Annotated in this window: 104 protein-coding genes, 3 tRNA genes and 1 pseudogene (1 of these 108 running past the window's edge); 68 read left to right on the top strand and 40 right to left on the bottom strand. The window is 71.4% G+C overall.

What is annotated here, in order from left to right; all coding sequences use genetic code 11:
* The 4 genes from M8C17_RS22920 to M8C17_RS22905 all read left to right on the top strand — a co-directional run.
* On the top strand, positions 1–716 hold the 3' portion of the coding sequence (locus M8C17_RS22920; protein WP_252418590.1) for a sensor histidine kinase. 538 nt of this gene lie to the left of the window's left edge; 716 of the gene's 1254 nt are visible here — the last part of the coding sequence; its start codon lies beyond the left edge, outside the window; its stop codon occupies positions 714–716.
* On the top strand, positions 695–1417 hold the full coding sequence (locus M8C17_RS22915; RefSeq protein ID WP_252418660.1) for a response regulator transcription factor: 723 nt from the start codon (positions 695–697) through the stop codon (positions 1415–1417). The genes M8C17_RS22920 and M8C17_RS22915 overlap by 22 nt, the downstream gene beginning before the upstream one ends.
* Before the next feature lie 204 nt (positions 1418–1621).
* Entirely contained in the window at positions 1622–2941 is a 1320-nt protein-coding gene (locus tag M8C17_RS32210; protein WP_374558902.1) for an ATP-binding protein, read from the top strand.
* 88 nt (positions 2942–3029) lie between these two features.
* The gene (locus tag M8C17_RS22905) at positions 3030–3524 is read left to right on the top strand and encodes a hypothetical protein (RefSeq protein WP_252418589.1); all 495 of its coding nucleotides are present in this window, start codon (positions 3030–3032) and stop codon (positions 3522–3524) included.
* Between the two features lie 104 nt (positions 3525–3628).
* Here M8C17_RS22905 and M8C17_RS22900 read toward each other — a convergent pair whose 3' ends face one another.
* The gene (locus M8C17_RS22900; RefSeq protein ID WP_252418588.1) at positions 3629–4417 is read right to left on the bottom strand and encodes a D-Ala-D-Ala carboxypeptidase family metallohydrolase; all 789 of its coding nucleotides are present in this window, start codon (positions 4415–4417) and stop codon (positions 3629–3631) included.
* A gap of 304 nt (positions 4418–4721) precedes the next feature.
* Between M8C17_RS22900 and M8C17_RS22895 the strand changes: the two genes are divergently transcribed.
* Positions 4722–5360 (top strand): DUF6642 family protein, encoded by a 639-nt coding sequence (locus tag M8C17_RS22895; protein WP_252418587.1) that lies wholly within the window; start codon positions 4722–4724, stop codon positions 5358–5360.
* 28 nt (positions 5361–5388) lie between these two features.
* Complete coding sequence (locus tag M8C17_RS22890; protein ID WP_252418586.1) at positions 5389–5853, top strand: PPOX class F420-dependent oxidoreductase; 465 nt, start codon at positions 5389–5391, stop codon at positions 5851–5853.
* Positions 5854–5875: 22 nt separating this feature from the next.
* Here the strand turns inward: M8C17_RS22890 and M8C17_RS22885 are convergent, their stop codons facing one another.
* Both M8C17_RS22885 and M8C17_RS22880 read right to left on the bottom strand, forming a co-directional pair.
* Positions 5876–6517 (bottom strand): NAD(P)-dependent oxidoreductase, encoded by a 642-nt coding sequence (locus M8C17_RS22885; protein WP_252418585.1) that lies wholly within the window; start codon positions 6515–6517, stop codon positions 5876–5878.
* A gap of 53 nt (positions 6518–6570) precedes the next feature.
* Positions 6571–7803 (bottom strand): serine hydrolase, encoded by a 1233-nt coding sequence (locus M8C17_RS22880; protein ID WP_252418584.1) that lies wholly within the window; start codon positions 7801–7803, stop codon positions 6571–6573.
* A gap of 92 nt (positions 7804–7895) precedes the next feature.
* Here M8C17_RS22880 and M8C17_RS22875 point away from each other — a divergent pair, with 92 nt between their 5' ends.
* From M8C17_RS22875 to M8C17_RS22860, 4 genes are all read left to right on the top strand, one after another.
* Positions 7896–8489, top strand: coding sequence for a pentapeptide repeat-containing protein (locus M8C17_RS22875; RefSeq protein WP_252418583.1), 594 nt, complete (start codon positions 7896–7898; stop codon positions 8487–8489).
* A 198-nt stretch (positions 8490–8687) separates the two neighbouring features.
* Positions 8688–9644, top strand: coding sequence for a hypothetical protein (locus M8C17_RS22870; RefSeq protein ID WP_252418582.1), 957 nt, complete (start codon positions 8688–8690; stop codon positions 9642–9644).
* Positions 9645–9734: 90 nt separating this feature from the next.
* Positions 9735–10172 (top strand): nitroreductase family deazaflavin-dependent oxidoreductase, encoded by a 438-nt coding sequence (locus tag M8C17_RS22865; RefSeq protein WP_252418581.1) that lies wholly within the window; start codon positions 9735–9737, stop codon positions 10170–10172.
* Between the two features lie 116 nt (positions 10173–10288).
* Complete coding sequence (locus tag M8C17_RS22860) at positions 10289–10618, top strand: hypothetical protein (protein WP_252418580.1); 330 nt, start codon at positions 10289–10291, stop codon at positions 10616–10618.
* Positions 10619–10655: 37 nt separating this feature from the next.
* On the opposite strand, the gene dacB is transcribed toward M8C17_RS22860, so the two are convergent.
* On the bottom strand, positions 10656–12236 hold the full coding sequence (gene dacB, locus M8C17_RS22855) for a D-alanyl-D-alanine carboxypeptidase/D-alanyl-D-alanine-endopeptidase (RefSeq protein ID WP_252418579.1): 1581 nt from the start codon (positions 12234–12236) through the stop codon (positions 10656–10658).
* A 129-nt stretch (positions 12237–12365) separates the two neighbouring features.
* Between dacB and M8C17_RS22850 the strand changes: the two genes are divergently transcribed.
* Complete coding sequence (locus tag M8C17_RS22850; RefSeq protein WP_252418578.1) at positions 12366–13505, top strand: NAD(P)-binding domain-containing protein; 1140 nt, start codon at positions 12366–12368, stop codon at positions 13503–13505.
* Between the two features lie 193 nt (positions 13506–13698).
* A complete protein-coding gene (locus M8C17_RS22845; protein ID WP_252418577.1) occupies positions 13699–13980 on the top strand; it encodes an adhesin in 282 nt (93 codons plus the stop codon).
* Positions 13981–13987: 7 nt separating this feature from the next.
* Here the strand turns inward: M8C17_RS22845 and M8C17_RS22840 are convergent, their stop codons facing one another.
* The gene (locus M8C17_RS22840; protein ID WP_252418576.1) at positions 13988–15109 is read right to left on the bottom strand and encodes a beta family protein; all 1122 of its coding nucleotides are present in this window, start codon (positions 15107–15109) and stop codon (positions 13988–13990) included.
* A gap of 92 nt (positions 15110–15201) precedes the next feature.
* Between M8C17_RS22840 and M8C17_RS22835 the strand changes: the two genes are divergently transcribed.
* From M8C17_RS22835 to M8C17_RS22820, 4 genes are all read left to right on the top strand, one after another.
* Positions 15202–16095, top strand: a complete 894-nt coding sequence (locus tag M8C17_RS22835; RefSeq protein ID WP_252418575.1) for a sulfotransferase domain-containing protein — start codon at positions 15202–15204, stop codon at positions 16093–16095.
* A gap of 268 nt (positions 16096–16363) precedes the next feature.
* Positions 16364–16756 (top strand): cupin domain-containing protein, encoded by a 393-nt coding sequence (locus tag M8C17_RS22830; protein WP_252418574.1) that lies wholly within the window; start codon positions 16364–16366, stop codon positions 16754–16756.
* A 48-nt stretch (positions 16757–16804) separates the two neighbouring features.
* Positions 16805–18604: a glycoside hydrolase family 15 protein gene (locus M8C17_RS22825; RefSeq protein WP_252418573.1), complete on the top strand. Its 1800-nt coding sequence runs from the start codon at positions 16805–16807 to the stop codon at positions 18602–18604.
* 268 nt (positions 18605–18872) lie between these two features.
* Complete coding sequence (locus M8C17_RS22820; RefSeq protein WP_252418572.1) at positions 18873–20240, top strand: pectate lyase; 1368 nt, start codon at positions 18873–18875, stop codon at positions 20238–20240.
* A gap of 52 nt (positions 20241–20292) precedes the next feature.
* Here M8C17_RS22820 and M8C17_RS22815 read toward each other — a convergent pair whose 3' ends face one another.
* Both M8C17_RS22815 and M8C17_RS22810 read right to left on the bottom strand, forming a co-directional pair.
* On the bottom strand, positions 20293–21483 hold the full coding sequence (locus M8C17_RS22815) for a threonine synthase (protein WP_252418571.1): 1191 nt from the start codon (positions 21481–21483) through the stop codon (positions 20293–20295).
* 14 nt (positions 21484–21497) lie between these two features.
* Entirely contained in the window at positions 21498–22544 is a 1047-nt protein-coding gene (locus M8C17_RS22810) for a DNA polymerase ligase N-terminal domain-containing protein (RefSeq protein ID WP_252418570.1), read from the bottom strand.
* Positions 22545–22639: 95 nt separating this feature from the next.
* Here M8C17_RS22810 and M8C17_RS22805 point away from each other — a divergent pair, with 95 nt between their 5' ends.
* The 6 genes from M8C17_RS22805 to M8C17_RS22780 all read left to right on the top strand — a co-directional run bounded on the left by M8C17_RS22805 (position 22640) and on the right by M8C17_RS22780 (position 39005).
* Positions 22640–23425, top strand: coding sequence for an aldo/keto reductase (locus M8C17_RS22805; protein ID WP_252418569.1), 786 nt, complete (start codon positions 22640–22642; stop codon positions 23423–23425).
* 137 nt (positions 23426–23562) lie between these two features.
* Positions 23563–23715: a hypothetical protein gene (locus M8C17_RS22800; protein ID WP_252418568.1), complete on the top strand. Its 153-nt coding sequence runs from the start codon at positions 23563–23565 to the stop codon at positions 23713–23715.
* Positions 23715–24680, top strand: coding sequence for an N-acetylmuramoyl-L-alanine amidase (locus M8C17_RS22795; protein ID WP_252418567.1), 966 nt, complete (start codon positions 23715–23717; stop codon positions 24678–24680). The genes M8C17_RS22800 and M8C17_RS22795 overlap by 1 nt, the downstream gene beginning before the upstream one ends.
* A gap of 623 nt (positions 24681–25303) precedes the next feature.
* The gene (locus M8C17_RS22790) at positions 25304–28546 is read left to right on the top strand and encodes a hypothetical protein (protein ID WP_252418566.1); all 3243 of its coding nucleotides are present in this window, start codon (positions 25304–25306) and stop codon (positions 28544–28546) included.
* Between the two features lie 44 nt (positions 28547–28590).
* Positions 28591–32094, top strand: coding sequence for a LamG-like jellyroll fold domain-containing protein (locus tag M8C17_RS22785; protein WP_252418565.1), 3504 nt, complete (start codon positions 28591–28593; stop codon positions 32092–32094).
* A gap of 80 nt (positions 32095–32174) precedes the next feature.
* Positions 32175–39005, top strand: a complete 6831-nt coding sequence (locus tag M8C17_RS22780) for a polymorphic toxin-type HINT domain-containing protein (protein ID WP_252418564.1) — start codon at positions 32175–32177, stop codon at positions 39003–39005.
* 554 nt (positions 39006–39559) lie between these two features.
* On the opposite strand, the gene M8C17_RS32345 is transcribed toward M8C17_RS22780, so the two are convergent.
* Positions 39560–39721: a hypothetical protein gene (locus M8C17_RS32345; RefSeq protein WP_374558925.1), complete on the bottom strand. Its 162-nt coding sequence runs from the start codon at positions 39719–39721 to the stop codon at positions 39560–39562.
* On the opposite strand from M8C17_RS32345, the gene M8C17_RS22775 reads away from it, so the two are divergent.
* Positions 39717–40370 (top strand): hypothetical protein, encoded by a 654-nt coding sequence (locus M8C17_RS22775; RefSeq protein WP_252418563.1) that lies wholly within the window; start codon positions 39717–39719, stop codon positions 40368–40370. The two genes, M8C17_RS32345 and M8C17_RS22775, sit on opposite strands and share 5 nt — an antisense overlap.
* 9 nt (positions 40371–40379) lie before the next feature.
* Positions 40380–40703: a hypothetical protein gene (locus M8C17_RS22770; protein ID WP_252418562.1), complete on the top strand. Its 324-nt coding sequence runs from the start codon at positions 40380–40382 to the stop codon at positions 40701–40703.
* A gap of 95 nt (positions 40704–40798) precedes the next feature.
* Here the strand turns inward: M8C17_RS22770 and M8C17_RS22765 are convergent, their stop codons facing one another.
* Complete coding sequence (locus tag M8C17_RS22765) at positions 40799–41923, bottom strand: cellulose binding domain-containing protein (protein ID WP_252418561.1); 1125 nt, start codon at positions 41921–41923, stop codon at positions 40799–40801.
* A gap of 304 nt (positions 41924–42227) precedes the next feature.
* Here M8C17_RS22765 and M8C17_RS22760 point away from each other — a divergent pair, with 304 nt between their 5' ends.
* Together M8C17_RS22760 and ctaD are read left to right on the top strand one after the other, a co-directional pair.
* The gene (locus M8C17_RS22760; protein ID WP_252418658.1) at positions 42228–43334 is read left to right on the top strand and encodes an FAD-dependent monooxygenase; all 1107 of its coding nucleotides are present in this window, start codon (positions 42228–42230) and stop codon (positions 43332–43334) included.
* Between the two features lie 119 nt (positions 43335–43453).
* Complete coding sequence (ctaD, locus tag M8C17_RS22755) at positions 43454–45214, top strand: cytochrome c oxidase subunit I (RefSeq protein ID WP_252418560.1); 1761 nt, start codon at positions 43454–43456, stop codon at positions 45212–45214.
* A 362-nt stretch (positions 45215–45576) separates the two neighbouring features.
* Here ctaD and M8C17_RS22750 read toward each other — a convergent pair whose 3' ends face one another.
* Genes M8C17_RS22750 through M8C17_RS22735 form a run of 4 tightly spaced genes read right to left on the bottom strand, consistent with a single transcriptional unit; the run spans position 45577 to position 51484 of the window.
* Positions 45577–46827, bottom strand: coding sequence for an MFS transporter (locus M8C17_RS22750; protein WP_252418559.1), 1251 nt, complete (start codon positions 46825–46827; stop codon positions 45577–45579).
* A 40-nt stretch (positions 46828–46867) separates the two neighbouring features.
* Complete coding sequence (locus M8C17_RS22745; protein WP_252418558.1) at positions 46868–47449, bottom strand: isochorismatase family protein; 582 nt, start codon at positions 47447–47449, stop codon at positions 46868–46870.
* Positions 47450–47502: 53 nt separating this feature from the next.
* Complete coding sequence (locus tag M8C17_RS22740) at positions 47503–48789, bottom strand: nicotinate phosphoribosyltransferase (RefSeq protein ID WP_252418557.1); 1287 nt, start codon at positions 48787–48789, stop codon at positions 47503–47505.
* Between the two features lie 16 nt (positions 48790–48805).
* Complete coding sequence (locus M8C17_RS22735) at positions 48806–51484, bottom strand: LuxR C-terminal-related transcriptional regulator (RefSeq protein WP_252418556.1); 2679 nt, start codon at positions 51482–51484, stop codon at positions 48806–48808.
* Positions 51485–51683: 199 nt separating this feature from the next.
* Here M8C17_RS22735 and M8C17_RS22730 point away from each other — a divergent pair, with 199 nt between their 5' ends.
* The 11 genes from M8C17_RS22730 (at position 51684) to rdgB (ending at position 60861) form a co-directional block, all read left to right on the top strand.
* Complete coding sequence (locus M8C17_RS22730) at positions 51684–53204, top strand: hypothetical protein (RefSeq protein ID WP_252418555.1); 1521 nt, start codon at positions 51684–51686, stop codon at positions 53202–53204.
* A gap of 148 nt (positions 53205–53352) precedes the next feature.
* The gene (clpS, locus tag M8C17_RS22725) at positions 53353–53643 is read left to right on the top strand and encodes an ATP-dependent Clp protease adapter ClpS (protein ID WP_179782374.1); all 291 of its coding nucleotides are present in this window, start codon (positions 53353–53355) and stop codon (positions 53641–53643) included.
* Complete coding sequence (locus tag M8C17_RS22720) at positions 53640–54140, top strand: DUF2017 domain-containing protein (protein ID WP_252418554.1); 501 nt, start codon at positions 53640–53642, stop codon at positions 54138–54140. Before clpS ends, M8C17_RS22720 begins: the two co-directional genes overlap by 4 nt.
* Before the next feature lie 53 nt (positions 54141–54193).
* Positions 54194–54682: a Mov34/MPN/PAD-1 family protein gene (locus M8C17_RS22715; protein ID WP_179782375.1), complete on the top strand. Its 489-nt coding sequence runs from the start codon at positions 54194–54196 to the stop codon at positions 54680–54682.
* 66 nt (positions 54683–54748) lie between these two features.
* Complete coding sequence (locus tag M8C17_RS22710) at positions 54749–55144, top strand: MoaD family protein (protein ID WP_252418553.1); 396 nt, start codon at positions 54749–54751, stop codon at positions 55142–55144.
* 11 nt (positions 55145–55155) lie between these two features.
* Entirely contained in the window at positions 55156–56121 is a 966-nt protein-coding gene (locus M8C17_RS22705; RefSeq protein WP_252418552.1) for a PLP-dependent cysteine synthase family protein, read from the top strand.
* Between the two features lie 225 nt (positions 56122–56346).
* Positions 56347–57090 carry an MBL fold metallo-hydrolase gene (locus M8C17_RS22700; protein WP_252418551.1) on the top strand — a complete coding sequence of 248 codons (744 nt, stop codon included), beginning with the start codon at positions 56347–56349 and terminating at the stop codon, positions 57088–57090.
* A gap of 110 nt (positions 57091–57200) precedes the next feature.
* A complete protein-coding gene (locus tag M8C17_RS22695) occupies positions 57201–58346 on the top strand; it encodes a glycosyltransferase family 1 protein (RefSeq protein ID WP_252418550.1) in 1146 nt (381 codons plus the stop codon).
* Positions 58343–59512 carry a glycosyltransferase gene (locus tag M8C17_RS22690; protein WP_252418549.1) on the top strand — a complete coding sequence of 390 codons (1170 nt, stop codon included), beginning with the start codon at positions 58343–58345 and terminating at the stop codon, positions 59510–59512. Before M8C17_RS22695 ends, M8C17_RS22690 begins: the two co-directional genes overlap by 4 nt.
* 9 nt (positions 59513–59521) lie before the next feature.
* Positions 59522–60247 carry a ribonuclease PH gene (gene rph / locus M8C17_RS22685; protein ID WP_252418548.1) on the top strand — a complete coding sequence of 242 codons (726 nt, stop codon included), beginning with the start codon at positions 59522–59524 and terminating at the stop codon, positions 60245–60247.
* Positions 60244–60861, top strand: a complete 618-nt coding sequence (gene rdgB, locus M8C17_RS22680) for an RdgB/HAM1 family non-canonical purine NTP pyrophosphatase (protein WP_252418547.1) — start codon at positions 60244–60246, stop codon at positions 60859–60861. The genes rph and rdgB overlap by 4 nt, the downstream gene beginning before the upstream one ends.
* Positions 60862–60892: 31 nt before the next feature.
* On the opposite strand, the gene hutH is transcribed toward rdgB, so the two are convergent.
* The 6 genes from hutH to M8C17_RS22650 all read right to left on the bottom strand — a co-directional run bounded on the left by hutH (position 60893) and on the right by M8C17_RS22650 (position 68937).
* The gene (gene hutH / locus M8C17_RS22675) at positions 60893–62431 is read right to left on the bottom strand and encodes a histidine ammonia-lyase (protein ID WP_252418546.1); all 1539 of its coding nucleotides are present in this window, start codon (positions 62429–62431) and stop codon (positions 60893–60895) included.
* Positions 62428–63612: an imidazolonepropionase gene (gene hutI / locus M8C17_RS22670; RefSeq protein ID WP_252418545.1), complete on the bottom strand. Its 1185-nt coding sequence runs from the start codon at positions 63610–63612 to the stop codon at positions 62428–62430. The genes hutH and hutI overlap by 4 nt, the downstream gene beginning before the upstream one ends.
* The gene (locus M8C17_RS22665) at positions 63609–64970 is read right to left on the bottom strand and encodes a formimidoylglutamate deiminase (RefSeq protein WP_252418544.1); all 1362 of its coding nucleotides are present in this window, start codon (positions 64968–64970) and stop codon (positions 63609–63611) included. Before M8C17_RS22665 ends, hutI begins: the two co-directional genes overlap by 4 nt.
* Positions 64971–65181: 211 nt before the next feature.
* Complete coding sequence (locus M8C17_RS22660; protein WP_252418543.1) at positions 65182–66384, bottom strand: allantoate amidohydrolase; 1203 nt, start codon at positions 66382–66384, stop codon at positions 65182–65184.
* Positions 66381–68069: a urocanate hydratase gene (gene hutU / locus M8C17_RS22655; protein WP_252418542.1), complete on the bottom strand. Its 1689-nt coding sequence runs from the start codon at positions 68067–68069 to the stop codon at positions 66381–66383. The genes M8C17_RS22660 and hutU overlap by 4 nt, the downstream gene beginning before the upstream one ends.
* A gap of 16 nt (positions 68070–68085) precedes the next feature.
* Entirely contained in the window at positions 68086–68937 is an 852-nt protein-coding gene (locus M8C17_RS22650) for a MurR/RpiR family transcriptional regulator (protein WP_252418541.1), read from the bottom strand.
* A gap of 179 nt (positions 68938–69116) precedes the next feature.
* On the opposite strand from M8C17_RS22650, the gene M8C17_RS22645 reads away from it, so the two are divergent.
* The 6 genes from M8C17_RS22645 (at position 69117) to M8C17_RS22620 (ending at position 76860) form a co-directional block, all read left to right on the top strand.
* The gene (locus M8C17_RS22645) at positions 69117–70340 is read left to right on the top strand and encodes a hypothetical protein (RefSeq protein ID WP_252418540.1); all 1224 of its coding nucleotides are present in this window, start codon (positions 69117–69119) and stop codon (positions 70338–70340) included.
* 64 nt (positions 70341–70404) lie between these two features.
* The gene (locus tag M8C17_RS22640; RefSeq protein WP_252418539.1) at positions 70405–71538 is read left to right on the top strand and encodes a glycosyltransferase; all 1134 of its coding nucleotides are present in this window, start codon (positions 70405–70407) and stop codon (positions 71536–71538) included.
* Positions 71525–72640 carry a glycosyltransferase gene (locus tag M8C17_RS22635; protein ID WP_252418538.1) on the top strand — a complete coding sequence of 372 codons (1116 nt, stop codon included), beginning with the start codon at positions 71525–71527 and terminating at the stop codon, positions 72638–72640. The genes M8C17_RS22640 and M8C17_RS22635 overlap by 14 nt, the downstream gene beginning before the upstream one ends.
* A gap of 3 nt (positions 72641–72643) precedes the next feature.
* Entirely contained in the window at positions 72644–73822 is a 1179-nt protein-coding gene (locus tag M8C17_RS22630) for a glycosyltransferase (RefSeq protein ID WP_252418537.1), read from the top strand.
* Positions 73819–75603, top strand: a complete 1785-nt coding sequence (locus M8C17_RS22625; RefSeq protein ID WP_252418536.1) for an O-antigen ligase — start codon at positions 73819–73821, stop codon at positions 75601–75603. Before M8C17_RS22630 ends, M8C17_RS22625 begins: the two co-directional genes overlap by 4 nt.
* A 3-nt stretch (positions 75604–75606) precedes the next feature.
* Positions 75607–76860, top strand: coding sequence for a hypothetical protein (locus M8C17_RS22620; protein WP_252418535.1), 1254 nt, complete (start codon positions 75607–75609; stop codon positions 76858–76860).
* An 86-nt stretch (positions 76861–76946) separates the two neighbouring features.
* On the opposite strand, the gene M8C17_RS22615 is transcribed toward M8C17_RS22620, so the two are convergent.
* The 3 genes from M8C17_RS22615 to M8C17_RS22605 all read right to left on the bottom strand — a co-directional run bounded on the left by M8C17_RS22615 (position 76947) and on the right by M8C17_RS22605 (position 81004).
* Complete coding sequence (locus tag M8C17_RS22615) at positions 76947–78329, bottom strand: glycosyl hydrolase family 28-related protein (protein WP_252418534.1); 1383 nt, start codon at positions 78327–78329, stop codon at positions 76947–76949.
* 93 nt (positions 78330–78422) lie between these two features.
* The gene (locus M8C17_RS22610) at positions 78423–79694 is read right to left on the bottom strand and encodes a sugar transferase (protein ID WP_252418533.1); all 1272 of its coding nucleotides are present in this window, start codon (positions 79692–79694) and stop codon (positions 78423–78425) included.
* A 341-nt stretch (positions 79695–80035) separates the two neighbouring features.
* The gene (locus tag M8C17_RS22605; RefSeq protein ID WP_374558923.1) at positions 80036–81004 is read right to left on the bottom strand and encodes an LCP family protein; all 969 of its coding nucleotides are present in this window, start codon (positions 81002–81004) and stop codon (positions 80036–80038) included.
* Between the two features lie 279 nt (positions 81005–81283).
* On the opposite strand from M8C17_RS22605, the gene M8C17_RS32205 reads away from it, so the two are divergent.
* The 3 genes from M8C17_RS32205 to M8C17_RS22590 all read left to right on the top strand — a co-directional run bounded on the left by M8C17_RS32205 (position 81284) and on the right by M8C17_RS22590 (position 84042).
* Positions 81284–82117, top strand: coding sequence for a class I SAM-dependent methyltransferase (locus M8C17_RS32205; protein ID WP_252418531.1), 834 nt, complete (start codon positions 81284–81286; stop codon positions 82115–82117).
* Positions 82118–82121: 4 nt separating this feature from the next.
* Positions 82122–82940 carry an MOSC domain-containing protein gene (locus M8C17_RS22595; RefSeq protein WP_252418530.1) on the top strand — a complete coding sequence of 273 codons (819 nt, stop codon included), beginning with the start codon at positions 82122–82124 and terminating at the stop codon, positions 82938–82940.
* 106 nt (positions 82941–83046) lie between these two features.
* Positions 83047–84042, top strand: coding sequence for an expansin EXLX1 family cellulose-binding protein (locus tag M8C17_RS22590; RefSeq protein WP_252418529.1), 996 nt, complete (start codon positions 83047–83049; stop codon positions 84040–84042).
* 4 nt (positions 84043–84046) lie between these two features.
* Here the strand turns inward: M8C17_RS22590 and M8C17_RS22585 are convergent, their stop codons facing one another.
* The 4 genes from M8C17_RS22585 to bcp form a co-directional block, all read right to left on the bottom strand.
* The gene (locus M8C17_RS22585; protein WP_256483147.1) at positions 84047–84583 is read right to left on the bottom strand and encodes a GNAT family N-acetyltransferase; all 537 of its coding nucleotides are present in this window, start codon (positions 84581–84583) and stop codon (positions 84047–84049) included.
* Positions 84584–84673: 90 nt separating this feature from the next.
* Positions 84674–84747, bottom strand: a tRNA-Leu gene (locus tag M8C17_RS22580).
* A complete protein-coding gene (locus M8C17_RS22575; protein ID WP_252418527.1) occupies positions 84738–85334 on the bottom strand; it encodes an HNH endonuclease in 597 nt (198 codons plus the stop codon). Before M8C17_RS22575 ends, M8C17_RS22580 begins: the two co-directional genes overlap by 10 nt.
* Positions 85335–85365: 31 nt before the next feature.
* Positions 85366–85842 (bottom strand): thioredoxin-dependent thiol peroxidase, encoded by a 477-nt coding sequence (gene bcp, locus M8C17_RS22570; RefSeq protein ID WP_252418526.1) that lies wholly within the window; start codon positions 85840–85842, stop codon positions 85366–85368.
* A 170-nt stretch (positions 85843–86012) separates the two neighbouring features.
* Here bcp and M8C17_RS22565 point away from each other — a divergent pair, with 170 nt between their 5' ends.
* From M8C17_RS22565 to M8C17_RS22550, 4 genes are read left to right on the top strand one after another with little or no spacing between them, the layout of a single operon-like run.
* Positions 86013–86729, top strand: coding sequence for an energy-coupling factor ABC transporter permease (locus M8C17_RS22565; protein ID WP_252418525.1), 717 nt, complete (start codon positions 86013–86015; stop codon positions 86727–86729).
* Positions 86726–87157, top strand: coding sequence for a PDGLE domain-containing protein (locus M8C17_RS22560; RefSeq protein WP_252418524.1), 432 nt, complete (start codon positions 86726–86728; stop codon positions 87155–87157). The genes M8C17_RS22565 and M8C17_RS22560 overlap by 4 nt, the downstream gene beginning before the upstream one ends.
* A 14-nt stretch (positions 87158–87171) precedes the next feature.
* A complete protein-coding gene (cbiQ, locus tag M8C17_RS22555) occupies positions 87172–87942 on the top strand; it encodes a cobalt ECF transporter T component CbiQ (protein WP_252418523.1) in 771 nt (256 codons plus the stop codon).
* Entirely contained in the window at positions 87939–88697 is a 759-nt protein-coding gene (locus M8C17_RS22550) for an energy-coupling factor ABC transporter ATP-binding protein (RefSeq protein WP_252418522.1), read from the top strand. The genes cbiQ and M8C17_RS22550 overlap by 4 nt, the downstream gene beginning before the upstream one ends.
* Before the next feature lie 88 nt (positions 88698–88785).
* Here M8C17_RS22550 and M8C17_RS22545 read toward each other — a convergent pair whose 3' ends face one another.
* From M8C17_RS22545 to M8C17_RS22530, 4 genes are read right to left on the bottom strand one after another with little or no spacing between them, the layout of a single operon-like run.
* The gene (locus M8C17_RS22545) at positions 88786–89862 is read right to left on the bottom strand and encodes a hypothetical protein (RefSeq protein ID WP_252418521.1); all 1077 of its coding nucleotides are present in this window, start codon (positions 89860–89862) and stop codon (positions 88786–88788) included.
* Entirely contained in the window at positions 89862–90575 is a 714-nt protein-coding gene (locus M8C17_RS22540; protein ID WP_252418520.1) for a thioredoxin domain-containing protein, read from the bottom strand. Before M8C17_RS22540 ends, M8C17_RS22545 begins: the two co-directional genes overlap by 1 nt.
* Positions 90568–91092, bottom strand: a complete 525-nt coding sequence (locus M8C17_RS22535) for a MauE/DoxX family redox-associated membrane protein (protein WP_252418519.1) — start codon at positions 91090–91092, stop codon at positions 90568–90570. The genes M8C17_RS22540 and M8C17_RS22535 overlap by 8 nt, the downstream gene beginning before the upstream one ends.
* A gap of 32 nt (positions 91093–91124) precedes the next feature.
* Positions 91125–91715 carry a sigma-70 family RNA polymerase sigma factor gene (locus M8C17_RS22530; RefSeq protein WP_252418518.1) on the bottom strand — a complete coding sequence of 197 codons (591 nt, stop codon included), beginning with the start codon at positions 91713–91715 and terminating at the stop codon, positions 91125–91127.
* A 105-nt stretch (positions 91716–91820) separates the two neighbouring features.
* Between M8C17_RS22530 and M8C17_RS22525 the strand changes: the two genes are divergently transcribed.
* From M8C17_RS22525 to M8C17_RS32340, 4 genes are all read left to right on the top strand, one after another.
* Positions 91821–92453: a zf-HC2 domain-containing protein gene (locus M8C17_RS22525; RefSeq protein ID WP_252418517.1), complete on the top strand. Its 633-nt coding sequence runs from the start codon at positions 91821–91823 to the stop codon at positions 92451–92453.
* Positions 92454–92499: 46 nt separating this feature from the next.
* Complete coding sequence (locus tag M8C17_RS22520; protein ID WP_252418516.1) at positions 92500–94164, top strand: copper resistance CopC/CopD family protein; 1665 nt, start codon at positions 92500–92502, stop codon at positions 94162–94164.
* 17 nt (positions 94165–94181) lie between these two features.
* Complete coding sequence (locus M8C17_RS22515; RefSeq protein WP_252418515.1) at positions 94182–94916, top strand: YcnI family protein; 735 nt, start codon at positions 94182–94184, stop codon at positions 94914–94916.
* 152 nt (positions 94917–95068) lie between these two features.
* A complete protein-coding gene (locus M8C17_RS32340; protein ID WP_374558874.1) occupies positions 95069–96127 on the top strand; it encodes a hypothetical protein in 1059 nt (352 codons plus the stop codon).
* Between the two features lie 35 nt (positions 96128–96162).
* On the opposite strand, the gene M8C17_RS22505 is transcribed toward M8C17_RS32340, so the two are convergent.
* Positions 96163–97428 carry a glycosyltransferase 87 family protein gene (locus tag M8C17_RS22505; RefSeq protein WP_252418514.1) on the bottom strand — a complete coding sequence of 422 codons (1266 nt, stop codon included), beginning with the start codon at positions 97426–97428 and terminating at the stop codon, positions 96163–96165.
* Positions 97429–97500: 72 nt separating this feature from the next.
* On the opposite strand from M8C17_RS22505, the gene orn reads away from it, so the two are divergent.
* Positions 97501–98091: an oligoribonuclease gene (gene orn, locus M8C17_RS22500; protein WP_308209580.1), complete on the top strand. Its 591-nt coding sequence runs from the start codon at positions 97501–97503 to the stop codon at positions 98089–98091.
* A 124-nt stretch (positions 98092–98215) separates the two neighbouring features.
* A tRNA-His gene (locus M8C17_RS22495) sits at positions 98216–98288 on the top strand.
* Positions 98289–98419: 131 nt separating this feature from the next.
* Here M8C17_RS22495 and M8C17_RS22490 read toward each other — a convergent pair.
* Both M8C17_RS22490 and M8C17_RS22485 read right to left on the bottom strand, forming a co-directional pair.
* Positions 98420–99706, bottom strand: coding sequence for an Ig-like domain-containing protein (locus M8C17_RS22490; RefSeq protein WP_252418654.1), 1287 nt, complete (start codon positions 99704–99706; stop codon positions 98420–98422).
* Positions 99707–99956: 250 nt separating this feature from the next.
* The gene (locus M8C17_RS22485; protein ID WP_252418513.1) at positions 99957–101219 is read right to left on the bottom strand and encodes an Ig-like domain-containing protein; all 1263 of its coding nucleotides are present in this window, start codon (positions 101217–101219) and stop codon (positions 99957–99959) included.
* 187 nt (positions 101220–101406) lie between these two features.
* Here M8C17_RS22485 and M8C17_RS22480 point away from each other — a divergent pair.
* The 6 genes and pseudogenes from M8C17_RS22480 to M8C17_RS22455 all read left to right on the top strand — a co-directional run bounded on the left by M8C17_RS22480 (position 101407) and on the right by M8C17_RS22455 (position 105471).
* Positions 101407–101482 (top strand) — tRNA-Lys (locus M8C17_RS22480).
* 67 nt (positions 101483–101549) lie between these two features.
* Positions 101550–102005, top strand: a pseudogene (locus M8C17_RS22475) (radical SAM protein); the annotation flags it as partial.
* Positions 102002–102175 carry a multiple cyclophane-containing RiPP AmcA gene (gene amcA, locus M8C17_RS22470; protein ID WP_252418512.1) on the top strand — a complete coding sequence of 58 codons (174 nt, stop codon included), beginning with the start codon at positions 102002–102004 and terminating at the stop codon, positions 102173–102175. The pseudogene M8C17_RS22475 and the gene amcA, both read left to right, overlap by 4 nt.
* Before the next feature lie 59 nt (positions 102176–102234).
* On the top strand, positions 102235–102897 hold the full coding sequence (locus M8C17_RS22465) for a pentapeptide repeat-containing protein (protein ID WP_252418511.1): 663 nt from the start codon (positions 102235–102237) through the stop codon (positions 102895–102897).
* A gap of 15 nt (positions 102898–102912) precedes the next feature.
* Entirely contained in the window at positions 102913–103482 is a 570-nt protein-coding gene (locus M8C17_RS22460) for a kinase (protein WP_252418510.1), read from the top strand.
* Between the two features lie 396 nt (positions 103483–103878).
* Positions 103879–105471, top strand: coding sequence for a hypothetical protein (locus M8C17_RS22455; RefSeq protein WP_252418509.1), 1593 nt, complete (start codon positions 103879–103881; stop codon positions 105469–105471).
* Between the two features lie 74 nt (positions 105472–105545).
* Here M8C17_RS22455 and M8C17_RS22450 read toward each other — a convergent pair whose 3' ends face one another.
* Positions 105546–105992 (bottom strand): MarR family winged helix-turn-helix transcriptional regulator, encoded by a 447-nt coding sequence (locus tag M8C17_RS22450; protein ID WP_252418508.1) that lies wholly within the window; start codon positions 105990–105992, stop codon positions 105546–105548.
* A 79-nt stretch (positions 105993–106071) separates the two neighbouring features.
* Between M8C17_RS22450 and M8C17_RS22445 the strand changes: the two genes are divergently transcribed.
* Positions 106072–106461: a hypothetical protein gene (locus M8C17_RS22445; protein WP_252418507.1), complete on the top strand. Its 390-nt coding sequence runs from the start codon at positions 106072–106074 to the stop codon at positions 106459–106461.
* A 116-nt stretch (positions 106462–106577) separates the two neighbouring features.
* The gene (locus M8C17_RS22440; RefSeq protein WP_252418506.1) at positions 106578–107135 is read left to right on the top strand and encodes a hypothetical protein; all 558 of its coding nucleotides are present in this window, start codon (positions 106578–106580) and stop codon (positions 107133–107135) included.
* Between the two features lie 101 nt (positions 107136–107236).
* On the opposite strand, the gene M8C17_RS22435 is transcribed toward M8C17_RS22440, so the two are convergent.
* Positions 107237–108334 carry a J domain-containing protein gene (locus M8C17_RS22435; RefSeq protein ID WP_252418653.1) on the bottom strand — a complete coding sequence of 366 codons (1098 nt, stop codon included), beginning with the start codon at positions 108332–108334 and terminating at the stop codon, positions 107237–107239.
* A 286-nt stretch (positions 108335–108620) separates the two neighbouring features.
* On the opposite strand from M8C17_RS22435, the gene M8C17_RS22430 reads away from it, so the two are divergent.
* Entirely contained in the window at positions 108621–109835 is a 1215-nt protein-coding gene (locus M8C17_RS22430) for an aromatic acid exporter family protein (RefSeq protein WP_252418505.1), read from the top strand.
* On the opposite strand, the gene M8C17_RS22425 is transcribed toward M8C17_RS22430, so the two are convergent.
* From M8C17_RS22425 to M8C17_RS22415, 3 genes are all read right to left on the bottom strand, one after another.
* The gene (locus tag M8C17_RS22425; RefSeq protein WP_252418504.1) at positions 109826–110245 is read right to left on the bottom strand and encodes a nuclear transport factor 2 family protein; all 420 of its coding nucleotides are present in this window, start codon (positions 110243–110245) and stop codon (positions 109826–109828) included. The genes M8C17_RS22430 and M8C17_RS22425 overlap by 10 nt on opposite strands.
* 73 nt (positions 110246–110318) lie before the next feature.
* Complete coding sequence (locus M8C17_RS32200) at positions 110319–110870, bottom strand: YdeI family protein (RefSeq protein ID WP_252418503.1); 552 nt, start codon at positions 110868–110870, stop codon at positions 110319–110321.
* 1 nt (position 110871) lies between these two features.
* On the bottom strand, positions 110872–111294 hold the full coding sequence (locus M8C17_RS22415) for a VOC family protein (protein WP_252418502.1): 423 nt from the start codon (positions 111292–111294) through the stop codon (positions 110872–110874).
* A 194-nt stretch (positions 111295–111488) separates the two neighbouring features.
* Between M8C17_RS22415 and M8C17_RS22410 the strand changes: the two genes are divergently transcribed.
* The gene (locus M8C17_RS22410; protein ID WP_252418501.1) at positions 111489–111815 is read left to right on the top strand and encodes a hypothetical protein; all 327 of its coding nucleotides are present in this window, start codon (positions 111489–111491) and stop codon (positions 111813–111815) included.
* 79 nt (positions 111816–111894) lie between these two features.
* On the opposite strand, the gene M8C17_RS22405 is transcribed toward M8C17_RS22410, so the two are convergent.
* On the bottom strand, positions 111895–112722 hold the full coding sequence (locus M8C17_RS22405) for a DUF72 domain-containing protein (protein ID WP_252418500.1): 828 nt from the start codon (positions 112720–112722) through the stop codon (positions 111895–111897).
* 126 nt (positions 112723–112848) lie between these two features.
* On the opposite strand from M8C17_RS22405, the gene M8C17_RS22400 reads away from it, so the two are divergent.
* The gene (locus tag M8C17_RS22400) at positions 112849–113865 is read left to right on the top strand and encodes a glycosyltransferase (RefSeq protein ID WP_252418499.1); all 1017 of its coding nucleotides are present in this window, start codon (positions 112849–112851) and stop codon (positions 113863–113865) included.
* A gap of 2 nt (positions 113866–113867) precedes the next feature.
* Here M8C17_RS22400 and M8C17_RS22395 read toward each other — a convergent pair whose 3' ends face one another.
* Complete coding sequence (locus M8C17_RS22395) at positions 113868–114749, bottom strand: sigma-70 family RNA polymerase sigma factor (RefSeq protein ID WP_252418498.1); 882 nt, start codon at positions 114747–114749, stop codon at positions 113868–113870.
* Between the two features lie 145 nt (positions 114750–114894).
* On the opposite strand from M8C17_RS22395, the gene M8C17_RS22390 reads away from it, so the two are divergent.
* On the top strand, positions 114895–115343 hold a 449-nt coding region (locus tag M8C17_RS22390; protein ID WP_252418497.1), incomplete at its 3' end, for a carboxymuconolactone decarboxylase family protein.

Genomic DNA, 115343 nt, shown 5'->3' with positions numbered 1-115343 from the left:
GGGCCCGCCGGCAGTTGATCGTGTCGTTGCGGGATCGGGCCGAGCGGGCCGAGGCGGAGCAGCAGCTACGGGTCGCCCAGGCCCGGCACCTCGAACGCACCCGGATCGCCCGGGAGATGCACGACGTGCTGGCCCACCGGATCTCGCTGCTCAGCCTGCACGCCGGGGCGCTGGAGTTCCGCCCGGACGCACCGCCGGACGAGGTGGCCCGCGCCGCCGGGGTGATCCGGGGCAGCGCGCACGCCGCACTGCAGGACCTGCGGGAGGTGATCGGGGTGCTCCGGGCCGACGGCGACGGCGACGCCCCCGAGCCCCCGCAGCCCACCCTCGCCGACCTGCCGGCCCTGATCGACGAGTCCCGTACGGCGGGGGTGCGGGTGAACGTCAGCGACAGCGTCGCCACGCCGGGGGAGGTGCCTGCGGCGCTGGGGCGGGCCGCGTACCGGATCGTGCAGGAGGGGCTCACCAACGCCCGCAAACACGCGGCCGGCGCGGCGGTCACCGTGGACGTGTCGGGCGGGCCGGGCACCGGCCTGACCGTGGCGATCGGCAACCGGTGGCCGGTCGGCACCCCGGCCGGGGGCGAGTTGCCGGGTGCCGGCACGGGCCTGGTCGGCATCACCGAGCGGGTCACGCTGGCTGGCGGCCGGCTGGCGTACGGCCGGGACGACGCGGGCGACTTCCGGCTCGCCGCCTGGCTGCCGTGGCCGGCGTGACCGGTCCGGCTGGTCCGGCCGGTGCCGGTCCGGCCCCGGTCCGGGTGCTGATCGTGGACGACGACGCGCTGGTCCGGGCCGGGCTCTCGATGATCCTCGGCGGCCTGCCCGACCTGACCGTGGTGGGCGAGGCGGCCGACGGCGCCGAGGTGCCCACGGCGGTCGCCGCGTACTCCCCGGATGTGGTCCTGATGGACATCCGGATGCCCCGGGTGGACGGGCTGACCGCCACGGAGGCGCTGCGCGCCCAGCCGCACCCACCGGAGGTGCTGGTCCTGACCACCTTCGACGCCGACGAGCAGGTGCTGCGGGCGTTGCGCGCCGGGGCGGCCGGCTTCCTGCTCAAGGACACCCCGCCGGCGGAGATCGTGCACGCGGTGCGTCGGGTGGCGGCCGGCGAGGCGACCCTCTCCCCGACGGTGACCCGGACGCTGATCGCCCACGTGACCGCCACCGTCCCGGGTCCGGCCGGCCCCGATCCCCGCCGCGAGCGGGCGCTGCGGCTGCTCGCCGGGCTCAGTGAGCGGGAGCGGCAGGTGGCGGTCTCGCTGGGCAGGGGGTGCACGAACGCGGAGATCGCGGGGGAGCTGTTCATGAGCGTGGCCACGGTGAAGGCGTACGTCTCGCGGCTGCTGACCCGCCTCGACCTCAACAACCGGGTCCAGGTGGCCCTGCTGGTCCACGACGCCGGCCTGGTCTGAGCGGAGGCCACGCCGATCCGGAAGAGCGAGCCCCAATAACACGGATGAGGTACACTCATAGTTGAGTGTTCCATCGGTGGATGTGTCAGGGGTGATCGCGTGGACGGCTTCGTGGGGCGGGATCATGAGCTGTCGCTGTTGAACGGCATGCTTTCCCGGGTCGAACGAGGTGGTCGGGCTGGTCGGCCTGGTCGTGCCCTCCTCATGCGCGGTCGCCGACGGGTCGGCAAGTCCCGACTGGTGGAGGAGTTCGTCGAGCGGGCAGAGGTGCCGCACCTCTTCTTCACGGCCTCGGCGCAACCGACCGTCGCCGCCGATCTCGCGCTTTTCGTGGAGGAGGCGGCCGCCTCGACGCTGCCGGGTGCCCGGATGCTGCGCGAACAGCAGCCACGGACCTGGGATGCGGCGCTCACCCTGCTCGCCGCCGCGTTGCCGACCGACCGCCCGAGTGTCGTCGTCCTGGACGAGATGCCGTACCTCATCGCGAGTGACCCGGGGTTCGAGGGGACGTTGCAGAAGGTCTTCGATCGTGAGCTGTCCCGGCGGCCGGTCCTGCTGATCTGTGTCGGATCGGATCTCGCGATGATGGAGGCGTTGAACGATTATGGTCGGCCATTCCACCAGCGGGCCACGGAGATGGTCATCCCACCGCTGAGCCCGGCCGACGTCCGCGACATGCTCGACCTGCCCCCCGCCGACGCGTTCGACGCCTACCTGGTGTCGGGCGGTCTGCCATTGATCCTCGATGAGTGGCCGTCGGGCGCACCGGTCCACGAGTATCTGGCCGATGCGGTACGGGATCCGACCTCCGCCCTGCTGGTCAGCGGCGAACGGGCACTGGCAGCCGAGTTCCCGCCCCAGTCCCAGGCGGGTCTGGTGCTGCGGGCCATCGGTTCCGGCGAGCGAACCTTCTCGCTGATCACCCGCGCGACGGGTGACCTTCCGCAGGCGTCCCTGACCCGGGCGCTGCGTCTGTTGACCGACAAGCGCGCCGTGGAGGCGAGCGTTCCGCTGTCGACGAAGCCGTCGCGGGAGAAACGGTACGCGGTGGCCGATCCGTACCTGCGCTTTTGGTTGTCGTTCCTGGGGCCCCATTTGTCGGAGATCGAGCGAGGCCGGGGCGATCTGACCTTGAACAGGATCGTCACGTCGTGGGCGTCCTGGCGCGGGCGGGTGATCGAACCAGTTGTCCGGGAGGCGCTGCGCCGGCTGCCGAACGACCATCTGCCGGCGGAGGCAGCGGAGATCGGTGGCTACTGGACGAGGACCAACGACCCGGAGATCGATGTGGTCGGTGCCGATCGTGGTCCTGTCGCCAGCCGCATCTGCTTCGTCGGCTCGATCAAGTGGCAGGAGAAGCGGCCGTTCGACGCACACGACCTGGGTCGACTACTCCTGCACCGGTCCCGGCTGCCCGGCGCCAACGAGACTGTGCCGGCCCTGGCGGTGTCGCGCAGTGGCGCGGCCGTCGACGGGGTACGCGTGTTGTCCCCCGAGGATCTGCTTGCCGCGTACCGGGATTGAACTTTCGTCCGGTGCGGGCCGTACCAATGCCCGAGGATGTCGATGCGGCGGGTCCGCCGTGTCGCTGCCGAACTGCGGGAGGCCTACCGTGCGAGTTGGTGAGCAGTCGACGGATCCCATCGATCAGGTGCTGGGTGAGGTGCCCATGCCGGCACCGCTGACCCCTGAGGATGTCCGGCTCGCGGTCCGGGCGGTGGTGGTGCACACCGCCGAGGAGTGGCCCACCGGGCCGTTGTGCCGCAACGACGGGGCGTCGTACCCGTGCCGCCTGCACCGCTGGGGGCGGCGGGTCCTGGAGACACACGGGCTCAACGACCGACAGATCGAGGCGCTGATCCGGCACGGCAACCCGTTCGTGCACGTGCCCTTCCCGTTCACGGCCACGGGGCCGTCGTCCGCGCGCCCCGCCGCCACCCGAACGGGAACGGCGACCGCCGGGTATCCGACCCCGGCCGGGCGTACCGGCGGGCTCCCGGCGCGGCACCAGGCCGCACGGGTCGTCCCTCCCGGGGTACGCCCCACCGCTGCTGGCCGGCCGGTGACTCCCCCCGTCACCGCGCCGCGCTGGCCCCGGGCGAGCTGAGCGGAGCTACCCCCGCCCCCCGCCCGACCCGGGGCGACACGACGTCGGCCCGACGCGGTATTTCCCCACCCGCGCCGGGCCGACGTCGTGCTGTCCGTACCGGGTCAGTCGTTGCCGGCCCCGATCCCGCAGTCCGGCGCGGACCAGCTCGTCGTGTTCGAGCTGTTGTCGCTGTTGTTCTCCCGCCGCGAGTCGACGTGCACGTGGTCGTCGTGGTCGGGGTAGCCCGGGCCGTAGATTCCGCTGAAGCCGTTGTTGCGGGCGCCGCGGGCCACCTGGCAGAGCGACGACGTCCGTGAGGTGACGTCGGCCGCGTTGCCGTACAGGTGCTGGCTGTCCGACGCGCCGTTGACCTGGTTGTTGCAGGCCCGACTGCGGAACCCGCTCGACACGTTGAGCGGCTTGTCGCCGAGGCTCCTGCGCAGCGCCTCCAACTTCCACATGGTGCGCAGCGCGTTCTGGCGGGTCTGGGCCGCCGACAGGGGGCCGCCGGTCCATCCGCCCCGACCACACCCGTCGTCCAGCTCGTTGTAGCTGAAGTGGGCGGGCGTGCAGTCGTTGTCCTGGAGCTGGTACAGCTTGGCGTAGGTCTGCGGGCCGGCGATCCCGTCGGCGCGCAGCCCGTACGCCTGCTGGAACCGCTTGACCGCGGCGGCGGTCTTGGGTCCGTAGCGGCCGTCGTTCTCCACGATGTCGCGGTACCCGGCCCAGCCGGCGACCCGGATCTGCAACTGACGGACGTCGTCGCCCGAGCGCCCCTGGGTCAGGGTCCGGTTCCAGGTGTAGCAGGCGTCCGCGTGCGCCGCTGGCGCGGCGACCACCGCGGCGATTGCTGCCCCGGGCAACGCCAGGGCGAATGCGACGGCAGCTCGCTTCAAGGTGTTTACGCGCACAGAAGTCCTCCCGATAGGAGAGCGAATGGGGTGGGCTTCGGGACATCGACCGGGACGTCCCGTGATTTCCACCCTCGCACTGATCAGTGCGGTTGGCGGCAATAACGAGAATTGTCCTCATGATTCGCTGTACCTGGGTCTTGGCTGTGAATTCGGCTGATTTGCGAAACAGCCATTCACCCCCGATCAACCCGAGGGCGGCCAACCGCACCGAACGTCGCAATCGACCACACCCAGGGTGATGTTCCCTGCCGATCGGAGGCCGGTAACGTCAGCCCCGGGCGGCGGACTGGCGGAGGTGCACGTGGCACGCGGTGGCGTCTTCTGTGTCGAGGGTCAGTGGCACCGCGACCTCAACGAGCGGGGTTCCGTGCTGCCCACGCTGGAGTTGCTGGAGCGCCTGGGCAAGATCCGCTTTATCCACAAGGACGCGGCGACCCGCGACGAGTTGTTCTACTTCCTGGACCGCTGGCTGCTCAAGCAGTACGCCGACCACCGGGTCGGCTTCTTCGCCATGCACGGCGAACCGAGCCGGCTCTGCCTCACGGACTGGCAGTCGGTGGAGTTGAACGAGGTGGCCGAGCTGATGGCCGGCCGGTGCGAGGGGCGCCGACTCTATTTCGGCAGCTGTTCGGTGCTGCGCGCCTCGGACGCGGTGCTGCGCGAGTTCCTGGAGGTCACCGGAGCCGCTCTGATCTGCGGTTTCACCCGGGAAGTCGACTGGGTCGAATCGGCGGCCTTCGAAACCGTCCTGCTCGACGTGCTGGCCAACGGCCAGCGACACAATGCCGCCGAGCTGCGGATGGGCTCGGCGCACTGGGCGCCGCTCGCCTCGTACCTCGGCTTCCGGGTGATCTACGCCAACGGCCGGGCCTGGCGCCCGACCGGCCGGCCCCGGGTGCCCGCCCAGGCGGTGCACCGCGCCGCCACCCGGCCCAGCTGACCCACCGCCACCCTGGTAGGAAAGAGTGATGGCGCGCAGCATCGCGAAGAACACCCGGGTCGACCGGGACTCCCTGCTCGACTTCCTCCGGCCGCGACACCGCGTCGTGCTGATGACCACCCGGGCCGACGGTCGCCCGCAGTCCTCCCCGGTCTCCGCCGGCATCGACGGCGAGGGTCGGCTGGTCGTCTCCACCTACCCCGAGCGGGCCAAGGTCACCAACATCCGCCGCGACCCCCGGGTGTCGGCCTGCGTGCTCTCCGACGACTGGAACGGGCCCTGGGTACAGCTCGACGGCACCGCCGAGGTGCTGGACCTGCCCGAGGCGCTGGAGCCGCTGGTGGAGTACTTCCGCAGCATCTCCGGCGAGCATCCCGACTGGGACGACTACCGTGCGGCCATGGTGCGCCAGGGCAAGTCGCTGATCCGGGTCACCATCGACGCGTGGGGTCCGATCGCCACCGGTGGCTTCCCGGCCCGGCTCGCCGACTGACCGCGACCGGCCGGCCCCCGGGTCAGTACGCGGCGGTGAAGCGCGCGTTCTGGTGCCGGGGCTGCTCGATCTCGTCGACGATCGCCACCGCAAGGTCCTCGTAGGTCAGCACCGAGCGGCCCTGCTCATCGGTGACCGGCTGGTCGGTGCCGGTGCGGTAGTGCCCGGTGCGCTCGCCGGGATGGAACTCCAGCGGCGGCGGCGAGACGTAGGTCCAGCTCACCCCGTCGGCCGAGGTGCGGTAGTAGTCCAGGGCGTCGGCCTGCCCCAGCGCGGAGTCCCGGTACTCCGCCGGGAAGTCCGGCTCGTCCAGGATGCGGGTGCCGCGCGGGGTGAGCAGGGTCGACCCGCCACCCAGATGGATGATCCGTGGGGCGGCCGGCATCCCCCGCAGCGTCGTCACCAGGGTCTCCGCCGCGTTCCGCCACAGCTCGCGTTCGCCGCCGCCGATCGCCACCACCAGCGCGTCCGCGTCCGGCGCCACGTCCCGCACGCTCCGCTCGCTGGTGGCGTCCCCGGTCACCACCCGGACCCCGGCCGGCAGGTAGGAGGTGGCCTCCGGGCGGCGGACCGCGGCGATCACCCGGTGCCCCCGGTCGACCGCCTCGGCGGCGACCCGCGACCCGGCGGTGCCGCCCGCGCCAAACACGACAATGGTGCTCACCAGCCCAGGCTAGGGACCGGGCGCGTCGCCCGCCGGTGGAACGGCGATCCCCGTCAGGCGACCAGGGCGGAGTAGACCAACTGGCGCAGCTGGGAGCGCAGCGGGTACGTGCTCGACGGCATCAGCTGGGTGAAGAGGAGCGCGGTGATCTCCTCGGCCGGGTCCACCCAGAACGCGGTGCTTGCCACGCCACCCCAGTAGTACTCGCCGACGCTGCTCGGCACCCGGCTCGGGATCGGGTCGTCGACCACCGCGAAGCCGAGGCCGAAGCCGATCCCGTCGAGGGTGGTCTCGGCGAAGCCGCCGGTGGACAGGGTGCCCAGGTCCTGGCCTTCGGGCAGGTGGTTGCGGGTCATGAAACGCACCGTGCGCGGCCCGAGCAGGCGCGCGCCGTCCAGCTCGCCGCCGCGCAGCAGCATCTGGGTGAAGCGGTGGTAGTCGGCCGCGCTGGAGATCAGGCCACCGCCGCCGGAGAGCAGCACCGGCTTGTTGTACGCGAGCGAGCCGAGCCTGTCGTAGCGGACCGCCTGGCCGCTGCGCGGGTCCGGGACGTAGAGCGCGGCCAGTCGCTCGGCCTCGTCACCCTCGACCCACCACCGGGTGTCGGTCATGCCCAGCGGGCCGAAGATCCGGTCGGCGAAGAACGCGTCGAGGCTCTGCCCGGAGACCACCTCGACCAGCCGGCCGAGCACGTCGGTGGCGACGGAGTAGCCCCAGGCGGTGCCGGGCTGGAACAGCAGCGGCAGTTCACCGAAGGCGGCGCAGGCCCCGGCCAGGTCGACGTCGGCCGGCGGGTACAGGTCGTAGCCGGCGGCCCGGTAGAGCCCGTCGACCACCGAGGTCTGCATGAAGCCGTACGTCAGGCCGGCGGTGTGGGTGAGCAGGTGCCACACCCGGATGGGCTCGATCGCCGGCACCGTGTACGGCTTGAGCGTCGACCCCTTCGAGTAGACCCGCAGGTCGGCGAACTCGGGCAGCCAGCGGCTGATCTCGTCGGTCAGCTCGAACCGGCCCTCCTCCCACAGCATCATCGCCGCGACCGAGGTGACCGGCTTGGTCATCGAGTAGATCCGCCAGAGCGTGTCGGCCTCGACGGGGGCGCCCGCCTCCCGGTCCCGCAGCCCGTACGTCGAGGAGTGCGCCACCTCGCCGCGGCGGGTGACCACCACCTGCCAGCCGGCGAGCCGGCCGTCGTTGACGTACCTGCCGAAGTGTTCGTCGATCCGCGCCAGCCGCGCCGGGTCGAAGCCGATCTGGTCGGGGTCCTTGCTCCGCGCCACACTCACGTCGCCGAAACTACTAGTCGGTACGCCGGTATCGGAAGGGGTGTCCCGGGCCGGCCGGTCCGGCTGTCGGTGGCCGACACTAACCTGGCCGGATGCCGGAGCTGACCGAGGACGTGACCTTCCGCCACGAGGACTGGTACGGCGAGGAGCTGGTCGACCGGCATTTCGTGGGCTGCGAGTTCTTCCACGTGGACCTGACCGAGGCGGTGAGCCGCGGCGCGGTCTTCACCGGCTGCACGTTCGGCAACGTGCTGTTCAACGCATCCCGGCACGTCGACTCCGCCTTCACCCGCTGCGTCTTCAAGCGGTGCAACTTCTTCGAGGCCGAGTTCACCGGCTGCAAGATGGTGGGCAGCACCTTCAGCCAGTGCGACCTGCGTCCGCTGACGGTGGCCGGCGGTGACTGGTCGTTCGTGGCGCTGCCCGGCGCCGACCTGCGCGGTGTCCGGCTGACCGACGTGCGGATGCGCGAGGTCGACCTGACCGGAGCCAACCTCACCGACGCCACGGTGACGGGCGTCGACCTGTCCGGGGCGCAGCTGCACAGCTCCCGGCTGGGCGGCGCCGACCTGCGGGGCAGCGACCTGACCGCGCTCGACCCGACAGTCGTCGAGCGGGCCGACGCCATCGTCGACGCCGAGCAGGCCGTGGTCATCGCGCAGGCGCTGGGCTTCCGGATCGGTTGACGCGAGAGGCGTTCGCGGTCGAGGTCACTCCCGTCCGACCGTGTCCGGTCGTCCCATATCGTCCGGTAGCGGACTGGACACGCCTACCCGTCCGGATCTAGCGTGTCGACCACGCTCGCGCATACGTGAGACGGCCCACAGTGGACGGTGCGATCCGCGGCGGTCGATGGCGGCCGGGCGGTGGAGTTGGAGGGGTCGGTGGCGGACGAAGACCGCACGCGGGCGGATTCGCGGTCGGGGGACAGGTCGTCCGACCTGCCGACGCACCGAGCAACCGCCGACATCACGGGGCAGACGCGCAGCACACTGCGCCGGCTCGCCCGCGCCCGGCGGCGTCGGCGCTGGGTGGTCGAGGGCGTCGTCGTGCTCGCCTGCCTGGTGGCCCTGGTCTCGTACCTCGGCACGCGATCCGAGCCGGAGACCCCCGACGACCAGGCGACTCGCCCGGGTGGCGTTCCCGCCGGGGTCACCCGCCCCACCGCCCTCCCCAACGCGGAGGGCCGCGCCAGCGAGACCGGGCCGGCGTCACCCGGCCTGCGTCCCCGGCAGCGTCCGCCCTCGCCCGACCCGACGCCCTCGGTCAGCGCCTCGATCCCCCCGCCGGCGGCGGGGCCGGCGCTGTCGGTGAGCCAGGCGGAGGTGCCCGCCGAGGTCAACCTCACCGCCGTCGGCACCCGCGACTGGATGCACTGGGGGCTGCGCGGCGGCAGCTCGACGGCCCGCAAGCGCGGCGGCTCCGGGGAGATCATCGACGGGGGCGGCCCCGGCAGGCGGGTCGCCTGGGACGGCAACCAGGAGACCGTCAGATGGTCCGACGGGACGCCGGAACGGTCGGCGAGCGGCAGCCCGAACGGCGTCTACACCTGTGGCGCCGGCAACGGGTTCAGCCTCGCCGTCGCCGGCAGCGGCGAGCCGCGCACCGTCCAGCTCTACGCCGGGACCTGGATGGCCCGTGGCCTGCTGGAGGCGCGACTGTCCACCGGGGGTCCGACCAGCACGATGCGGCTGGAGGACCCGTACACCAGCCGGAGCGCGGTGTTCACGATCCGGTTCCGGCTGCCGAAGGGTGCCCGGCTGGTGCTGACCTGGACCGTCGAGAAGGTCTTCACGGAGCACTGCGGCAACGTCGGCCTGCAGGCTGTGGCGGTGCGCTGACCGCCCGCCGTCACCGTGCTGTTCGACCTGCCGGTGGCCCGTGGCGGCAGTAGCCTGGGCGCGAGTGCCATCGATCGGTGAGGAGCGCCCATGACGGCCAGTGAACAGGTGGTGGACAGCCCCCAGGGCTGGGTCGCCGAGCACATCCAGCGGTACGTCGAAACCGACGGCGCCGAGGGGCACGAGTGGCGGCCCGGCGTCTACACACTGCTGCTGACCACCCGGGGCCGGCAGAGCGGCAAGCTGCGGCGCACCGCGCTGATCTACGGTCGGGACGGTGACGACTACCTGGTCGTCGCGTCGCAGGGCGGTGCGCCGAAACACCCCGCCTGGTTCCTCAACCTGCTGGCGGAGCCGCGGGTCGAGGTGCAGGTCGCCGGGGACACCTTCACGGCGCGGGCACGCACCGCGACCCCCGAGGAGAAGCCGCGGATGTGGTCCACGATGACCGCCATCTGGCCGGCGTACGACGACTACCAGACCAAGACCGGCCGGGAGATTCCGGTGGTGGTGCTGGAGCGGCTCTGACCTGCGCCCACCTCGGTGCGGTCACCCCAGCGGGACAGTTTGTCCGTCGCACACGGTCGGGAGGGACGTAACTTTCTGCTGTCCCCGTCCGACCATCCAGTGTGGAGGCAGCGCAGATGAGCACCAGTACCGCCCACCGCGTCCGTCCCGTCGCCTCGTCCGGCGCCGGTGAAGCGTCCGGGGAGGTGCTCCGCGACATCCCCCTGCCGCCGTACGTGACGGGTGAGGATGCCCAGTTCGCGGTGCGGGCGGTGGTGGTGCACGCGCCCCGGCGGTGGTCCGGCGGGGTGGTCTGCCGCAACGACGCCAGCCCGCACCCGTGCCGGCTGCACCGCTGGGGCACCCGGGTGCTGGCTCTGCGCGGCCTGCGGGCCGCCGAGATCGCCGCGCTCATCGAGCGCGGTGACCCGACGGCGGTGGTCCCCCCACCCGACCGTCCGGCCTGACGAGCAGCCGGGGGCGCGCCGCGCCCCCGGATGCCGGTCAGCAGGTGATCGGCTTGACCCAGGAGCACTCCACACCCTCGGGGGTCCGTGGCGTCTCCGGCACCGTCGGTGCTGCCACCCGCGCCGCGGTCGTGCTCTCGCGGTACCCGGCCAGCGCCACGGCGATCTGGTCCTCCAGCGGCTTGACCGACGCCGTCAGATAGTTGTTCAACAGGATGGAGAACGCCAGCAGGCGGCCGTCGGCACTGGTGACGTAGCCGGACAGGCCGGAGACCCCGGTCAGGCTGCCGGTCTTGGCGTGCACGTTGCCGGCGGCCGGAGTGCCGGCCATCCGGCTGCGCAGGGTGCCGCCGACGAAACGCTCGGGTTGCCCGGCGATCGGCAACGCCGCGTACCAGGTGGTGAACCAGGGTTCGGCCCGGACGGTGGCCAGCAGGTCGACGAACTCCGTGGCCGGCACCAGATTGCGCCGGGACAACCCGGACCCGTCGCGCTGGCGGAGCTTTCCGGTGTCCATCCCGGTGTCGGCGACGTACTCGCTGATCGCCGTGAGGCCCGCCGACCAGGTGCCGGAACCGGAGAGCACCCGGCCGATCTCCTTGGTCAACACCTCGGCGTGCCCGTTGTTGGAGAGCTTGAGGAACGGCGTCATCAGCTCACCCAGGCTCATCGAGTCGTGCCGGGCCACCGGGTGTGCCGTCTCGGGGGTGGGCTGGCCGAGCACGGTCCGGCCGAGCACCCGGACGCCGTGCCGGTGCAGCGCCGCCCGGAACACCTCGGCCGCGTAGCCGGTGGGCTCCCAGACGGTCACCCAGTCGCTGGCCGGCGCGTCGCCGACCGCGATCTGCCCGCTCACCACGATGGTGTTGCCGCCGTGTTCGCGCTCGATCGAGATCGAGGTCTCGCCCTCGGTGACCGTCTCGGCCCGGTTGTCGATCCGGACGTACCCCGTGCGCGGGGTGGTGGTGACCACGGGCGGGGCGCCGGCCTTGTCGGCGGGGGCGGCGTGCACGATCACGGTGCCCGCGTCGTAGTCGGTGTCCGGCGCGACCGTCAGCGCGGAGACCTGCGCGGCGTAGTAGTAGGGCTCGTCGTCCCAGGTCCAGTCGGGGCCGAGCCGGGTGCGGTCGTATCGGGTGTCGTCGGCGATCAGGTTGCCGGTCACCACCCGGACGCCGTCGGCGGCGACCTGCGCGGCGAGCGCGTCGTAGTCGGCCGCGAGCATCGTCGGGTCGCCTCCACCGCGCAGGTAGAGATTGCCGGAGAGCAACCCGGCGCGACGCTTGCCGGTGGTGCGTACGTCGGTGGTGAGGCGGTGCCCCGGGCCGAGCAACTCCAGTGCGGCGGTCGAGGTCAGCAGTTTGGTGTTGGACGCCGGGATCAGCCGGCGGTCGCCGTTGCGGTCGTAGAGGGTCTGGCCGGTGCTGGTGTCGACGACCACCACCGACGCCTGCGCGCCGGCCAGGCGCGGGTCGGCGAGGATCGTGTCGATGGTGGCGTTCAGTCGGGTCGTCGCGGGGGTGGGCGACTCGGCGGTGGCGCCGGGCGCGCCGGCGGTGGCCGCGGTGGCGACCAGCGCGAGCAGCGCGAGGGCCCGGGGAAAGAGACGACGATGCATGCGCTGATGCTGCCACGAAGATATTCGCCGGTGAAGAGCCTCAAGCGAAGGTTATTGCCACTCGTGTTCTGCCGGCAGGCTCGACGGACGTCCGCTGGGCGGACAATTCGGGCAGGTGGGTCCGAAGGGGTGACCTGTGACCGGCGCGACGGCCTGCCCGGGCAGAGCGGCGGCATCGGTGATGTTGCACCCCACGTGGACACCCACTCCGCCGATGTCGTGGTCATCGGAGCCGGCCAGGCCGGGCTGAGCGCCGGCTACCACCTGCGCCGCACCGGCTTCGCCCCCGGCGGCGGATTCGTCATCCTCGACGGCGACGACGGGCCCGGTGGGGCCTGGCAGCACCGCTGGCCGACACTGCTGCTCGACCGGGTCCACGGCTTCCACGACCTGCCCGGGCTGCCCTTCCCGCCAGCCGACCCGCAGCAGCCGGCCGCCCCGCAGGTCAGCGCCTACTTCGCCGCGTACGAGCAGGCGTTCGACCTGCCGGTCCGGCGCCCGGTGCGGGTGCGCTCGGTGCACTCCCTCCCGGACGGCCGGCTGGACGTGCGCACCGACGGCGACCGGTGGACCGCTCGGGCCCTCATCAACGCGACCGGCACGTGGACCCGGCCGTTCTGGCCGCACTACCCGGGCCGGTCGTCCTTCCGGGGACGGCAGCTGCACACCGCCGACTACCGGGGGCCGGCCGAGTTCGCCGGCCGCCGGGTCGTGGTGGTCGGTGGCGGCACCTCGGCCGTGCAGCTGCTCGGCGAGGTCTCCACCGTCGCGGCGACCACCACCTGGGTGACCCGCCGGCCACCCCACTTCCGTGACGAGGAGTTCGGCACCGAGCTGGGCCGGGCCGCCGTGGCCCGCGTGGACGAGGCGGTCCGCGCCGGGCGCCCGCCAGGCAGGGGCGTCGGCGTGACCGGACTGCCGGTCACCCCGGAGGTACGCCGGCTGCGCGAGCGCGGCGTCCTCGACCGGCTACCCGTCTTCGACCGGATCACGCCCGACGGGGTGGCCTGGGCGGACGGGCGGTTCGTGCCGGCGGACGTGATCCTCTGGTGCACCGGTTTCCGGGCCGCGCTCGACCATCTCGCCCCGCTGGGGCTGCGCGGACCGGGCGGCGGTATCACGATGGACGGCACCCGGGTGGTCGCCGACGAGCGGATTCACCTGGTCGGGTACGGCCCCTCGGCGAGCACGATCGGAGCCAACCGGGCCGGCCGCGCGGCGGTCAACGAGATTCGCGCGTTGCTCGCTCCCGTCCCCGTTCTCGACTGATCCGGCTCTATTTGACGGATCGCCCGGCAGCGGGCACCGTAGGCAGTGACGGGGCCCGTCAGCTGCCCCGATGCGCGACGGCGACGACCGTTCGCCTCACCTGTCGCCTCCCACGTGTGCTCGTACGCGGACCGACTGTCCGGTCTGCGCGGTAAACCGACCGCGAGCCGAGAATCCACGAGGAGTTCCGCCAATGCTCACCATGACCGACAATGCCGTGCTCGTCATCCGTGACCTCGCCAACCAGCAGGACGTGGCCGAGGACGGTGGGGTGCGGATCGCCGCCGACGCCGAGGCCGGGTCGCTCACCGTGGAACTGGTGCCCGAGCCGGAGCAGGGCGACCGTGTGGTCGACAACCAGGGTGCCCGGATCTTCCTCGACGAGGACGCCGCCGAGCTGCTCGGCGACGCCTCGGTGGACGCGACCGTCGACGACGAGGGCATCATCCAGTTCGGCTTCACCGAGAAGCAGTAGGTCCGGCTCAACCGGCCCGGCGGGTCTCGCCGCCGCGCGGCTGCCGCAGCGACCGCCCTCGCTGCGGCCGGTCCGGCGTGGGTCGCCACCCTCCGGCGCTGTCGTTGCCCCGGTGCGCGCTGTCGTTGCTGGGGCGCAGCAGGGCGGTCAGCACGTGGGCCAGGTGGTGCGAGGTGCTCCACGCCGCCCAGTTGGCGGCCGAGCCGGCACCGGCACCCCGCCGGGCCCGGCGCAGCAACTCGTGGTCGCCCCAGGAGAAGGCCGCGCCGGCGCTCGGCCAGTGCGGCGCGGACACGAGCGTGCGGCACAGGTCGGCGAACCGGTCGTCGCCCCGCCCGCCCCGCCGCGACCAGCGGTAGACCCACCAGTCGCCGTCGGCGGTGTACCGCACGGTGGGCAGCCGGTCCCCGGGGTCACCCGAGCCGGGCACGGCCGGGCCGACGCCGTAGTCGCCGTAGTCGACCCCGACGTCGCCGAGCCGCTGCCAGAGCTGCCAGTCCCAGCGGTCCAGCCGGACCGGCTCGTCGGTGGGCAGCCGGGACAGCGTCGGCGGCATCCCGCCCGCCGCCACGGTCACCGACCGCCACGCGTGCCGGCGGGCCCAGTCGAGCAGCCGGCGTACCCGGGGCTCGGCCTGCCGGACATCGGCCGGGCAGCACACGTCCCCCGCGTCCACCAGCAGGTCGCACTCCTCGGGCGACAGCCCGGTGAGCCGCCAGATCCGTTCGACGGCGGTGGTGCCCGCTGCCGGCCCGGTCCGGTCCTGGCCGGCGCGCAGCCGGATCAGCGCCCGTCGGGCGTACGCCCGCGCCGCCGCGCCGTGCGCGACCAGCCGCCGGTCGCTCTCCGCGAGCCCGACGACCGGCACCAGCGGTACGCCCCAGGCCGCGAGTTCCGTGTCGGGGGTGTCCGGAAGGCCGGTGACGTCGACGTACGGCAGCAGACCGGCCGGCAACCGGCGGAGAATGTCCATCGTGGAGCGGTCGACCGCACCGACCTCCAGGATCGGGGCGAGCAACGGAGCGGCCGCGGGGTCGAGGTGGCTCAACGCTTCCAACTCGCCGCGCCGGCTGGCGAGGATGGGGCGGTAGACCGGTTCCGCCGCCCGGCCCCCGTGGGCGGGCACCATGCGTCAAATCTAGCCAGGCATGCGCATGTGTCACAGGCCGTGCAGTCGTGAATCGGCTGGTCGGCTGTCGGCTCGGCGACTACGCTCGCCCGATGCTCGCGCCGACCCACCGTTACCGATCCGACGACGAGGACAGCGCACGCTGGACCGGTTTCCCGTTCCGGGACGGCGACATCGTGATCAGCACCCGGTCCAAGAGCGGCACCACCTGGATGCAGATGATCTGCGCCCTGCTGGTGCTGGGCACCCCGGAGCTTCCGGCGCCGCTGACCGAGCTGTCGCCCTGGCTGGACTGGCTGGTCGAGCCGAAGGACGAGGTGTACCGCCGGTTGGCCGCACAGCCGCACCGCCGGTTCGTCAAGACGCACACCCCGCTCGACGGCGTACCGCTCGACCCTCGGGTGCACTACGTGGTGGTGGCCCGGCATCCGCTGGACATGGCGGTCTCCCTCTACCACCAGGCCGGCAACCTCGACCGGGCGCGGCTCGCGGAGCTGACCGGTCAACCCGCGCCGGCCGGGCCGCCGCGCACACGGACGCCGGTGCGGGAGTGGTTGCCGAGCTGGGTCGACCGGGCGGCGGACCCGCGTACCGAGCTGGACTCGCTGCCCGGGGTGCTGTGGCATCTGAGCGACGCCTGGGCCCGCCGGCACGAGCCGAACGTCGAGCTGGTGCACTACGACGACCTGCGGGCCGACCTGGGCGGCCAGATGCGCCGGCTCGCCGACCGCTGGGGCCTCACGATCCCCGCCGAGCGCTGGCCGGAGCTGGTCGAGGCGGCCACCTTCGGCCGGATGCGGGAGCGTGCCGACCAGCTCGCCCCGGACACGCTCGGCGTGCTGCGGGACCGCCGGGCCTTCTTCCGCAACGGTGGCTCCGGGCAGGGGCGGGACCTGCTGGACCCGGACGGGCAGGCGCGCTACCGGGCGCGAGCGGCGGCGCTCGCGCCCCCGGACCTGCTGGCCTGGCTGCACCGCGACGGCTGACCGCACGGCACCGCCGAGACACCGGTTGACGCGTGGACGAGCGCACGGCGCCGCTTCGACCGTGGTCGGAACGTCGCCGCGCTCTGGCCGTCTCCCACCACCGCAGCCGTTCGGCGGTACGCCAGCGGGGACCTGGCTCGACCGGCCGTCTGCACCGGTCAGCGTTGACGATCCCCGTCCGGCAGGGATCCAAACCTGCCCCGCGTGGGGAATTCCACCATCTGCGAGTCCCGGCGTGGCGTGCCGTCGAACCGGGTATGAGGGCGGCATGGAGCATTTCACGATCGCGACCGTCGCCGAGAAGAGCCCGGACTTCCGCCGCGTCCTGTGGACCGGGGAGCACACCCAGCTGGTCATCATGACCATCCCGCCGGGTGGGGAGATCGGCGAGGAGGTGCACGAGGGCATCGACCAGATCCTGACCTTCGTCAGCGGCACCGGCGAAGCGCGGGTGGCCGGCGAGAAGCGGGAGGTCGTCGCGGGCGACCTCGTCGTGGTGCCGGCCGGCACGAAGCACAACTTCGTCAACTCCGGCCCCAACCCGCTGGTGCTCTACACCGTCTACGGCCCGCCGGAGCACGCCGACCAGGCCGTGCACCACACCAAGGAGGAGGCCGACGCCGCCGAGGAGGCCGGCGAGGACGAGCCGCCGACCGCCTGACGCGGCCTGCGGCCGTCTGATCCGGGCCGATCCGGGTACCCCCGGCGGGTGGAGCAGCAGCCGGCGATCTCCGACTACGGATTCCTCTCGGACTCCCGCTCCGGTGCGCTGGTGAGCAGGGACGGTTCGATCGACTGGTGGTGCCCGGCCCGGTTCGACGGCCCGTCCGTGTTCGGGCGGCTGCTCGACCCGAGCGCCGGGCATTTCCGGCTGGCGCCGGTCGGCGCCGGCCGGCACGGGCACCGGGTGGAGCGCGCGTACCGGCCGGACTCGCTGGTGCTGCGCACCGTGCACCACACGCCGGACGGGAGCGTCGCGGTCACCGACGCGCTGGCCGCCGAGATCGGTGCCCGCGCCCACGAACTGGGCATGAACTCACCGGCCGTGCTGATCAGAGTGGTCGAGGGCCTGTCCGGGCGGGTCCGCATGGCGCTGGACTTCGCGCCACGGCCGGAGTACGGCCTGCTCACGCCGTACCTGCACGAGCAGGCCGATGGCACGGTGCTGGCCGACGCCGGTCCGGTGGTGCTGGTGCTGCGCGCCGGTGGCCTGCCGTTGCGCGCCGGCCGGGACCGGGTGACCCACGAGTTCGAGGTCTCCGCCGGCCAGGTCGTCGGGATGGACGTGGCGTTCGGCGAGTCCTACGGGGCCCCGCCGGCCCGGCTGGACCCGGTTGCCGCGCTCGCCGAGACGACGCAGGCGTGGGAGGCGTACCGGGAGACACACGGGTACGAGGGCCGGTACCCCGAGCTGGTCCGGCACAGCGCGACGGTCCTGACCGGCCTCACGTACGCCCGCAGCGGCGCGGTCGCCGCGGCGTTGACCACGTCGCTGCCGGAGCGCCTGGGTGGCGACCGCAACTACGACTACCGGTACTCCTGGCTGCGGGACTTCTCGATGACCCTGCGCGCCCTCTGGGTGGCGGCCTGCCCCACCGAGGCGTCGCGGCTGTTCGCCTGGGTAGCGCGCTCGATCGGCCGGATCGGCGACGAGCCGGTGCCGGTGCTGTTCGGGCTGCAGGGGGAGCGCGACCTCAGCGAGCACAACTGCACGCACCTGCGCGGCTACGCCGGAAGCGGGCCGGTCCGGATCGGCAACGACGCCTGGCGGCAGCGGCAGCTCGACGTGCCGGGGGAGGTGATGTCGGCGGTCTGGCGGTTGCGCCACTACCTCGGCACGTCGTTCGACATGGAGTTGCGGGAGATGGTGCTCGGCCTGACCGAGCAGGTGGCGAGCACCTGGCACCTGCCCGACCGGGGCATGTGGGAGACCCGCGACCGGGAACGGCACTACCTCTCCTCGAAGGTGCTCTGCTGGCTGACGATGGACCGGGCGGTGCGGCTCGCCCCCCGGCTCGGCGAGCGGGCCGACCCGCACCGCTGGGCCGCGATCCGCGACGAGATCCGCGGTGAGGTGCTCCGGCAGGGTTGGAACGATCGGATCGGTGCGTTCACCGGCGCGTTCGGCTCGGCCGAGCTGGACGCCTCGGCACTCTTCCTGCCGGTGGCGCACTTCCTGCCGGCCACCGACCCCAGGATGCGCTCCACCATCGCCGTGGTGGAGCGGGAGCTCGGCACCGAGGACGGGCTGGTCCGGCGCTGGACGAGCGACCCCGCCGGCTTCCTACTGTGCTCGTTCTGGCTGGTGGAGTGCCTGGTGATGCTCGGCGAGCAGCGGCGGGCCGAAGAGCTGTTCGAGCGGGTGGTCGGGCACGCCAACGACGTGGGTCTGTTCAGCGAGCAGATCGACCTGGTCACCGGGGCGCAGCTCGGCAACACCCCGCAGGCGCTGTCGCACATCGGCCTGATCAACGCGGCCTGGCGGCTGACGAAACCGGAGAGCTACTGACCCGGGCGTCGGCCGCGTGCCACCCCGCCACCGGTGAATCCTGCAACAGACCTGCAAGCGCCAGGCATTGACGCTGATGCGTACGCGGACCTAGCCTCGAAGAGACGGGAAAGCCCTTTCCCCAGGGCTTTGATCCCGCTTCACCCCGCTCCGGAGACCGGGCATCCGACGGGGCGCACCGATCCCAGGTCGTGGCAGCGCGCCGTGCCGGCACGTCCCCGTACGGACGGTCATGGGATCGCCACCACATGCGTCAAGGAGGACAACTGTGCAGAAGAGACGACTCCCCGGCCGACGACCACTGCTGCTCGCGGTGGGCGCCGGGGCGACCGTGGCGGCCCTCGCGGCCGGCATGACCTCGGCCCTCGCGGCCACCGTGTTCACCGACAACTTCAACGACGGCAACGCCTCCGGCTGGTCCAAGTCCGGCGGCACCTGGACGGTCGTCACGGACGGCTCCGGCGTGCTCAACCAGTCCAACGCCGGCAGTGAGCTGGCCCGGCAGTTCGCCGGCCAGACCGGCTGGGCCGACTACTCCGTGCAGGCCCGGGTCAAGCCGGTGAGCTTCGGCTCGTCCAGCGCCCTGGTCGGGCTGGCCGCACGCTCCAGCAGCAGCACCAAGATGTACCGGTTGGCCCTGCTCGGCTCCGGCCGGGCCGAACTCCAGGCCGTCAACGGCACCAGCATCACCGCGATCGGCTCCGCGTCGCTCGGCGTCAGCACCGGCACCTGGTACACCCTGCGCATCGAGACCAGCGGCAGCACCATCCGGGGCTTCGTCAACGGCACCCAGATCGCCGCCGGCAGCAACAGCCTGGCCGCCGCCGGCCGGATCGGCCTGGTCACCGCGTACGCCAGCGGCAGCTTCGACGACGTCGCGGTCGACTCGTCCGGCGGTGGCAACCCGACCACGCCGCCGCCGACCACCCCGCCGCCGACCACGCCACCACCCACCACCCCGCCGCCCGCGGGTTGGCCGACGCCCACCGGCAGCCAGAAGGTGGACGCGACGATCCCGGTCTCCGGCACGTTCGACGGCGGGCTCAAGCGCTACTACGGCATCGGCGACGGCGGGCAGAGCGAGAGCCAGGACCCGATGTTCGAGCTGGCCGCCGGAGCCACCCTGCGCAATGTGATCATCGGTGCGCCGGCCGGTGACGGCGTGCACTGCGAGGGCAACTGCACCCTGATCAACGTCTGGTGGGAGGACGTGGGCGAGGACGCCGCCACCTTCCGCGGCGGCACCACGTACACCGTCGACGGCGGCGGCGCCCGCTCCGCCAGCGACAAGGTCTTCCAGCACAACGGATCGGGCACCGTCTACATCAGGAACTTCCGGGTGGAGAACGCCGGCAAGCTCTACCGGGCCTGCGGCAACTGCTCCACGTCGTACCAGCGGCACGTGGTGATCGACAACGTGGTCGTCCGGGACACCGACGCGATCGCGGGCATCAACACCAACTGGGGCGACACCGCCCGGTTCAGCCGGATCACCATCGTCGACGACCCGGACCGGGAGACCTCGATCTGCGTCAAGTACCGCGGCGTACCGAAGGGCGACGAGCCGACCGAGATCGGCGAGGGCGCCGACGGCGTCAACTGCTTCTACACACCGTCCGACATCACCTACCAGTAGGCCGGCGCGACGGCGCCCCGCGGACCGCACGGCCCGCGGGGCGCCCGCCGTCTCAGGCCAGCACGGGCACGCCGGAAACGTCGACCGTCTCCGGATACTTCAACCCGGCGCCGGTGTTGAGCACCACCACCCGCTCACCGGCCCGGATCCACCCGCCAGCGCGCAGTTGCCGCGCGGCGGTCAGACAGGCCGCGCCCTCCGGGCAGAGCAGCAGCCCCTCCCGGGCGGCGAAGTCCCGCAGGTCGGCCAGGATGTCCGCGTCGTCGACGGCGACCGCGGTGCCGGCCGACGCCCGCAGCGCGGCCAGGATCAGCTCGTCACCCAGCGGCGACGGCACGGTGATGCCGAACGCCACCGTGTGCGCGTCCTCCCACGGCTGCGCCCGGTCCTCACCCGCGGCGAAGGCCCGCACGATCGGCGCGCAGCCGGTCGACTGCACCGCCACCAGCCGGGGCAGCTTGTCTCCGATCCAACCCAGCTCGCGCATCTCGTGCAGCGCCTTGTGGATGCCGATGAGCCCGACCCCGCCGCCCGTCGGGTAGATGATCACGTCGGGCGCCTGCCAACCGAGCTGCTCGACGATCTCGTACCCCATGGTCTTCTTGCCCTCCAGCCGGTAGGGCTCGCGCAGCGTGCCGGCGTCGAAGACCGTCCCGCCGGACTCCGCGACCAGCTCGGCCACCCGCCGGCCGGCGTCGCTGATCAGCCCGTCGACCAGGCGCAGGTCGGCCCCGGCGGCCACGCACTCGTTCCGGCAGATGACCGGCGCTCCCAACGGCATGACGATGGTCGCCCCCATCCCGGCCCGCGCCGCGTACGTCGCCCACGCCGATCCGGCGTTGCCGTTGGTGGGCATCGCGATCCGCTCGACGCCCAGCTCACGGGCCCGGCTCACACCCACCGCCGCGCCGCGCGCCTTGAACGAGCCGGTCGGGATCAACCCCTCGTCCTTGACCATCAGGTCCGCGATGCCGATCTCGGCGCCGTACGCGGGGGCGCGCAGCAGCGGCGTCCAGCCCTCGCCGAGCGTGGTGATGTGCCGTGGGTCGGCCACCGGCAGCAGCTCCCGGTAGCGCCACAGGTCGGCCGGGCGCAGCGGGAAGCGCTCCGGGGTGACCGCCTTCGCCACCGCCGGCAGGTCGTACTGGGCCAGCAGCGGCGAGCCGCACTCGCAGAGGTTCTGCACCTCGTCGGCGGCGTACTCCCGGCCGCAGCGCGGGCAGTCCAGGTGGGTCAGGTACACGTCGCTCCTCGCCGTCAGACCGCGTCGATGCTCAGCCAGTGCCGGCTGCGCCGCCCCGGTTCGTAGACCGAGTCCAGCCGCTTGGCGACGATGCCCGGCAGGCCCTGCTCCCGACCGGTGCGCAGCGCCTCGTCGCCCGCGCCGGGAAACCACGGCGGAGTCTGCCAGTGCGTACCGGTCAACGCCAGCCCGTCGAGCAGCTCCCGGCGTTGCGCGTACGGCACGTCGACGCTGCTCACGCCCTCCAGCCACAGCAGGTCGACGAGCAGGAACTGGGCCCCCGCCGGGACCCTACCGCCGCTGGCCGGGCGCACCGGGCGGACCCGGCCGGCGCCGTCGATGCGGACGAGCACACCGTCGAGCACCGCCTCGGTCGGCGCCAGCGCCTCGGCCAGCGCCCGCAGCCACGGGTACCCGCCGGTGATCTCCTCGTCGGTCTCGGAGAGCAGCCGGAGCCGCCCGCCGGAGACGTACGCCATCGCCCGGACCCCGTCCCAGCGCAGCTCGTACCCCCATGTGGCGCGGTCTCGCGGGAGCCCGGCGGCGGGCGTGGCGTGCATCGGGCGGACCAGCTCGGGCATCGGTGTCCAGCCCGGCGGCGCGGGGTCGGTGCGCCGGATCATCCAGTCCTTGCCGCCGGTGGCGAAGAGCACGTAGCGACCTTCGGTCCGTTCACCCGCGAGCGTCACGATCACCTCGTCGTCGCGCCACTTCTCGGCGCGGTAGGTGCCCTGGTCGTGGATGACCATCCGGCCACCGCCGTACTCGCCGGCGGGTATCTCACCGGAGAAGTCGAGGTACTCCATCGGGTGGTCCTCGGTGTGCACGGCGAGGTGGTTGCGGCCGGGGTCGCGGGGCAGGCCGCGCGGCACCGCCCAGGAGGCGAGGACTCCCTCGTGCTCCAGGCGCAGGTCCCAGTGCAGGCTGCGGGCGTGGTGCTGCTGGATGACGAAGCGCGAGGCGCCGTCGGAGCCGGCAGGCGCCTGGCTCCGGTCCGGCACCGGCTCCGGCGTACGGGTCGCATCCCGTCGGCGCCGATACTCCTCCAGCCGGTCCGTCACATCCCGCATTCTCCGGCAAACCGGACCGTCGCGCTGGACGCCCGAGTGTCCGGTTCGCTCGGCGGGACGGGTCCCGGCGGGGTAGAACGGTCCTCATGGACCTCACCGATCAGCCCACCGCCCTGCTCCCCGGAGAGGTGCGGATGCCTCTGCTCGGCTTCGGCACCTGGCAGGCCACCGGCCAGGCGGGCTACGACGCCGTGCTGGCCGCGCTCGACACCGGCTACCGGCACCTCGACACGGCCACCCTCTACGGCAACGAGCGGGAGGTCGGCCGCGCGCTGAAGGAGAGCGGGCTGCGCCGGGAGGACGTCTTCATCACCACCAAGGTCCCGCCGGACCGGGTGGGCCGCGAGCGCGAGACCTTGGAGGCCAGCCTGGAGGCACTCGGCGTCGAGCAGGTGGACCTCTGGTTGATCCACTGGCCGCCGTCCGCCACGGACAGCATCCCGATGTGGCGGGAGCTGCTGGTCGCCCGCGACGAGAATCTCGCCCGGGCCGTCGGGGTGAGCAACTACAGCACCGCCCAGATGGACGAGCTCATCCAGTCGACCGAGGAGAACCCGGCGGTCAACCAGATCCGGTGGGGGCCGGCGCTGTACGACCGGCAGCGGCACGCCGAGCACCGGGACCGGGGCGTGGTGCTGGAGGGGTACAGCCCGTTCAAGACCACCGATCTCAGTGACCCGGTGCTGACCCGGATCGCCGGCGCACACGGCGTGTCGCCGGCGCAGGTGGTGCTGCGCTGGCACATCGACCACGAGATCGTGGTGATCCCGAAGTCGGTGACTCCGGAGCGGATCACGGCCAACTTCGACGTCTTCCACTTCTCGTTGACGGCGGAGGAGATGCGCGACATCGACGCGCTCGGCGCCGCCTGACGGCGCTCCCGCTGCCAATTTCCTTCAGCGCGCGGCTCGCTGATGAAGGGTATCGACATCGACGCTCGTGACGGTATACCGTGCCCGTCATCACGTTCGTCGATGTGTCACGAACCCGTCGTCGCTGGAGGATCGTCATGGCCCGGTCACCATCCATCCGTCTGCGCCGCCGAGGGATGCTCGGCATCCCCGCCCTGGTGGCCGTCGCACTGACCACCGTCGTCCGGCCCACCCCGGCGAGTGCCGCGCCCAAGGCCGAGTGCCTGGCCGACCTGCTCGGGGAGTCCTGATGGCGACCATCCCCTGGCTGGTGGACGTGCTGCGCGCCGCCGGGGTCCAGGTCGTCGTCGAGGGCGACTGGCTCAACCGGATGCGCCCCGGTTCCTTCGACCCGATCGGGGTGCTCTGGCACCACACGGCCTCGACCTCCAGCGCCAGCAACCCGCACCCCGCGCTCGGCATCTGCATCAACGGCCGGTCCGACCTGCCCGGCCCGCTCTGCCAGGCGCTCGTCGACTACAACGGCGTCTTCCACGTCATCTCCGCCGGCCGGTGCAACCACGCCGGGGTCAGCGGCGGCAGCGGGCCGATCCCGGCCGGAGACGGCAACACCCTGATGATCGGGTGGGAGATCGACTACAACGGTGTCAACCAGGAGATGACCGCCGCGCAGTACAACGCCTCGATCGCCGCCACCGCCGCAGTCCTCACCCGGCTGGGCAGGGACAGCAGCTACGCCCGGGGGCACCGGGAGACCAGCACCACCGGAAAGATCGACCCGTCCTTCATCGACCTGAACGTGATGCGCGCCGACGTGGCGGCGAAGATGGCGGGCGGCGGCCCGGCCTGGTCCTCCACGGTGGACAACACCACCGCCGGGCGGTTCACGGCCAGCGCCAACTGGGGTGTCTCGACGTACTCCAGCCAGCGGCACGGCACCGACTACCGCTACGCGGAGCCGGTCGCGGCCAGTGACGTCGCGTGGTACCGGTTCAACGTCCCGGCCACCGCCAACTACCGTGTCGACGCCTGGTGGCCGGCGAACGCCGGCTACAACAGCGCCGCCCCTTACATCGTCTCCACCACCACGGGTAACCGGACGGTCATCGTCGACCAGCGCGTGACCGGTGGTCAGTGGCGGATCCTCGGCACGTTCACGCTGCCCGCCGGGGACGCCAACCGGGTGGGGGTGAGCCGGTGGAGCAACGGCACCGGCCTGGTCATCGCCGACGCCGTCCGGCTCACCCGGGTCTGACCGGCTCTTGGCTTGATCGACTCGCTTTCGGTGAAGTCGGGGTGTCCCAGGCGCGAGGATGCCCCGACTTCCCGGATCCCGAGTGGATCGAGAGGGTAGCCGCGCGTTCGGCCTCGGCCGGTAACGCTTTTTCCCGCTTCTCCGGGCAGTGCGGGATGTGCGTCCGCTGTTCTGGACATCCGGCGGTTGGCCTGCGGTGACGACGGACCATCCTGGCAGGTGGGGATGGCTGGAACCGTCAATTCTGGATGTTCCGGGGCGGTCAATTTCGACCTGGATCCGATCGGTGCCCGGCTTCTTTTCCCCACCGCCGTCGTCGTGTTTACCAGTGGGTCGGTCAGGACCACACAGTGTCGAGTTGCCTCCACTGTGGTTGATGCATTTCTGCTGTCTGCGCGGCCGTTTTCGGTGCCCGAATCCCTGACTCAGTGTGCTTGGCCGAGGGTTGGTGAGCCATTCCCGGCCCATCCGCTCTGAGCAGGGAAGACTCCACGGAGTGATCGTCGTCGACGAAATACCTCTATTGTCGCTTTCCTCCTCACTGTTTGTGACAGTACTTGTGCGTAGAGCAGGCTCATCCCTACAGTCCCGATCGATATTTGAAGACACACGGGGGAGGGTTCGTGGCACGTCGGAAGACTGCCACCGTTCGTTCATGCCTTGCGGCAGGTGTTGCCGTGCTGACGGCGGTCGCATTGGCTGGCATATCGGGCGAACCGGCGGAGTACCTCGCCGCCGGGCCTGATGGCGTAACGGGTGGCGCAGAGAACAGGTCGGACGAGGCGGTGTCCCTACGGGCCGCCCGAAAGACCGGCAAACCGGTGCAGGTCAAGAGCCTCACCTCCGAGACCACCGAGGTGTTCGCCCTACCCGACGGGCAGTTCCGGGCGGAGCTTTCCCTCGGGCCGAGCCGGGTTCGCCGTGGCGGCGACTGGGTCCCGATCGACCTGACCCTTCACCGGAACGCCGACGGCAGCGTCCGTCCGGCGGCACATCCCCACGACCTGTCGATCTCCGGCCCGCAACCGGACGGCACCCACGAGCTGGCAGCCGTGGGCAAGGGTGACGACCGGGTGGCCGTCAACTGGGCTGGCGCGTTGCCCGAGCCGCAACTGCGCGAGGACCGGGCGACCTACGTGAACGCCCTGCCCGACGTCGACCTCGTCGTACGGGCGAGCCGGAACGGCCTCGAAACCCTGTTCGTGGTCAAGAGCCCCGCCGCCCTGAGCCGGGTCGCGACGCTGACGCTGCCGCTGACCGGCCGCAATGTCGCGGACACCCAGCGGGGCGTGGGCGGTGACACCGTCATCAGGGACGCGACGGGCCGCGCCATCGCGACGACCCCGGCACTGCTGATGTGGGACGCGCGGGTCGACGCCCAGGGCGCGCCCGTCAACAAGGTGCCGGTCACTTCCACCGTCGCGAAGGTCGCCAAGACCGCTGCGGGAAGTGGCATCGCACTGACCCTCACGCCGGACCAGAAGTGGCTCAAGGCGCCGGAGCGGCAGTACCCCATCACCATCGATCCGCAGATCAACCCGCTCTCCACCACGTTCGACACGTTCGTGCAGGCCAACGAGAGCGTCGACCGTGGCGGCGAACCAGACCTACGGCTCGGAAAGCTCGGCCCGACCGGCCCGATCACCCGGACGTTCGCCCGCTGGGACACCACCGCGCTGGTCGGCAAGCAGATCAACACGGCGACCATCTCGCTGTGGAACTGGTGGTCGGTGCAGTGCGCCGGGCGATCCTGGGAACTCTGGACGACGGGCTCGATCTCCGACGGCATCGTGTGGAGCAACCAACCGGCCTGGAACCACCAGGAGAAGGTGACCACGGCGTCGGCCGGCTTCGACTCGTCGTGTGACGACAACTGGGTCGGCGTCGCCGCCACCAGCTTCTTCCAGCGGGCGGCCAACGCGGGCGACACCCGCGCGGACATGGGTCTGCGAGCGACCGACGAGACCGACTCGACGTCGTTCAAGCAGTTCCGGTCCCGTAACTACTCCGGCACCACCGAAGTGCCGAAGGCAAGCGTCACCTACAACTCGTACCCGACGGTGACCGCAAGGGCTACAGTGCCGGCAACCAGCTGCGTGACCGGCTCCACTCGACCCACTGTCAACACGGTGACGCCGCAGCTCAAGGCCACCGTCTCCGACGCGGATGCGACAGCCATGACGGTCGCGTTCGAGTGGTGGGCGATGAACGCCGACACGCCGATCGGGTCAGCCACCTACGCAAACGTCGCCAACGGGGCCACCGTCGCGGCCACGGTACCGGCCGGCGCCTTCGTCGACGGCGGCATCTACCGCTGGCGGGTCAAGGCATCCGACGGAGTGAGCGGCAGCGACACCTGGTCCTCGTTCTGCGAGATGCAGGTCTACACCACCGTCGCGCCAGTGACCGGCTGCGTCGGCGGCACGGAGAGCGACTTCAACGGTGACGGTGTCGCGGATGTCGCGATCGCCGACCCCGAGGCCCTGGTGAACGGCCAGACCCGTGCCGGGCAGTTGCACGTCAGCTACGGCGGTAGCTCCACTGCGGACACCCTGTACGAGGGTGTCGCCAAGGTGCCCGGCGCGCCCGAGCCCGGTGACCGCTTCGGCACCTCGATCTCCTCGTACGACGCCAACAACGACGGATGCACCGACCTCGCGGTGGGTGTCCCGTTCCAGGACGTCTCCGGCCTGCAGGATGCCGGGGTCGTGCTCGTCCTGCTGGGCTCACGGGCAGGGCTGGCCAAGGGGCCGGACTCCCTGATCTACCACCAGGACGTCACCAACGTGCCGGACGCAGCGGAAGCCTTCGACTGGTTCGGCTACGCGGTAGCCGGCAGCCAGACGGCCAGTGGCCAGCCGTATGTGGTCATCGGTGCGCCAGGTGAGTCGCTCGCCTCCCCGGTCACCGGCATCGTCCACTACATCCGGGGCACCGTGAACCTGGCACTCGGTCAGGGCGGCGCCGGCATCCCCGGAGCAGCCGAGATCGACGACCGCACCGGGTACGCGGTGGCGGCATCCAAGTACCACTGGGCCGTCAGCTCGCCGGGTGAGGCGATCGGTACCGAGGTGTTCGCCGGGGCGGTGAACGTCTTCAGTCACGTCCTGACCAGTGGGCTGCCGACGCTGGCCGCCGAGCTCAACCAGGACGCGGTGCCGGGTCCGGAGCGGGATAGGGCCGAAGCCAACGACAACTTCGGTAAGTCGATCGCCATCGCGCCGTATCGGCCGGTCGGGTCGGCCCAGGGCACCCAGGATTCGTTGGTGGTCGTGGGCGCGCCCGGTGAGGATGACCTCGGGGGCGTCCGACCGACCTTCCCGAGACCGACTGACGTCGGCACGGCGCACGTCTTCCATGTCACCGCGACCAACACAGTTACGCAGGTGAAATCGGTCTTGGACAACGGACGTCAGTTGAACTCGAGCAGCGGCGACTACCTCGGCGAGAAGGTCGCGGTGGTCAACACCAACCCCGCCGTCGAGGGCACCAGTTCGACGATGTTCATCGCGGTGGGCATCCCGGGCAGGGACAGTTTTGCCCCAACCGAGGACGGTGGCCCCAACACCGCTGACGTCGGTCAGGTATGGGTCCTTCCCGCGCTCGGCTCGACCAACGCGCCGGTGAAGATCGAGCGAAACGGGACGAGCCTTCCGGGCGACCCCCGGATGAGTGAGATCGTCGGTACCTCGCTCGGTGTCACCTCGAAGCGGCTGCTGGTGGCCAGCCCGTACGGCACCGATGCCGTCTACGGCTTCACCTGGTCGAGCCTGGCCGGCGGAGCGACAACGCCCACCGAGACCTGGCAGCCCGGCGTGAACGGCTTCCCGGCCAACGTGAGCACGTTCGGGGCGGCGGTCAACTGATGAAGAACTTGAATTGGCGCAGTTCAACGGGGGAGGACCTGACGGTGATCCGTCGTACCAGAAAGCGGGGTCGGCTCTTCACGCTCGGCCTCACAGTGGGCCTCGCCGGCCTGCTGGCCGGCACCGCCTACGTGGCCGCTCCCGAGCCGGCCCCGCCGACCGCCCCGGTGGCCGCCGTCGAGACCGATCCGGTCCGGGACACCGAAGCCGAGGCGCTCGTCGCGGCGGCGGACCTCAACCAGCCCGTCGAGGTGCTCGCCCAGCGCGGCGAGTACCGGGACGTCTTCGCCCAGCCGGACGGCACGCTCATCGCCAACGAATACAACCAGGCGGTGCGGGTCCTTCGGGGTGGCACCTGGGTGCCGTCCAACGCGGCGCTCGTCGCACAGGCGGACGGGACGATCACGCCGACCGCGGCGCTGCTCGACATGCGGCTGTCCGGCGGAGGCACCACGCCCCTCATGGTGGTCCAGCGCGACTTCCGGGTCATGACGCTCACCTGGCCCCATGCGCTACCCACCCCGACGATCAGCGGCGACCAGGCTACCTACCCGGAGGTCTTCCCGGACGTCGACCTGGTCGCCAACGTCACGGTCGAGGGCTTCTCTCACGTCCTGGTGTTGAAGACCCCCGAGGCCGCGAACCTGCCAGAGCTGCAGAACCTGCGGCTGGGAGTGACTGGCGAAGGGCTCGACATCGAGGAGACCGCGGAAGGTGGTGTGGTCGCGCTCGACCCCGCAACCGGCAACCCGGTGTTCGAGGCCGACGCTCCGACCATGTGGGACAGCGGCAACCAGGAGGGCGGCGGTGAGGCCCAGCGGAGGACCGCTGCGGCCGAGCCCACGGACCCGAACGACGCCTCGGCCCGAGGGCCGGGCGAGGACTCACGGGTGGGACAGGTCGGCCTCGACTACACCCAGGGCACGCTGAACCTCACTCCGGACGCCGCGATGCTCGCCAGCCCGGCCACCACCTACCCGGTGTACGTGGACCCGGTGTGGCAAGCCAGCACCAACAGCGCCTGGGCAATGGTCGACAGCGGGTATCCGTCCGAGGAGTACTGGAAGTTCGACACCAAGCGACACGAGCGGATCGGACTCTGCCCGAGCTCCTGCAACAACTCCAAGGTCAAGCGCATCTTCTACCAGTTGGCCACGCCGTATGCCGGCAAGACCATCCTGGAAGCCAAGTTCCGGGTGACCCTGCAGCACGTCTACAACACAACCGCCCGCGCGGCGGCGCTCTATCTCATGCCTTCTGGCATCACGTCCAGTACGAACTGGGGCAACCAGCCCGGCGGGTCGGGGTGGTCGGGTGCCACGCACCTGGCCAACAACTCGCCGACCAAGGTGCAGTCGAGTTGCACCTCGACGAACCAGAACACCGAGTGGGAAGCCAAGGCGGCGGTCCAGACGGCGGTGAGCAAGGGTTGGAGCAGTGTCACTCTCGGCCTCCGTTCGGTGAGCGAGAGCGACTCCACCCACACCAAGCGGTTCTGCGACAACGGTGTGCTCTCCGTCCGCTACAACCGGGCGCCGGTGATCGCGAACCAGTCCGAGTTGACGATGTCGCCCGGTGGCGGCTGCGTGTACGGCTCGACCGCGCCCTACACCGACGTTCCGCCGCGGCTCAACGCCGTCCTGCGGGACCCGGACCACTCGTCCGCGCACACCGAGCAGGTCAAGGCCGAGTTCAAGGTCACCTGGACGCCGGCTGGCGGAAGCCTGCAGACCCGCAGCTACACCACCCCCTTGAAGGCCAGTGGTTCCCTGTTCAGCTACTACGTGCCGACCGACATCGCGCAGAACGTGCCGATCTCCTGGGAAGTGCGGGCGAGCGACGGGGTGAGCTGGGGTCCCTGGAGTTCTGACGGCACGCGCGAGGTCTGCCAGTTCTACTACGACAAGACCAGCCCGAGCGCCCCGGACGTGGACTCGCCGGAGTATCTGCCCGATGATGCGGCCGATACCACTGCCGACTGTCTCGACGACGACCAGTGGCGGGGCTCTATCGGCGTCCAGGGCAGCTTCACCTTCGACTCGGCAGCCACCGACGTCGTGGAATACCTGTACAACTTCAACGACAGCGCCACCGTGTCGGTCAAGCCGGCCACTGCCGGCGGCCCCGTGACGATCAAGTGGACGCCCGACAAGGAGGGGCCGCGCCAGCTCTTCGTCAAGGCGGTCGACGTGGCGAAGCGGTCGAGCACGATCGCCACCTGCACCTTCCGGGTGGGCAAGCGGCCTCCGGTCGCGCAGTGGCCGCTGTCGGACATCGCCTCAGCGAAGACGGCTAACGACCAGCTCGGCTCACACGACGCCAAGATCGGTAGCGGCGTCAAGTTCGACAGCGCAGGTTCACTCGGTCAGTGGGACACGGCCGCCATCTTCGACGGCACGTCCAACGCGTATCTCGTCACCGAGAACTCGGTGGTGGGCACCACGCGGAGCTTCTCCATCACCGGCTGGTTCCGGGTCGATGACCCCAGCCGCCGTCAGGTGGCGGTCAGTCAGGACGCCACCGGTGAGCCGGGCTTCAGCCTGGGCGTCGAACAGGGCAACTGGTTCTTCCGGATGCCGACGAACGATGTCATCAACCTGGGCGAGTGGAGGGTGAACGCGGGTCCGGCGACCACGGCGTGGACCTTCGTCACGGCTGTCTTCGACGGCCCGAACAACAAGATCTCGCTGCAGGTCGGTACGGGTGCTCCGGTGGTCAAGGACCGGCGTTCGCTGGTCGAGGCCCGTGGTGCCCTCCAGTTCGGCCGCCACACCTACAAGGGCGGCGGATACTCCGACTTCTGGAAGGGTGCGATGGCGGACGTCTCCGTCTTCGACCGCCCGGTCGTCAGCGAGGACACGGCCGGTTTGGAGAAGCACAAGTTGGACCGTAAGGGCTACTGGCAGTTGAGCACCGAGACCTCGGGATTGAGCCCGAACTACGATGCCGGTGGTGAGGCGCTTCGACTGGGGAAGCCGAGCACTCTCATTCGGACCACCAACCCGTTCACATCCTTCATGGGCACCGGGTACCTGCAGTTCGCCGGCAAGGCCGGTGAGTACGCCGAGACGGTCAGCCCGGTCATTGACGCGGCGGGAAGTTTCACCATCTCCGCTCGGGTTCGGTTCACCAGTGGATCGCAGGGCCATCCGATGACGGCAATCTCCATCACGGACACCACCAACAACAGCGTCGTGGTCCTTCGGGGCAACACCGAGGGGCGTTGGGAGATGGCCGCTGCGGGGATCACACAGCCGGCCCGATTCGACAACTCCCCGTCAATATCTCCCAACAGCGACCACATCGCGCTGGTCTACAACGGGTACTCCCGTGAGCTGCTGTTCTACCTCAATGGCAAGGCTATGGGACTCCAGTTGGACAAGCCGTTGCCCGCACTCCGCAACGTGCAGTTCGGGCGCACGCTCAATGGTGGTGTCGAGGACGAAAACCTGTCCGGGGCGATCGACGACATCCGTATCTACAACGGCACGGCAGACAAGGTCAAGATCGATCGGCTCAGCCTCACCTTCGAGCAGCCCAACCTCTGACAGCACCAGCGTCGGGGCCGTCCTACCAAGGGCGGCCCCGATGCCTCCTGCCTCTGTCCAACCAACCCTGGGGAGGGTGGATGTTCTCCCGACTTCTGGGCACATCCGGCGCATTGCAGCGCCGGGTAGTGCGGCCAGTGTCCTGGGCGATGACCATCGTGATGGGCGCAAGCGTCATCCAGGTCGTCAACGCCCCCGCCTCGGCTGCCGCCGAGCGCAAACGTCCGACGGCGACCGACGTCGGCAAGACCGTTCCGAACCGTGCGCCCCTCGGTGTGAAGCCCCGTAAGGCCAACCCGGGCGCGGCTCCCGCCACGACCACTCCCGCCACCGTCACCTGGCCCGCGGCCGGAGCCACCGAGATCGCGGTACCGGCTCCGCCTCCTGGCGCGCAGGAGCAGGCTGGCGCGCGTATCGCTGCTCCGGCAACAGCTCGGGGCCTGGCCGCGACCGGCAAGGCCGGTGGCCTCGGGGTGTCGGTGTCGGCCGCTGCCAGCCCAGCGCGGAAGGCGGGCGCTCCGCAGGCTTCCGTTCCGAGCAAGGTCCGCGTCGAGGTGCTCGACCGCGCTGCCTCCGAGCGGGCCAGGGTCGACGGCCCGCTGGTCCGCGTGAATCGTGCCGACGGCCAGCAAGGTGCCGGCGACGTCCAACTGGGCGTCGACTTCGGCGGCCTGGCCGGCGCTTTCGGTGGCGACTTCGGTTCGCGGCTGAAGCTGGTGAAGTTGCCGGAGTGTGCGTTGACCACGCCGGGGAAGGCCGGTTGTGCGGCCGAGCCGGTCCCGACCGTCAACGACGGCGAGTCCCGCACGCTCTTCGCCACTGTCAGCGCGGCCGCGACGGGTTCGACCTTCGCGCTGGCCGCGGCCGAATCCTCCTCGCAGGGCGACTACGGGGCGACGAAGCTTGCCCCGTCGTCCAAGTGGTCGGTGGCACCGTCAACCGGCGGGTTCTCCTGGAGCTACCCGATGCGGACGCCCCCGGTTCCGGGTGGCGGCGCTCCGGGCATCACCCTCGCGTACTCCTCGCAGTCGATCGACGGCCGTACCGCCACGACCAACAACCAGGGCTCCTGGTTGGGTGAGGGCTTCAACTACGAGCCGGGGCACATCGAGCGCCGCTACAAGTCCTGCGCCGAGGACGGGCACGACCAGTACGCCGACCAGTGCTGGGCGTACGACAACGCCACCATCCTGCTCAACGGCAAGTCCACCGAGCTGGTCAAGAGCGGCAGCACCTGGAAGTTCGCCACCGATGACGGCTCGAAGGTGGAGCGGTTCACCGGCGCGGACAACGGCGACAACGACGGTGAGCACTGGAAGGTCACCACGACCGACGGCACGGAGTACTTCTTCGGCCTGAACAAGCTTCCGGGCTGGACCACCAACAAGGAGGTCACCGGCTCGACGTGGACGTTGCCGGTCTACGGTGACGACGCCAACGAGCCCTGCAACAGCACGTCGGGCGGCTTCGCTGCCTCGCACTGCAACCAGGCGTGGCGGTGGAGCCTCGACTACGTCAAGGACCGCTACGGCAACGTCAGCTCGTACTTCTACACGCCCGAGACGAACTACTACGCCCGGGGCAAGAACACCGATGCCAACGGTGTGCCGTACCAGCGCGGCGGTTACCTCAAGCGGATCGACTACGGGCAGCGGCACAACGCGGTCTACACCACCAACGCTCCGGCGCGGGTGCGGTTCGACGTCAAGGAGCGGTGCCTCGCGACCGGGTCCATCGACTGCGACCCGCAGGATCTGAACACGACCACCGCGCCGTACTGGCCGGACGTCCCCTTCGACCGCAACTGCAACAAAGACACCAAGTGCAAGCTGGACCAGATCACCCCCACCTTCTGGACCCGGGCCCGGTTGACCGACATCACCACCGAGATCCGTCAGGGCAGCGGGTGGGAACCGGTCGACACCTGGAAGCTCGACCACCAGCTCCTCGACAACGGTGACGGCTCCCGCACCCTCTGGCTGCACAAGATCACCCACACCGGTCTGTACGGCACGGACATCGCCATGCCGTCGGTGGAACTGGGCAACCTCCAGCTGTCGAACCGGGTCGACCGGGACGACGACAACATCGGTCCGCTGGTCCGGCCCCGCCTCGCCACCGTCTGGACGGACACCGGCGGCCAGATCGACGTCAACTACGCGACCCCGGACTGCAGCAAGAGCGCGCTGCCGACCGAGGGCAACAGCACCAAGCGGTGTTACCCGGTCAAGTGGAACCCGTACGGCAGTGGGGATCCCATCACGGACTGGTTCTTCAAGTACGTGGTCGCCGCTGTCGTCGAGACCGACCGGACCGGTGGCGCGCCGGACATGGTCACCAGGTACGACTACCAGGACGGCGCCGCCTGGCGGAAGTCCGAGCCCGACGGGATCTCCGACCCGAAGGACCTCACCTGGAGTGAGTGGCGGGGCTACGGCAAGGTCGTCGTCACCGTTGGCAACGGTCAGACCCAGACCACCAAAACCGAGTACCGCTACCTGCGCGGCATGCACGGCGACAAGATGCCGAACAGCACCGACACCCGCGACATTCGGGTGAAGGACTCCGCCGGCGTCGAGCACGTCGACTACGACGAGTTCTCCGGCCACCAGTTGGAGAGCACGGTCTACGACGGCGCCTCCGAGGTCAGCCGCAGCATCGCCACGCCGTGGCGGCACAACACCGCCACCGAGTCGCACAGCTGGGGCGCCAAGAAGGCCTGGTTCACCAACACCTCGGTGACCCAGAACTTCGTCGCGCTCGCCGCCGGAGGCTGGCGCGAGACCAAGAACATCTCGTCGTTCGAGACGGACTTCGGTCGGGTCACCAAGACCGAGAACCTTGGCGACGTCGATGTCACTGGTGACGAGGCGTGCAACACCACCACCTACGCGGACAACCCCACCATCCACCTGTACAGCCTGGTAGCGCGGACCGAGTCGTTGTCGGTGGCGTGCGCGACCTCGCCGGTGGACCGGAAGACCCAGGTCATCTCGGACACCCGCACCCTCTACGACGGCAAGGCCTTCGGGGTGGCGCCCACGGTGGGTAACCCGACGGCGTCCGAGCGACTGGCGAGCCACAACGGCACCACGGCCACCTACATCACCGCCGCGTCGGGGACCTTCGACTCGTACGGTCGGCCGCTGACGGCCACCGACGCGATGGGGAAGACGACCACCACCGCGTACACCGAGACGAACGGCCTCACCACCAAGGTGGTCGAGACCAACCCGCTCGGCCACGTCACCACCACCGAGTACGCCACGGCCTGGGGCAGCCCGGTCAAGCAGACCGACCCGAACAACCAGGTCAGCCAGTTGGAGTACGACTCGTTGGGTCGACTGACCAAGGTGTGGATGCCGGACCGTACCGGTGCGACGGGCCTCAGCCCGAGCATCAAGTACAGCTACCTGATCCGCACCGACAAGCCGGTCGCGGTCAAGACCGAGAAGCGGCAGAACGACGGCTCGTACAGCGTCGAGTACAAGCTGCACGACGGTCTGTTGCGTCCGCGTCAGGTGCAGACCGAGGGGCCGGACGGCACCCGGATGATCGCGGACACCTTCTACACCCCGACCGGAAACCTCGACAAGACGTACGCGACCTACAACGCGGCCGGTGCCCCGACGGACGCCATCTTCCCTGCCCGCAACGGCGAGGTCGATGGTCAGACGCTCTACGTCTACGACGGTGCCGACCGGGTCAAGGCGGAGATCTTCGCGGTAGCCGGCAACGAGAAGTGGCGCACCAGCACCACGTACGGCGGCGACCGCGTTTCGGTGGATCCGCCGGAGGGTGGTACTCCCACCACGACGATCTCCAACGCGATCGGGCAGACCACCCAGCTGTTGCAGTACAAGGGCACCGGGCCTTCGGGAGCCTTCGACAAGACGGACTACACCTACAACCGCTCCGGCCAGCTCGCGACGGTCACCGACCCCGCCGGCAACGTGTGGAAGCACGAGTACGACCAGCTCGGCCGGGCGGTCAAGTCGATCGACCCGGATGCGGGCACGTCGACGATGACCTACGACAAACTGGGCCGGCTCACCAGCACCACAAATGGTGTGCAGCAGACGATCAGCACCACCTACGACGCGATCGGACGTACGACGGCCAGCTACAAGGGGACCGCCGAGACCGGCACGCTCCTCAGTAGCTGGATGTATGACATCCAGAGGCTCGGGACGCTCTCCATGACGAGCCGATGGATCGACGGGGCCGAGTACGCCACGTACTACACCGGCTACGACGTGTTCTACCGGCCGCACAAGACCGATTACCAGGTGCCCGCGCACGCCGGCACCGAACTCGCGGGGTTCTACAGCTTCGCGACTGAGTACAACGAAGACGGCACCGTACGAGCGACGGGCATGTCCGGCGGTGGCGGTTTGCCGATCGAGAGCATCGCCTACACCTACGACGGTATGGAGCGGTTGACCGCGACCGAGGGCGCCGTGCCGTACCTGACCGACGTCGACTACTCGGCCACCAGTGAGGTCATCCAAACCGAGGCGAAGCTCGGCGACAACAAGGTCTGGTCGACCTACGGGTACGAGCAGGGCTCCAAGCGCCTGACCAACCAACGGTTGGACCGCAGTGGTGCCCCGGTCATCGACATCGACGCCCGCTACAGCTACGACGCTTCCGGCAACATCACGCAGATCGCCGACACGCCCTCGGGCACTCGGGACGTGCAGTGCTTCACCTACGACTACCTGCGCCGCATGGAGCGGGCCTGGACGTCGGCGAGCACCGCCACCGACCCTTGCGCCGGAGGCCCGTCGACGACGGGTGTTGGTGGAGTAGCTGCCTACCACCACGCCTACACCTACGACGTGGTGGGCAACCGCAAGACCGAGTCGCAGTTCGCCGCCAACGGCACCTCGATCAAGGAGCGCGCCTACACCTACCCGGCAGCGGGCCAGCCGCAGCCGCACACCCTGCGCTCGATGACCGAGACGACGTCGGCGGGCTCGAAGCTCCACGAATACGGCTACGACGCGGCGGGCAATACGACGCGTCGAACCAAGGTCGGCGAGGACCAGACCCTGAAGTGGGACGCCGAGGGCAACCTCGAGTCGGTCACCGACGCCGCAGGTAAGAAGACCGGCTTCGTCTACGACGTCGACGGCTCCCGGATGCTCCGCAAGGAGCCGAACGCCACGACGCTCTACCTGCCGGGCATGGAGATCCGGCTCGACCACACGACCAGAGCGACCGACGGCACCCGGTACTACTCCCTGCCGGGCGGCGGCACGATCGTCCGCAAGCTCAACGGACTGCACTACGTCGCCTCCGACCACCACGGCACGGGCCAGGCGACTGTCGACGAGAACGGCGGCATCGTGCACCGGCGGACCACGCCGTTCGGTGAGAGCCGTGGCACGCCGCCAACACCTGGGCAATGGCCGACGGAGAAGGGTTTCGTCAACGGAAACCAGGACTCCACCACCGGCCTGGTGAACATCGGCGCTCGCGAGTACGACCCGGTCACCGGTCGGTTCATCTCCATCGACCCGATCATCGACGTCAACGACCCGCAGCAGATGCACGGGTACGCGTACGCCAACAACAACCCGATCTCGTTCTCCGACCCCGACGGCCTCAAGTCGTGCTCCGACGACGCCTGCGGCCCAGGTGCCGACTACGAGGACATGTACGGCAACTACCACGAGGTCAAGGGACACAACGACGGTTGTGGTGGCTGCTCGGGCGCGTACGACCCGGACGAGCCGACCAAGAACGTCTGGAATAACCCCCGGGCCAGCGACGAGGACCGCCGGGCGGCAGCTGCAGCGGCAGCGGAGAAGGAGCGTCAGGCCCGCATCGCCCGAGCGAAGCAGAAGATCCTTGACTCGGCTAAGGCCCTAGCAAAGGTCTTGATGGACGAGCTCGGGATCACCGACGCACTAAGCTGCGTCACGCAGGGAGATGCCGGCGCTTGTTTGGCGACCGCTGGGAATATTGCTGGTGCGATGCTCGGGGGCGTCCTCGGTAAACTCGCCGCTCGTTACGGTGCTCCATGGAAGTGGAAAAAACTTGCCAGTCTGACGACTCGGGTGAAAGGACTGCTCGGCGACCTCATCGGCGGGGTTAAGGACTTCATGAAGGTGAGCAAGGCTGCGCCTGATTGTCTCGACAGCTTTGCTCCTGGCACTCTGGTTCTTCTCGCTGACGGCTCGAAACGTCCCATCGAGCAGCTGCAAGTTGGGGACAAGGTTCTGGCTACCGACCCCTCGACCGGAAAAACTGAACCACGTTCGGTTGTGGCTACTCACATAAACAACGACGTCGCACTGACCGACCTCAGCCTCTCTGTTGACGGTAGGCAGGGCGTGAGAGTCAAAACGACTCAGCACCACCCTTTCTGGAGTGCCGACCAGCAGGCTTGGGTCTATGGCGGTGATTTGCTCGAGGGTGAGCGCCTGTCGGCTCTGAACGGCGCGGAAGTCGTGGTCGAGGACGTTTATTCCTACTTCAATCCCCAGATCCGGTTCAACCTAACGGTTGACACCGTCCACACCTATTACGTGCTAGTCGAGGAAGCCCCTGTCCTCGTTCACAACTGCAACATTGCCAAAATTGCCGCGAGGCATGGCGGTGACGCTGTCGAGGGTGGATTCCAATTCCCGAGCCGCAAGGCTGCACGTCAAGCTGCATCGGAGATGGTTGGGGATATGGGTTCCGCTACGCGTGCAATCCGCGCTCGGGATTTCAGGGGTGGTCCGAGCTGGATGAAGAGGTCCGACCGGAAGATCGGACGCCAAAGTGCCGACGGTACCCGTTATTGGCGCGACGACTTCACGGGTCACGAATTCCCCGACGGCAAGGTTATTCCGCCCCATGTTAATGTGGAGGCACCGCACCTGCCCAGGGGTGGCAAGGGCCTTCATCTATTCTATTAGAGGAACAATGACCATCTGGTGGAGATTCAGATGCGACCTGAATCATGAATGGATCGTCGAGGCTGTCGAGGGCGTCGAACCTACCGAAGGTGACGAGGTTTGCCCAATCGATGGCACGCCTGCCGTGACGGGCACGCCAGAGCCGTCCGCGGACAGGGTTACGGTACGAATCGTTCCAGCTGCTCGGATTGTTGACTCCGTGACCAATGCTGTTGGTCATGAATCGGAATACTTTCTTGAGATTGCGTCTGTCGACGCTGTTAGCGTTAGGCGGAGCGCTCGTCCGCTTAGCTGGGAGGAAGCAGTTCGCAAAGGTGGCATGTTTCAAAGAGCATCTTGGGAGCAGGCCGCAAATCGTTGGGACCGGATGGGCTTGAGTCGGCCGTAGTGCGCCCTTCGTAGACTGATTGGGGCGTTGACGACGTCGAACACAAGTAGGGGGCGTGACCGAAATGGTCACGCCCCCTACTCGGCTCGTGGGTTGTGGTCAGCTGCGCGAGCAGGTTGCCCCGTTGAGCGAGATGCTGGTCGGGGACGAGTGCGTCCCTTCAGCGTCAGCTGGTAGCCGAACTGGCTATGCCGATGGGTGCATGGAGGTCGGTTGTAGCCGATGTTGTCGACGGTGATCGCCGACCCGCTCTTGCTGACCGTGGCGTCCGACCGTTGGTGACGTTCTGCCCACTGGGCATGCTGTAAGTCAACGCCCAGCCATTGATCGCCCTGGACCCGGTGTTAGTGACCTGTACGTCGGCGGCGAAGCTGTTGTTCCACGATCTCGCCGCCTACTTCACCGTGCAGTTCGAGCCACCGCTTGGCGGCGGCGCAGAGGCGGGCACCCGCTCGGGCACCATGACAGGAGAGTGCGTGGAGATCACTGGAGTGGACACGCCCATTGTGGTGCCTTTCGACGGGCGGCCAGCCGTGGCTGCGTTCGTCAATGGCATGCGGCGGCTGTGGCCGTCTGCCCTCGTCGGCCTCGACGATGGCGAGGGGAGCCCGACTACTGATTTCGACCACCCCTCCGGCTTTCCGGCACGCGGCGAACTGACGTTCGCCCGCGACGATGCGATGGACGAGCACTGGGCGGAGCATGGGTACGCCGCGATGTCGGACGGCGCCGGACCGGTGGCGCTCTTCTACACCATCCACCGAGATCTGGTGGTTGACGTCGACGTGACCGGCCAGGGTGGCCTCAGCGATGGCCCGCTATCAGGATGGACCGACGTCGAGCTGGCCCTGCCCGAGGCGACCACGCTCACGTTGGTCACCCACGCCCCTCCGGCCGAGGACGTCTTCTGCGCGGCGATCCTGGCACTCTTGCGTGAAACCCTGGGTTATCGGAGAGCGGTGGGCGGGAAGGGTTGATGACGCCTGATGAACGTCTCTGAGCTGCTCTTCCATCTCACTCGCCGCCGGCGCATGTATGTGCTTGACGACAGGTACCTGACGGCGGTGGCGTTCATCGTCGGATTCGATTCGGCGTTGGATGGGCGGCCGTTCGAGGGTTTCCACGGGTGGGTGTGCCAACGCGTCCTCGGCCGTCACACCGGACTGTCCTGGCCGTATGTCATCGCCTCCCTGGAGGTGCCGGAGGCGTTGTCGGGTCCCTGCGACCTGAACGGCCTCGACTCGGATACGCAGCTGCGGATGATCGACCAGATGCTGACGCTCATCCGTGAGTTCGCCGAAACCCGGTGACGTTTCCTCCAGGTAGGGCAAGCACAGGTAGGGCACGCAACGGAACAGGGGCGTGACCGCGAAGGTCACGCCCCTGTCCGGCGACAGAAGGCAGGTCAGTTACGTGAGCAGGTTGCCCCGTTGAGCGAGAAGCTGCTCGGCGACGAGTACGACCCGTTCAGCGTCCCCTGATATCCGAAGCTGGCCGTGCCTCCGGGTGCGATGGAACCGTTGTGGCCCACGTTTCGGGCGGTGACCGCGGAGCCGCTCTGGCTGACCGTGGCGTTCCACGCGTTGGTGACGGTCTGCCCGCTGGGCAGCGAGTAGTTCAGCGTCCAGCCGTTGATCGCACTGGACCCGGTGTTGGTGACCTGCACGTCGGCGGTGAAGCCGTTGTTCCACGAGTTCGCCGTGTACTTCACCGCGCAGCTCGCGCCACCGCTCGGCGGCGGGGTGGTCGGTGGCGGGGTGGTGGGGTTGCCGCCGCCGTTGACGGTGGCCGAGAACGACGTCACCGCGAGGCCGGCGCCGCCCTGCCAGGGCTCGAAGCCGGCCTGGATGCTGGTCAGGTACCAGCTGTTGGTGATGGCGCCCCGGTTGCGGACGTCGTTGATGAAGTCCAGCACGCTGAAGTTCAGGCTGGTGATCGCCGACGGCGCGACATACGAGATGACGTTGTTGGAGCCGTTGCTGCCCCGCCAGACCTCCCAGGTCCGACCCGCCAGGGTCGTCGTGCCCACCACCGAGCCGATGGGCTGGATCGAGCCCTGCCGGTTGAGCCAGATCATGATCTCCATCTGGTTCACCCCGTCCCGCTTGGGTGACGGGTCCAGCCAGATGTCGTACGACGCGTTGTAGATGGCACCGCTGACGTACCGGTAGTTGATGCTGCTGGTGGCGCTGCTGATCTGGCTCACCTGGATCGGCAGGTTCGTGCCGGGGGAGCAGTTGGTGTAGTGACAACCGAAGAACACCGAGGGGTACGCGGTGGGCGCGCCGTTGGTGGGGTTGCTGCCGTTCTGGGTGGTGATCTCGAAGCCGGTGTCGGTGACGTTGATGCACTGCTGGGCGGTGGTGCCCCAGCGGTTGTTCTGCACCACGTAGCGGCCTTGGATGACGGTCGAGCCGTACTGCTCGCAGATCTGCGTGTCGGCGGAGGCGTTGCCGCCGAGTGCCACGGCGACGATCGAGCCGCCGAGCAGCAGGCCGGTGGCGACCAATGCCCGAAGTGGACGTTTCATGACGCTCCTTGACTGCGGCGCGTGCCGGGCGCCGGACTGGGTCGGGGCAGGTACGGGAGCGCTCCCACGCTCAATGACACATTTACATGTCTGAAACTGGTGCGCAACCGTACGCGTCAAACTGGTGAAATGTGAGGATTGCCACGCCCGCGCCGGACGGCTGCCGGGCGACGTCCAGCTACGCGACGCGTACCGCCGACGAGCGGCTCCGCGCGGGCCGATCGGACTCTGGCGTGCACCGATAGCGCCGAGTAGCGTGTTGCCTCCAACGCGTGCCGCATCCCCTCCGGAGGCGTACACCACCATGGGTGGCTTCCCCCTGCGCATCCTCGTCGTCGGCGCGGGCATTGCCGGCCTGGCCGTCGCCCGGGCGCTACGCCTGGCGGGCTTCCGGCCCGACGTCACGGACAAGCTGCCACCGGGGGAGTCCACCGAGACCGGGCTCTACCTGCCTGGCAACGCCGCCCGCGCGCTGCACCGGCTGGACCTGCACGACCCGGTCCGCCCGCTCGGCCAGGTCATCCGTCGGCAACGCTTCTTCGACGTCGCGGGCGCGCCGCTCTGCGAGGTCGACGTCGACGCCCTCTGGGCCGGCGTCGGCGAATGCCGGGCGCTGCCCCGGGCGGACCTGCACCGGGTGCTGCTCAGCGGCGCCGGCGGCGCCGTCCGGCACGGCGCCGAGGTCCGCACCCTGGACCTGCTTCCGGGCGGGGTCGGGGTCACCTTCACCGACGGCACCAGCACCGAGTACGACCTGGTCATCGGCGCCGACGGGCCGCGCTCCTCGGTCCGCGCGCTGGCGTCCCTCGGCGGTCCGCCCCGCCCCGTCGGGCAGGTGGTCTACCGGGCCGTGCTGCGCGACGGCCCGCCCGTCACCGAGTGGACCGCCCTGCTCGGCCAGCGCTCCGGGTTCCTGATGGTGCCGATCGGCGCCGGTCGGCTGCACTGCTACGCCGACGAGGCCGGCACCGAGGCCCCCGCCGACCCGCTGGCCCGGCTGCGCGAACTCTTCGCCGACTACCGGGGCCCGGTGCCCGAGGTGCTCGCGGCACTCGACGGGGTGCACGTCGGCATCACCGACGAGGTGGAGCTGGGCCGCTGGTACCGGGGGCGGGTGCTGCTGGTCGGCGACGCCGCGCACGCCACCGCCCCGACGTTGTCCCAGGGCGCGGCCATGGCGTTGGAGGACGCGGTGGTGCTGGCCGAGTCGCTACGGGCCGCCGGCAGCGTGGAGGCGGCCCTGGTCGCGTACGAGAGTCGCCGGCGTCCGCGTACCCGCTGGGTGCGCGACCGGACCCGGGACCGCAACCGGACCAGGGACGTGCCGCCGGCGCTGCGCGACCCGCTGCTGCGCGGACGTGGCGGCCGGATCTTCGGAGAGCACTACCGGTTGCTGGTGGGCCCGCTGTAGATCGTGTCCCGCCACCCCACGCGGCGCTCCGACCTGCCGGGGACTATTCTTCCTGCGGATGACGGCCCGCCGATAACCAGCGTGTGCCGAGCGGGACAACCGAGAACCGGAGGCCACTCGTGACCACCGTCGCACCCAAGCCGGTCGTGACCCGGCCCTGGCCGGTCCGGGAGCCGGTCAAGGGGTCGGCCATCGCGCGGCTGCTGCGTACCACGGACGCGAAGCAAATCGGGATCATGTACATGGTCACCGCGTTCGTGTTCTTCATGATCGGTGGCCTGATGGCCCTGGTCATGCGGGCTGAGCTGGCCCGCCCCGGGCTGCAGTTCCTGTCGCCCGAGCAGTACAACCAGCTCTTCACGATGCACGGCACGATCATGCTGCTGTTCTTCGCGACGCCGATCGTGTTCGCGTTCGCGAACTACATCGTGCCGATCCAGATCGGCGCGCCCGACGTTTCCTTCCCGCGGCTGAACAGCTTCGCCTACTGGCTGTACCTGTTCGGCGGCACGATGGCGACCGCCGGCTTCATCACCCCCGGTGGCGCCGCCGACTTCGGCTGGTTCGCGTACGCGCCGCTGAGCAGCGTCGAGCACTCGCCCGGCGTCGGCGCCAACATGTGGATCATGGGTCTGGCCATCTCCGGCCTGGGCACCATCCTCGGCGCCGTGAACATGATCACCACCGTGCTGACGCTCCGCGCGCCCGGCATGACCATGTTCCGGATGCCGATCTTCACCTGGAACATCCTGGTCACCAGCCTGCTGGTGATCCTGGTCTTCCCGCTGCTGGCCGCCGCGCTGTTCGCGCTCGCCGCGGACCGCATCCTCGGCGCGCACGTGTACGACCCGGCGACCGGCGGGCCGATGCTCTGGCAGCACCTGTTCTGGTTCTTCGGGCACCCCGAGGTCTACATCGTCGCGCTGCCGTTCTTCGGCATCATCAGCGAGGTCATCCCGGTCTTCTCCCGTAAGCCGATCTTCGGCTACAAGGGTCTGGTCGCCGCGACCGTCGCGATCGCCGCGCTCTCGATGAGCGTCTGGGCGCACCACATGTTCGCCACCGGCCAGGTGCTGCTGCCGTTCTTCAGCTTCCTGAGCTACCTGATCGCCGTGCCGACCGGTATGAAGTTCTTCAACTGGATCGGCACCATGTGGCGGGGCCAGATCAGCTTCGAGACGCCCATGCTCTGGGCGGTCGGCTTCCTGGTCACCTTCCTCTTCGGTGGTCTCACCGGTGTGCTGCTGGCCAGCCCGCCGATCGACTTCCACGTGTCGGACTCGTACTTCGTGGTGGCGCACTTCCACTACGTGCTCTTCGGCACCATCGTGTTCGCGGTCTTCGCCGGCATCTACTTCTGGTTCCCGAAGATGTTCGGTCGGATGCTCGACGAGCGACTGGGCAAGGTGCACTTCTGGCTCACCATGATCGGCTTCCACACCACCTTCCTGGTGCAGCACTGGCTCGGCAACGAGGGCATGCCCCGCCGGTACGCCGACTACCTGCCCAGCGACGGCTTCACCACGCTGAACATGATCTCCACGGTCGGCGCGTTCATCACCGGTATCTCCACGCTGCCGTTCATCTACAACTGCTGGAAGTCGTACAAGACCGGCCCGGTGGTCGAGGTGAACGACCCCTGGGGTCACGGCAACTCGCTGGAGTGGGCGACCAGCAGCCCGCCCCCGCTGCGCAACTTCGACCGGATGCCCCGGATCCGCTCGGAGCGGCCGGCGTTCGACGCGAAGTTCCCGGAGTTGGCCGCCGGCGGCCAGAGCCTGGCCGGCCCGCCGGAGGGTGGCGCCAAGCCGCTCACCAGCCAGTCGGACGGCGGGGCCAGCTACCGCGAGGACACCGCCAGCGACATCGACCGGCACTGACGCTCACCGCAGCAGCCGTACGACGGGCGCCGCCCCCGGGACCATCCGGGAGCGGCGCCCGTCGCCATGTCCGGTACCGCGCGTCTCGCCCTCGGTTCGTCGGGAACCTGGTCCTGAAGAGCGTGATACCTGTGAGTCATATCTATGCCTCAGAGGTATCACGCTCTTCTGCGAAAGCGGCCCCGACGATCGCTGCCACGGCGGCGCGCGCCACCAAGAGACGGTCGCTGCCACGGCGGCGCGTGGCCACCAAGAACAGCGACGGTCAGCAAGGCCAGTCGCGACGGCCGCCGTCGCCGGCGGGCGCAGTCGCCTGCCGGCCGGGCGCGATCCGGTCGGTGACGGCGGCGGCGAGCCGGCCGTCAGCGGGTGACGGAGGTGAGGCCAGCCTCGACGGGCGGTACCAGAGCGGCCGCGTCGGCGTTCCGGCGTCGGCGTAGCTCGATTGGTAGTACCACCAGGGTGACGAGCGCGCCCAGGGCGCCGGTCACGACGAAGCCCCAGAGCGGCGCGCTGGCGTCGATCACCGCGCCGGCGAGTGGCGCGCCGATGGCGATGCCGACGGTGACCGCCGAGCCGTGCAGGCCCATCGCCTCACCGCGCACCTCGGGCGGGGCCAGCCGGCTGACCGCGTCCGAGGAGGCCGCGATGGTCGGCGCGCAGAGGGCGCCCGCCGGGATCAGCGCCAGGGAGAGCAGCCACCAGTGCGAGCCGCCCAGCCCGACCGGGATGGTGCAGAGGCCGAGCGCGGCGGCCAGCGCCAGCGGGGAGAGCGACCGGTGCACGGCGCCGTAGGCGAAGCCGCCGACCAGCGAGGCGACCGCCCACATGGCCAGCACCGCGCCGGTCCAACCGACCTCGCCGCTGGCTCGCAGCACGGCCACCACGGCCACGTCGGTGCCGCCGAGCACCAGCGTGGCGGCAGCGCTGACGGCCAGCACGGCCAGCAGTCGGGGAGTCAGCCACTCCCGGCGGGGCACCCGGCGCCGTGGGCCGGTCGGCTCGGCGGCACTCCGGGTCGGCGGGTTGAGCAGCCACAGACCGATGCCGGCGGCGACGATGCCGGCGCCGACCAGGTACAGGGTCGTCCGGGCGGAGATCGCCGTGACCAGGGCCACCGCCAGTGCCGGGCCGATCATGAAGGACAGCTCCACCGACATCGAGTCCAGCGCGTACGCCGGGCGGCGCCGGTCCTCCGGGACAAGCGCGGCTATCGACTGGCGGACCACCGAGAAGATGGGCAGGGCGAGCGAGCCGGCCACGAAGGCGGCCGGCAGCAGCAGCTGGTACGACAGCGAGGGCGCCGTGGTCCAGAAGAGCCCCTCGGCGATCGCGGTGAGCACCAGGACCGGGCGCAGGCCACGCCGGTCCACCAGCCGGCCGAGCAGCGGGCCGCCGATCGCCGCGCCGACCGTGACGGCCGCTCCGACCAGACCGGCCGCCCCGTAGCCCCGGTCGAGGTCGAGCACCACGTAGAAGGTCAGCGTCACGCCGGTCGCGGTGAGCGGGATGCGGGCGAGGACGGCGAGCAGCAGCAGCGACCGCAGGCCGGGTATGGCGAGCGCATCCCGGTAAGGCTTCATGTTCACGTGGGTCCGTACCTCCGGCGACATCCTCGACCGGAGGCGGGCGGATGACCAGCCAATTACCGCTTCATGCGGCCCTGATCACAGGCTGACCGTGCAGGGTCACCCCTTCGCCCTCCATCGCCCGCAGCGCCACGTCGGTGGTGGCCGGGGCGACAGCGGCGGTCAGTTCGAGCAGCACGGTGGTGGCGAAGCCCTCGCGGGCGGCGTCCAGGGCGGTCGCCCGGACGCAGTGGTCGGTGGCGATGCCGACCACGTCGACCCGGTCCACGTCGTGTCGGCGCAGCCAGTCGGCCAGGCACTCGCCGTCGTCGGCATGCCCCTCGAACCCGGAGTACGCCGCCGCGTGCTCGCCCTTGTGGAAGATCGCCTCGATCCGCCCGGTCTCCAGGTCGGGGTGGAACTCCGAGCCGCTGGTGCCGACCACGCAGTGCCGGGGCCAGGACTCCACGAAGTCCGGCGGATCGCCGAAGTGCGCGCCGGGGTCGATGTGGTAGTCCTTCGTCGCGACCACGTGTGCCCAGCGGTCGGGCTCGGCGGCGAGCAGCCGCGAGATGCCGGCGGCCACGCCAGCACCGCCCCCGACGGCCAGCGAGCCGCCCTCGCAGAAGTCGTTCTGCACGTCGACGATGATCAGCGCGTTGGCCATCGGGACTTTCCTCTCCTCACGATCGGGTCTGTGGTGACGGTCCTGGACGAGGCTCAGTCGGCGGGTACGACGGTGACCGGCACGGCCGGGTCGCCGGCGGAGAGCTTCAGCCCCTCCCACGGGATCGAGATCAGGCACTCGCGCAGGTGCTCCCGCGACTCGTCCAGGGAGGGCAGCGCCACCGTCTCGCCCTCGACCACGTACGAGCGCTGGAGCATCCGGTCGTTGGGCTGCCGGTCCGGTACGCCCTGGGGCACGATGACCTCCTCGGTGGCGGTGCCCGTCGGCTTGTGCCGGCGGACGGCCACCTTGCGGCCACCGATGGTCGCCTTGTGCTCGGAGCGCTTCACCACCGGTCGTCCCTCGACCTCGACGAGCTTGTAGACCAGCCCGGCGGTCGGCGCGCCGGAGCCGGTGACCACGGCCGTGCCCGCGCCGTACATGTCCACCGGCTCGGCGGCCAGCGAGGCGATGGAGTACTCGTCCAGGTCGCCGGAGACGATGATCTTCGTTTCGGTGGCGCCCAGCGAATCCAGCAGCTCCCGGGACTGCTGAGCGATCACCGCCAGGTCACCGGAGTCGATCCGTACCGCCCGCAGTTCCGGCCCGGCCACCGCGATCGCGTTGCGGATGCCCTGGCTGATGTCGTACGTGTCGACCAGCAGCGTCGTGTCCTTGCCCAGCGTGGCGACCTGCGAGGCAAAGGCAGCCCGCTCGTCGTCGTGCAGCAGCGTGAACGCGTGCGCCGCCGTACCGGCGGTGGGGATGCCGTAGCGCGCGCCGGCGGCGAGGTTGGAGGTGAACCGGAACCCGGCCAGGTACGCGGCCCGCGCCGCGGCCACCGCGGCCTCCTCGTGTGCCCGGCGTGAGCCCATCTCGATCAGAGCCCGACCGCGCGCCGCGGTCACCATCCGGGCGGCGGCGGCCGCCACCGCGCTGTCGTGGTTGAGCACGGAGAGCACCAGGGTCTCCAGCACGACGCACTCGGCGAAGCCGCCGGAGACGGTGAGGATCGGCGAACCGGGGAAGAACAGCTCACCCTCGGCGTACCCGTCGATGTCGCCCGCGAAGCGGTAGTCGGCGAGCCAGGCGGCCGCCGCCTCGTCGACCACCCCGGTCCTCCGGAGAAAGTCGATCTCCTTCGGGTCGAAGCGGAAGTCGCGGACCAGGTCGATCAGCCGGCCGGTGCCGGCGACGACGCCGTAGCGGCGGCCGGTGGGCAGCCGGCGGCTGAACACCTCGAAGACGCAGCGGCGGTCGGCGGTGCCGTCCTTCAGGGCCGCGCTGACCATCGTCAGCTCGTAGTGGTCGGTCAGCAGCGCGGGGCGGAGGGTGCTCACCGCCTCAGCCTAAGGTTCAGCCCGCGTCGCCGCCCTCGTGGCCCGGGATCGACCGCAGCGCGGCCCACAGTTCGGCCCGGCCGGTCACGCCGAGCTTGGTGTAGATCCGCTGGAGGTGGTTTTCCACCGTGCGGGCGGAGAGGTAGAGACGCTCCGCGATGGCCTTGCTGGTCGCGCCGTGGGCGGCGAGGCGAGCCACCTGCCACTCACGTTCGGTCAGCACCGGCGCCCCGGCGTGCAGCGCGGGCGTGCGGATCAGGTCGCAGCGGCCGAGCAGCCCGGCCAGGCGCTCCCGGGCCTCACCGGCCGCCGGCGAGTGCTGCTGCCGCAGCCGGTGCAGGGCCTGGGCGGTGGCCTCGGCGGCGTACACGTGCAGCTCCAGCGCGGAGTAGTCGTCGGCGACGGCGAGCAGGTCCGGGGCGGAGTCGGTGACCGCGGCCCGGGCGTGCCGGGCCAGCAGGGGTGGGAGCACCCCGTCGACCCGCTCGGAGAGCTCCGCGAGGCGCTGCGCGACGGTGCGCCGGCCGCCGTCGGAGCAGGTGGGGCCGACCGGGGCGCTGGCCTGGTCCAGCCGGACCAGGTCGTGCAGGACGTGCACCTCGTGCCCGGCGAAGCCGTCCGCGCGCAGCCGGTCCACCAGGTCGCTGAGCTGCTTGGCCGCGCCGGGCAGGTCGCCCGACGCCGCGAGCACCGCGCCTCGGGCCTGCTCCAGCCAGGGGTAGAGCACCGCCATGCCCGGTGCGTGGGTGCGGTCGGCCTCGGCCATCGCCTCGGCGGCCTGCGCCGCGTCGCCGCGCAGCGCCGCCGCCTGGGCGCGTTCGGCCTGGGCAATACCGGCGTAGACCCGACTGGTGGCCAGCACCGCGCAGGCACCCAGTGAGGTACGCATCGCCGCGTCGCTCTGCCCGCGCAGGCGGGCCGCGTACGCCTGGAGGATGGCCAGGTAGCCGGTGCCGAGCCGGAAGTCACCGGCACCGGCGAGGTCGGCGAACTCGTCGGCGACGATCGCGTCGATCCCGACCAGGTCGCCGGTGAGCATGAGCCGGGTGCCCCGGGCCAGCTCCAGGGCCAGTTGCAGGTACGGCATGTCGGTGCGCCAACTGGCCGCCGCGGAGTGCACCTGGGCGATCGCCGTACCGCTGCGGGCGAGTTGGCCCTGCGCGGCCTGGACGTACGCGATGGTGCTGCGGGCCAGCTCGCGGGCGGCGACGCTGGCCGCAGGCCGGTCCAGCACCCGCTGGCTGAGCCGTACGGCGGTGGCCGTGTCCAGCCGGTGCAGTCGCATGATCGCCTCGAAGGCGTGCACCCGGGCCCGGTCGGCGGAGTCGCTGAGCTGCTCGACGCGGCTCGCGATCTCCTCCACCGTGGACTCCTGGCTCAGCCCCCAGTAGCTGACCATCCCCCGCACGGTCAGCCACCGGCAGAGCCGCCGCTCGTCGTCCGGGTCGGGGGTCACCGCGTCGAGGACGTCGATCGCCTCGTCCGGCCGGTCGGCGAACATCAGGATGGTGGCCAGCAGCTCGGCGGCGTCCGAGCCGCCGTCGGCGTTCAGCGCGGCGCGGGCCAGCCTCGTCGCCAGCGGCACGTCGTAACGGGTGAACGCCTGCACGGCCGCGTCGACCAGCAGGGCGGGGTCCTGCGCGGTGCCCGAGTCGAGCCGCCACACCGCGACCCGCAGGAGGTCGTCGCGGCGGCGCTTGCCGACCTGCTCGAGCAGCTCCGCGAGGTGCGCCTGGAGCCGGCGGGTGCGGCTGACCGGGCAGCGGCGTCGCATCACCTCGCCGTAGAGCGGGTGGGCCAGCCGGACGTTGGTCCGGCGGTCGCTCTGCACGACGCTGATCAGCCCGCGTTCCTCGGCCATCTCCACGTCGGCCGACTCGGCGGCCAGGTTGAGCAGGTGCAGACCCAGCGGTTCGCCGAAGGCGACCAGCTCGACGACCGCGCGGACGCCGTCGGTGAGCTGCCCGACCCGGGTGTCGATCAGATCGGTCAGGTTGGGTGCCAACTCCAGGCGCCCGGTCCACTTCCAGATGCCGTAGGTGCGCTTCAGCTCCGCGCTGCCGTTGGCGGCGTGCACCAGCTCGCGCAGCAGCAGTGGGTTGCCGGCCGACAGCCGGCCGAGCCGGTCGGCGGAGCCGGCGTCGACCGGGCCGCCCAGGATCGCCGCGAGCAGACCGGCGGTCTCGGCCTGCGGCATCGGGGTCAGCTCGACGTGCTCGACCAGGTCGTCGGTCCAGAGTGCCCGGATCGGCAGCGGGATCTGCTCGCCGTCGCGCAGGGTGCCGATCACCGTGGCGTTCTCCGCCCGGGCGACCAGGTGCACCAGCGCCGCCGACGGCGGGTCGAGCAGGTGCGCGTCGTCGATGGCGAGCACGATCCGCCGGCCGGCGGCCTGCTGTTGCAGGACGCCCAGTGCCCAGCGCAGAATGCCTGCGGGGGACAGCCCCTGCGGTTGCTCGGCGGGAAGGACCTGCACCAGCCCGCCGAACGGCAGCGCGGCGGTGGTGGCGCTGGCCGCGATGGACCAGATCGCGTAGCGGTCGGTGGGCAGGGTGCTCAGGCCCTCGCGCAGCAGCCGGCTCTTGCCGATGCCCGCGCTGCCGCTGAAGAAGAGCCCCCGGCCGGCCTCGCCGGTCACCGCCGCCAGCAGGCGGTTGAGCTCCTCGGTTCGGCCGACGAACTTCCATCGACTCATCCGGGCAGCATATCCATCGAAACCTGTCCGCGCGCGTACCGTCACCCACCGAAGTTGAGTAATCTCGCGATTACCGGTGAGTATCCGAAGTGTTCGGCCCGGTCACCGGTCCGCACGTACTGTTCCGACATCCGGGTTCTGTCACCGGATTTTCTCCACGCGACCGGCGCGCCGGTCGCCCGCCACGGGAGGCCACCTGATGAAGCAGGGCCCTCTCCCCTCGGTCGACTCGCCGGACGACATGGCCGGCCCGACTGACCTGCCGCGCTGCGGCCCGCTGCCCACCCGGGTCGGCGTGACCGGTCCCGGTTCGGAGGAGCCGCTCGGCGTGGTCGCCGTCGGTCCGGCCGGCGCCGAGCGTCGTGCGGTGCTCGCCACCCTGCTCGGGCTCGACCCGGTCATGCTCACCGTGCCGGCGGGCAGTTGGCTGGTGGTGCGGCACGCGAAGGTGCCCAGCCGGGCGGCGTACGTGCCGGGCTACCGCCAGCCGCACTCCTACGGCGCCGACCGGGATGCCGCCGGTCCGGCGCTGGCCCGCCCGCCCCGGCGGGTCGAGCTGAGCGTGCCCGAGCCGCTGCTGCGGCACTTCACCCTGATCGACACACCGGACAGCGGCACCCTCGGCGTGGCCGGCGGCCGGGTGCTGCTCGACGCGGTCGGCCGGGCCGGCGCGCTGCTCTTCGTGATCGCGGCCGACCAGGCGTTCACCGCCGCTGAGTTGAACCTGCTCGCCGAGGTCGCCTCGGCCCCGGTGCGGGTCGTCTTCGCGGTCACCCCGGGCGCGGCGACGACGGAGGACGCGGGGGCGTCCGTCCCGCCGGCCGGCGGTGTGCCCGGCGAGGTCGACCCGGTCGCGGTGACCGTGGCGGCGCACCGGGCGGCGTTGCTGGCCGCCGTGCCGGCGCTGGCCGGTGCGCGGTGGTTCCCGATCTCCGGCGCCGACTCCGCGGCCGACCTGCGCCGGGCGCTGGTGGGTTGGGCGGCCGACGAGGGGTTGCACCGGGCCAGCGTGGATCCGCCGGTGTTCCCGGGCCAGCACGACCGGGTGGCCGTGGTCGCCGACCCGGGGGACTGGTCCGAGCAGCTCGACCGGCAGACCCGCTCCTGCGCCCAGCGGATCCGCCAGCACCTCGCCCTGGAGTTGGCGAACGCCCACCTGCGGGTGGTTCAGGAGATCGTCTTCGGGGTCGGCTGCGCCGGCCTGCCGGAGCTGCTGGACCGGGAGATGGCGGCGTTGTCGCTGCTCGCGACCGCCCAGTGCGACCACGCGGTGCGGGGCATCATCGCCGATGCCGCGACCCGGGTGCTCGGCGCGCCGCCGGCGGAGGGCGTACGCCGCCGGATCGCCACCGCCGTTCAGTACGGCCTGGCCGATCACCGGTCCGGCCGGGACCTGGACCGGGTGTTGCTGATCACCAGCACGGCCGGGGTGGCCGGGCTGACCGGCCCGGACGCGATCGACGCGCTCGCCGGCTACCCGACCGCGGCCCGCGACGAGGTGCTCCCGCCGGTCGCGGTGGCGCTCTCCGGCGGGTGCTGGCAGACCTGGCGTACCCCTGGCAACGACGACCACAACGCGGCGCGGGCGTGGTCCCAGCGTGCGCTGCGGGAGGTCGAGCTGGGGTTGTCCCGGGAGATCTCCCGACGGTTCGAGGTGATCCGCCTCTCGCTGGGCGCGGTGCTCTCCGATGCAGTCGACCACGGCATCCTGCTCGCCTGACCGCGTGGCCGCCCACCGACCCGGGTCCGCACCGCACCGTGCCTCCGACGACGCCGAGGGCGGGTCCGGCGCGGCCGGGCTGGGTGATCCTCGCCGGGCCGGCGTTCCGGTTCCTCGGTTCCGGGAAACCGGTGGCACGATGGGGGGCATGGCGGCTCCGCAGGTTGCACCGGTCGAGACGCCGGCCACTGACGAGGTGCCGGCGTCCGACCGGCAGTGGGTGACGATCGTGTGGGACGACCCGGTCAACCTGATGACCTACGTGACCTGGGTCTTCCAGAAGCTTTTCGGCTACAGCCGGGAAAGGGCCGAGCAGCTCATGCTGGACGTGCACCACAAGGGCCGGGCGGTGGTCTCCACCGGCGCCCGGGAACGCATGGAGCACGACGCGTCGCAGCTGCACGCTTATGGGCTGTGGGCGACGGTGGACCGCTCATGAGCATGTTCCGCCGCCAGGCCGGCCGCTACGTCGCCACCTTCGCCGTCGACGAGGTCCGGGTGCTGCGCAAGGTCGCCACCGAGGTGGTCGGTCTGCTCACCGACGGCTTCGACCACACCGACCCGGTCGTCGGCCGACTCTTCCCGGAGGTCTACCCGGAGGACGCGGCCGGCTCGGCCGAGTTCCGCCGCTACACCGAGGGCGACCTGAAGACCGCGAAGATCGACCAGGCCGGTGCGATCCTGGCGGCGCTGCCCGACGAGGCCGGCGGCGAGGTGCGGCTGGACGCCGAGGCGGCGGAGGCCTGGCTGCGGGCGTTGAACGACGCCCGGCTGGCGATGGGCGTCCGGCTGGAGATCAAGGACGGCACGGACCTGGGCGAGGAGTTGGACGACGCGGTGGCCGAGGATCCGGCGTCCAGCCGGGTGTTCCAGTTGTCGGTCTACGCATATCTCGGATATCTGCAGGAGTCGCTGCTCAACGCCTTGATCGACTAGTGGTGACCCGCGCCACTTCGGCCCGCGCCCCGGCAGGCGTTAGGCTGGAGCACGTGCTGAGCATCGACCGGTCGATCATCGACGCGATCGTCGCCCACGCGCGCCGGGACCACCCCGACGAGGCGTGCGGCGTGGTCGCCGGTCCCGTCGGCAGCGACACCCCGACCCGGCACATTCCGATGGACAATGCCGCGCGGTCGATGACCTTCTACGAGTTCGACTCGATGGAGCACCTGCGGGTGTGGCGCGAGATGGACGACCGGGACGAGGAGCCCGTCGTCATCTACCACTCGCACACCGCCACCGAGGCGTACCCGTCGCGGACGGATGTCTCCTTCGCCGGTGAGCCGGGCGCGCACTACCTGCTCGTCTCGACGCGCGAGCCCGACTCGGAGGAGATCCGGTCGTTCCGGATCGTCGACGGCGTGGTCGCCGAGGAGCCGGTCCAGGTCGTGGAGGCCGGGGTGGATCCGCACGCCGTCCAGTCCTACATGTTCGGGCAGAGCCCGGCGACGGTCGACTACGAGTGTTCCGGCCGCTGACCCGTCAGCGTCCGCACCCGGTTCGTCCCGTCACCGTAGGCACACCCGAACGAGGAGCACGACATCATGGCCATTGAGGTTCGCATCCCCACCATCCTGCGCAGCTACACCGGCGGCGCCAAGGTCGTCGAAGGCACCGGCGACACCCTGAGCGACCTGCTCGCCGACCTGGACTCCCGGCACGGCGGGCTGCGCGGCCGCCTGGTCACCGAGACCGGCACGCTGCACCGCTTCGTCAACGTCTACGTCAACGACGAGGACGTCCGCTTCCTCGGCGCGCTGGACGCCAAGCTCTCCGACGGCGACAGCGTCACCATCCTGCCGGCCGTGGCCGGCGGCGCGTTCGGCTTCGCCGCGGCAGCGGCGATCAGCCAGCACAGCGCCGCGGTAGCGGCGATCAGCCAGCACGCTGTCGCCGCGGTGGCCCGCGACGATCGTCGCGGCGCCGTCGCCGCCCGCTGAGGGCGGTCGTCATGGCGCGGTACGACAGCCTGCTCGACGCGTGCGGGGGTACGCCGCTGGTCGGCCTGCCCCGGCTCTCCCCGACGGTGCCGGACGGCGCTCCGCCGGTGCGGCTCTGGGCCAAGCTGGAGGATCGGAACCCGACCGGCAGCATCAAGGACCGGGCGGCGCTGTTCATGGTCCGCGCCGCCGAGGAGGCCGGCCGGCTCAGGACGGGTGACACCATCCTGGAGCCGACCAGCGGCAACACCGGCATCTCGCTGGCGATGGTGGCCAAGCTGCGCGGCTACCGCCTGGTCTGTGTGATGCCGGAGAACGTCTCCACCGAGCGGGTCCAGCTTCTCCGGATGTACGGCGCTGAGATCATCTTCTCGCCGGCGGCGGGTGGCTCCAACCAGGCCGTCGCCACCGCGAAGCAGATCGCCGCCGAGCATCCGGACTGGGTGATGCTGTACCAGTACGGCAACGAGGCGAATGCCCGGGCGCACTACGAGACGACCGGGCCGGAGTTGCTGCACGACCTGCCCACCATCACGCACTTCGTGGCCGGGCTGGGCACCACCGGCACCCTGATGGGCACCGGGCGGTACCTGCGGGAGAAGGTCGACGGCATCCAGGTCGTCGCGGCCGAGCCGCGCTACGGCGAGGTGGTCTACGGCCTGCGCAACATCGACGAGGGGTACGTGCCGGAGCTGTACGACGCCTCGGTGCTCTCCCGGCGGTTCTCGGTCGGCACCCGGGACGCGGTGCTGCGTACCCGGCAGCTCGTGGACGTGGAGGGCATCTTCGCCGGCTTCTCCACCGGCGCCATCCTGCACGCCGCGCTCGCGGTGGCGCACGAGGCGGTCCGCGACGGCCGCCGTGCCGACGTGGCCTTCGTGGTCTGCGACGGCGGCTGGAAGTACCTGTCCACCGGCGCGTACGGCGGCACGCTCGCCGACGCCGAGGAGGCCTTGGACGGCCAGCTCTGGGCCTGACCGCCGTGGTCCCTGTCGTACGGGCCGTCGACGCACGCGTCGATGGCCCGTACGCTGCCCGGAGTGTCGTGAGCGGGTGTCACGTTCGTGACAACTTCCAGCGGATGATTCTTGCCGCCGGGTACCCCGGCGTAGGCTGCGCAGCGTGGCGTACGCGTCGGTAGAGATCATGGCCGGGACGTTGGCCGGCTCGCATGCTACTGACAGTGACAGCGAGACAACCCGATGCGACTGACGGTCCTGGGTTGTGCCGGCAGCTTCCCCGGCCCCGAGTCGCCGTGTTCGGCCTACCTGGTCGAGGCCGACGGCTTCCGGCTCCTGGTCGACTTCGGCTCAGGTTCGCTGTCCAGCCTCCAGCGGTACGCGGGGCTGCACGCCCCGGACGCGATCCTGCTGACCCACCTGCACTGCGACCACATCCTCGACGCCGTGTCGTACGTGGTGGTCCGCCGGTACGCGCCGGACGGGCCCTACCCGGCGCTGCCGGTGTACGCGCCCGCAGGCGCACCGGACCGGCTCAGCGCCGCGTACGGCGACGACGGCACGGTGGAGGACGTCTACCAGTTCTACGCCCTGCAACCGGGCACCTTCCCGATCGGGCCGTTCACGGTCACCGTCGACCGGGTCAACCACCCCGTCGAGACGTACGGGGTGCGGCTGGAGCACGACGGCCGGTCGCTCTGCTACTCGTCGGACACCGCGCCCTGCGACGCGCTGCTGCGGCTGGCCCAGAACGCCGACGTCTTCCTCTGCGAGGCCAGCTACCTCGACGGCGCGGACAACCCGCCGGATCTGCACCTCACCGGCCGGGAGGCGGGTGAGACGGCGACCAAGGCGGTGGTGGGCCGCCTGCTGCTCACCCACCTGGTGGCCGCCTGGGGCAGTGAGGCGCACACGCTGGAGTCGGCCGCCGCCGCGTACACCGGGCCGCTCGAGGTGGTCCGGGCCGGCGCCAGCTACGACGTCTGACCGGCCGCGTCCCGGTCCCGCGGGGCGGCCAGCGGTCTTGTGCCGTACTGTTCGCCGGCCGGTCAGCGGACGGTCGTCTGGCGCACCGGTGGCACCCGCACGGTGTGGGCATGCGGATCGCCATCGTCACCGAGTCGTTCCCGCCAGACGTGAACGGCGTCGCGCACTCCGTGGTGCGGACGGCGGAACACCTTGTCGCCCGGGGCCACGAGCCGGTCGTCATCGCTCCCGCCCCGCACGGGGCGAGCCGGCAGGACGCCGACGGGTTGCCGTACCCGGTGGTGCGCATCCCCAGCGTGCCGTTGCCCCGCTACCAGGGCTTCCGGCTGGGTGTGCCCACCACGACGCGGCTGGCGGGGGCGCTGCTGTCGGCGGCACCGGACGTGGTGCACCTGGCCAGCCCGTTCGTTCTCGGCGGCCGTGCGGCCACGCTGGCCAGCCGGTACGCGCTGCCCACGGTGGCGGTCTACCAGACCGACGTCGCGGCCTACGCCCGGGCCTACCGGGTCAGCTGGGGTGAGGCGGCGGCCTGGCGGCGACTGCGGGAGATCCACAACTCGGCGCAGCGCACCCTCGCCCCGTCCACCCGCGCCGCAGCCGACCTGATCGCGAACGGGGTGCAGCGGATCTGGCTGTGGCGTCGCGGCGTGGACGCCGTCCGGTTCGACCCGGGCAGGCGTTGCGCGGCGCTGCGGCACCGGCTGGCCCCCGGCGGTGAGCTGCTCGTCGGTTATGTCGGCCGGCTGGCCCCGGAGAAGCGGGTGGAGCTGCTGGCGGCAACCTCCCGGCTGCCCGGTGTGCGGGTGGTGGTGGCCGGCGACGGACCGGCCCGCCGCCACCTGGAGCGGGCGCTGCCCGGCGTGACCTTCCTGGGGGTGCAGCACGGCGAGGACCTGGCCCGGCTCTACGCCAGCCTGGACCTGTTCGTGCACACCGGACCGCACGAGACCTTCGGCCAGACCCTCCAGGAGGCGCTGGCCTCGGGAGTGCCGGTGGTGGCGCCGGCCAGCGGCGGACCGGTCGACCTGGTCGACACGGGGGTGACGGGACTGCTGGTGCCGCCGAACGACGGGGACGCGCTGGCCGCCGCCGTGGCCGAGCTGGGCGGCGACGCCGAGCGGCGGCGGGGGTACGGGCTGGCCGCCCGGGCCGCCGTCAGCCGGCGGAGTTGGACGGCGGTCGGCGACGAGCTGATCGGCCACTACCACGCCGTACGGGCCGTGGCCGCCTCCGTCGGCCTGCCAGCCGCGTCGTGAGCGGGACGGCCGGCGGGCTGCGGATCGTGCGGCTCGCCAACTTCGTGACCGCACGCTCCGGTGGACTGCGCACCGCCCTGCGGCACCTCGGCGAGGGCTACCGGGCGGCCGGGCACGACCCGGTGCTGGTGATACCGGGCCGACGGGCCGCCGACGAGAGGCACCCGTGGGGTCGGCTGGTCACCCTGCCCGGGCCGGAGCTGCCCGGCAGCGGCGGCTACCGGGTGCTCGCGGGCCGGCGCCGGCTGGCCCGGCTGCTCGCCGGATTGGCGCCGGACCGGTTGGAGGTCTCCGACCGGTCGTCGCTGCGCTGGACGGGACGCTGGGCGAAGGCGAACGGGGTGCCATCGGTGATGGTCTCGCACGAGTCGCTGACCGGGCTGCTCGGCCAGTGGGGCATGCCGGACGCGCTGCGCCGGCCGACCGCCGATCGGCTCAACCGGGCGAGCAGCCGGGCGTACGACCGGATCGTGTGCACCACCCGGTGGGCGGCCGAGGAGTTCCACCGCATCGGCGCGGACAACGTGGACCTGGTGCCGCTCGGGGCCGACCTGGACACCTTCCACCCGGACCGGGCGGACCCGCGGCTGCGCGAGCGTTACGCCGATGCGAGCGAACTGTTGCTGGTGCACTGCGCCCGACTCTCCCCGGAGAAGCGCCCGGAGCTGGCCGTACGGGCGCTCGCCGAGCTGCGCCGGGCCGGCGTGCCGGCGGTGCTGGTGATGGCCGGGGACGGCCCGCTGCGCGCCGCGCTGACCCGCCGCGCCGCAGGTCTGCCGGTCACGTTCACCGGGTTCCTACCCGACCGCGCCGCGGTGGCCGCGCTGCTCGCCAGCGCCGACGTGGTGCTGGCACCCGGCCCGGTGGAGACCTTCGGCCTGGCCGGGCTGGAGGCGCTCGCCTGTGGCACGCCGGTGGTGGTGAACGCGGCCAGCGCCCTGCCCGAGGTGGTCGGCGCCGCAGGGCTGGCGGCGTACGGCTCGGCGGCGTCGATGGCGGCGGCGGTGACCCGGCTGGTGGCCCGCCCGGAGGCGGAGCGGCGGCGGGCCGCCCGGACACGGGCCGAGGAGTTCAGCTGGCCGGCCGCCGTCACCGGATTCCTCCGGGTGCACGGCGCGGAACGCGGTCGGGGCACCGCGGGGCGGGGAGGTCACGGCACCGCATAGGGTGCAGGCATGGCGCGACCTGACGGGCGAGGGCCCGATCAACTTCGACCGGTGACCCTGACCCGAGGCTGGAGCACGCACCCGGAGGGTTCGGTGCTCGTCGAGTTCGGCGGCACCCGGGTGCTCTGCACGGCCAGCGTCACCGAGGGGGTGCCCCGCTGGCGCAAGGGCTCCGGGCTCGGCTGGGTGACCGCCGAGTACGCGATGCTGCCCCGGGCGACCAACACCCGCTCCGACCGGGAGAGCGTCAAGGGTCGGGTCGGTGGGCGGACCCACGAGATCTCCCGGCTGATCGGCCGCAGCCTGCGCGCCAGCATCGACCTGAAGGCGCTCGGCGAGAACTCGGTGGTCCTCGACTGCGACGTGCTCCAGGCCGACGGCGGCACCCGCACCGCCGCGATCACCGGCGCGTACGTGGCGCTGCACGACGCGGTGGGCTGGCTGCACGCCCGCAAGGCGCTGGCCGGGAAGCCGGAGAAGGTGATGCACCGGTCGGTGGCCGCGGTCAGCGTGGGGATCATCGCCGGCGAGGCGCGGCTCGACCTCTGCTACGAGGAGGACGTGGCCGCCGAGGTGGACATGAACGTGGTCTGCACCGGCGCGGGCGACTTCGTGGAGGTGCAGGGCACCGGCGAGGCGGGCGTGTTCGCCCGGGAGCAGCTCGACGCCCTGCTCGACCTGGCCGTCGCCGGTTGCGCGGACCTGGCCGAAGCTCAGCGGAAGGCGCTCTCATGAACAAGGTCCTGCTCGCGACCCGCAACCGTAAGAAGCTGGTGGAACTCCAGCGGATCCTGGACGGCGCGCTGGGCGCGCACAAGATCGCCCTGCTCGGGCTCGACGACGTCGAGCAGTACGAGGAGCTGCCGGAGACCGGCCTGACGTTCGGCGAGAACGCGCTGATCAAGGCGCGGGAGGGTTTCCGTCGCACCGGGCTGCCGACCATCGCCGACGATTCCGGGCTGGCGGTGGACGCGCTCAACGGGATGCCGGGCGTGTTCAGCGCCCGCTGGTCCGGCCGGCACGGCGACGACCGGGCCAACCTCCAGCTCGTGTTGGACCAGATCGCCGACGTGCCCGACGAGCAGCGGGGCGCGTCGTTCGTCTGCACGGTGGCGCTGGTGCTGCCCGGCGGCAAGGAGCACCTGGTCGACGGCCGGCAGTCGGGGCGGGTGCTGCGCGCCCCGCGCGGCGACGGCGGGTTCGGCTACGACCCGATCTTCCTGGGCGACGGGCAGGACCGGACCAACGCCGAGTTGACCCCGGCGGAGAAGGACGCGATCAGCCACCGCGGCAAGGCGCTGCGCGAGCTGGCCAAGCTGGTCGCCAAGGTGCTGCCGCCCGCCGCCTGACCCGCGGCGGACGACAGCGACCCCGCGGAGGTCAGCCCAGCGGGCCGATCTCCCGTTCGATGGCGGCGCGCAGCTCCGGGCCGGCCAGCACCGCGCGGGCCGCCTCCATCACCGGGGCGAGGAACACGTCCGGGCCCGGCTCACCGGCCGCCGCACCGAGCGCGGCGACCGCGGCGCGGCCGGCCGGCGACGGCTCCAGCGGGGCACGCAGCTGAAGACCGCGTACGCCGGCCAGCAGCTCCACCGCGAGCAGGCTGGTCAGGTTGTCCAGCACCGTGCGCAGCTTCTTGGCCGCCGCCCAGCCCATCGAGACGTGGTCCTCCTGCATGCCGCTGGTAGGCAGCGAGTCCACCGACGCCGGGGCGGCGAGCCGCCGGTTCTCCGCGACGATGCCCGCCGCCGTGTACTGGGCGATCATCAGACCGGAGTTGACGCCGGCGTCGGGGGAGAGGAACGCCGGCAGCTCCCGGGAGCGGGTGACGTCGAGCAGCCGGTCCACCCGCCGTTCGGCGATCGCGCCCACCTCGGAGGCGGCGATGGCGAGGAAGTCCGCGGCGAAGCCGAGCGGCGCGCCGTGGAAGTTGCCGGTCGACTCGACCCGGCCGTCCGGCAGCACGACCGGGTTGTCCACGACGGACACCAGCTCCCGGCCCGCGACCGTGCGGACGAAGTCCAGGGTGTCCCGGGCCGCGCCGGCCACCTGCGGGGCGCAGCGCATCGAGTACGCGTCCTGCACGGCGTGCGCCAGGTCGTCGCGGTGCGAGTCCATCACCCGGGAGTCCTGCAGCAGCCGGTGGATGTTCGCCGCCGACGTCGCCTGGCCGGGGTGCGGCCGGATCGCGTGCAGCTCGGGCAGGAACGGCCGCTCCGAGCCGAGCATCGCCTCGATGGCCAGCGCGGCGGTCACGTCGGCCATGGCGAACAGGTGCGCCGCGTCGTGGATGGCCAGCAGCAGCATGCCGAGCATGCCGTCGGTGCCGTTGATCAGCGCCAGCCCCTCCTTGGCGGCCAGCTCGATCGGCTTGAGCCCTGCGGCGGCCAGCGCGTCCGCCGCGTCCTGCCGGTCGCCGGCCGGGCCGAGCACCCAGCCCTCGCCGAGCAGGACCAGCGCGCAGTGCGCGAGCGGCGCCAGGTCGCCGGAGGCACCCAGCGAGCCGTGCTCCGGCACCCACGGGGTGATGTCGTGGTTGAGCAGGTCGACCAGCGCCTCGGCGACCAGCGGGCGGACCCCGGAGCGGCCCAGGGCGAGCGACCGGACCCGCAGCAGCATCATCGCCCGGACCACCTCGCGCGGCATCGGGGCGCCCACACCGGCGGCGTGCGAGCGGATCAGCGCGTGTTGCAGCTCGGCCCGGCGCTCCGGGGCGACGAAGGTGTTGGCCAGCGCCCCGAACCCGGTCGAGACGCCGTACACGGGCCGCCCGGCGGCCTCGATGCCGTCCACGATCGCGCGGCTGGTCGCCATCGCCTCCCGGGTGGTCGGGTCGAGGACCACCGTGGCGGTGCCGCGGGCGACCGCGAGCACGTCGTCGGCGGAGATTCCGGTGGGCTGGATGGTCACGGTCGTCATTGCGGCACTCCGTTGAGCAGGACCTGGCGGATCAGTGGGACACCGGGCCGGTAGGCCAGATGCAGGTACGAGGGGGCGTCCAGGACGACCAGGTCGGCCCGGGCGCCGGGGGTGAGCACGCCGATGTCGTCGCGGCGCAGCGCCCGCGCGCCGCCGAGTGTCGCGGCCCGGACCGCCTCCGCCGGGGTCATCCGCATCTCGCGGACGGCGAGGGCCACACAGAACGGCATCGACGAGGTGTACGACGAGCCGGGGTTGCAGTCGGTCGCCAGCGCGACGGTGACGCCGGCGTCGAGCAGCCGGCGGGCGTCCGGGTAGGGCGAGCGGGTGGAGAACTCGGCGCCGGGCAGCAGGGTCGCCACCGTGCGGGTCCCCGACCCGTCGCTGCCGGCGGTGCCGGCCAGGGCGTCCACGTCGGCGTCGCTGAGGTGGGTGCAGTGGTCGACGCTGGCGGCGTCGAGTTCCACGCCGAGCTGGACGCCGGGGCCGGGGCCGAGCTGGTTGGCGTGCACCCGCACGCCCAGACCGGCGGCCTGCCCGCAGGCGAGGATGGCGCGGGCGTGGTCGACGTCGAAGGCGCCCCGCTCGCAGAACACGTCGATCCACTTCGCGTGCGGTGCGGCGGCGGCCAGCATCGGCCCGCACACCAGTCCGACGTAGTCGTCGGGGCGGTCGGCGTACTCGGCGGGCACCACGTGCGCGCCGAGGAAGGTTGTCTCGGTGCTGGTCTCGGCGGCGATCCGCAGCGAGCGGGCCTCGTCGGCGACGGTCAGCCCGTACCCACTCTTGATCTCCATGGTGGTGGTGCCCTGGAACAGCGCCTCCCCGCGCAGCCGGCGCACGGTGGCCCGCAGTTCGTCGTCACTGGCGGCCCGGGTCGCGCCGACCGTGGTCCGGATGCCGCCGCCGGTGTACGGCTGGCCGGCCATGCGGGCGGCGAACTCGGCGGCCCGGTCGCCGGCGAAGACCAGGTGCGCGTGGCTGTCCACGAAGCCGGGCAGCACGGCGGCGCCACCGGCGTCGACCCGCCGGTCGGCGGCGGGCGCGTACGCCGCCGGCCCGACCCAGGCCACCCGGCCCTCCTCGACGAGCACGGCCGCGTCGCGGCGGATGCCCAGCGGGCCCTCGCCGGCGCCGTTGGTGACCAGCTCCCCGATGTTGTCCACCAGCAGGCTGCTCATGAGGGCGTCACCGCCTCGATGGCGGCCGACAGCTCCGCCGGCACGTCCACGGTCAGGTGCCGGCCCTCGGCCACCACCACCCGGCCGTCCACCATGACCTGCTGGACGTCTGCGGCTCCGGCGGCGAAGAACGCGCCCACCGGCGGCACCCCGGCGGTGCGGGCGCTGTCCAGCCGTACCGTGACCAGGTCGGCGCGGGCGCCGGCGGCGATCCGCCCCGCGTCGGCCCAGCCCAGCGCGGCGTGCCCGGCGGCGCTGGCGGCGGTGAGCAGGTCGACCGGGGCGAAGTGGCCGCGCCGCCGCGTGCGCAGCCGCTCGTCCAGCTCCACCGCCCGGGCCTCCTCGAACAGGTCGATGACCGCGTGACTGTCGCTGCCCAGGCTCAACGCGATCCCCGCGTCGGCCATCCGGCGGGCCGGGCCGATCCCGTCGGCGAGGTCCCGCTCGGTGGTCGGGCAGAGGCACACTCCGGTCCGGCTGTCCCCGAGCAGCGTCAGGTCACCGCTGGTCGGGTGGGTGACGTGCACGGCGGTGGTGTCCGGCCCGAGCACGCCGTGCTCGGCGAGCAGGGCGGTCGGCGTACGGCCGTGCACGGCCCGGCACTCGTCGTTCTCGGCGGGCTGCTCGGAGAGGTGCACGTGCAGCGGCGCCCGCCGCTCCCGTGCCCAGGCCGCCACCGTGCCGAGCTGGTCGGCGGGGACGGCCCGTACCGAGTGCACGGCCGCGCCGACCCGCACGTGCGAGTCGGTCGGCTGGAACGCCGTCACGCGCTCGGCCCACCGGGTCGCGTCGCCGTCGCCGAAACGGCGCTGCGGCCCGGCCAGGGCGCGGCCGTCCACGCCGGCGCTCAGGTAGCAGGCGTCGAGCAGGGTGAGCCGGATCCCGGCGTGCGCCGCGGCCTCGACCAGCGCTGCGCCCATCGCGTTCGGGTCGTCGTAGGCCCCGCCGTCGGGGCGGTGGTGCAGGTAGTGGAACTCACCGACGCAGGTGATCCCGGCCAGCGCCATCTCGGCGTAGACCGCCCGGGCCAGCGCGAGGTAGGTGTCCGGGTCCAGGCGGGCCGCGACGGCGTACATGCGGTCCCGCCAGCTCCAGAAGTCACCCCGGCCGCCGTGGGTACGGCCGCGCAGCGCCCGGTGGAAGGCGTGCGAGTGCACGTTGGACAACCCGGGCAGGGTCAGACCCGGCAGTGGCACGGCGTCGGCGTACACCTCGACCCCGGCGGGCGGTCGACTCCCGGCGGTCAACGGCGTCACGCCGGTGATCCGCTCCCCGTCGGTCTCGATCAGCACGTCGGGCGTGGGCTCGGCGTAGGTGGGCAGCCAGGCGTACTCCGCCAGCCAGCGGGTGGTGGTCATGCCCCTCGCCTCCTTTGGAGCTGAATCGTCTGCGACATCAGTGGCGGCGGCGTCAGTGGCGGCGGCGTCGGTAGGGGCGTCCGGTCTGATTCGTTTGCGACATCAGCTCCATAGGACGCCAACGCGAGGTGTCGACCTCCACCGCGCCGGAGCCCTCGCGCACGCCGACGCCGCAGATCCGGGCCACCCGGCGACGGGCGCGACACCTCCTTCACCGGCATGTCAGCTCCTCGAGCACCCGGGCCAGCGCCCGAACCCCGGCGGCGCAGTCGTCGTCGGTGGCCGCCTCGGCAGGGGAGTGCGACACCCCGGTCGGGTTGCGCACGAACAGCATCGCCGTGGGCAGGTGCGCGGCGAGCACTCCGGCGTCGTGTCCCGCGCCGGTGGGCAGCACCGGCGCGTCGAGCAGCGTGGCCAGCCGGCGGGCCAGCCCGCCGTCGAAGGCGACCAGCGGCGTCGCCGACTCCTCGGTGACGGTCACCGCCGTACCGTCGCGGCGTGCCCGCTCGGCGAGCTTGCCGCGCACCGCGTCGACCAGCCCCGCGAGGGTCTCCGGGTCGGCGGCCCGGGCGTCCAACCAGCCGGTGACCTTCGACGGGATGGCGTTGGTGGCGTTCGGCTCGACGGCGACCCGACCCACGGTGGCGTGCGCGCCGCGCAGCCGGGCCTCCTTGTTGGCCGCCAGCACGGTGAACGCGTAGGTGAGCATCGGGTCACGGCGGTCGGCCATCCGGGTGGTACCCGCGTGGTTGCCCTCCCCGACGACGTCGAACCGCCACCGCCCGTGCGGCCAGATCGCGCTGGCCACCGCGACCGGCGCGTCCGTCTCGACCAGCGCCCGGCCCTGCTCGACGTGCAGCTCGACGAAGGCGCCGAACCGTGCCAGCAGCTCCGGGCGGGCGCCCGCCGGCTGGTCGCCGAGCGCCTCGGCGAAACTCACCCCGGCCGCGTCGCGCAGCCGGGCCGCGCGGTCGGCGGCGAGCGCACCGCTGAGCAGCCTCGACCCCAGGCACGGTACGCCGAAGCGCGCCCCCTCCTCCTCGACGAACGCGGCCAGCACCAGCGGCCGGGTCGGGGTGACGCCGGCGGCGCGCAGCTCGTCCACGGCGAGGAACGCGCTGACGATGCCGAGCGGCCCGTCGTACGCCCCGCCGTGCGGCACCGAGTCGAAGTGGCTGCCGGTCAGCACCGCGTCGGAGGCCTCCGGGTCACCCCAGTGCGCGAAGAGGTTGCCGTTGCCGTCGTCGGTGACCGGCATCGCCCGGCGTTCGGCCTGTCGCCGGAACCAGGTCCGCAGCTCCAGCTCCGGCTCGGTCAACGCGTAGCGCAGGTAACCGCCGCTGCCGGCGTCCCGCCCGACCGGCGCGATCTCGTCCCACAGCGCCCGGAACCGGGCGGGAAGGTCGTCGGTCACGCGTCACCACTCTCCGCCATCGGCACCCGGACCCCGGTGCGGGTCGCGACCTCGCGGGCCGAGTCGTAGCCGGCGTCGACGTGCCGGATCACGCCCATCGCCGGGTCGTTGGTGAGCACCCGCTCGATCTTCTGTCCCGCCAGGGCGGTGCCGTCGGCCACACAGACCTGCCCGGCGTGGATGGAGCGGCCGATGCCCACGCCGCCGCCGTGGTGGATGGACACCCAGGAGGCGCCACTGGCCGTGTTGACCAGCGCGTTGAGCAGCGGCCAGTCGGCGATCGCGTCGGAGCCGTCGGCCATCCCCTCGGTCTCCCGGTACGGGCTGGCGACGCTGCCGGTGTCCAGGTGGTCCCGGCCGATCACCACCGGGGCGGAGAGTTCGCCGGAGGCGACCATCTCGTTGAACCGCACGCCGGCCTTGTCCCGCTCGCCCTGGCCGAGCCAGCAGATCCGGGCCGGTAGGCCCTGGAAGGCGACCCGCTCGCCGGCCAGCTTGATCCACCGGGCCAGGGTCTCGTTCTCCGGGAACAGCTCCAGGATCGCCCGGTCGGTGGCGGCGATGTCGGCCGGGTCACCGGAGAGCGCCGCCCACCGGAACGGACCCTTGCCCTCGCAGAACAACGGCCGGATGTACGCCGGCACGAAGCCGGGGAAGTCGAAGGCGCGCTGGTAGCCGCCGAGCTGCGCCTCGCCCCGGATCGAGTTGCCGTAGTCGAAGACCTCGGCACCGGCGTCGAGGAAGCCGACCATCGCCTCGACGTGCCTGGCCATCGACGCCCGGGCGCGGTCGGTGAACTCGGCCGGCTTCGCCGCCGCGTACTCCCGGGCGTCGGCCAGCTCGACCCCCACCGGCAGGTACGCCAGCGGGTCGTGCGCGCTGGTCTGGTCGGTCACGATGTCGATCTCGACGCCCCGGTTCAGCAGCTCGGGGAAGACCTCCGCCGCGTTGCCGACCACGCCGACGGAGAGCGCGCGTCGGTCCCGCTTCGCGGCCAGCACCCGCTGGACCGCGTCGTCCAGCGAGTCGGCCACCTCGTCCAGGTAGCGGTCGTGCACCCGCCGGTCGAGGCGGGTCCGGTCGACGTCGACGATCAGGCAGACGCCGCCGTTCATGGTGACCGCGAGCGGCTGCGCGCCGCCCATCCCGCCGCACCCGGCGGTCAGCGTCAGCGTCCCGGCGAGGGTGTCGTCGCTCTGCCCCTGCCCGTCGCCGCGGGCGCCGGCGAGCTTGGCGGCCACCGCGGCGAACGTCTCGTAGGTGCCCTGGAGGATGCCCTGGGTGCCGATGTAGATCCACGAGCCGGCGGTCATCTGCCCGTACATGGTCAGGCCGAGCTGCTCCAGCCGGCGGAACTCCGGCCAGGTCGCCCAGTCGCCGACCAGGTTGGAGTTGGCCAGTAGCACCCGGGGCGCCCACTCGTGGGTGCGCATGACGCCGACGGGACGGCCGGACTGCACCAGCATCGTCTCGTCCTCGCGCAGGTCGGTCAGCGTCCGGACCAGCGCGTGGTACGACGGCCAGTCCCGGGCGGCCTTGCCGGTGCCGCCGTAGACCACCAGGTCGTCGGGGCGTTCGGCCACCTCGGGGTCGAGGTTGTTCATCAGCATCCGCAGGGCGGCCTCCTGCGGCCACCCCCGGGTGGTGAGCTTGTTGCCCCGTGCGGCACGGATGGGCTGGGTCATCTTTGGTCTCCTCCGGTCATCCGAGGAACAACTGACGGCGGGCAGCGGAGGCTTCGAACGCCTCCAGCCGGCGCTGGGTGTCGGCCGGCGCGGCGTCGCAGATCGCCTGCAACAGCACCATGGCCAGGGTCATCGGGGCGGTGTGCAGGTCGAAGACGAGCTGGGCGCCGACCGCGGCGGGCAGCACCACGTCGGCGTGCTCGGCGGCCGGGCTGACCGGCGAGTCGGTGATCGCCACCACGGTCAACCCGGCGGCGCGTGCCTCGCGTAGCGCGTCCAGGGTCTCGCGGGGGTAGCGGGGCAGGACGAAGGCGAGCAGCGCGCCCGCCCCGGCCTCGGCGGCCTGCTCCAGGCGGTCGGTGAGCAGGCTGCCGCCGTCGTCGAGCACCCGCACGTCCGGGTGCACCTTGGCGGCGAAGTAGGCGAAGTAGGCGGCCAGGGGCGCGGCGGCCCGCAGGCCCAGCACCGGCAGTGGCCGGCTGGCGGCGAGCAGACGGCCAATCTCGGCGATCTTGTGCCGGTCGGTGAGCTGACCGGCCAGCCGGTCCAGGTTGCCCATCTCGGCGCGTACCGCCTGCTGGAGTTCGTTGCCGGCGTCCGCCGGTCCGCCGGGGGCGGCGGTGGTCAGGTCACGCAGCCGGCGGCGCAGGGCCGGGTAGCCGTCGTGGCCGAGCGCGACGGCGAACCGGGTGACCGACGGTTGGCTGACCCCGGCCAGCTCGGCGACCTCGGCCGCGGAGAGGTATGCCACGGTCGGGGCGTGCTGCACCAGGCAGTGCGCGATCCGGCGCTGGGTCGGGGTGAGGCGCACCCCGTCGAACAGGTCGAGCACCTGCTCGACCGACGCCCCGACAGCTCCTTCATTCACGCCGTGACTCTATGCATCAAATCTTTCAGACGGCAAGGGTTCGCATCACCTGCTCGTTCTACCGACCTGTCGGTCGGCCGACCGGCGGGACGCTGAGTTGGCGTCGGCTCTGTAGGATCCGCACGGCGGTTGAGCGGAGGAGTGGCATGCAGCCGGAGAGCCCATACAGGTACACCCACATGTTGGGCGCGTGCCAGGTTGGCAAGGCCTGGGCGGCAGTGGACGGGCAGGGGCAGTTCGCCACCGTGGCCGTGTTGGACGGGGTGGCCGCGTCCGACCAGCGGTGGCGCGAGGCCTTCGGCAGCGCGGCCAATGCGTTGGCGCAGGCCAGCGGTGGTCACCAGTACGCCGCCGCCGACCTGTCGGCCGCCCACCCCTGGGTCGCCTACCGGGCCGAGCAGGGGCACGCGCCGCAGCGGCTCTTCCAGAGCCTCGGCATGGACTACCAGCCGGTGCCCGACCTGCCGGTCTCGGCGCCACCCTCGTCGGCGCCACCGGTGTCCGGTGTGCCCCAGCAGGTCAGCGGGCCGCCGAAGTCGGTCTCCGGGGTGCCCGAGCTGGTGGACCACATGCCGCAGCTGCCCTGGGCGATGCACACCAACCCGGTCTCCGGGCAGCCGGTGTCCGCGTCCCCACAGCCCGTCTCGGGTGTGCCGACCTCGCCCGCGGCGTCGCAGACCCCGACGACCGTGCCCGCCAACGACCCGGCACTACCCTCCCCGGCCCCGTACGACCCCTTCGCGGCGACGGGCCGGAGGATCGCCCCCGTGCGGCGCGAGCCAAAGAAGCCCAGCTGGGTCTGGCCGGTTGCCGCGCTGGTGCTCGCCCTCGTCGCCGGCACCGTCGGCTTCTTCGTCGGCAGCGCCGGCGGTGACGACGAGGCCTCGCCCTCGCCGTCGGCCAGCGCCTCCCTCGCACCGTACGAGGCGACGCAGTTCTCCATCAACAAGACCAAGTTCGACGGCAACCTCTCCTCGCTGGCGGAGCCCTGGCTGGCCGAGGCGGGAGGCTGCGCCGTCGACACGGAGGTTGGCGGACCGGGCCTGCCGGCGGACGAGAAGCGGCACGTGTTCTGCCGGTACGGCGGCACCTCCCTGCACTTCGCGCTCTACCCGAGCAAGGCGGAGAAGGACGCGGCGCGTGCCTACCGCCAGCAGCTCAACCTCGCGGGCGGTGCCCTCGCGCCGGGGCTGCGGGAGGCGACCCGGACGACCGGTGGGGTGACCGGCGCCGCCGGAAGCTACATCGAGTACGCCTTCAAGGGCGCGGACAACCGGACGGTCTGCGGCGTGTGGTGGGACCGCGACGACGTCGACGGCGCGTTCTACGTGGAGACCCTCTGCGAGGCGGGCATCGCGGGCAACTGGGACGCGATGCGGGACCTGTGGCGCCGCCACAGCTGATCGTGTTCGGGGACGGTGCTACGGCTACGCCGGGCACATAGAGTGTCGACTTGAGTGAGGAACAATGACTTCGTTGGACGATGTCCGGCCGACCGTACCGCCGGCGTCACCAGCGCCGCTGCTGGCCGACCGCTCCGTCGCGGTGGTGCACGAGTGGTTCGGTGCCACGGGCGGATCGGAGAACGTGTTCCTCGCCATCGCGGACCTCATTCCGCACGCGCAGCGCATCGTGCTCTGGGCGGACCGGGACGTCGAGGTCGAGCGACTCGGCCTGCACGAGACCTGGCTGGCCCGGACACCCCTGCGCCGCAGCAAGGCCCTCGCGCTACCCCTCATGCCCCTGGCCTGGCGGACCGTCGGTGAGGACCGGTACGACGTCGTCATCTCCTCCAGCCACGCCTTCGCCCACACCGTCCGGCTCGGTCCGCCGGAACGAACCCGGCACCTGAGCTACGTGCACTCACCCGCGCGCTACGTCTGGAGCCCGGACTTCGACGGCCGTGGCTCGGGAGCGCTGCTCAGTGGACCTCGCCGGGCGCTCCAGGCGGTCGACGTCCGGTTCAGCCGGCACGTGCACGCCTACGCCGCCAACTCCCGCGAGGTACAGGCGCGGATCCAGCGGTTCTGGAAGCGCGACGCGGTCGTGATCCATCCGCCCGTCGACGTTGAGTACTTCGCCGCAGCCCCTGCCCAGCCGGCGCGCGACTACCTGCTCGGTGTGGGGCGCTGGATCCCGTACAAGAACTTCGACCTGATGATCGAGGTCGCCGCAGAGGCGGGGCTGCCCCTGGTCGTGGCCGGTTCCGGGCCGGAGGAGGCGCGGCTGCGCCGACTCGCCGCCAGCGTTGCTGTGCCGGTGACCTTTGAGGTGCGGCCCTCCCGCGAACGGTTGCGTGAGCTCTACGCCGGCGCCCGGGCGCTGCTGTTCCCGGCTCACGAGGACTTCGGCATCATCCCGGTGGAGGCCCAGGCGTGCGGGACGCCGGTTATCGGCCTGAACAGCGGGGGCCTGCTGGAGACGGTGGTCGACGGCGAGACGGGTTTCCTGCTCGGCTCGATGCAACCCGGCGACCACGCCGCCGCCGTCCGCCGTGTCGGCGAACTCGACGGGGCGCGCATCCGGAAGCACGCGATGGCCTTCTCGCCGGAGCGGTTCCGCGATCAGATGAGCGACTGGATCGCGCATGAGACCCGCTGAGATGATCTTCGACTGCAGTGGGGTTGGTCCCGGCGGAATCTCTCGCGTCCTCAGCGAGGTCGTGCGGCACTGGCCGGCCGGGCAGCGACTTCGCCTCGTCGCCGTACCCCCGTCCTGGGAGTCGCCGGCTGAATCCGGCGCCGAGGTGGTGGTAATCAGCCGGCAGGCCGCAGACCGGGCACGCGCGGTCGCGTCCGCCACCGCGGCGCTGCGGCGGGTGACCGCCGAGGCACGGCAGGAGGCGGGCGTCCGGGTGCTCTCGCTGAGCCCCTCGGTCGCCCTGGTCGGCAGTCAACTGCCGGTCACCACCATCGTCCACGACCTCGCCTTCCGGCTCTGGCCGCACGACCTGCCGACGTCGGTGCGGCAGTACCGCCGAGCCAGCTACGCCACGGCGATCAACCGGTCCCGGCAGCTGCTCTGCGTCAGCGCCCGTACCCGCCACGACCTCCTCGGGCTCTACGGTGTGCCCGAACACCGCAGCTCGGTCTGGTATCCGGGCAGCGACGTGCAGGGTGTGACCGGTTCGGTGGCGTCGGAGCTCGCGGCCCGCACCGGCGGGGTGCTTCCGTACCTGCTCGTGGCCGGGCACGCGGCCCACAAGGGGGTCGAGCTAGCCGTCGAGGCTCTGGCCGAACTTCCCGGCCTCGTGCTCGCGGTGCTGACCGGCGGCCAGCGGATCGCACGGTTCGCCGACGCCGTGGCGGCGTCCCCGGCGGCGGACCGGGTGCTCCTGCTCGACCGGCTCTCCGACGCCGACTACGCAGCCACGGTCGCCGGCGCGGCGGCCTTCTTGATGCCGAGTCATTTCGAGGGATACGGTCTGCCGGCCGCCGAGGCACTGCGGCTGGGCACCCCCACGGTCATCTCGCCCGACCCCGCCCTGCTCGAGGCGACCGACGGGCGAGCCGTCCGGATGACCACCTGGACGGCCCCGGCGCTGGTACGGGCGGTGTCCGAGGCGGTTGGCGGCCCGCGCCCGCAGGCGGGCGCGGCCGGTCGCTCCTGGCGGGACGCGACCACCCACCTGGCCGACCTGCTCGCCACCGACCCCGCTCCCGAGGTCCGCATGATGTCACAGACGACTGGAAAGCAGGCCTGAGCAGTGCGGATCGCCATGGTGCACTCGTCGTTCGCGATCCGCGGCGGCGCCGAGCAGTACGTGCGGGACCTGTCCGGAGCGCTCGCGGAGCGCGGCCACGAGGTACAGGTCTTCAGCCGCCCATCGCCGCACAGCTTGCCCACCGACGCGCCGGTCGACACCAGGGTCTCGGCCCGCCTGGGCGGTGCCGACCCGCGGCTCGGCAAGGTCCTCACCCACCTCGGCGACCTCGCCGACCCGACTGGGCTCCGGCTCAGCGCCCTGCGCGACTTCGCGCCCGATGTGGTGCACGTGCACAACTGGCAGGGCCTCGGAGTCCTGCCGCTGGCGCGGTTGGCCAAAACCTGGCCGACGTGCCACACCGTCCACGACTACGCCGTCTGTGACCCCAACAACAGCCTCGCCAACCAGGGCCGATCGGACCTGACCGACCGCCTCCTGCGAGCCCGGTCCGCTTGGCTGGTCCGGCAGATGCGAGGGGTAACGATGCTGTGGCCGGCCGCGCGTACGCGCGACATCGCGCAGCGGCACCTCCCGTCCGGCTACACGCTCGGCGGGAGCGTCGTGCCGCTCGCGGTGCCCGCTACCGGCGCCCCGGTGTCCTGGCCAGCCGGTGACCCGACGGTGTTCCTGTTCCTCGGCGCGCTCAGCGACCACAAGGGCATCGGCCTGCTGCTCGACGCGTGGCGGGAAGTGGCCGGGGAGAACGGTGCGACGCTGCTCGTGGGCGGGGACGGGCCGCGCCGGGCCGACGTCGAGGCGGCGGCGCGGGAGCTGCCCGGCCTCGAGTACCTGGGCTTTCTTGACGCCGAAGGCAAAGAGGCCGCGATGGCGCGGGCCGGGTGGCTCGTCTTTCCCAGCCAGTGGGCCGAGAACTTTCCGATCTCGTGTGTCGAGGCGCTGCGGGCCGGTCGTCCGATCATCTCCAGTGAGGTGGCCCGGCCGCCGATGGCGTCGGAAGAGTCCGTCCGGCTCTTCCGGACGCGGTCGGAGTTGACCGAGACCCTGCGTCGGGCCGCCGGCACCCCCCGGGCCGAGTACGACACGATCGCGGCGGCCGCGGCCCGGGACGGGCGCGAACTGGACTGGGACCGGCATGTCGACGCGGTCGTCGGCGCCTACACCGCGCTGCGTACTGGGGACCCGGTGCGGCGCCGACGCGTCCCGGCACCCCGACGATGACCACCGGCCGGCGAGCGGTGCGATCGCCGGGCCCGATCCGGTGGCGCACCGTCAAGATCCTGCTCGGTGCCATCGCCGCCGTGCCGGTGGCCGCCGTGGTGTGCGCGCTTGGCGGTCTCTCGCCACTCCTGCCGGTCTTCGTCGTCGCGCTCGCGGCGTTGGCCGTTTTTCCTGTGCCGGGCCTCGCCTACGTGCTCGTCGTGCTGAACGCCCCGCTGGGGCTGCGTCACGCCGGTGTGGAAGGGCTCGTCGGGGATGCCTTCGGAGGGCGCGAGTACGCCCTCGGGCTCTCCGCGGCGGCGGTGGCCGGCGTACACGCCCTCCGCTGCGTGCTGCGCGGCGGCTGGAGCCGCGTACAGGTCGCCGGTGGCGTGGCGACGATGGTCGTCCTGGGTGTGTGGAGCCTGATCGGGATCGCCAACCACGGGCCGGCGCAGACCGTGGCCGGACTCCGGTTGACCGTGCTGCCGCTCCTGCTCCTTCTCGCCCTCATGAGTCTCCGCGCATCCGAGATGACCCGAATCGTGACCGTGGCGGCCTGGCTGCTGATGGCCAACGGGGTGGCCACCATCGCTGAGCTGATCATCGGGCCCAAGCAACTCGTGCAGTGGGGGTTCGAGGAGGGGCGAGCGGTCCGCTACATCGGTGACACCTTCCGGGCGCCCGGTCTGACCGAGTTCAATGCCGAGCTGGGAATCTTCGCCGGCGCGTACCTGCTCGGGTATGTGGCGCTCTGGCTGACGTCCGGCGGCAGGCCCACCCGCTGGTCGTGGCACGTCGGCGCGGTCGCGGCCGTTGTCTGCCTCGCACTGAGCACCTCCCGTTCCGGCGCGCTGCTGGTGGTGGGCGGCGTGATTGCCGCCGCCGTGGGCAACCGGTCCGGTGGCGCCGCCACCCGCCGCCGGGCCCGCCTGGTTGGGCTGGGCGTCGTGGTGTGCGTGGCAGCGGGGTTCGTGGCCGTCGGCGCGACCGGGGCGCGCAGCCTCTTCCAGCGCTTCGAGGTGTGGTCGGGGCTGCTCGACGGCAACCTTCCGCTGTGGGGCCGGGGCATCGGTGCCGCCGGAGCGGCGACGGTGTCGCGGGTCGCCTCCGGCGAGCAGATCTTCGTCGACAACTACTTCGTCAGCGTGGCCCTGCAGTACGGGCTGCCGATGATGGCGGCGCTCATCATCGGAATCGGATACCTACTGGTCCGGCTCTGGAGGCGCGCGTCCACGCGACCCTCCGCTGTGCCGTGGCTCGCAGTCCTGACCGGCCTCGCGGGTGCGTTCCTGGTGATCGAGGCCTGGGAGTACACGGGCGCGATGATGTGTCTCGCGGTCTTCGCCGCGTACGGCACCCACCTGGATCCGCTGCCGTCTTCGCCGCAGAACCCCACCGGTATGGCCACGGGCGTGGGACCGCCACCCGCCGTTCCGCCCGTGGCACACCCGCCGGTACAACCACCCGAGCGTCGGCCGGTCGACGCGGAAACCGTGGTGCTGCCGCGGATCGACGCGGAGACGGTGGTGCTGCGGCGGGTCGACGCGGAGACGGTGATGCTTCCTCCGCAGCGTCCGACCCGGCAACGAAACACGCCACCGACGCCTTCGACCCCCCACCCGCCGGAACCCCGAAGGACCCCGCCCCCCGTGCCGCCGGCTCGGAGGACCCCGCCACCTCCGCCGCCTCCGCCGCCTTCGGCCTCTCCGCGGCACCAGTCCACGGATGATGAGAGCACAGCCATCATTCCCAAGGTCAATCCGGCCAACCGGCCCTCCGACCACAACGGGAGACGGTGAACCGTGCGCCTCATCTCCACTGCGGTGCTGCGGCTGCAACGGTCGCAAATCTCCGTGCAGGCGCTCACCAGGCTGTCCAGCGTGGCGCTGTTCCTCTACGCCTCGTGGGCGGACAACGAGCGGCTGGCTCTGGTCGCACTGCTGGGCGTTCTGCTCGCCATCCCCTACACGCTGATGGAGGCGCTGGTCGGCCGGCCGCTGTCGGCGGGAGTCGTTCCGAACGACTGGAATCTGGAGAGCTGGGCGCGACGGGTCTCCGCGCTGGTGGCACTGCCGGTCGCCGCCGTGGCATTCCTGTCGGTCTCCGTGGCACTGCCGCAGAGCAGTCTCACCGACCGGTTGTGCGTGATCGCTCCGGTGCTCCTGCAACTGCCGGTGGAGGCCATGTTCTGGGCCTGCGCGCGAACCCGCTCGCCGGGCGGCGCCAACCTGATCCCCCAGCTCACCGCACTCGGCACCCTGGTAAGCGGGGCGGTCCTCGTCGCCGCCGACGTCCGCGTCGACATCGCCGCCGTACCGGCACAGCTTGCCGTGCTGGCCTGGGTGGCCCTACGGCCACGGGTGACCCTGACCGGTCGGGTCCGGCCTGGAGCCCGTGAAAGCCTGTCGGTCGGCTCGGTGTACTGCCTGGCTGCGTTGGCCGATCTCGCGTACACGATCGCGCTGCCGTCGGTGGCCGGCGCGGCGGCAGGGCAGACCGCAGTGGTGGTCATGCGGGCCTTGGACCTTGTCTTTGGTCCGTTCCACGTGGTGCTGTCGGCCAGCACCCGGGAGGACATTGTGGCCGGCCGGGCCGGGCGCTGGCGGACTGTCACCCGAGGCCTGACGCTCGCGGCGTGGCTGGGGGTGTCGGTGGTGGTTCTCGCCAGCGAACAGGTGCGCCGCCTGCTCGCCGCCGACCTTGCCGCCGTCGGCGTCGCGGTGGTCGCCGGTTACTGCGTCTACAAGCTGCTGGTCGCGGTCTCCACCTGGCTGTCCGTACGTCACATGATCCGGGCCCGTCCGCGCCGCTACCTGATGTCCGCCATCGGTTCCCGGGTCATCGCGTTCGGTGGGGTCGCGGTCGCGCTCGTCTGGGCCACCGGGGTGTCCGACCTCGTGCTCCAACTCGTGCTCTGCGAGGCGTTGGTGGTGGCCTGGTTCCTGGGGCGAATGCGGGGAAACCCCGTGGAGCCGGCACCGGTGGACGCGCGGCCGGACGGGCACATCGGCGCACACCGGGCGCCACGGTCGGCGGCTTCCGCAACCCGCGTCTGACCGTTGCGGCGCGCCGCCGGCAGATCGTGCCGCAGACGGACCCGCGCCGGCCCACCACCTTTGATAGGCCACGCTGCGGGCGGTCGTCAGGGTTCGGTGGCCATCACCTGGACGGCACCGCTCGGGAAGAGCGCGCACAGTTGGGTTCGGCCGTTGACCTCGCGGGCGAAGACGCGGACGCTCCCGTCCGACGGCCGGTCGGGGGTCGGCTGCGACCGCAGGTCGAAGGCGGGGCGTACGACGAGGTTGTGGTCCGGGTCGCCGAGCCCTTGGACGATCTCCACCTGGGTCGACGGCGCGGGCCGCCCGATCCAGCCGCGTCCCGTTCCTTCGATGCGCCGGCCGTCCTCCGCGAGGGCACCGGGCTGGAAGATGCTGACCCGGACATTCGACAGGCCCCCGTCGGCGCCGAAGTCGACAGCCGCAGTCCCGCAGTTGACGATCCTGCTCTCGACGACGCAGCCGGAGGGCTCCTCCGGCTGCGTCCCCGGAACGAACTGCACCCCGATCTCCGGGTTGGGGTGCGCCTCGTTGTAGCCCAGGACGAACCCGCCGATCCATCGGCAGTCGCTGCGCGAGATGCGTACGCCCACCCCGCCGTTCAGGTCGGCGTAACAGTTGACGCATCCTACGCTGGTGGCGGCCAGGTCGAACGCCACCTCCTGCCGGATGCCCCACGCGTGGCAGTTCACCATCTGGGTACCCGTCGAGTCCCCGGCGACGCGGAACCCCGCGCCCGCGTTCTCAAAGGCCACGCAGTTGAGAAACATCGAATCGTGGGGGCCCTGGAAGGCGACGCCATGCCCGTCGTTGTCGTGCGTACGGAGGGCGGTGAGCCGGGCCTCCATCTGGTGCGACGGAGCGGCCAGGGCGGCCGTCGGGCCCCACTCGCTGACGATGCCGTCGTTCCGGCAGTTGAAGACAATCACCTCGGTGATCTCGTAGCCGTACCCGTACACCCGCAGCCCGTAGCCGCCGTCCGGGTTCTGCTCCTTGTTGCCGTCGAGGGTGAGGTCGCGGAGGCTGAACAGCGTGATACCAGCGTCGGAGCGGGTGCCGGTCAACCCGGCGAAGCCCTCCGACTCCAGGATCGCCGAGTTCGCGCCCGGCCTGAGCCGCAGGATTGTCGCGTCGCCGCCGGAGCCGCGCAGGTGTACCCGGGAACGGAGGGTCAGTCGTCGGGTCAGGTAGACGCCGGGCGGCAGGAAGACGATCCCGCCGGTCGGGCGTACGGCGTCGATCGCTTCTTGGAGGGCCTTGGTGTCGTCGGTCGCGCCGTCGCCCGTCGCCCCGTGGTCACGGACGTTGACAACCCGGCCGTCACCCAGGGACGACAGACCATTCGCGGCTGCGGCGCCGCCCAGAGCCGCCGTACCCACACCCGCCGCGACCGCCCCGCCCCGGAACAACGCGGAGCGGCGGCTGACGGCCAGACCGGTGGGTCTGGCCGTGCTGCCCTCGTGGGCCATTGGTCCCCCTCCCCGTGACACGGTGGACGGACGATGATCCCACGCCGCACCATCGACTTCGTAGCCGGAGCCCTGGCCCGACGGGCCCCGCTGTCAGCGACCGCCGGCCCGGAAAACCTCCGCGACGGTCCGGAGCAGCACCTTGACGTCCAGCCAGGGCGACCAGTTCTCGATGTAGTAGTTGTCGAACCGGGCGCGGTCGGAAATCGGGGTGTCCCCGCGAAGGCCACTGACCTGGGCGAGCCCGGTGAGACCCACCGGAACCCGGTGCCGCATCGCGTACGTGGGGTACTCCGCCGAGAACTTCTCCACGAAGTATGGACGTTCGGGCCGAGGGCCCACCACGCTCATGTCGCCGCGCACGATGTTCCACAACTGCGGGAGTTCGTCCAGCGAGGTACGCCGGAGCAGCCGTCCTACCGGGCCTACCCGCTTGTCGTGCGCGATGGACCAGTTCGTCTGCGACTCGTGCTCGTTCACCGGGCGCATCGAGCGGAACTTGATGACCTGGAAGGGCTTGCCGTGCCGACCGATCCGCTCCTGCTGGAAGAAGATGCCACCGCGGCCGCCGCTCTCCAGGAGCACCGCGATGGCGCAGAGCAGCATCACCGGACTCAGCACCACCAGGGCCAGCGTCGCGAAGGCCACGTCGAACGCCCGCTTGAGCGCCCAGCGCGGACCGGACAGGGTGGTATCACCGATCTTCACGACCGGGATGGCGCCGATGTGGTCCGGGTTGCCGGCGGCCGAGCGGGATCCCCACAGCCGGGGGACGGCCCACAGGTCGCAGGCCGCGCTGCGCGGCTGGCGGAGCACCTCCATCACAGTCGACTCGGAGCTGGCCGGGTCCGCGAGGATCAGCACGTCGCACCGCTGTAGCCGGACCAGGTACTCCAGGTCGTCCAGGGTGCCGGCCAACTGGAGCCCCGCACCGCGCGGCACGGTGTCCACACAGCCGACGAAGCGCAGCCCGTACTGCGGGTAACGGCGCAGCAGGCGCGCTAGCTCCGTCCCGATCGGGCCGCCCCCGATCACGATCGCGTTGTGCTCCACCCACCGCCGCCTGCGGGCCGTCATGACGAGGGTGCGCGTCACCGCGCGGCCCAGGATGACAAGGGCGGCGGAGAGGAGCACGCCGCGCATGAAGTCGTTCAGGTACGAGGCCGAGTCGTACCGGGTCGCCGCGATGATGGCGACGATGGACGCGGCGGCCAGCAGCCGTCCACTCAGACTCGGCAGCTCGTCGAGGAGGCTCAGGTGCCGCCGCGGCCGGTAGAGGCCACCGACGGCGAAGATCACGACGGTCAGGCCGGCCATGGCCAGTGTGCCGCGCCAATAGCGGTCGTTGAGCAGGAGCGGTGCCATGAGGGCGGCCACATCCATCGGCGCGGCGAGCATCCAGGCCCGAAGCGGATTGGTCCGTCCGGACGTACGCGAACTGGCGTACGGCAGGACGGTGGTGGTTTCCAGGTTCTGATTGTGGTCGACGATCGGTGCATCCTGGCGCTGATCGACGCGGCGCGGCGCGGGCGCGCGATCAGGCGCTTCCGCGACGACTCTCGTCGATGTCGACTCGCTCGACATCAATTGGTGTCCTTCCCCGTGATGCCACAGCGGCACAGAATGCCTGCCGGGCGCTCGCAGGATATGGCCGCGCCGACCCGGTCAACAGGGCCGTAAGGATGAATCCGACTCCAACCTGTGGGTCAGGAGGTGGGCTGGAAAGCGGTGATCTCGTTGACCGAGTCGCGCCGCACCGCATCGAAGAGTGTACGTGCCTTAGCGGTGTCCGCGAGCACGACACTTTCGGTACCGATCCGGCCCGTACCCTTCGTCGGGCAGGTGTAGAAGCCGAGGTTGCCACTGCGCAGATGCCGAAGTTCCGTGGCGAGATCCAGGACGGACAGAGAGCGGTCGACCGATACCGAGTCGGCGGTGGCTTTGATGAAGGCGTTGAGCTTGCCCGGGTTGGCCAACGTTCCGCCGGAGGAAGCCTTGTCCAGGATCGCCTTGATGACCTGCTGCTGGTGCCGGATACGGGCGAAGTCGCCGTCGGCGAAGGCATACCGCTCGCGGGCGTAGTCCAGCGCGGCGGCACCGTCGAAGGTCTGACGGCCGGCCTCGAACGTCCGCCGGCTGTCCGGGTTCAGCGAGTGCGTAGAGGTGAACCCCTTCTCGACCGTGACGTCGATGCCTCCGAGGGCATCCACGATCTCCTTGAAGCCGGCGAAATCCACCATCGTCACATGGTCGATCCGCACGCCCGTGAACTTTTCCAGCGTCTGCACCATCAGCGGAACGCCACCCCAGGCGTAGGCAGCGTTGATCTTTGCGTCCCGTCCGCCCCGCGTGCCGTCCTTGGACTTCGGCACGGACACCCAGGTGTCCCGGGGAATCGAGATGAGTTGAGCGCTGGTGCGGTCTTTCGGCAGGTGCGCCATGATGATGGTGTCGGTGCGGGAGCCGCCGGTGTTCTCCGGGTCACGAGTGTCGCTGCCGAGGATGAGGATGTTCATCGCGCCCTCGGCCTTCTCGACCACCTGAGGCCGCTCGGCCGCCGGCACGTCCTCGAACGCGTCCACCCGCTCGATGCCGGATTCAACCGACCGGATGTAGAGCCCTCCGGCTACCAGGCCGGCCCCACCCAGCAGTGCGACGACCAGGAAACTGATCAGGGCCACCCGGCGCCAACGGCGCCTCCGCGGCGGCCGTTGCCCTTCGGCCGGCGACCCGTCGTCGTGCCCGGGATGGAGCGTGCCCGGCATAGGATCAAGGTTTTGCTGCGCGCCTGCCATGGCCGGGATGCTACTGACCGCGCGCACAGCGCGTGAACCCTCGTCCGATCGGCCACCCGCGCTCGACCGTCACGACGTCCCGTGCCCGCCGGACGGATCGGACGAGGAGAAAGTACGACGTCTCTACCATCTGAACCCTGCGCCTGGTACAACGCTCCCGTGGATCGAATCAAGCTCCGGCGGGCCATCGCGCGTACCCCCCTCGCGCCCGTCGCCGCCTTCCCCAAGCGGCTCGCCCGGGTCGCCCGCCACGACGCCAAGGTCCTCCGCATCTCGGCCCGTTGGCTGGTGACCTCCAGGGAGCACCACAACTACACGTACGAGCTCACCAAGCTCAGCCGGCACCACCTGGCCTGGTTCGTCAGCGTCGTCTGTGACCGACCGGTCAAGGAGGTCCGCGGGTGGCTCGATGAGATCGAGTCGGACGATGCGCTGCGCCAGCACATCGAGCAGGCCACCGCCGCCGCCTCCCGCCGTGGCCTCGCCGACAAGAAGGTCCACTACGCCCGCCGGATCGGCTGGTACGCGATCGTCCGGGCCACCCGTCCCGCACACGTCGTGGAGACCGGCGTCGACAAGGGTCTGGGCAGCTGCGTCCTCGCCGCCGCCCTGCTGCGCAACGCGCAGGAGGGTCACCCGGGCCGGGTCACCTCGCTGGACATCAACCCGGAGGCCGGTTACCTGGCCGCCAGCGCGCCCTGGTCCGAGGTCGTCGACCTGGTGATCGGCGACTCGATCGCCTCGATCGGGGCGCTGGACCGCCCGGTCGACCTGTTCCTGCACGACAGCGACCACAGCCGCGCCCACGAGAAGCGCGAGTTCGACGCGGTGGAGCCGAAACTCGCCCCCGGCGCGATCCTGCTCACCGACAACGTCACCAGCACCAACGTGCTCGCCGAGCACGCCGAGCGCACCGGCCGGCGGTTCCTCGCCTACCGGGAGAGCCCCGCCAACCACTGGTACCCCGGCGACGGCATCGGCGTGGCATGGTAGCCGTGTGCGGCTGACGTCGATACACACGTACCCGGTCAAGGGTTGTCACCGGCTCGACCACGACGGCGCGTTCGTGCAGCCGTGGGGTCTGGCCGGTGACCGGCGCTGGATGGTGGTGGACGCCGACGGTGTCGGCGTCACCCAGCGGGAGACCACCCGGCTGGTCGGCCTGCGCGCCACCGTGCGCCCGGGAGGTCTCTCGCTGCGTGCCGACGGGCAGCCCGACCTCGACGTGCCCGAGCCGGCCGGCGGCGAACCGCTGGCGGTGCGCACCTTCCGCAACCGGAAGCTCCCGGTCCCCGCGCTGCCGGCCGGCCCGGCGGCCGACGCCTGGCTCGGCGAGCTGCTCGGCCGGCCGGTCCGGCTGGTCTGGCTGGCCCGGCCGACCCGTCACCTGGCCGCCGAAGGCCGCGACCACGACACCGGCGACCAGGTCAGTTTCGCCGACGCCTACCCGCTGCTGCTGGCGAACGCCGCCTCCCTCGACGCGCTCAACGTCTGGCTGGCCGAGGCCGGCGAGGAGCCGGTGCCGATGACCCGGTTCCGGCCCAACCTGGTGGTCGAAGGGGCACCGGCCTGGGCCGAGGACGACTGGGCCGGCCGGTCGATCCGCGTCGGTGACGTGCGGTTCCGCGCCGCCGGCCCGTGCGACCGTTGCGTGGTGACCACCACCGACCAGGAGACCGGGGTACGCGGGAAGGAACCCTTGCGCACACTCGGGCGGTATCGCAACGTCCGGCAGAAGCTCCTCTTCGGACTCAACCTCGTGCCCGTCGACAGTGGACCGTTGGCCGTCGGTGCTCCGCTGGTCGTCGGGTCCTGACCGGCTGTCCTGCTCCGGAGCGCACCGTTCACCGTCCGTCGATGCTGTCTTAGCTTTGGCTTAGCCGGCTTGTCCGACCGCGCGCGGGTCCGGCAGCATCGCCGTCGTGACCGACGGAAGCGCTCCCGGCGTCGTCGACATCGACCTCGACCTGGATCGGGCTCCGGACGAGCGGCCCGCGCCCTCGTCCGGCCCGGTGCCCTGGCTGGTCGCTGCCGGCGTCACCATCCTCGCGGCGGCACTCGGGCTCACCCTGACGCTGCGCTCCGGTTCCACCCCGGCCTGCGCCGCCGGCCGCTCGCTCGCCGCCGCGCCGCCCACCGGCACCGCCACGCACACCGGCAAGGCGACCTTCTACGACTCGAACGGCGCCGGCGGCAACTGCTCCAACCCGGCCGCCCCCGCCAACCGGCTCTACGTCGCGCTCGGTCCCACGGAGTACGCCGCCGGCGCCGCCTGCGGCGGGTTCCTCGACGTGACCGGCCCGAAGGGCAGCGTCCGTGTCCTGATCATGGATCAGTGCCCGGAGTGCGAACCCGGGCACCTCGACCTGTCCCGGGAGGCGTTCGCCCGGATCGCCGACCCGGTGCAGGGCCTCGTCCCGGTCACCTGGCGCGCGGTGGTCAACCCGCCGCTGCCGGGCCCGCTCACCTTCCGCATCAAGGAGGGCGCGTCGCAGTTCTGGTTCGCCGTCCGGGTGGGCAACCACGGCAATCCGCTGCGCGCCGTCGAGGTCCGGCAGGGCGACAGCGGGCCGTGGCAGGCCGCCGCGCGGCAGGACTACAACTACTGGCTGGTCGCCTCCGGTGCCGGGCCCGGCCCGTTCACCGTGCGGGTGAGCGACGTGTACGGGCACCGGGCCACCGTCTCCGGCATCCGGATGGCACCGGGGCAGGTGCAGACCAGCGCGGTCCGGATGTACGCGCCCGGCGGGGCGGTCGCCACCCCGCGTCCGCGAACCTCGGCGCGGCCGCCCGCGGCGACGCCGACACCGGCCCGCCGGCAGGCGGAGGTGGCCAGGGCCAGTGCGCCGGCGCCGGCGGAGGCCGACGCGCCGGCCACCCGACCGGCCGGGGCGAGCGCACGCTGGTGCGCCGGCTGACCGGTCAGTCGGTCGGCGGCAGGTCCAGCCACATCAGGATCTCGTCCCGGTCGTCGCCCGCCGCCACCCGCAGCGCGCCCGGCAGCCTGCCGATCTCCCGGTAGCCGAGGCGGCGGTAGAACCCGTCCAACCCCAGCCCGTCGCGCACCGTCACGTGCAGCGCCTCGTGGCCCAACTCCCGGCCCAGCCGGGCGGCCTCGCGCATCAGCGCCGAGCCGTATCCCGTGCCCTGCGTGTCCGGGTGGACCATCACCCGCTTCAGCACGCACCAGTGCGCCTTGAGCGGGAACCGGTTGTCGCAGAAGATGAGGACGGCCACCAGGCGCTCGCCGGCGTACGCGGCCAGCAGCCGGTCCGGCCCGTCGGTGATCCCGGCGAAGGTCGCCTCGGCGGTGGCGCGGACGTCGGCGGCGGTGACCGGGGGCACGAAACCGACCGCGCCGCCGGCGTTGGTGACGTCCACCCAGAGGGCGACGATCTCGGCGCGCAGCTGCGGGGTCAGGTCGGGATCGAGGACGAAGCGCAGACTCACGCCCGCCATCCTGACCCGACGACCCGAGCGCCCACCCGCGATCGTGATGGGGGCGACAGATCTGATCCAGCAGAGTTGCCTCGTCTCGCGACGATGACGTGGGGCCGACGGGATTCGAACCCGCACTGGTACGGACCTAAACCGTATGCCTCCTGCCGTTGGGCTACGGCCCCCTGAAGCTGAACTCCATCAGCGTCCACGGACATTCTTGCCGACGAGGCAGTCGCCTGCCTATCCGAAAGCCGGTTGGAGTGACAGCGTCAGGATCGTAGACCACCTCGGGCTCGACGATGGCGGGCCGTCGTTGCCCGGCGTACGTGGCGGTCTGGCTGTGACAGTTCGGGCAGAGCAGCCGGAGGTTCCGCGGCCGGTTGTCGAGGAAGTCGCCGTTTATGTGGTCGACGTGCAGGGTCAGCTTCCCGCCCTGCCACGTCGATCCAATGCCGCAGACCTCGCAGTTCTCGGGCAGACCGATCGTTGCCAGGGCGCGCTTGAGGCGGACACCGGGGATCCGGCGGGAGCCTTCGGGTAGCAGTGTCAGCAGATCCGACGGGGGCCTTCGCCGCCAACGTACGCCACGGTTGTGTGCCTGCCCGGTGAAGTGGGACATGTCGATGCCGAAGCGTTTGAGCTGGCGACTGATGTGCGCGTGCGAGCCACCGCTGACGCGTACGCCGAGCAGCCGCATCACCTCGGTGATGTTCCGCGCGGCGGCGGCCGCCTCGGCGAGCGCCTCCGGCGTGTACTTGTAGCGAACCATCAACGCACGGTAATGGTCCGCTGCGACAGTCTCAGTCCAGGCCGAGGTCGTGGCGGAGCTTGGCGACGTGGCCGGTGGCCTTGACGTTGTAGAGCGCCCGCTCGATCTTGCCGTCGGCGTCGATGACGAAGGTGGAGCGGATCACGCCGGTCACGGTCTTGCCGTACAGCTGCTTCTCGCCGTACGCCCCGTACGCCTGGAGCACCGTCTTGTCGACGTCCGAGACCAGCGGGAAGGTGATGGCATCGCGATCGCGGAACTTCGCCAGCTTCTCGGGCTTGTCCGGCGAGATGCCGATCACCTCGTAGCCGGCGGCCTGAAGCGAGGCGAGCGAGTCGCGGAAGTCGCAGGCCTGCTTGGTGCAGCCGGGGGTCATCGCCGCCGGGTAGGCGTACAGGACGACCTTGCGGCCTCGCAGGTCGGCGAGGGCGAGCTGGTCACCGGTGTCGGTGGGCAGGGTGAACTCGGGCGCGGGGTCACCGGGGGAGAGGCGGTCGGGCGCGGTCATGGCCCGACCCTACCGCCGGGCGCGCGGCCACCCACCCCCACGCCGCGCCGGAGCGGGCGCCGGAAGGTGATCAAGACCATGCGTTGTTGCCAGAGTCTGGCAACAACGAGGTATGGGAAATAAGCTGAGCCCGCCGGCCCGGACGGGTCCGCTGACGCGTGGGAGGTCGCGTGGAAACCCTGGCGATGCACATCTCGAACGGGATCATCGACGGTCCCGTGGCGGCGGTCTTCGCGGCGCTCGCCCTCGCCGCGCTCACCGGCTGCGTCCTGCGCGGCCGGCGCGACCTGGACGACCGGCTGGCGCCGATGGCCGGCCTGGTGGCCGCGTTCATCTTCGCCGTCCAGATGCTCAACTTTCCGATCTTCACGGCCGGGGTGAGCGGTCACCTGCTCGGTGGCGCGCTCGCCGCGATGCTCGTCGGCCCGTGGGTCGGCGCGCTCTGCGTGGCCGTGGTGCTGGTCGTGCAGGCGCTGATCTTCGGTGACGGGGGCGTCGCGATGCTCGGCCTCAACATCACCAACATGGCGCTGCTCGGCACGGCCGCGGCGTACCTGCTGATCGCGGTGCTGTTGCGGGTCCTGCCGCGTACGCGGGCCGGCCTGGCCGTGACCGCGTTCGTCTCCGCGATGGTCAGCGTGGTGGTCGCGTCGCAGGGCTTCGTCCTGCAGTACTGGCTGGGCGGCACCACCGACCTGGGCGGCAACCTGGCCGGCCTGGCCGGCACCATGGCCGGGGTCCACCTGCTGATCGGCATCGGTGAGGGCCTGATCACCGCGACGACCGTTCTGACGGTCGCGAAGGTGCGCCCCGATCTCGTCTACGCGCTGCGTGGGCTGCGGTCGACGTCCGCGCCCGCCGTTCCGGTCGTCGGAGGTGTCCGGTGAAGAACCGTTCCTGGGGTTTCCTGGTCGGCGGGCTGCTGGTCGCCCTGCTGCTGGCCGGGGTCGTGAGCAACTACGCCTCGTCCCACCCGGACGGGTTGGACTCGTCACTGCTGAAGGGCTGCACCGTCGACGCCGACGACACCATCGTCGGCGGAAGCTGCCCGGCCCAGCAGGCCCGTGAGCACGAGTTGGGCGACAGCCCACTCGCCGACTACGGGGTGCAGGGCGTCGGCAACGACTTCCTCTCCACCGGCCTGTCCGGGGTGCTCGGGGTGCTGATCACCTTCGCGATCGGGGCTGGCGGCTTCTGGCTGCTGCGCCGCCGTGGCGGCACGTCGACCCCGGGCGACACGGCGACGCCCGTCGAGGGCGCGACGCCGGCCGAGGGTGACGCGGCGACGACGTCCCGCGCCGGCACGGCCGGCTGAGCGGGGGTACGCGGATGGGCGCCGGTCACGGGCACGTGTTGTACCGGGAGTCGGACTCTCCCGTGCACCGGCTCCCGCCCGAGGTCAAGATCGTGGCGATGGTGGTCTTCACCGTCGCCGTGGTGGCCACCCCACGCGAGGCGTTCTGGGCCTTCGGCGCGTACGCCCTGCTGGTGGCGGCGGTGGCGGCACTGGCGCGGGTAGGGCCCCGGTGGTTGCTCAGCCGGGCGTTGATCGAGCTGCCGTTCGTGCTGTTCGCCGTGGCGCTGCCGTTCCTCGGTGCGGGTGAGCGGGTCGAGGTGCTGGGCCTGCGCCTGTCCGAGGACGGGCTGCACGGCGCGTGGAACATCGTGGCCAAGGGCACCCTGGGGGTGCTCGCCTCGCTGCTGCTGGCCGCGACCACCACCACCCGGGACCTGATCGTGGGGCTGGACCGGCTGCACTGCCCGCAGGTGCTCACCCAGATCGCCACGTTCATGCTGCGCTACCTGGACGTGCTGGTGGGCGAGGCGCGGCGGATGCGGGTGGCCCGGATCTCCCGGGGTGACGACCCGCGTTTCCTGTGGCAGTTGCGCGGCTTCGCCGCCGGGATCGGTGCGCTGTTCCTGCGGGCTTTCGAACGCGGTGAGCGGGTCTACCTGGCGATGCTGTCCCGGGGCTACACCGGTCGCATGCCCGCGGTGTGGCAGGGCGACGGTGCGGCGACCGCCGGTCAGTGGCTGGTCGCGGCGACCGTGCCGGTGTTGGCGGCCTCCATCGCCGCGACCGCCGTCGTGCTGACATGATCGGTGCCGTGCAGACCGCTGTCTCGCTGGACGTTCGTGGCGTTCGGTACGCGTACCCGGACGGGCATGTGGCCCTGCACGGGGTCGACCTGACGGTGCCGCGCGGTGACCGCGTGGCGCTGCTCGGCCCCAACGGCGCCGGCAAGACCACGCTGGTGCTGCACCTCAACGGCATCCTCACCCCCACCGAGGGCAGCGTGAGCGTCGGCGGGCTGACCGTCACGACGGACCGCGCGACCCTGGCCGAGGTGCGCCGCCGGGTCGGCATCGTCTTCCAGGACCCGGACGACCAGCTCTTCCTGCCCACGGTGGCGGAGGACGTCGCGTTCGGGCCGGCCAACCTGGGCCTGCGGGGCGCCGAGCTGGCCGCCCGCGTGGACGAGGCGCTCGCCGCGGTGGGGATGAGCGAGCACCGGGACCGGGCGCCGCAGCATCTCTCGTTCGGGCAGCGCCGCCGGGTGGCGGTGGCCACCGTGCTCGCCATGCACCCGGAGATCCTGGTGCTGGACGAGCCCTCGTCGAACCTGGACCCGGCGGCCCGCCGCGAGCTCGCGGAGATCCTGCGCGACCTGCCGGTGACCCTGCTGATGGTCACCCACGACCTGCCGTACGCGGCGGAGCTGTGCGAGCGTTCGGTGATCCTGGACGCCGGCCGAATAGTCGCCGACGCCCCCACCCTGGACCTGCTGACCAACCCCACCCTGCTAGCCCGCCACCGCCTAGAACTCCCGTACGGCTTCGCCCCGCACCCCTGACCCGCGGCGATCTTGCAGTTGCTGCCCCGGCAATAGGCGCGAAAGCCGTGAATCGGCGGCAGAAAGCGCAAGATCGCGGGAGAAGGGGTCAGGTTTGCGCGGGGGTGGGGGTTCGGGAGGCGGCGTGTAGGCGCAGGATGCCGGCGGCCGTCGCGCCCGCGCCGGTGACCAGCGCCAACGCCACCATGACCCGGGCGACCTCGGCCGGCCAGGGGACCGGGGCGACGGAACGGGCGAACACCGCCGCGTTGGCCACCCCGGCGAAGAGCGCCAGGCAGGCACCGGCCAGCGCCACCGCGAAGTCGGCGGCCGGGCGGCGGGCCAGCGCGTAGCAGCCGGCGGCGATCGCGCCGAGGCCGGTGAGCAGCGACCAGATCTGCCCGGACAGCAGCCCGACGAGCACGCCTCCCACACCCTGGGCGCCGGCGTCCACCTCCCGGCCCACCGGGTACAGCACGGCGACCGCGCCGCCGGCGACGAGCAGCGCGCCCAGCGCGGACAGCGCCCGCGCGCCGGCCGGAGCGGCGGCGGCGAGCAGGCCGAGCGCACCCACCGCGAGCACTCCCACGATCGTCACGACCCACCAGGTGTACGCGTCCGGCGGCGGCACCCAGTCCAGCGTGCCGCGGATCTGCACCGGGTCGCTCCCGTCGCGCAGCGGGATCGCCCAGTCCCGGACCCGGTGCTCGCGCTCGGGCGCGGCGCGCACGGCGTCCGGCGGTGCCGACTCCCGCCACAGCGCCCGTTGGTCGTGCCAGCGCACCGTGGTCCCGTCGGCGATCCGCCGCCAGGACGGCGCGGCCGCGGGGTCGGCCTCGGCGGGCAGCGTCGTGTCACCGGCGATCGTGCGGTTCAGGTAGGTCGCGGGGGACCGGCTGTTCTCGAACACCCCGTCCGGGCCGATGCGCAGGTACGGCTCGCCGGAGTAGCCGATCACCTCGATCGGTCGGCCGGTGCGGTTGGTCAGCTCCAGGCGGGCGCCCGCCTCGACCACCCGTACCTCCAGGCCGGGTCGGGCGGGCGCGACGCCGCTGGTGCGGGTGCGGTAGTCGGTGCCGTCCGGCGCGTCCGCGCCGTGCGCGGCGGCGGGGGCCGCGGTCAGCAGGGTGGCCGCGCAGGCGGCGGTGGCGACCAGGCCGGCGCGGGCCAGCAGGGTACGGAGCACTAGTCGGCCGCCGCCACTGCCGCGGTGAGGCCCTGCGGGCTGCGGTCGGCGAGCGGCTGACCGTTGACCAGGATGGTCGGCGTGCCGGTGACGTCGCTGCGGCTGGCCTCGTCGGTGACGTGCTCCGTCCACGTCCGGTACGTGCTGTCCTTCACGCAGCCGGCGAACGAGGCCCGGTCGAGCCCGACGCCGGCTCCGATGTCGATCAACTGGTCGTCGGTGAGCCCGGCGCTGCCCTCCGGCGGCTGCTGGTCGAAGAGCGCCTTGGCGTACTCGCGGAACTTGCCGCCGGCCGCCGCGCAGCCGGAGGAGGCCGAGGAGCGGGTGGAGTACTCGGTGGTGGAGAAGCGGTTGAGGTACGCCACCGGGTGGTAGACCACCTTCGCCTTGTTCTCGGCCACCAACTGCTCCAGGGTCGCCCCGCTGGCCTGCTCGAACTGCTTGCAGGCCGGGCAGAGGAAGTCCTCGTAGACGTCGACGGTGACCGGCCCGCCGCCGGTGACGATGCCGGTGCCGTCCGCGTTGGCGCCCGGCGGGGTGGTGAAGTTGTCCGAGCGTTGGCCGGACCAGACGGTCCAGCCGATCAGACCGGCGATGACCAGCACGGCGACCGCGGCGGCGGAGACCCAGATCGTGCGTCGGCGGCGCCGTTCGCGAGCCAGTTGCTGGCGGACCACCCGGGCCGCGTCCCGCTGCCCCTTGCGACTACTCATCCTCGTCCTCCACAGCGGGTTCGGCGGACAGCCACCCGTCCACCGAGACGGGCGTACGCGGCCAGATCAGGAGGAATCCGGCCAACACCAAGAATCCCAGGTCCCGCAGGATCTCCGGGAGGTAACTCGGTGCCTGCCCCTGCGCGAGCTGCCCGCCACTGCCGAAGCAGCCGCAGTCGATGGCCAGGCCACGCGTCCAGGCCGAGGCGATGCCCGCGATGAAGACCACCAGCAGTGCGGCGGAGACCGCCGCGCTGAGCCGGGTGGCCAGCCCGAGCAGCAGGAGCACGCCGAGTGCCAGCTCGACGAAGGGCAGCGCGGCACCGACCACGGTCGCCACGTCGTACGGCATCACCTGGTAGGCGTTGACGGCCCGGCCGGAGGCGGCCAGGTCACCGACCTTCGACGCGCCGGCGACCAGCCAGACGGCGGCGAGGCCCAGTCGGGCCGCGATGCCGAGCCAGGGCCGGACGGCGGACCAGCGGGCGGCCCGGGTGGAAGGTGCTGTCACGGTCATTTGTCGTCCCGTCCGCCCCGGAAGTTCCCGGCTCAGCCGGTCAGGGCGTCGCCGACCGCCTCGACCAGGTCGTCACGGGCCCGGGCGACCCGGGAGCGGATGGTGCCCACCGGCACCCCTTCGACGGCCGCTGCCTCGGCGTACGACAGGCCGAGCAGTTGGGTGAGCACGAACGCGGCACGCCGCTCGGCGCTCAACCGCCGGACCAGGTCGGCGGCACCGAGCTGACCGGCCGGGTCCGGGTGCGGTCGGTCGGTGTAGGCGTTGGCCGCCAGCCGTTCGTCGAGTCGCCGACGGCGGACCACCGTGCGCAGATGATCGGCGCAGGCCCGACGGGCGATGCCGAGCAGCCACGTCCGGACGCTGGAGCGACCCTCGAACGCGGGCAGCGCCCGGAACGCCCGCAGGTACGTCTCCTGGGTCAGATCGTCGGCGCTGTCCGGGTCCACCAGCGCGGCGGCGAAGCGCCAGACCTCGACCTGGGTCAGCCGGACGAACGCGGCCTGGGCGGTCGGGTCACCGTCGCGCGCGGTCAACGCCCACTCGGTGGCCGCGTCCCGGGCGACGCCACCGGCCGGGTCGGCCGGACCGGCGGCACCGGTGTCACGCGGGACGGGGATCACGACAAACCAGGTTACGCGGCGCGCGGCGCGACGACAGGTCCCTTCGCCCCTGGATGGTCTGCGCCACGTCGGGAACTTTTCCCCGCCGTGGGCCGACTACCCGTCATGACTTGCGACCACGTACGCGCGGCGCTGTCGGCGCGGCTGGACGGGGAGGACCCGCAGACGTCCTCGGCGGCGCTGGACGCGCACACTGCCACCTGCGCCGGTTGCCGGGCCTGGCTGGCCCGCGCCGAACAGGTGACCCGACTGGCCCGGGTGCAACCGGTGGAGGTGCCCGACCTCACCGCCGCGGTGCTGGCCGCGGTCGCCGCCGATGCCGCCCGCCGCAGCCCGGCCGCCGTCCGGCAGGCCCGCCGGCAGGTGCTGCGGGTCGCGGTGGCGGTGGCCGCGGTGGCCCAGTTGGCGATCGCGCTGCCGATCCTGCTCGCCGGGCTGGGCGTGTCGGTTGACCCGCACACCAGCCGGGAGATGGCCTCGTTCGACGTGGCACTGGCGGTGGGCTTCGCGCTGGCCGCCTGGCGGCCGGAGCGGGCCCGGGCGTTCCTGCCGGTGGCCCTGGTGCTGGCGGTCTGCCTGGCCGGCACCAGCGCGGTGGACATCGCCAACTCGACCACCGCGCTGGTGCACGAGGTCGGTCACCTGGCCGCCGTGGTGCAGGCGGGGTTGCTGTGGGCGCTCGGCCGCACCGGGGAGACGGACCGGCCGCTCACGCCGGCACTGGCGGGGCGCGGGTGAGTCGCCCACACACTCGGGTCGCCGAGATCCGGTCCGGTCGGCGAGCATGGCGAGCATGACTGTCGCCCCCCGCCGCTGGCTCGCCCGGTTGGCCGCCACCGCCGGCCTCCTGGTCACCGTCGTCGTCCTGCTGATCGCCCCGGCCACCCCGGCCAGTGCCCACGCGGTGCTGCAGTCCAGCAGCCCGGCTGCCTCGGCCGTCGTGCCGAGCGGCCCGGCCGAGGTGGTCCTCACCTTCAGTGAGTCGGTGCGCAAGGTCCCCGGCAAGATCCGGGTCGTCGCGCCGGACGGCTCGCGGGCCGACCGGGGTGAGCCCCGCTTCGACGGCGCCACGGTGACGATCCCGGTGGACCCGGCCGGCGAGCGCGGCACCTACCTGGTCAGCTTCCGGGTGATCTCCGCCGACAGCCACCCGGTCTCCGGCGCGTTCACCTACTCCGTCGGCGCACCCTCGACACCGCCGGTCGACTCCGGTGACGACAGCCGGGCCAACCCGGTGGTCGGCAACGCGGTGAAGGTGGCCCGTTTCCTCGGCTACGCCGGCCTGGTGCTGCTGATCGGCCCGGCGCTGGTGCTCGCGGCGCTGTGGCCGCGACGGCTGTCCCGGCGCGGCCCGGCCCGGCTGGCCTGGACCGGCCTCGGCCTGGTGGCCGTCGCCACCCTCGCCGACCTGTGGCTGCAGGTGCCCTACACCGCCGGCGGTGGCCTCTTCGACGTCACCGGCGAGGGGTTCGGCAGTGTGTTCGGCAGCGCCTTCGGCGCCGCCCACCTGGTGCGGCTCGGCCTGCTGGCGGCCTCGGCGTTCCTGCTCCGGCCGCTGCTGGCCCGGCCGACCGGCCGTTCCGACGCGATCATCCTGGCCGTGCTCGGCGGGGCCGCCCTGCTGACCTGGCCGCTGGCCGGGCACCCGGCGGCGTCACCGGCGCCGGCGGTCTCCGTGGTGGTCGACGCGGTCCACCTGGGCAGCATGGCGGTCTGGCTGGGCGGCCTGCTGATGCTCGGCGGCTTCCTGCTCCGGCAGGCCGACGAGCGTGAGTTGGGCGCGATCCTGCCCATCTGGTCGCGCTGGGCGGCGCTCGCCGTCTCGGCGCTGCTGCTGGCCGGCACCGTCCAGGCGTTGATCGAGGTGGCGACGCTGGACGCCCTGTTCGGCACCACGTACGGGCGGCTGCTGCTGGCGAAGATCGGGCTGTTCGCGCTGGTGATCGCCGTGGCCGCGTACTCCCGGCACCTGGTGCGCCGGCGCACCGCGGCGCAGCGGCCGGCGCCGGTGCGCCGGGCGGTCCTGGTGGAGCTGGTCGTCACCGTCGTGGTGCTGGGCCTGTCCGCGACCCTGGTGCAGACCACGCCCGCGCGGACCGCCGTGGCCGAGCCGGCCGGCACCCAGGCCGGTCTCTTCACCACGACCCTGTCCAGTCCGCTCTTCTCCATGCAGGTCGAGCTGGACCCGGCCGAGCGGGGCAACAACTCGCTGCACCTGTACGCGTACACCAAGGACAACCGGCCACAGCCGGTGGTGGAGTGGCGGGCGACCGCCGCGCTGCCCTCGGCCGGGATCGAGCCGATCGAGATCCCGTTGCTGCCGCTGACGGACAACCACGCCTACGGCGACGTCAGCCTGCCGGCCGCGGGTGACTGGCAACTGCGGGTCACCGCGCGTACGTCCGACATCGACCAGGCCACGGTGACCGCCACCGTGCCCATCCGTTAGAGAGGTTCCCGAATCCCATGACCCGTCTCCGGCGTACCGCAACCGCCGCCACCGCCCTGGCGTTCACCGCCGTCGCCACCGCCGTCCTCGGCTTCGCCGGTCCGGCGTTCGCCCACGTCACGGTGAACCCGAAGGAGGCGACTCAGGGCGGCTACGCGCGGGTGGCGTTCCGGGTGCCCAACGAGAGCGACACCGCGTCGACCACCAAGCTGGAAGTGGTGCTGCCGGAGAACGCCCCGATCGGCTCGGTGTCGACCATGCCGGTGCCCGGGTGGACGGTCGCCGTGGAGAAGCGCAAGGTGGACCCGCCGATCGAGGTGCACGGCAGCCCGATCACCGAGGCGGTGTCCAAGCTGACCTGGACGGCCACCGGCGACGCGGCGGTGAAGCCCGGCCAGTTCCAGGAGTTCCCGGTCTCGATGGGGCCGCTGCCGAAGATCGACATGATGGTCTTCAAGACCCTGCAGACCTACTCGGACGGCAGCGTGGTGCGCTGGATCGACGACCCCAACCCGGGCGGCGAGGAGCCGGAGAAGCCGGCGCCGGTGCTCGCCCTGACCGCCGCGGCGCCGTCGGCGTCGGCCGCGCCCGCCGCCGCAGCCGTCGCGACCACCGACGATGACGACGATGACGAGGGCGAGGGCACGGCGGTCGGCCTCGGCGTCGCCGGGCTCGTCGCCGGTCTGGCCGGTCTGGTGCTGGGTGGGCTGGCCTTCGCCCGCTCCCGGCGGGAGCCGGCCGCCAAGTCCTGAGCACGGCCACACCCGCTGGCCCGCCGGAGCGATCCGGCGGGCCAGTGTGCTTTCCCGGGGCCGGAGGCAGCCGTGCCGTGGATATCCCCTGATCAGCCGGCGTACGTCGGTAAGGTCTGCCGGGTACCTGGCTACGGAGGGAGACGGAGCGGATGCGATTCGTGCGGGCGATCGCCGGAGTGCTGCTGTTGGTCATCGGGATTCCGGCGCTGTTCGCCGGTGGCGCGCTCTGGCTGGTGACCCGGCACGCCGACCCCGGGGGGACCTTCGCCGCCCGGTTCGAGACGGTCCGCACGCCCGGCCACGCAGTCGTGGTCACCGACCTCGACCGACTGCTGCGGCAGGAGGCGCCGTTCACCCGTACCGCGCAGACCCGGCTGCGCCTGGACGCCCGCACGCCGGACGGCCCGGCCTTCGTGGGCCTGGCGCCCACCGCCGAGGTGCGCCGCTTCCTGGAGCCGGTCCCGCACGCCTCGGTCCGCCGGGTGGCACTGGCCCGGGGTCCGCTGCCGGTCCGGACGGATCCGGCCGGCCCGGCCGTCGGCGCTCCGGCAGCCGTCGCGTCACCCACGCCGCTGGGTCGCCCGTTCTGGGTACGCGAGGGGATCGGCTCGCTGGAGTGGAGCGCGGACGATCTGGCCGGCGAGCCGATGAGCCTGGTGGTGATGCGTCCCGACGGTGGGAGCGACCTCGCCCTGGACCTGCGCGCCGAGTTGCGGGCGGCCTGGACCACCCCGGCCACCTGGGGGCTGCTGGCCGTGGGGGTGCTGCTGGTGGTGTGCGCCGTGCTGCTCCTGCTGCGACCGCTGCGCCCGCGCGAGGTGGTCTTCGTGGTCGAGCCGGACCAGGTGCCGGTGCTCGCGGGGCGGCTCGGGGTCAGCTCGTTGAGCGGCCTGGGCGCCCCGCCCGCCGGGGACGCCGCGGCGACGCGGTCGCTGCCGGCCGGGCGGCAGCTCACCTCGGTCGGTTCCAGCCTGGGCGAGAGGGCGATCACCGCCGTGCCGACCCGGCCGACCAGCCTCGCCGACCTGGACCCGCCGGCCCGCCTGCCCCGACCGCCGGAGGTGGCGCTGAGCCTGGCGTGGCCACCGGCCACTCCGGAGCCGACAGCTCGGCCGGTGGCGGTGGACGGAACGGCGGGCGGCCCTCCGCGCTGCCGACGCGGAGGGCCACCTTCACCGGGGGATCGGTGCTACCCGAGCGACGCTTGAGGTAGGTGAGACCAGATTAGCGCCGAAAGCGGCTACTAGACAGCTGTGTCCATTTGGTGCGACTTTTCCACCTCGCGGCCACCCCGGATCGGCAGCGCCACCAGCAGCAGCAGGCTGAGCAGCACGTAACCGTTGCGCAGCACGAAATCCACCGGGTCGTCGGTGCGGACCGGGGCCACACCCCAGTCGTGGAACGACACCACGCCGTAGATGATCAGGGCGGTGGTGCCCACGGCGAGCCCAGCCAGCCACCGTCGCCGACGGGCCTCGTCCGGCCGGTCCGCGCTCAGCGCCGCGTCCGCCAACAGCACCACCGCCGGGACGAACCAGTAGATGTGGTGAGTCCAGGTGATCGGGCTCGCCAGGGCCCCGACCAACCCGGTCAGGGCCAGGCCGGTCAACGCGTCGCCGGCCCGGGCGGCGCGGACCGCCCGCCACAGCCCGTAGCCGGCAACCACGGCGACCACCAGCAGCCACAGCAGCCGGTCCGGCTTCTCCGGCGCGCTGAACCGGCTGAGCAGGCCGAACAGCGACTGGTTACCGGTGTAGTCGGTGCGGCCCACCCGCTCGGTGGCCCACAGCTCGTGGGTCCAGAACCGCCACGAGTCACGCGGCGCGATCGCCGCCGCGAGCAGGGTCGCCGCCGCGGCGGTCGCGCTCGCCACCGCCGCGGCCCGCCACCGGCGGGTGGCCAGCAGGTACACGATGAAGATGCCGGGGAAGAGCTTGAGGGCCGTCGCCAGGCCGATGCCGACCCCGGCCCAGCGTCGCGCCTGCGGCACGGCGAACAGCAGGTCGGCCAGGATCAGCACGACCAGCAACATGTTGATCTGCCCGAAGGTGATCGTCTCGCGGGTGCTCTCCACCGCGAGCACCAGCAGCACCGCGACGGTCAGGGTGAACGCGCGTGGCAGGTTGTGTCGGGCGATCACCGGCGTCACCAGCCAGCGGGTGGTCAGCACCACGGCCAGCACGGTGAGCACCGTGAAGATCGTCACGGTGGCGCCGAGCCGGATCAGACCGAACGGCCAGAGCAGCAGCGCGCTGAACGGCGGGTACGTGAAGTACAGCTCGCCCTGCACCCGGTCGGGCTGGACGTAGTCGTAGAGCGGGTTGCCCGCCGTCCACCAGTCCATCGCGGACATGTAGATCTTGAGGTCGAAGAAGTTGTGCACCAGGCCGGGCAGGTAGAGCGCCGGCAGCACGGCGATCAGGGCCACCACCGTGACCAACCGACGGACCGTACGGCCGCCGGGATCCTCGTCGGTGACGGCTGGCGGTGCGACGGGTTCGGCTGGCACTCCGAAACCCTAGCGGTCTGCTCCGCCGAGAGCGCGCAGCCGCGGGTCGTGGGCTGCGCGTAGGCTGTCCCGGTGGCTGATCTCCTCGTCTGGATCGACTGTGAAATGACCGGGTTGGACCTTGGCAGGGACAAGCTGATCGAGGTTGCGGCACTGGTCACCGATCCTGACCTCAACGTGCTGGGTGACGGCGTCGACGTGGTGATCCACGCCGACGAGGCCGCGCTGGAGGCGATGCCGGAGATCGTCCGGACGATGCACGCCAAGTCCGGCCTCACCGACGAGGTGCGCCGCTCCGCCGTGACCCTGGCCGAGGCCGAGGACCTGGTCCTGGAGTACGTCAGCGGTTTCGTCAAGGATCCGCGTACCGCGCCGCTGTGCGGCAACTCGATCGCCACCGACCGGGGCTTCATCGCCCGGGACATGCCCCGCCTCGACGCGCACCTGCACTACCGCATGATCGACGTCTCGTCGATCAAGGAGCTGTGCCGCCGCTGGTACCCCCGCGTGTACTTCGGTCAGCCGCAGAAGGGCCTGGCGCACCGGGCGCTGGCCGACATCCGGGAGAGCATCCGGGAGTTGGAGTACTACCGGCGGACGGTCTTCGTCCCGCTGCCCGGCCCGGACGTGGAGACCGCCAAGGGCATCGCCGCCCAGCTCTGACCCCGGCGCTGGTCCCGGAGCGCCTTCCGGGCGACGCGGGAACCCGCTGGACGCGGTCGGCGGCGGTGTGGCTATTATTGGTCCGCACCCCGCCCGGGGCGATCGACCGGGCGACGGCGGCATGGTGGCTGTAGCTCAGTTGGCAGAGCACCGGGTTGTGGTCCCGGTTGTCGTGGGTTCAATTCCCATCAGTCACCCAGCTAGTGGATCGCAGCATCCGCAGATCAGGCCCCCTCCAACGAGGGGGCCTGATTCGTGTGGAGCAAACCCCGTGCCTGGACCACACGAAGACGCCCCCTCCGTGGAGGGGGCGTCTTTCGGTGCGATGTCAGGCGGTGGGCGTGGGCGTCGGGACGCCGGCCTCGGGGGTCGGCGTGGTGTCCGGGTCGGCCGGCGGCTCGTACGGGATGGCGCTGCCCTTGACGTACTCGTCCCAGCTCATGTTCCAGTCGGTCCAGCCGTTGCCGTTCTGGAGCTTGCGCTCGGTGCCCTTGACCGTGATCGGGTCGCCGATCTGGGTGTTCTTGAACAGCCAGTCACCGTTGGCCATCGACACGTTCACACAGCCGTGCGACACGTTCACGCTGCCCTGCTGCCCCTCGGACCAGGGGGCCGCGTGGATGAACTCCCCGCCCCACGTGAGCCGCTGGGCAAAGTCGATCTTCGTGCGGTAGCCCTCCTCCGGGCCCAGCTCCTCCATGGTGTCGAAGACCGTCTTGCGCAGCTTCTCGATCACCACCATGGTGCCGCTGGACGACGGGGTGGCCTTCTTGCCGAGGCTGACCGGAATGGTCTTGATGAGGGAGCCGTTCCGGGTCACCGTCATCCGCTTGGTCTTGTTGTCCACCGTCATGACCACGGCAGCGCCGATCTTGATGTCTACGCTGAGGTCGGCCCGGCCGTACCAGCCGTTGCCCAGCGGCAGGCCGCCGGCCTGCACCCGGTAGGAAACCTTGCTGTCGGCCTTCCAGAACTCCTTCGGCCGGTAGCGGATCTCGGTGGGGCTGACCCAGTGCCAGATGCCCTCCTGGGCCGGCGTCGAGGTCACCGTCATCCGCCGCTGCACGTCGTCGCGGTAGTCCTCCGGGATGCCCCGGCTGAACTTCACGATCAGCGGCATCCCGACCCCGACCACCTGGTTGTCGCCGAGGAAGCTGCTGACCCGGATCTGGTTGGACGGCTTGGCCATGGTGGTGAAGGTGCTGGTCGCGGTGGCGGGACGCCCGTCGTCGCCGGTGGCGGTCACCGTGGCCGTGTAGCTCGTCCCGTACGCCAGGGCGCCGGCCGGCAGCCAGGTCTTGCCGTCCGCGGAGAGGGTGCCCTCGACCGTTTTGCCAGCCGCGTCCTTGAGCTCGACGGCGGTCTGCACGGCGTCCTTCGTGGTGAAGGTGATGCCGGTGGACGCCGGCACGTCCTTGGCGTCGGTCGCCGGCTCGCTGATGGTCGCCGCCGCCTTCGGTGCCGGGCTCTCGCCGCCGCCCTGCCACGAGGACGGCTTGTCGCCCTTGCCGTCGGTGCAGGCGGAGGTGAAGGCCAGCGCCACGGCGAGAAGCCCCGCCGCGAACACCCGGCGTCGCCCACCGCGCCGGATCAGCTGGTCCTGGCTAGCTCGCATGATGTCCTCACAGTCGTGGTCGCTGACCCATCGTCTCCTACAGACGCGCCAGAACCGGCCCCGGTTGCCGAGGGTGAACCGGAACACGCCGACGATGATGCCGGAATTTTGCTAGAATCCGGCGTTTCGTGAGCCTCGCTCGTCTCCGTGCCGGGTCTACGGGGCCGCGCCAGCGCCGCCGCGTCGCGGGCAGTGCAAGGGTACGCGCCGACCCGTACCGTCGCACGGGCCGGCGCGGACGCCGGATGGCTCAGAGCAGCGGGCCCGACCCGCCCGCGGGCACTGGCAGCGCGCTGCCCTTGACGAACTGCGACCAGCTCAGGCTCCACGCCGTCCACCCGTTGCCGGCCGCCAGCCTGCGCTCGGTGCCCTTCACCGTGATCGGGTCACCGATGCGCGTCTTGTCGAACAGCCACCGGGCGTTCGCCATCGACACGTTCACGCAGCCGTGCGAGACGTTCTGCCGCCCCTGCACGTGCTCCGACCAGGGCGCGGCGTGGATGTACTCGCCACCCCAGGTGAGCCGCTGTGCGAACTGGATGTCGGTGACGTAGCGGTTGGCCGGGTCCGGGTCGTCCCGGGTGTCGAAGGTCGTGGCTTCCTTCTTCTCCATCACGACCATCGTGCCGCTGGACGACGGGGTGCTCTTCTTGCCCAGACTCACCGGCACGGTGCGGACCAGCGTGCCGTTCTCGAACACCGTCATCTTCTTGGTGGCGTTGTCGACCTTCATCACGAACGACCGCCCGATCTTGGCGGTGGCCTTGCGGTCGATGTCGCCGTATTTGCCGTTGCTGAGCGGCATCCCGGCCAGCGCGATCCGCACGGTGATGGTGGTGCCCGGCTGCCAGTACTCCGGCGCCCGGTAGTAGGCCTGCGTGCCGTTGTCGACCCAGTGCCACGCGCCCGGCTGCGGCGGGTCCGTGCGGACGAACATCCGCTTCTGCACCGCCGCCCTGTCCTTCTTCGGGATGCCCGGGTGGAACTCGGTGACCACCGGCATGGCCACCCCGTAGCTCTTGTCGTCGAAGAGGTACAGGCCGGACCCGATGGTCGACTTCGGCTTGGCCATCGTCGTGAAGTTGCTGGTGCCCTGACTGCTGGTGCCGTCCGGCGCGGACGCCGTCACCGTGGCCGTGTAGCGCGTGCCGTACTTCAGTGGGGCCGACGGCACCCAGGAGGAGCCGTCAGTACGCAGCTTGCCCTCCACGGCGCCGCCACCCTCGGCGGTCAGCGTGACCGCGGAGACCTTCGCGCCGTCCGGGAGCTTCGCGCTGATCTCCGTGCTCACCGGCTTGTTCTTCGTGCCGTCGGCCGGATTCAACGCCAATGCCGGGCCGCTCGGCGTAGCCGGCGTCTCCGGCTGGCCCGTGGCGGGGTCGGCGCTCGCGCTCGACTCGGCCCCGCCCACGAATTCCGGCTTCTTCTGCTCGTCGCCGCACCCGGTCAGTGCCAGCGACGCCGCCAGGGTCAGAGCGCCGACCACCGCCCCGGCTCGCGTGAACCGTGCCATCCCCACCTCTGTTCTCGCGTACCTGGCGGACATCGTGCCGCATCACCGCCCCGACCCACGCCCCCATCCTTCGCGCGCGGGTCGATTTGACCGTTTCTGCCCGGTAAGCTCGACCGAAGGGGGGACCCGGGCAACCGGATTGGAGCCCGGCTCAGCGGGGTGCTAATGTTCTCTCCGTTGCCGACGAGCGCCGCTAGCTCAACTGGCAGAGCAGCGGACTCTTAATCCGCGGGTTCGGGGTTCGAGTCCCTGGCGGCGCACCAACGATCAAGGCTCTGACCTGGTGGTTCACACTGGGTCGGGGCCTTTTTCGTGTCTACGGGCGCTGAACGTCGCGTCGGCGGCAGTCCGCTGCGGATCCGCGACGTGGACCGGCTGGCCGACTATCTCGCGGCCACCCGCGCCGGACACGTCGACCACGCGCCGTATGAGCCGATCCCGACCGTCTCTTGGGATGGGCAGGTGGTGCTGCTGTCACCGGAACTGCTCGGCATCACAGAGCCGCGATACGGCGACTTCATCGCCGGCAACGTCCTCCATCAGCCGATCACCGCCATGCTTGCCGGCGCCGGCGACCTGGACTACGTCGCCGAGTTCGTCACGGCCCTCAACGACTGCGCCGATCACTGCGCCTTCTACGACTTCTGCCGCGGCGCCCAGGCCGGCAATCGTTACTTCGAGCACGCGTCGTTCATCGCCCGAGAGACGACCTACTGCCGGACCACCCGACAGGCCCTCGTTCGCGCCGCCGCCGACCACCTCACCCCTCAAGGAGGAGCACCATGACCAACGCTCTCGCGATCCTCATCAACGCGGCACCCGAGCAACTCGCCCGCCTCGGCGTCGACCCGCAGCGGTCGGTAGCGTCGATCGACGTGGCGAAGTTCGACAACCGCCCCGCCTGGGATAACAAGGGTAAGTTCGACAGTCGGCCCGGCTGGGACAAGAAGAAGTAGCCCCACCACGGGACGCGCGGGGTGCGTGCCCACCCCGCGCCCACACAGGTTGAGGACACATGCGCACCACCACGATCGGCGACGTGAAGGTCCTGCTGCCGGACCTCGAACCGGACGACCTCGACACCACCACGGACCTGGCCGGCGGCCTCACCGAGGCCCTCGTCGAGGGCGCAGCGTGGCGCGGTGTGCACCTTGAGGGTGCCAGCATCCGGAGCAGCCTGATCACCGGCGTGGACCTCAGCGAGAGCACCTGGGAGGGCGGCAGCCTCTACGGCTGCGAGATCACCCGCACCGACTTCTCCGGCGCGACCCTGACCGGCATGACCATCGAACGTTGCGCGATCACCGGCTCCCGGTTCACCGGCACCAGACTCACCGACGTACGCCTCAAGGACGTCCTGTTCGACGGCTGCCGCTTCGACTACGCCACCTTCCAACGCGTCGCCGCCGCCGGCTCGGTCGCGTTCACCGACTGCACTTTCACCAACGGCGCGTGGTCTTCCTGCCGACTACCTCGCATCGCGCTGCGGTCTTGTGACCTCACCGGACTGGAGTTGGACTCTTGCCAGCTCGACGGCACCGATCTGCGGGGCAGCCGGCTCCAGGGCCTCAAGACGCCGCTGGACAACCTGCGCGGTGTCACCCTCAGCGAGGACCAACTTCCTGACCTCACCCGGCTGGCCGTCGCTGTCCTCGACCTCACCGTTGGTAACGAGTGAAGCCGAGGAGGCATCGTGCTCGCTGAACCCACTGGCAGCGCGGACACGATCCTCGTCTGCATCCGGGGCAACTCCGGCTCCGGTAAGAGCAGCATCGCCCGCGAGCTACGACGCCGGCACGGCCGGGGCTGCGCCCTGGTCGAGCAGGACTACCTGCGCCGCATCCTGCTGCGCGAGCGGGATAAGCCCGGCGGGGCGGCACCGGCGTTGATCGGGCAGACCGTTCGGTTTGCGCTGGACCACGGCTATCACGTCGTGCTGGAGGGCATCATGCACAGCAGCCGCTACCGAAGCATGCTGACCTCCCTGCGGGACGACCACCGCGGCCGGTCGCTGTTCTGCTACCTCGACGTGTCCCTGGCCGAGACCCTGCGCCGGCACCTCACTCGCCCGCAAGCCGGTGAGTTCACCGCCGAGCACATGAGCGGCTGGTACGCCGCCCATGACGTCCTGGACTGGCCCGACGAACTCGTCCTACCCGAGACCACCGGACTGAACGAGGCCGTCGAGGCCATCGCGGCTGCTGCCGGGCTACCCCAGACCGGACGCGACGACGACTTGCTACCGATCGTTTCGTCCCCGTAGAGCAGCGCAGCCGGCTACCGGTGTCGCCGGTCCGGCGGACCGTTCGCCAACATCAGTCCCGAGTGGCCAGACAGCCCGTCAAGCACGGCGACTGCGACGGCATGGAGCTCGCCCTACCGCGCTGACCGATGATGCGGACCTGTGCGAAGTCGAGGGGTGGCAGGCGCGGCGGTACGGTGTCCCGGCGCGGTATCGGAGATCTCCAATTCGGCCCGCAACCTTGTAGCATGCGGCGGACGACGGTCGGCAGCCGGAGCGCGGCTCTGGTACGACTCGGCGGCGGCACCGCCGGGTCGGGCGGCCGCGGCGCCGGTCCGGCCGGGGCCGGGGTGAGAGAGGAACCTGCTCGGCGTGTTCCAGGAACCGGACCAGATTCGGATGACCGGCGGAGATTCAATGGGCGAGGCGTCTGACGCCGGGCCGCCGCCGGAGGTGTTGGACGCGGAGCTGGCCAAGGCGATGCGGCACGTTGCCGTGCTGCGCACTGGGTTCTACGTCGTCGTGCTGTTGATCGCGCTCGGGGGCCAGGTGTCCGGGGCGATGGAAGCGCTCGGCATGCCGTGGTACGTCGCACTTCCCGCGGTTGGGGCGTTGGAGCTGGGCGGCGTCGTGGTGCTGGCGAACGCTGACGTACGCCGTCGACTGGGCGAAGGGGCGATTCTGTCCCGGGTGTTGTCGGCCGGCATCGCCGCCGCCGCGGTCGCCTTCAACTGGCTGGCTCACAGCAACCACCTCGAAGGCGGTTTCTACGCGGGCATGTCGCTGCTCGGTTATCTGGTGTGGCTGATGAGCAGCGAGAATCAGCGGCGGGACCGGCTGCGCGCCAGGCAGCAGCTGCCACCCACGACGCCGGGGTACGAACCGGTCGGGCACTGGTTGCGACACCCGTGGCTGACCCACCGCGCCCGCTCGTTGGCCAAGGCCGATCCCGGCCTCGGGCTGTACGGTTCGCTCGACGCGGCCCGCGCGCAGATTCGCGCCGAGCGGCGGCAGGCGGCGCTCAGGAAGGTGTTGCGCCGCAAGATCAGCCGAGCACTGGACGGCACCACCGCGGACATCGCCCTTGCGGTGTACGACCTCGACGAGATCGCCCTGCGGCTGGCCGAGCAGGCGGACTACGACGGGCTCACCGCGCTGATCGCCGCCGATCTGGCACCTGCGCGTGTGCTGGCCGGGAACCTGCCGGCTGGCGGCCGCCGCCGGCGGTGGCGTCGGACGCGCCACCCCGACCCCGTCGCACTGGCCTCGGCCGCGCGGCTGCTCGCCGACGCGCCGGAGCGGCCGTTCGCCCACGCCCCCGAGCCGCTCGTGGACGCGGCCCCCGCAACCCCTGCGGCGGAAGGGGCCTCCGGCGACCCGGTGCGGCCAGAGTCGGCCGGGGACGCCGTACAGCACGCAGGAGACGGTGCCGAGCGCCCGGGATCGGAGCGGTCCGAAGGCACGGGCCAGCTCACCTCGACCACGGATCAGCCGGACCCGCCCCGCGCCTCCGAGTGGGCGGCGCTTCACGCGGAACTCGCCCCGCTCCTGCCGGCAGCCCCGCCGCGCCGGACGCCGCGCAGCACAGCAGGCCGGTCGGCTGTCAGCCGGGCGGAATCGCCGTCGACCACGGACGCGCCAGGCGCCGTCGCGGAGCCGGCCGACGTGCCGCCGGTAACGGTCCGCCGCGCGGCAGCGATGCCGCGAACCGCGACGGGACGGGCAGGTGTCGCCCGAGTCGCCGACCTGGCGGGCGAGCCGGTGCCGGCGGCGGACGTCACGCGAGAGCTGCCCCTGGTGGCCGGGCGGGATCTGCCGGATCTGGTGAACGCCGCGGCGAGCCGCACCACACCACCCGTCGCGGCCCCCGACGTGGTGGAGAAGGCCACCGAGCAACGATCAGCGTCGCGGCCGCGGCAGCGCCGGCGGGACGACGGTGACCCGCGACCGAGCTCGGAGACCGTCCGGCGTCGGTCGAACACCCAGTCGGCCGAGGCAGGTCGGCCCTGACGAAAAGGTCCTCAACGGACTGACCGACAGATCTTCCCGGTCCGCGTAGGTGGTTACACGCCGGGTTCCGGCGTCTAGTCGGTCTGGCACCGGGGATCGTGGGCGGTGTAGAGCAGGGACAACTGGTGGTGAAGCTGGCGCCGTTCGTCCTTGTGGAGGGCAGCGAGGAAGTCGTCCTCGGCCCGGCGCACTGCCGTGAGGGCTTCCGACAGTGCGGTGCGGCCGTCTGCGGTGATGCTGATGACTTGTTTGCGGCGGTCGCTGGAGCTGCGGTCGCGCCGGACGTACCCGTTGCCCTCGAGTTCGTCGATGACCGCGACCATCGTGGTGCGGTCGAGCCCCGTCTGCCGGCACAGGTCACGCTGGGACAGTTCCGCGTCGTGGACGAAGGCCAGTACCCGTAGGTCTCGGCCGCGGAGGCGGAAGGGCAGGAGTGCCTGTTCCATCCTGGCTCTGGCGAGGTCAGCCAACTTCAGCAGGAGGTACCCGGTGGTCGAGGAGATGGCTTCGGAAGAGAGCACGCACGCAGTTTAGTCGTCAGCTCGACGGATTATCAGCTAGGCTGACGATCAGCGAGTCTGCTCTACTTTGGAGAGCCGCATGAAGACGCGTGTCATCCTCACCATCGTCGGCGCGATCACCGCGACGCCCGCACTTGCGTTGTTCTGGCCGCGACTACTGGCGAGCAGTTACGGGTTGGCTGATCCCGACCCCATGACCACGGCGCTGCTCCAGCACAGGGGTGTGCTGCAGGCGGCGCTCGGCGCGGCCATCATCTGGGGAGCCTTCTTCCTGCCGGCCAGAGTGCCGGCGGCGGCGACTGCCATCATCACCAAGGCGGCGTTTCTCGCCCTGACCGTCGTCGATGCTGGGATGCGAGCCGACATGAACCTCATCTCGCTGGTGTTCGACCCGCTCGCCATCGTCATCCTGGGTGTCGTGATCGTGCTCCACTTCCGCGAATCGCCCGTCGCTGCCGCACCAGCCTGACGCCGGAGCAGGGCAGAGCAGCCAACCCTCGATCTGCCAGAGCGGGCCCACGTCGTTGCGCGGCAAGGTCTAGATTTCGTCGACGGATCGATCTGAAGACGGTGAGGGTGCGGGTGGTGGGCGAGAGGCTCAGCAACACAGGGCTCCGGAACGGGTTCGACCTGCTGGTCACTCCCGATGCTCGGTTCGTGCGGTTGCTGCGGCGGGAACTGCGCCGAACCAGTCGGTTGTTTGCCATCGCAGGTCTGCTGCTGTGCGTCACGAGCCTCGGTACGTTTCTGGCCGAGGGCGCGTGGTTCTTCGCCGGGCTGTTCGGCTTCCCGTTCGGGGTGGTGTGGTGCCTCGCCGGGGTGATCAACGGCCCGCTGCACGTGCGACGCAACCCGGAAATACTGGCGCCCCTGCGGTACGTGTTCACCGCCGATGCCATCGAGTGGCACACCGTCCACGCCTCGCTGCGGGTGCCGTGGACGACGATCCGGCATGTCAGCCGTTCCCGTGAGGCGTACCGAGTGGACTGCGCGGACCAGCGCGAGCCCCGGTACCTGTGTCGTACGACGCTGACCCCGGACCAGGACGCGCGGTTGGCCGCATACCTCGACGAACGGCTCGCTGCACGACTGGCCTCGAAGACGTCGGTGCAGCCGTCGCCACCCACGGGGGACAGCAGGTGACAGGTCCACGCAAGGCGCAAGCGCCCGCCCAGGAGTTCCGGGGGGCCGCCCGCGCTCCGGACCTGACGTTGCCGTCGTAGGCAGCTACCGCCTGGCGCAGGTCACCGCAGCCAGCGGACGTGATCTTCGATCCCGCGAACCGCTTTCCGCCACACAGTGCTGGCCTGCCCTCCTTGCAGAGAAGCAAGCTGGCGACGGGCGCCCCATCCGGCGATTGGCCTGTCGACGCTCCGAAACAGGTCGTCGAGCCGATCCAGGGGTGAGCCCACGGTCAGCAGTTTCCGCACGTCGTCAAGGTTGAACGCCTCCGAGATCTCTCGGATGAGATCACGGTTGGTGATGAACAATTCCGGGACCCACTGCGTTGGCGCAAACCGCAGGCTGTGCGCGATGAGGTCGAACTCGTAGCAGTGGTCGTCGTCAGGCTCCGCCGTGCTGCCTATTTGCTCCACGAGGCTTTCCCAATCGGGAATGTCGGCGAGCTCGTGCGCTTCGGTTCTGGCCAGGTATGCACGCATCGAAGCCATGGATCTGAATAGGAGCAGGTGCCTCTGGGCGCCGGGGAAGGCCGCCTCGGTCCGTTGTTCGTCGAAATATGCTCGAAGCGTGAACCCGGTTTCGCCAGACCGAAGCGAGATGGCAATCGGGTGGATAGTTGATGCGCTGCTCCAGGGCGTGTCCAGCTGGCCAGCGTCCGTGGACATCGAATATGTCCACTGTGCCCTGGGGTGCTCGCGTTCGCGGGTCTCACGTTCCCGCTGCAGGCGTTCGCGGCTGTAATGTTCCCGGTCCCGGCGTTCACGGCTCTCCCGCGGGCGATCCCGGCGATCACCGGTGTCACCTTCGCCATCCTGCCGTTCGCGTTCCTGCCGCTCGCGACTGCGCCGTTCGCGGTCCTGTCGTTCGCGATCCTGACGTTCGCGGTCGCGCCGTTCACGTTCCTGGCGTTCGCGGGTCTGCCGCTCGCGATCCTGCCGTGCGCGGGCTTCGCGCTCATGCGCATCTGTCAGGTGCTTGTACGCCGCGTTGATCTGCTGCATTTGCCGCGTGACTTCTTCACGGACCTTCGCAGGACTCGACTGGTGCCTGTCCGGATGCCAGATCTGCACGAGAACCCGGTAGCGCTCCCGAATCTCCCCGACCGACGATTCACGCGTCACACCGAGAATCGTGTAGGGATCCTGTCCGTCAGGGAGCATGACAGCCACCGGATCTCATGGATATTCGGTTCGCGCGCACGGCGGTGATGGTAACAGCGCCGTCGATGCGTGTTGGCACGCAGCACTGCGCCGGCGTGGAGGGAGACGCAGCGCGCCCCGCACGACGTCCTCGGCCGGCCTGACGCACTCGTCGTGCCCGAGACCTTCCTGCTGGAGGACAACGGCGCCGCCGTCGCTGCGGCATCCGGGTTACCGCGGGACGGGCGGGACGAGCCGCCTCCCCTGCCCGCCGGATAGGTTCGCCTGCGGCGGGTAAGCGGCGCGCGTGCCCGCGAATCAGGAGCCGGCAGCCGAATTCGACCCGGCACCGCACGGGCGGTCCCGGGTCGGTCGGACGTTTGCCAGCCTCCAGGAGCGTGGGCGGCGGGCGCTGAGCTCCCGCGCGTGGCGGTTGCGCCTGTTCGGTCTGCTCGCCGTGCAGGCCGGTGTCGCTGCGACGATCGCCTGGTTCGTGGCGTACCAGTTCCTGGACAATTCCTCCCCGATCTTCGCACCCACCACGGCGGTCGGCATCGTGGCCGCCGCGATGGGATCACGCCTGCGGCGTACCGTCGAGTTGCTGGTCGGGGTGGTCCTCGGGCTCGCCATCGGTGACACGCTCATGCCGCTGTTCGGCATCGGGCCCTGGCAGACCGGCGTGGTCGTCGTGCTGGCGATCATCGTCGCCGTGCTGTTCAAGGGTGGTGGCTCCCTGCTGACGCAGGCCGGCGGTACGGCGGTGCTCGTCGCCACCCTGGAGCCGCCCGTGCGGGACCTGTCGATCCCCCGCTTCGTCGATGCCGCCGTCGGCGGGTTGATCGGGCTGGGGGTGGGTCTGCTGTTGGTGCCCATCCACCCGCAGCGGACGCTGCTGCGACTGGCCGAACCCGTCGTCGGTCCGGCGGTCGCGGCCATGCACGAGTTGGCTGCGGCGCTGCGCGTCCGCGATCTTGGTCAGGCCGAGCGGAGCCTGCGCGGTTTGCGGAACCTCGGCCCCCAGCTCACCGCGCTCGATGAGGGGCTCAGCGCCGCCCAGGAGGTGGTGCGATTGGCGCCCCTGCGCTGGCGTGAGCGCCACTCCCTGGCCTTCCACGCGGAGTCCATCCGGCATCTGGAGCGCACTCTGCACAGCTGTCGGTCCCTGGCGAGACGACTCACGACAGCCCTCAAGGACGATGAACCGATTCCGGAGGAGTTTCCCGCGGCCATCGACCTACTGGCCGACAGCGTGCTGACCCTGAGATGCACGATCCGGGAGCATGAAGAGCCGCAGAAGCCGCGCGAGCAACTCCTGGCGGGCGTCGCACTGGTCGGACGGGCACAGGGGGAGGCGGTGCGGAACCCCACCCGCCCACACACCCACCGTCTGGGTTACTCGGGGATGATCGCCGCGGGTGAGTTCCGGACGGCGGCTCACGACCTGCTGACCGCCAGTGGGTTGGACACCGAGGAAGCGGCCGCGCTGGTAAGGCGGGCGGTGGAGCGGGGCGGTCAGGACTGAGCCGCGGGGTCTGTCCTGAACAGGCCGGCGGGCGGTGCGTGCTGCCCGTCCTTGACGTGGGAGTAGTCGCGAGCCTCGGCCACGAGGCCAGCCTCGTCGAAGCGCAGCACGGTGCAGCCGGAGATGGTGACCGGTTGGTCCTTGATGTGAATCACCGCCCAGTACTCGACGGCCGCCGCATCGCCGTCGACCTGCGGCTCGGCGAACCACACCTCAGCAGGGCGGGTCTCCTCTGCGAAGCACTCCTCGAGATAGGCCCGAAGGCCGGAACGCCCGCGGTACGGACGGAACAGGGAGGCCCAGTGGTCGCCGTCCTCGGTCTGAAGGGCGGCGATCGCCTCGAGGTCCTTGGTCGGCCAGGCTTCGGCCCAGGTCCTGGCCCACCGTCGGGCCGCCTCGCGCGTGTCCACGGATGTCTCCTCAACGAATCGGCGTCGCGTGTCGCCGCCAGTGCTACCAGGGACCCCTGACAGGCCGACGCCATCAACAGGCGGCCGCCAGCCGCGCGACCGCCTGCGCCAGGACCTTCGACCTCGCCTGCGGGGTGCGGGCCTTGAGCAGCGGCAGGATCACGGCGTACCGGGCGGTGCGGCCGAGCCGCTCGAAGGCGGCGGTCGCGCGGGGGTCGCCGGCGAGCGCGGCGCTGAGATCGGGTGGGACGGTGGCGGTGCGCTGCGCCTCGTACGCCGCCTCCCACCGCCCGTCGGCCTTGGCGGCCGCGACCTCCGCGAGCCCCGCCGGCCGCATCCGTCCGGCCGCCGTCAGTGCCTCGACCTTCGCCACGTTGACCTGCGACCACGAGCTTCGGGGGCGACGGCGCGAGTACCGCTGGAGGAACGACTGGTCGTCGAGGCCCTTGCGGTGACCGTCGATCCAGCCGTAGCAGAGGGCCACGTCGAGGGCGTCCGAGATCGTGATCGAGGCGAGCCCGGAGTGTCGTTTGGCGATCCGCAGCCATGCATCTTCCCGCACCTCGTGTTGCGCGGCGAGCCAGGAGTCCCATGCCGCCGCATCGGGAAAGTCGAGCACGTCCACGTCACGCCGGCTTCATGGACGAGAGGACGTCGAGGTAGTGCGGGTTGTTCATGACGCCGAGCACGTTGCCGAACGGGTCGACCACCGCCGCCGTGACGAACCCCTCGTCGCCGTGCGGGGTGATCGGCTGGTACTCCGTGGCGCCCATTACCAGCAGGCGCTGCACGGTGGCGTCGAGGTCGTCGACGTGCCAGTGCATGACGGCGCCACCGGGCCCGGCCGCGCCGGGCGGCGCGTACCTGCGGTCGATGATGCCCAGCTCGGCCTGGTAGTCACCGACACGGAACTCGGTGTACGCGGGGCGTCCGTCGGGCCCTGCCCGCAGGAAGTAGGCGTCCTTGCCCAGGAACTCCGCGTACCAGGCGGTGGCCGCGGCGACGTCGTCGGCCCAGATGTTCAGTGTGGCGAAGCCTCGCAGGCTCATCGCGTGTCCTCTCGTCGATGTCTTCGCTGGTCACGCTATCGACGATTGCGGAAGGAGAGCTTCCGCAATGAGCGGCCACCGGCGGAAAATCTCGGCGACCGGCCCACATCGGTGTACGGCGTGAGAAATGCTTGCGATGGCAACAAAGTGCGGCGACGATGATCTCAACAGATGTCGATGCATTGGAGTTGCGCATGCGAGCACGAGCAGCCAGGACCGGCGCCGTTCTGACCATCTCCACGATCATGACCGCAGGGCTCGGGATCCTGGCCTCGCCCGCCTCGGCACAGACATCCGGGCTGACCTTCTACAGCGGATCGTTTGCCACGGAGGTAGCGAACTTCCCCGCCCCGACCGGCGCCTGCACGGCGCTGCCCCCGACGGCGGACAGTCACGTCGGGTGGAGCGGCGTCTCCGACGTCACCTTCTATCGGACCTCGGACTGCTCCGGGCAGGCCACGGGTGTGGGCACGCTCCGCACCTACGAGGCCGGGCGCTACACAAGTTTCCGCGCTTTCTGATCGCGCAGGGCCTCGGGAAGGGGGCAAGATCCCGTCCCGTTGGCCTGTCGGCGGACGGCGCTGATCCCCCGGCGGCCTCTCAGAAAAGGGTGAGAGGCTCGACCGGGATCGGCTCCGGCAGTGGTTCGAGCTGGGGTACGCGTGCCCGTACCTCGTCGTGGAAGCGGCGGGCGAGCACGGGCGCGTCGGCGTTGTCCGGGGTGTGGACGAACATGGTCGGCGAGCGCCCCTCGCGCAGCCAGTCGGCGGTGACGTCGACCCACCGTTGCCACCCCTCGACCGTCCGCTCGGTGTCGTCGCGACCGAGGTAGCGCACGATCGGCCGGTCGGTCAGCGCGAGTGACCGGAGCGGCACGCGCGGCTTCTTCGTCCAGGCGTCCCGTTCCGCGTCGCTGGTCGGCGGGCTGGCGAAAAACGCGGTGGTGTCGAAGGGAATCCACTCGGCGTCCGCCGCGCCGAGTGCGTCCGTGAGGTGCCGGGCCGCGCGGGGGTCGTCGAAGAACGCGGGATGGCGCACCTCCACGGCGTACCGGTGTGACCGGGGGAGCCGGCCCAGGAAGCGGCCCAGTGTGGGGACGTCGGCGGGGGAGAACGACCCGGGCAGTTGGATCCAGAGGGCGTGGGCGCGCGGGCCGAGCGGCTCGATCGCGTCCAGGAAGGCGCCCAGCGGCTCGTCGACGTCGGTGAGCCGACGGTCGTGCGTGATGACCTTGGGGAGTTTGAGGACGAACCGGAACGCGGGGTCGGTCTGCCGGGCCCACGACTCCACCGTCTCCCTGGTCGGCGTCGCGTAGAACGTCGTGTTGCCCTCCACGGCGTCGCACCAACCGGCGTAGTGCCGTAGGCGCTCCTGGGGAGCAAGAGGATGCGCCAGCAGGCGTCCCTGCCACGACCTGTGGGTCCACATCGCACACCCCACGTGCAGCCGCACAGTCTCGCTCCTCCCCAGGTGGACCGGCCCGACCGGAGCCCACCGTATACGCGACGCCGACCGGCCCGGGACGCGGCGGCGCGGAGTGTAGGGTCCGACGCCATGCGTGTGCTGTTCGCCAGCCTCGCCTCCGTAGGCCACACCTACCCGCTGATCCCGCTGGCGGTCGCCGCGCGGGAGGCTGGTCACGAGGTGCACTTCGCCGCGGGTGCGGAGGTGCACCCGCCGCTGGCCGCGAACGGCCTGCGGCCGTTCCGCCCCGGCGACGCGTTCTACGAGGTGTACGCCGAGGACCTCGAACCGGAGCTGGCCCGGTTGCGCCCCGACCTGGTCGTGCACGAATGGGGACTACCGGGTGCGGCCATCGCCGCCCAGCGGGCCGGTGTCCCCGGCCTCTGGCACGGGTTCGGCCGGATGTTTCCCGACGGCATCGGTCTCGAACTGCCCACGAGGAACCCCGAGGTCGCCGGCCGCCCGCACCTCGACATCTGCCCGCCGTCGTTGCAGGACAGGGACTTCCTCGCCAACGAGCGCCGGATCGAGCTGCGACCGGTGCCGTTCTCGACACCGGCCGAGCCGTCCACGGGTGCGGGCCGCCGTACGTCCCGGCCCCTGGTCTATCTGACCCTCGGCACCGCGTTCGGCACGCCGGAGCTGCTGGCCACCGCCATCGCGGGCCTCGCGAGGTTGGACGTGGACCTGGTGGTGGCCGCCGGTCGGGTGACACCGGAGCGGCTCGGCGAGCTGCCCGACGGGGTGACCGTGCACCCCTGGGTGTCGCAGGCGGAGCTGCTGCCGCACGTCGACGTGGTGGTGCACCACGGCGGCAGCGGCACGACCCTCGGGGCGCTCGCCGTCGGCGTCCCGCAACTGATCCTCCCGCAGGGCGCCGACCAGTTCGCCAACGCCGACGCGGTCGGTGCCGCCGGTGCCGCCCTGCGCCTGCTCCCTCATGAGGTCACCGCGGACGCGGTCGCCGAACAGACCCGGATGCTGCTGCCGCGCCACGGGAGCACCGCGCATCGCGACGCGGCCCGGGCGATCGCCGAGGAGATCGCCCGGATGCCCTCCCCGGCCGACGTCGCCCGCCGCCTACCCGAGTACGCCCGGGCGGGCTAGACCTACCGCCGCTGCGCCTCTGCGCTGGTCACCTCGAGCGTGGCGAGCTGTGCCGGGTCGGCCACCACCTCGATGCCGATGATCCGGTCGGTGACGATGAAGCTGAGTGTGAGGCGGGCCTCCCGGCCGATCTGCACGACCGCTCCCGGCAACCCGTCGACGTACGCCGGCACCGCCCCCTGGGCGCGGCCGTTGAAGAACCCGGCGATGGCGGCGGAGCCGCGCGTCTCGGCGGCCGACCCGAGGCCCACGGCCACCGGATCGGCGCGCATGACGACGTGCGGGTCGAGCAGGCTGACCAGGTCGTCGAACCGACCCTCCCGGGAGGCGGCGAGGAACGCCTCGACCACCCGCCGCTGACGGGCCGGGTCGGTCTCCCCGACTGTCCCGTCCTGGTGCACCCGACGACGGGCCCGGCTGGCGATCTGGCGAACGGCGGCCGGGGTGCGATCGACCACGGCGGCGATCTCCTCGAACGAGACCGCGAACATGTCGTGCAGCACGAACACGAACCGCTCGGTCGGCGCGAGGGTGTCCAGGACGACCAGGAGCGCCCGGCCGACCGACTCGGCCAGCATGGCCTCCCGCTCCGGGTCGACGGGGCCGCCCTCGGTCGAGTCGGGCTCCGGTCCGGCGGTGTCCCACGGCTGCTCGGGACGGGTCGTCCGCGTGCGCAGCCGGTCCAGGCAGACCCGGCCGACGGAGGTCGTCAGCCACCCGGCCAGGTTGTCGATGCCCGTGACGTCGGCCCGGCTCAGCCGCAACCAGGTGTCCTGGACGGCGTCCTCGGCCTCGGCGCCGGAGCCCAGCATCCGCTGGGCCACCGCACGTAGACGTGGCCGGTTCTCCTCGAAGCGTCGGGCCAGCAGGTCGGCGTCGCTCATGACCGGTGCACCCCCGCGCGTACCTGGGCGGTCCTGTGACCGCCGCCACATCTGTCACGCCGTCGGCCAGCGGCCCGACAACCCAGTGAACCGGGACGTCGCACCGCGACGACGCCGGGCAGCCTAACAGGACGGAACGACGGACATGATCATCGAACCCCGCATCCAGAACCCCGCCAACCTGCTGCCGGACACCGTGAAGGCGATCAACCTGCTCTACAAGGCGGCGCACTCGGCCGGCGTGCCGGGCAGCACGCTGGAGCTGGTGCACCTGCGCGTCAGCCAGATCAACGGGTGCGGCGCCTGCGTCGACTCGGGTGCCCGGGGTGCCCGCAAGGCCGGCGAAACCGAGGAGCGGCTGTTCGCGGTGGCCGCCTGGCGGGAGACCCCGTACTTCACCGAGGCGGAGCGGGCGGCGCTCGCGCTCGCGGAGGCCGCCACCCGGCTCGCCGACCGGGCCGACGCCGTGCCCGACGACATCTGGGAGGAGGCGGCCCGGCACTTCGGCGAGAAGGAACTCGGCGCGATCGTGCTCTGGGTGGCCACCAGCAACTTCTTCAACCGGCTCAACGTCACCACCCGCCAGCCGGCCCC

This window comes from Micromonospora sp. RHAY321, from assembly GCF_023896955.1.
Taxonomy (GTDB): domain Bacteria; phylum Actinomycetota; class Actinomycetes; order Mycobacteriales; family Micromonosporaceae; genus Micromonospora.
The sequence above is the reverse complement of the archived record's forward strand: the minus strand, read 5'-3'. Positions and strand labels throughout refer to the sequence as shown.

What these genes read in the sequence shown, in the direction of transcription:
- M8C17_RS22645 (WP_252418540.1), top strand. Translation starts at nt 69,117, where the DNA reads ATGTTGGGCGCGTGCCAGGTTGGCAAGGCCTGGGCGGCAGTGGACGGG.
- amcA (WP_252418512.1), top strand. Translation starts at nt 102,002, where the DNA reads ATGACCAACGCTCTCGCGATCCTCATCAACGCGGCACCCGAGCAACTC.
- M8C17_RS22765 (WP_252418561.1), bottom strand. Translation starts at nt 41,923, where the DNA reads ATGAAACGTCCACTTCGGGCATTGGTCGCCACCGGCCTGCTGCTCGGC.
- M8C17_RS22700 (WP_252418551.1), top strand. Translation starts at nt 56,347, where the DNA reads ATGCGACTGACGGTCCTGGGTTGTGCCGGCAGCTTCCCCGGCCCCGAG.
- M8C17_RS22520 (WP_252418516.1), top strand. Translation starts at nt 92,500, where the DNA reads ATGGCGAGCATGACTGTCGCCCCCCGCCGCTGGCTCGCCCGGTTGGCC.
- M8C17_RS22640 (WP_252418539.1), top strand. Translation starts at nt 70,405, where the DNA reads ATGACTTCGTTGGACGATGTCCGGCCGACCGTACCGCCGGCGTCACCA.
- M8C17_RS22585 (WP_256483147.1), bottom strand. Translation starts at nt 84,583, where the DNA reads ATGGCGGGCGTGAGTCTGCGCTTCGTCCTCGATCCCGACCTGACCCCG.
- M8C17_RS22395 (WP_252418498.1), bottom strand. Translation starts at nt 114,749, where the DNA reads ATGAGCGACGCCGACCTGCTGGCCCGACGCTTCGAGGAGAACCGGCCA.
- M8C17_RS22890 (WP_252418586.1), top strand. Translation starts at nt 5,389, where the DNA reads ATGGCGCGCAGCATCGCGAAGAACACCCGGGTCGACCGGGACTCCCTG.
- M8C17_RS22435 (WP_252418653.1), bottom strand. Translation starts at nt 108,334, where the DNA reads ATGCTCCCTGACGGACAGGATCCCTACACGATTCTCGGTGTGACGCGT.
- M8C17_RS32210 (WP_374558902.1), top strand. Translation starts at nt 1,622, where the DNA reads ATGCGCGGTCGCCGACGGGTCGGCAAGTCCCGACTGGTGGAGGAGTTC.
- M8C17_RS22780 (WP_252418564.1), top strand. Translation starts at nt 32,175, where the DNA reads ATGTTCTCCCGACTTCTGGGCACATCCGGCGCATTGCAGCGCCGGGTA.
- M8C17_RS22735 (WP_252418556.1), bottom strand. Translation starts at nt 51,484, where the DNA reads ATGAGTCGATGGAAGTTCGTCGGCCGAACCGAGGAGCTCAACCGCCTG.
- M8C17_RS22415 (WP_252418502.1), bottom strand. Translation starts at nt 111,294, where the DNA reads ATGAGCCTGCGAGGCTTCGCCACACTGAACATCTGGGCCGACGACGTC.
- M8C17_RS22845 (WP_252418577.1), top strand. Translation starts at nt 13,699, where the DNA reads ATGCTCACCATGACCGACAATGCCGTGCTCGTCATCCGTGACCTCGCC.
- M8C17_RS22760 (WP_252418658.1), top strand. Translation starts at nt 42,228, where the DNA reads ATGGGTGGCTTCCCCCTGCGCATCCTCGTCGTCGGCGCGGGCATTGCC.
- hutU (WP_252418542.1), bottom strand. Translation starts at nt 68,069, where the DNA reads ATGACCCAGCCCATCCGTGCCGCACGGGGCAACAAGCTCACCACCCGG.
- M8C17_RS22525 (WP_252418517.1), top strand. Translation starts at nt 91,821, where the DNA reads ATGACTTGCGACCACGTACGCGCGGCGCTGTCGGCGCGGCTGGACGGG.
- hutI (WP_252418545.1), bottom strand. Translation starts at nt 63,612, where the DNA reads ATGAGCAGCCTGCTGGTGGACAACATCGGGGAGCTGGTCACCAACGGC.
- M8C17_RS22710 (WP_252418553.1), top strand. Translation starts at nt 54,749, where the DNA reads ATGGCCATTGAGGTTCGCATCCCCACCATCCTGCGCAGCTACACCGGC.
- M8C17_RS22625 (WP_252418536.1), top strand. Translation starts at nt 73,819, where the DNA reads ATGACCACCGGCCGGCGAGCGGTGCGATCGCCGGGCCCGATCCGGTGG.
- M8C17_RS22695 (WP_252418550.1), top strand. Translation starts at nt 57,201, where the DNA reads ATGCGGATCGCCATCGTCACCGAGTCGTTCCCGCCAGACGTGAACGGC.
- M8C17_RS22400 (WP_252418499.1), top strand. Translation starts at nt 112,849, where the DNA reads ATGCGTGTGCTGTTCGCCAGCCTCGCCTCCGTAGGCCACACCTACCCG.
- M8C17_RS22535 (WP_252418519.1), bottom strand. Translation starts at nt 91,092, where the DNA reads ATGACCGTGACAGCACCTTCCACCCGGGCCGCCCGCTGGTCCGCCGTC.
- M8C17_RS22515 (WP_252418515.1), top strand. Translation starts at nt 94,182, where the DNA reads ATGACCCGTCTCCGGCGTACCGCAACCGCCGCCACCGCCCTGGCGTTC.
- M8C17_RS22610 (WP_252418533.1), bottom strand. Translation starts at nt 79,694, where the DNA reads ATGGCACCGCTCCTGCTCAACGACCGCTATTGGCGCGGCACACTGGCC.
- M8C17_RS22730 (WP_252418555.1), top strand. Translation starts at nt 51,684, where the DNA reads ATGAAGCAGGGCCCTCTCCCCTCGGTCGACTCGCCGGACGACATGGCC.
- cbiQ (WP_252418523.1), top strand. Translation starts at nt 87,172, where the DNA reads ATGGGCGCCGGTCACGGGCACGTGTTGTACCGGGAGTCGGACTCTCCC.
- M8C17_RS22770 (WP_252418562.1), top strand. Translation starts at nt 40,380, where the DNA reads ATGAACGTCTCTGAGCTGCTCTTCCATCTCACTCGCCGCCGGCGCATG.
- M8C17_RS22410 (WP_252418501.1), top strand. Translation starts at nt 111,489, where the DNA reads ATGCGAGCACGAGCAGCCAGGACCGGCGCCGTTCTGACCATCTCCACG.
- M8C17_RS32340 (WP_374558874.1), top strand. Translation starts at nt 95,069, where the DNA reads ATGCGATTCGTGCGGGCGATCGCCGGAGTGCTGCTGTTGGTCATCGGG.
- M8C17_RS22540 (WP_252418520.1), bottom strand. Translation starts at nt 90,575, where the DNA reads ATGAGTAGTCGCAAGGGGCAGCGGGACGCGGCCCGGGTGGTCCGCCAG.
- M8C17_RS22805 (WP_252418569.1), top strand. Translation starts at nt 22,640, where the DNA reads ATGGACCTCACCGATCAGCCCACCGCCCTGCTCCCCGGAGAGGTGCGG.
- clpS (WP_179782374.1), top strand. Translation starts at nt 53,353, where the DNA reads ATGGCGGCTCCGCAGGTTGCACCGGTCGAGACGCCGGCCACTGACGAG.
- M8C17_RS22875 (WP_252418583.1), top strand. Translation starts at nt 7,896, where the DNA reads ATGCCGGAGCTGACCGAGGACGTGACCTTCCGCCACGAGGACTGGTAC.
- M8C17_RS22575 (WP_252418527.1), bottom strand. Translation starts at nt 85,334, where the DNA reads ATGGTTCGCTACAAGTACACGCCGGAGGCGCTCGCCGAGGCGGCCGCC.
- bcp (WP_252418526.1), bottom strand. Translation starts at nt 85,842, where the DNA reads ATGACCGCGCCCGACCGCCTCTCCCCCGGTGACCCCGCGCCCGAGTTC.
- M8C17_RS22830 (WP_252418574.1), top strand. Translation starts at nt 16,364, where the DNA reads ATGGAGCATTTCACGATCGCGACCGTCGCCGAGAAGAGCCCGGACTTC.
- dacB (WP_252418579.1), bottom strand. Translation starts at nt 12,236, where the DNA reads ATGCATCGTCGTCTCTTTCCCCGGGCCCTCGCGCTGCTCGCGCTGGTC.
- M8C17_RS22745 (WP_252418558.1), bottom strand. Translation starts at nt 47,449, where the DNA reads ATGGCCAACGCGCTGATCATCGTCGACGTGCAGAACGACTTCTGCGAG.
- rdgB (WP_252418547.1), top strand. Translation starts at nt 60,244, where the DNA reads ATGAACAAGGTCCTGCTCGCGACCCGCAACCGTAAGAAGCTGGTGGAA.
- M8C17_RS22860 (WP_252418580.1), top strand. Translation starts at nt 10,289, where the DNA reads ATGAGCACCAGTACCGCCCACCGCGTCCGTCCCGTCGCCTCGTCCGGC.
- M8C17_RS22455 (WP_252418509.1), top strand. Translation starts at nt 103,879, where the DNA reads ATGGGCGAGGCGTCTGACGCCGGGCCGCCGCCGGAGGTGTTGGACGCG.
- M8C17_RS22465 (WP_252418511.1), top strand. Translation starts at nt 102,235, where the DNA reads ATGCGCACCACCACGATCGGCGACGTGAAGGTCCTGCTGCCGGACCTC.
- M8C17_RS22835 (WP_252418575.1), top strand. Translation starts at nt 15,202, where the DNA reads ATGCTCGCGCCGACCCACCGTTACCGATCCGACGACGAGGACAGCGCA.
- M8C17_RS22445 (WP_252418507.1), top strand. Translation starts at nt 106,072, where the DNA reads ATGAAGACGCGTGTCATCCTCACCATCGTCGGCGCGATCACCGCGACG.
- M8C17_RS22490 (WP_252418654.1), bottom strand. Translation starts at nt 99,706, where the DNA reads ATGCGAGCTAGCCAGGACCAGCTGATCCGGCGCGGTGGGCGACGCCGG.
- M8C17_RS22615 (WP_252418534.1), bottom strand. Translation starts at nt 78,329, where the DNA reads ATGGCCCACGAGGGCAGCACGGCCAGACCCACCGGTCTGGCCGTCAGC.
- M8C17_RS22865 (WP_252418581.1), top strand. Translation starts at nt 9,735, where the DNA reads ATGACGGCCAGTGAACAGGTGGTGGACAGCCCCCAGGGCTGGGTCGCC.
- M8C17_RS22800 (WP_252418568.1), top strand. Translation starts at nt 23,563, where the DNA reads ATGGCCCGGTCACCATCCATCCGTCTGCGCCGCCGAGGGATGCTCGGC.
- rph (WP_252418548.1), top strand. Translation starts at nt 59,522, where the DNA reads ATGGCGCGACCTGACGGGCGAGGGCCCGATCAACTTCGACCGGTGACC.
- M8C17_RS22720 (WP_252418554.1), top strand. Translation starts at nt 53,640, where the DNA reads ATGAGCATGTTCCGCCGCCAGGCCGGCCGCTACGTCGCCACCTTCGCC.
- M8C17_RS22550 (WP_252418522.1), top strand. Translation starts at nt 87,939, where the DNA reads ATGATCGGTGCCGTGCAGACCGCTGTCTCGCTGGACGTTCGTGGCGTT.
- M8C17_RS22795 (WP_252418567.1), top strand. Translation starts at nt 23,715, where the DNA reads ATGGCGACCATCCCCTGGCTGGTGGACGTGCTGCGCGCCGCCGGGGTC.
- M8C17_RS22840 (WP_252418576.1), bottom strand. Translation starts at nt 15,109, where the DNA reads ATGGTGCCCGCCCACGGGGGCCGGGCGGCGGAACCGGTCTACCGCCCC.
- M8C17_RS22405 (WP_252418500.1), bottom strand. Translation starts at nt 112,722, where the DNA reads ATGTGGACCCACAGGTCGTGGCAGGGACGCCTGCTGGCGCATCCTCTT.
- hutH (WP_252418546.1), bottom strand. Translation starts at nt 62,431, where the DNA reads ATGACGACCGTGACCATCCAGCCCACCGGAATCTCCGCCGACGACGTG.
- M8C17_RS22665 (WP_252418544.1), bottom strand. Translation starts at nt 64,970, where the DNA reads ATGACCACCACCCGCTGGCTGGCGGAGTACGCCTGGCTGCCCACCTAC.
- M8C17_RS22705 (WP_252418552.1), top strand. Translation starts at nt 55,156, where the DNA reads ATGGCGCGGTACGACAGCCTGCTCGACGCGTGCGGGGGTACGCCGCTG.
- M8C17_RS22485 (WP_252418513.1), bottom strand. Translation starts at nt 101,219, where the DNA reads ATGGCACGGTTCACGCGAGCCGGGGCGGTGGTCGGCGCTCTGACCCTG.
- M8C17_RS22635 (WP_252418538.1), top strand. Translation starts at nt 71,525, where the DNA reads ATGAGACCCGCTGAGATGATCTTCGACTGCAGTGGGGTTGGTCCCGGC.
- M8C17_RS22750 (WP_252418559.1), bottom strand. Translation starts at nt 46,827, where the DNA reads ATGTCGCCGGAGGTACGGACCCACGTGAACATGAAGCCTTACCGGGAT.